The organism is Pseudomonas sp. FP453 (genome assembly GCF_030687495.1).
Taxonomy (GTDB): Bacteria; Pseudomonadota; Gammaproteobacteria; order Pseudomonadales; family Pseudomonadaceae; genus Aquipseudomonas.
Genome location: NZ_CP117435.1, coordinates 2,631,545 through 2,744,925, shown reverse-complemented (window position 1 = coordinate 2,744,925; position 113,381 = coordinate 2,631,545). Strand labels below are relative to the sequence as shown.

Below are 113,381 nucleotides of genomic sequence, written 5' to 3'. Positions count from 1 at the left end.
TGAAATTGCGGGTACAGAACCCCAATGAAACGGCAATCGACTACACCGGCGTGGCCCTGGACCTGGAGGTCAACGGGCGCCCGCTGGCGTCGGGCGTGAGTGACCAGACCGGGAGCATCGCGCGTTTTTCCGAAACCGTCCTGCTGGTTCCTGTCAGCGTTTCCGCATTTTCCGTGTTGCGCCAGACCCTGGGCCTGAGCCAGACCCAAAGCCTGAACAACCTGCCCTACGTGCTGCGGGGCAAACTGGCGGGCGGCCTGTTTGGCACCCTGCGCTTTGTCGACCGTGGCACCCTGGACCTGCCGAACACCGCCACCTGGTAACTGCCATGCAACCCACCTTGTTCACCGAACGCCTGATCCTGCGCCCGCTGACCCTGGACGACGCCGCGGGCATCCAGCAGCAGTTCCCCCACTGGGAAGTGGTGCGTTACCTCAACGCCCTGGTGCCCTGGCCCTACCCGGCCGATGGTGCCCTCGACTACCTGCAACACGTCGCCCTGCCCGCCATGGCCCGGGGCGAGGAATGGCACTGGTCGATCCGCCTGAAAAGCGCGCCGGAGCAGTTGATCGGCAATGTCAGCCTGATGGATGAAGTGGATAACCATCGGGGCTTCTGGCTTGGCCCGCAGTGGCAGGGGCAAGGCCTGATGAGCGAAGCCAGTGCGGCGGTGACCGACTATTGGTTTGGCGTGCTGGAGCGGCCGCTGTTGCGGGTGCCGAAGGCGGCGCCGAACCTGGGGTCGCGGCGGATTTCCGAGCGTGAGGGGATGCGGCTTATCAGGACGGATGAAGGGCAGTTTGTTGAAGGCACCTTCCCGCGGGACATTTGGGAGATGACCCGCGAGCAATGGCTGGAATCCAAATCCCCCAGCCAATAAAAATCCAATGTGGGAGCTGGCTTGCCTGCGATAGCGGTGTGTCAGCTTGCACATCCTTGGCCGATACACCGCTATCGCAGGCAAGCCAGCTCCCACTTTTTTAATCTCTGTTTCAGTCAGTGATATAGCGCACGCCCGGTTTGGCGCGTTCATCTACAACCAACTCGAACACATCCGGCCGGGCGTAGTGCCCCACCACGTCATAGTCATACCGCGCCCGCACCAATTCATCGGTGTCGATCTGCGCCGTCAGCAACCCCGCCTCGCCCACCAGCGGCCCCGCCAGAATATCGCCCATCGGCCCGACAATCACGCTGCCACCGGCAATCAACGGACGCTGCGCCGGCCAGTTGGCGATCTCCACGCCGAGCGCCGCGGGCGACGCCTGCACCTGGCACGCGCTCACTACAAAACAGCGCCCTTCATGGGCCACATGGCGCATGCTCACCTGCCACATCTCGCGCTCGTCCACCGTGGGTGCACACCACACCTCGACGCCCTTGGCGTACATCGCCGTGCGCAGCAGCGGCATCATGTTTTCCCAGCACACCGCGCCGCCGATGCGCCCAACTGCGCTGTCGAGCACGGGCAAGGTCGAGCCGTCGCCCTTGCCCCAGATCAGCCGTTCGGTGCCGGTGGGCATGAGTTTGCGGTGCTTGGCCACCAGGCCGCCCGTGGGCTCGAAATACAACACGGTGCAATACAGCGTGCTGCCACTGCGCTCGATCACGCCAATCACCAGGCTGGCACCGGTGCGTGCCGACAGGCCGGCCAGTGCCTGGGTCTCGGCGCCCGGCACATCCACCGCGTTGGCAAAATACCGCGCAAAGGCGTCACGACCTTCCGCCAGGCGATAACCTAGTTGCGTGCCAAACCCTTCGCCTTTGGGATAACCACCGAGCAACGCCTCGGGCATCACCACCAGTTGCGCGCCGCTGCGCAGGATCTCGTCTTCATAGCCGAGGATTTGCGCCAGGGTTTCATCCTTGCCGCCGGGCAAGGCTCCGATTTGCAGGGCCGCTACTGTGGAAACAGGCATCTCGATCACTCCGGATGGTGGGGGTTGCCCATTCTCCCGCTCACCGCGATCATGAATAAAGCCCACTTCAGTGCTGAATGATATGAGCCAAATGAATATCGACAAGATCGATCTCAACCTGCTGAAAACCTTCGAAGCCCTGCACGATGAATCCAGCGCCAGCCGCGCGGCGTTGCGCCTGGGGGTGACGCAATCGGCCATCAGCGCAGGGCTGCGGCGCTTGCGCGTGGTATATGGCGACCCGTTGTTCGTGCGCACCGGGCGCGGCTTGGCGCCCACCGTGCGGGCCAACCAGTTGAGACCGGTGATCAGTGAGGCGCTGGCCCGTTGCCGGCAGAGCCTGGCCATGGTCAATCCGGATAACCAGCAATACGAGGGACGGTCGGTGGTGCTGGGCCTGTCCGATGACTTCGAGATCGCCTACGGGCGCCGGCTGATGGCGGCCATCGCACAGCGGGCCCCCAAGCTGCGGGTGATCTTCCGCCAGACCCACAGCCAGATCGTCGCTGCCGCCCTGCTCGACCGCAGCCTGGACCTGGCAATTACGGCGGGCGGTTTTGCCCAGGGTCGGTTAAGCCGCCAGGTGCTGGGTGAAGGGGATTATCGTTGCCTGCTGGACTCGGACCAGGCAAGCATTGACCTGGACGAGTTTGTCACGCGCGAGCATGTGCTGGTGTCGTCCGGCGGCTTTATCGGGATTACCGATGAGGGGCTGGCAGCGCAAGGGTTGAGCCGGCACGTCTGCGCCTCCACCAGCCACTTCGCCGCGTTGCCGTTTCTGCTCAAGGGCAGCCAGGCCGTGGCGACCATTCCCGGGCATGCGGCCCAGGCCATCGCCGAAATGACCGGCCTGCGGGTATTGCCCTGCCCGCTGGCGCTGCCGCGTTACCCGGTGGAGTTGGGCTGGCGCACCCAGGCGCAGTTGGACCCGCTGTTGCGCAAGGTGCGTGAGGCGATCGTGGCGAGCTTTACTTGGCCGCCGCCATCAACTTGTTGACTTCACTGCGCACCATGTTGGAGAACTCCGGCGGCGACATGCCGTCGAGTTCCGCGCGCACCCACTCGGCCCACTTGCCCTTGCGCTTGGCGCGCTCGCCGAACAACCGCGCCGCTTCGCCCTTGGCCTTGCCCAGGTTGGTTTGCCACAGGTCATAGAGGCGGGACTTTTCATCTTCCAGCTCGGCGCGTTCGGCGAGGGTCTTGTTGGCCAGATTGAAGCTCATGTTGAATTACCTGCTGCACAAATAGGCGACATCTTACACTGTAGGTCGAATTTTCCTGATTCGGATTTAGCGCAAAAGCGCCGGCCGGGAAAAAAACTGCAACTTTTGCCGACGCCCGACACTCCATTGTTCACTGTCACATTCACTTGCAAGGAGTCACCCCATGGCCCGCAAAACTGCCGCCCAAGCTGTCGAGGAACAAATCAAGGATCAAGCCTTCAGTGAACTGACGGCGTTGATCGAAGAGTCGGACAAACTGCTGAAAAGCAGCGCCGCGCTGGTGGGTGAAGAAGGTGAAACCCTGCGCGAACAGGTCGCCATCAAGCTCAAGCAAGCCCTGGACTCGGTGTCCAGCGTGCGCGAGCGCAGCAAGCCGGTGGTGGATGCCACCGAAACCTACATCGGTGGCCACCCTTGGCAGACCGTGGCGATTTCCGCAGGCTTCGGCCTGGTGGTCGGCCTGCTGCTGGGCCGTCGCAACTGAGTACAACCGGCTGTGCCCTGGGCGCAGCCTTTTTTTAGCCGCTTGCCAGCGCCCGCAGGCGGTGCAAGTCGTCGGCATCCACCACAATCCCCTCTTGCTCGGACTTCGCCCGCGTGCGATGACGCCGATCCCCCGGCAGCCTCCGCAACCCCGCCGCATGCATCTGCCGCACCAGTTCCTGGCTGCGCTCGGCGAACACCTGGCCACTGGTCTTGCTGGGGTCGATCACGATCAGCAATTGCCCGGTCCAGGGCGTACGCGCGCCGGGATGATCCGACCAATCGAATTCGAACGAGAAATTGCCCCCCGTCAACGCCGCCGCCAGCAACTCGACCATCATCGACAGCGCCGAGCCCTTGTGCCCGCCAAACGGTAACAAGGCACCGCCTTCGAGGATCGCCTTAGGGTCTTGCGTCGGTTGGCCCAGGCCATCGACGCCCATGCCCGGTGGCAGGCGCTCGCCTTTGCGCGCGGCGATTTGCACATCCCCGTGGGCGATGGCACTGGTCGCCAGGTCAAATACGATCGGCAAGCCATCGGCACGGGGCGCGGCGAAAGCAATCGGGTTGGTGCCGAATAGCGGCCGGTCGGCGCCATGGGGCACCACGCACGTCATGCTGTTGACCACGCTCAATGCCACCAGGCCTTGTTCGGCGAAGGGTTCGACATCCGGCCACAAGGCGGCGAAATGATGGGAGTTGTGGATCGCCAACAGCGCGATACCGGCGCTGCGGGCCTTTTCCACCAATAACGGGCGGGCAGCCTCAAGCGCCACCTGGGCAAAACCGTTGCCGGCATCCACCCGCACAAATCCTGAGGCCACATCCGTGACCTGGGGCACTGCCCGACCATTCACCCAGCCGCTGGCCAGGGTGCTGATATAGCCGGGAATACGAAAAATGCCATGGCTGTGGGCGCCGTCGCGCTCGGCGCTGGCGCAGTTGTGGGCGAGGATTGCGGCCACCTCGGGCGAAGTGCCGTGGTGCACAAACACCTGTTGCAGCAACTGCGCCAACTCAGTGAACGCGATGGACAGACGAGAACCCTCGATTATCTTGGACGGCGTAGACATCTGAAGCTCCGATTTTATGATTGGAAGGCGCGACAAGACGAGAAACCCAGGCCCGTGATTAAACAACGCGCCCGCCGCCTGCTGTCAATCGACGTTTGCCAGCCCGGTGGTTTTGGCAGCAGTTATCTACCCCCGCACCGCCATCCCTCCCGCCTAACCTGCCGCTCAACCCAGTGCCACTTTGGCCCAGACGGAGAGCAGCCCATGACCAGCCTGAACCCCCCGTATTTTTTTGATGAGTACCAACGCCCGATTACCAGAAAGCAACCAACCGAACGGGAGCGCGCACTGGGGTTGGCCCTCGAAGATATCAACTGGCTGGACACGGTCTATACCGCAAGCCATGAAGGACGCAGCGACCGCACCGTACCGATGGTCGTCGAGACACTGAATATAAGTCGGCCGGGCATGCCGGAAATACCCTTGGCCGGCGCTTTCATGATGAGCCCTACCCCTGGCGACAAGAAGGCGGTCCTCTATACGCCTTACGCCGGCCTGGAGGTTTTCCTCAACCGGGCCGAATGCCTTTCAAACATTACAGAACGCTTGAAAATACCATCGCAAAATACTGAATTAATTAGATTTTTATCAATAGAACAGCGCAACACGTTTGACCACGGCAGCCCCTTCACCCTGACCACAGCAACCATCAAAGGCGGGGTATTCGAAGACCAGGAAACCACCCTTGAGGCCAACCAGGCGGACAACGTGCAACGCATGCTAGACGAGTTGCGCACGATCCCGACACTGCCGGAAATGATGGAGGGAGTGCTTGATGTGTTCAGGCTCGCCGACTTCCCCGACCTTGACCATCGAGACACCCGGGTCAACAGTTTCATACCGACGACGAATCACAATGGTAACGGTGTCATGCGCTGGGTTGAGTCGGCAAGCCTGGGGGAAACCGTGCTGCAGTACTACGTGAACCAGGCATGGCCGGCCAACCGCACGCGCACCTTCAGCAACCCGAAACATGACAAAAGCCGGTTTACCGAGGCCCAGCATAAAACAGACGTGGCGCGCTGGGAGGGCCTGGTCCAGCAAACCGCCGGAATCCTCTCCAAACTGCTCAACGCCTTGTTGCAGACCTGGTGGAACGAACCCCTCGGCCGAAACAAGTCGCCTTCGGGGCAGTCGCGCATGGACCTGTTTACCCAAGTCATGAGCGATAAGTTTCGCAAGGATCTGCTGCTCAAGCGTCAGAGCCGCGAAGGGATTGTCTCGGCCACGGAAGCCCGCAACCTGCTGGCCATCTTCCTCCCCAGCCAGGCTGAGCGCAGCGCGTGGCATGACACCTTGCGTATCGAAAAAGTCAGTCTTGCCGCGCCTTATCAGCACTCTGTGGAACTGGCCGCAACCCTCTTGATCAGCGACCAGCACGCGTACCTCTACACCCAATCGCGGGGGTTGCAGGTACTCAAAGACGTCGACGACCTGAACAAAACCTTGTTGAGCATGCTTGACGCTGCCCACTACCAGGACGAGTTGCTCAATTACCTGTCATTGGACGAGCGCAGCCTGTACCTCGCCATGAAAAACCTGCATATCCGCGGGCTGCCGTTTGAGGGCAGTGTGTTTGGCGAGATGGTCAGCGACATTCACGCCAAGCAACTGAGCAACCTGGAGCACGCACTCGCGCTCTATCGCCGCAGCAATGGCACGGTGGACCTGACGGCGTTGCTCGACTGTTCGCTGGACATCCGCCACATGCTCGACAGCCGCCTGCTCAAGCTTGACACCGCCGGGCGCTGGAGCCTGCACCCGGTCACCAGCGGCAATGGCCGGCCATCCACCGTGCAGGCCGAGCGCGCCAAACTGCACCTGGCCGCACTGCAACCGCACGAAGAGCGCATGGTCGCGCAACGGGCCGGGCACCCGACCCTGCGCAGCATGGCCACAAAAGCCTTGAACGAAGAAATAAAGGCACAGTTCTTGTACCAGGATGCCAGTGACGTCCACGTCAACACCTACGCTACCGAGGCGCGAGACCTTGAGGATCGTGCTCCGCAGTCGTCGCTGAACATGGTCGAGTATTTCATCCAGCACCTGGCCGACGCCGACGGGGCGATTCGCACAACGCCGCGCATCGGCTATTACCGCGCCCCCCAAAAAGGCGTTTCCGTGCGCTGGCACAATCTGGACGACCGTGTCTTCGAAGCCATCATCGGCAAGGTCCGCCGCGACTTCTTGAAACACGATGTGCGTGCGCTGCCCCGTCGGTTTCTGGACAGTCATGGCGCGGACATGATCAACGCCCTGATGCAAGGACTGCGCAGCGAAGCCGAACTGCGCCTGCTCAACCGCACCCTGAGCCCGCACCACTTTGCGATTCTGGACACCGTGCTGCGCCCCGACAGCATGACGCGCGACAAGCGCCACGGTTATCAAGGCTTCCTGCCGGACGCCTTCGAGTTGACACTGACCGTCAACGCGGACCCAACCCCCGAGCCCCTGGCCAACTGTTTTGTACTGACTGAACGCGGCGGCCTCGATCCCCAGCTCTCGGGCGCGGTCGTGCTGTGGACCCCTCAATCCGGCTATGAACCGTTCGCCTCGTTGACCGACCTGCTTGAATCGCTCAAGCAGCGCCTGAACCACGGTGAACGGCGCATGGCCCTGTTGCAGAACTTGCCCATCAGCCTCGGCGCCCCCCATCAGACCTACCACCTGGGGCCGCTGCAACGCATCGACGGGCATTTCCTCGAACACTGCCTGCACAGCAACTTCCGGCGTGACCTGGATGCCATCGACCACTGGCTCTCGATGTCGCTGGCGCCGACGCAACTGCAGGAGCGCCTGGATGACGTGTTGCGGCGAATGGCACCGTCAAATATCGGCAGGGCAAAAGCCATCGCCAGCGCCATTGTCCAGCAACATACGCTACCGGTGTGGCTGGGGATGGCCTCGATCGGGGACCAGTTGCTGCACGCCGAACTGCTTGAGCAGTACCGCCTCAGCGCGCCGGACAACCAGGACTACCTGCATGGCCTGCCAAACTTGCGCGAACACGTGGCAGGCACGCTGACGGCGCTGCTCAAGGCGCGCTACCCGGATGATGCGCTGGACCCGGAAGACATCCTGATCCCGGCACGGGTGGTCCTCAATGGGCACCCGCAAAGCCTGACCGATTTCGCCATGCGCCACCTGCCAGACCTGCGGCCCGATGACCTCACCCCCAAAGCGCGCGGCAGCAGGCCCTTACCCACATCATTGGATGGCAGTGCGGTGGTGCAACTGGTGCGTCAGTTGGATATCAGCACAACCTTCAGTGCGCTGCTCACCACCCACTTGACCGCCGACACCGACGACGCCCGCAAGCGCCGCGACCTGTTTTGCCAGCAATTACCCTGGCAGGTGCTACGCCACGCCCATGAAGAAAAACTCGAAGAACGCCTGAGCGTGTCGGCCTGGGGGTTTATCCAGCAGATCTTCGACATGCCCGACGCCGTTGCCCGGGACGCCGTCAGCGGTGCCACGGCGATGATCCGCCCCCTGGAACTGATGATCACGGCCGGAGCGACGCCCTCGAAGGTGCTCGGCGTCTACGTAATAGGCCCGAAGGACGGTGCGACGGGCCCGTTGGTACTCTACGCGCCGTACTCCCCGATGAACGTTCTAAAGGAGTACGGCACGCCGGAAAAACTCCTGGAAGACATCAGCAGCGACGGCCCGTTGCAGGACTGGGTCATCAGCCAGATGGGCGATCCCGATCAGGCAACCTTCCGCCATTTTTTCCAGGCATCGGCAAGCGGCGCTGCAGACAAAGAGGATGCCGCCGAACGCATCGGCCTGGCCTCGAATCCGATCAGGGGCCACCTCTTGCGACAGGTGTTCCACGACAATGCCGAGCAGTTGATCAGGATGCTTGCCTGCCAGTTCGAAAAAGCCGGCAAGCACCAGTGGCATGGCATCATCAGCCTGTTTCGCGAAGGCATTCCCGTGTCGCTGCAGTTCATTGCAGGCAAGCTCATGTACCCGTTGGTGGTGTGGCGCAGCTACAAACTGTTCCAAACCTCTGCCGAGCAATTGCAAGAGCAGCACTTTGGCGAAGGCCTGCGCCTGTTTATCCAGGGTGTCGCGTCGCTGGCGTCACTGCGAAAGCAGCTCGATGAGTCGATGTCCCCTGATCCTGTGCCCGACACACCCGCCGCTGCGGAAGGCCCCGCACCGGCCATCACGGCTGACCGCCTGGACATGACAGATCCCCTGCGCACGCAGCTGCGCCGGTTTGAGGATGTGGCAGTGGCGCTCACAGACCTGCCGTTGGACCCACACACCCAGGTGTACACCCAACCGGTCAACCACCGTACTTATGTGCCCGTGGCGGGCAAGGTCTACCCGGTCGCAAGAAGCGGCAGGTACTGGCGGGTGAGCCTTGCCCGGGAGTTGGGGCCCTATGTCGAACGCAACGCACAGGGCCAATGGGTGCTGGACCTGTCCCTGCGTGAGCCGCGTTTCGGGCCGACGCTGTCGCGCTTGCACCAGCAGGCCGTTACCCGGCGAGTCCTGGGGGCGTCCATCAATATCGAAGCGCAAGGGCTGCCGGCCATTCGCGGGTTGGACCTGGACAAAGGGCTGCACATCGACCGGGCACTCAACATCGCGCTGTATTACACCATTACCTGCGGGCGCAACCTCGCCGCTTTTGCACCCCGACGCGACCCCAATTCGAGGGTTGGGCGCATTCTGAACGAGATGTTCGGGATTCTCATGTTCAGCCCTGATCAAGTGGAAAAAATACGTGCACGTGTCAGGGAAATCGAGAACGGGCTGAGTGCCGACGATCTGCTGAGGATGGATTCGGGCCGATTCGTGTGTGGCGAAGCCCGCTGGAGCGCCAATAAAACCCTGGCTTTTGTAATACCTGATGATGCCGAGCGGAATATCTATTTGCTGAACCTGTTCTTCGATCCGGGCATGAACCGCTACTACGCGGGAAACCTGAACGCCCCTTTCGACATCGATGACCACGTACGAGCCACCACCCTGATTCATGAGATGAGCCATCTGGTCTCGCAGACCGAAGACATTGCCTACATGGACGCTCCGCACCCCTTTCTGGATCTGATCAGCCGCGGCACTCCAGACAGCCTGAAAAAGTACACGACCCTCAGCAACGTCCAGAGCACAGCGCTGTCCGTACTGACACCTGCAACCATGCTGTTCAAGTCCTGGGATGATTTATCCCAGCGCTGGGAGGACCTTGGCCAGACCGGCTCGGCCAAAGTCCGTGACAAGGTACTGCACCTCACAGGCGCAAGGACACTCGACGATGCCCGGCAAACGTTCATGAGCGATCCGGACCGCCGGCTGGACATCATCCTGGCGAATGCGGACTCGGTGACATACCTGATTACCCACGTGGGCAGGCAGTTGGACTGACCCTGCCCCGTGGGGTCTATCAGTCTTTCTGGTCGCGCAGGATATTGCCGGAGGCACCATCGATACGGGCTTCGTACACGGTGCCATCGGCTTTGCGCCCTTTGACTTCCCAATAGCCATTGTCGTCCGCTTCGGCCGCATAGACCTCAACGTAACCGGCCTTGGTCTTGGCCACTTCAATGGCTTTTTCGATGGTGATCCAGCCCGCCCCCGGCTTATCGGCCAGGGCCGCACCAGCGCTGAGCAGCGCGGAAGTTGCACACAGGGCGACTAAGGTTTTCTTCAGCATTTTCGTACTCCATTGTGGGAATGTCCTAAACGCTTAGGTGCATTCAAACGAGAATAAGTTCCAATTGTCGTGCAATCACGGTGATGGCAGTTCTCGCCCCCTCCTCGGGAGGTTAGAATGTGGGAAATCAGGACGTTTAAATGACAGAAAAGTCTCTTTCAGAAGCCGAATATGACGCCATCACCGACGCCGCCGCGCATTGGTGCATGCGCTTGCATGCGCACGACTGTACACCCGTCGAGCGTCAGGCTTTTGAACAGTGGCATGATTCCCATCCACTGCACGCCTTTGAATACGCGGCGATGCTGGAGATCTGGGACGTTGCCGACCACCTGCCACGCCACGAACCCGCGTCGGTCGTCGTGCCCTTCGCTCCCCGTCACCGCCTGCGCAATTACGCGGTAGCGGCGGCAATCTGCCTGGCGGCCTTGCCACTGGCGGCGTTTACCGGCTGGGAAGCGGGTTGGTTGCCGAGCTCCTATGAGCGCTTCGAGGCACCCGCCGGGTTGCGCCAAGTGACCTTGGACGACGGCAGCCAAGTGGAACTGAACCTCGGCACCGAGCTGGTCTACAGCAACTACAAGGACCAGCGTCGGGTCACCCTGAAAAAAGGCGAGGCCTTCTTCAAGGTCAGCCATGACAGCGCCCATCCGTTTATCGTGCAGGCCGGCGACGGTCAGGTACGGGTGACGGGCACGCAGTTCAACGTCTGGAAGTATGAAGACCAGGTGCGCGTGATGCTGCTCGAAGGCTCGGTGCAGATCGCCAGCGACCAGGTGCACGGCAGCGTGCCACTGACGCCGGGGATGCAGGCCAGTTACCGCCAGGGAGATGCGACCCCCCAGGTCAACGCATTCAACCCCAATGACACAGCCCTGGCCTGGCGCCAGGGCAAACTGGTGCTCGACAACCTGGCACTCGCCGACGCACTGCCTTTAATCAACCGCTACCTGAAAAAAGCGGTGATGCTGGCCGATGCCAATACCGGCACGATCCGCATTGGCGGTATCTACAACATCAATGAGGTCAACAACCTCGTCCCCTCGTTGCCCAAGGTGCTGCCGGTGTATTTGACGCAGAACCAGGATGGCAATCCTGTGCTCAATTCGATTCCACGTAAAACGCCGAAAGGCTGAAGCCCTGCCGGCAGGCGAGGGCTTTTTTGTGCCTGCGGTGTCCATTTTTGAAACAACCCTCTCCTCTGTGCCGCCCACGCTGGGCGGATTCATCATTTTGTCATTGGCAGTGTTACGCCACTGATACAGCCAGGTGAAGCGCTTCAGGTGTGGCCGGGTATGCCCGGCTGAACGGCGACTGTCTCAGCGCTGAAACAGCGTTGCCGTGGATTTTTCACGAATAAATGGCAACCCGTTGAATAACAACACTAATTAAAAAGCGGCACGGCTTCTGCTCTATCCCTTACAGCGCTGTTTAGGGTCAGCGCGAAGAATAAGGAATGCCGCCGTGATCACATTCACTCAAGGTTCGATGAACGTACTGTTGGTCAGCTGTGTACTCAGCGTTGGCATCAGTGCTCCGACCCTGGCAGGCGACGGCATTATCGTGACCGGTCGCAATGTGCAAGCGCACATGGCGGGTCGCGCATCGTTCGGTCCTGATCCTTACCCCCAAACCGCCAACGTCAATCCCAGCCGCGAAATCCATGACGCCCTTTCCGGCGAACTGAGCGACCGCGACTTCGGCAACGTCAGCAGCGGCTTGAGCATCACCCGCTCCCTCCAGACCAACGGCAATCTCTCCGGCTTGAGCGCCACGCAAAACAGCATGTCCACGCTCGGCGCTGGCGCAGCCGCCAGCCGCAGCGGTGCAAGCAGTGGCGGCATGGGTGGGCAGATCAGTGACTCGATCCAGCGTGGCATGGCGCCATTGAACAACCTTGGCGGCATGCTGGGGGGCAAACAATGAAACGCTCCCTGCTCATCCTTACGTTGCTGGCAAGCGCCTGCGCGATGGCCGACAACACTGCCGTAATCAACAACAGCGGCAAAGCCTATAACGGCAACTTGATGGTCAACCAGGCTGCGGGCAACCAGCAGCAAACGGCCAACAACCGCGCCGTCGCGCTCGGTGGCCAGGCCACCACGATCAATCTCCAGAATATGGATGGCAAGGTCGACCCCTCCCTGAACGCCAAGGCGGCTATTGAGGGCAACTCCTTTACCAATGGCAACGGCATGTTGGGCATCAACCAGTCCGCCGGGGCCAATAACCAATTAGTCAATGCCGTGCGGATCAGCGTCAACGCTGGCCCGCAAAGCATCGACGACAGCGTCCTGTTGCAACAGAACACGACGACGCTGGCAACCGACTCAGGGCTCACCCCCACCACTGGCAGCCGCCAGGTCGTCACAAGCGACCAGGCCTTCACAGGCAGCCGAGGAGTGCAACAGGTGAACCAGAGTGCAGGGGTGGGGAACCGAATGGCTAACACCCTGGGCATCACTATCAAGTAACGGCTTGGTAGCACTAGTTAGACCGTACCAACACTTAACCAACTAATTAGAAGCAAGGAGAAACACCATGAAACCTCAAATGGCTCTGAAACCAATGGTTTTCGCTCTCGCCGCACTCATGGCTGCTGCTGCTCAAGCAGGTGGCTGGCACCCTGCGCCTCAACCAACCGGCACTATTGCCGCCGTCGTTACGGACGTGCAAAACAGCGGGCTGAACAAGTTCGACGACACTAAAACTGAAAACAACGCGTCGGCCGATAACTCGGTCAACAGCAACAACGGTAACACTGGGGTCAACGCTCAAGCCGGCAGTGGCAACCAGGCAGATAACTCTGCTGCCATCTCCAGCGCTAAAGGCGATGCTGCAACCGTATTCGGCGTAGTCGATGTGAATCAAAACAGCGGGCTGAACAGCTTCGTGAACAAAGGTACGCAAAACAACGCTTCGCTGGATAACTCGGTTAACTGGAACTCCGGCAACGTGGGTTACAACGGTCAAGCCGGTCAAGGTAACCAAGGCAAAAACAACCTGGCGATCGTGACCGCTGACGGCAAAAACATCGCCGCCGCGGCCAACACTGAGCAAAACTCGCTCGCCAACAGCTACCTCAACGCCGCAGCCAGCGGGTATGGCCATCACGGCAAACCTCAGTATGTGTCGAACAACTCCAGCCTCGACAACTCGGTTAACCACAACTCCGGCAACGTAGGTGTGAACCTGCAATCCGGTTCCGGTAACCAAGGCAGCAACAGCCTGTCGATTGGTCAAGGTTGCACTGTCTGCGCCAGCGGCGTGCGCTTCTGATGTAACGAGGGCCTTGGCAACAAGGCCCTTTTTTATTCCAGTGTCCAACAGGTCATTCGATCATGCGCCTCGCGACCCTAACCCTCTTGATGCTGCTCACCGGCCCAACCTGGGCAGGCACCATGGCGATCTCCGCCATGCCTGGCGGTGCAGTCATCTACAAGAAGGTCGAGAGCATCCGTGAACGCAAATTCGCCAACCTGGTGGAACAGAAAACCGATTTCAGCTGCGGTGCTGCGGCACTCGCCACCATCCTGCGCCAGGGCTATTGGCTCGACGTAGACGAAGAACACGTGATCAAAGGCATGCTGGTCAACGCCGACCAGGACCTGGTGCGCACCCAGGGTTTTTCCATGCTGGACATGAAGCGCTACCTCGAAAGCATCAACATGCGCGCCCGGGGCTACAAGATCGGGCCAGATACTCTGGCGACCTTGAAGATCCCTGTGGTGGTGTTGCTAGAGATTCGCGGCTACAAGCACTTCGTGGTCCTGCAGCGTTCGGACAAGGACTGGGTCTATATCGGCGACCCGGTGCTGGGCCATAAACGCTACTCACACGATGATTTCGTCAAAGGTTGGAATGGCATCGTCTTCGCCGTGCTGGGTGAGGGTTACGACAAGGCCAATGCCCTCCTCGACCCGCCCCTGCCGTTGACCGCCAAGAACCAGTTGAATGAGTTCAGGCCCATAGGCGATGCCGAGCTGATGGACTTCGGTTTCATCCAAAGCGACTTCTTCTAAGAAGCGCAATAAGGGGCAGGACGCTCCAGGAGCAAAAGATGAACACTTACCGTTGGCTGACGGTCATGTGCCTGGCAGCCTCAATGCCCGCTTATGCTTCATCGGCGTTCAAACCGATTGAACTCAAGGATTCGGAAATGGCCGAGCTGCGCGGCCGTTATGTGATGCCGGGGCGAATCATCAGCTTTGGCATTGTCATGAGCAGCACCTTCAAAGATGCCGCCGGAAACATCATCACCGGCACGGCCAACATGCAGGTCGACTCCTCCACTGTCACCCCGCAATTTTATGTACACACCTACGGCTCTTCGGGTACGGGCACTGGCCAAGGCCCCGGCACCGGCACGGTGACCGGGGGCGCTGGTTTGGGCAGCGGCCAGGGCGTGACGCAAAGCGTACGCGCCGCCGGCGATGGCAACACGGCCTACAACAATGTCGGTATCAGCGTGACTGAAAATGGCTTCGCTCCCGCCAATGTCGTGCAATCCGGGGAAGTCCTCCTCGCAGGCGGAGTCGTCAGGGGCACAAGCGCGGCAGGTGATATCGCCGTTTCGGCGAAAAACGGCGGCCTGCAGATGGCGATTCAAGCCAAGAACAACCAAGGCAACAGCCTCCAGCAGATTGGCGGCGGCAATGTGGGCCAGGCGATTCTGCTGACCGGCAACGGCAACTTGGTCAACAACATGACCCAGCTCAGTGTGGTGATGGGCAATAACGCACTGAACAACCCAGCGCTGAACTGCAACCTGGATCAACTCAAAGGCCTACGCGCACTCGGTTATTGAACTACGCTGACCCTCGACACTTTCGCATTAGAAAAGGACGGCTTATTTCATGCATCGATCGTTATCGCTACGTGCGGTGGTCTGTTTAAGTACGCTCTTGCCCGCATCCATGTTGTATGCCGCGCCAGACGCTGATATCGAGACCCTCAAACAGGAACTTTTGCAACTCAAGCAGCGGTACGAAGTGCAGCAAAAAGCCTTGGCCGTGTTGGAGCAGCGAGTGCGCCAGGTTGAGGATCAGCCGGCAACGCCGGCGCCGAAACGCCTGGCCAAATCCCCGGCAGACTTCCAGAAGGCCAGCGGCGCCACCGTTGCCGGTACGGGGGGGGCAGCAGCATCCGGCGGTGCGGGGGGCGGCGGCAGTTCCTACGGCCAGGCGCTCAAGGACGATTCGGCGCCCGCGCAAAGTGTGAGCAACCTCTATAACGAAGCCAGCGGCTTTTTCGGCAATGGCAACTTCAGCTTTGAAACCGGCATCACCTACGCGCGTTATGACGCTCGCCAATTGACCCTCAACGGTTTCCTCGCGCTGGACTCGATCTTTCTGGGCAATATCAACCTGGACCGTATCAAGTCCGACAACTGGACCCTGGACCTGACCGGTCGCTATAACGTCGACAACCGCTGGCAGTTCGACGTCAACGTGCCGGTGGTGTACCGCGAATCGACCTACCAGTCCGGCGGCGCCAACGGCGGCAGCGGCACCTCGACGTCCGAGGAGTCGGTGTCTCGCGACCCGACCATTGGTGATGTCAACTTTGGTGTGTCCTACAAGTTCCTCGACGAAACCCCTTCGCTGCCGGATGCGGTAGTGTCGGTGCGGGTCAAGGCGCCGACGGGCAAGGAGCCGTTCGGGATCAAGCTGGTGCAATCGGCAAACAACACCAACCTTTACGTACCCGAGAATTTGCCTACGGGTAACGGCGTCTGGTCGATTACACCGGGCATCTCCCTGGTCAAGACCTTCGATCCGGCCGTCCTGTTTGGTTCGCTTTCCTACACCCACAACTTTGAAGGTTCGTTCGACGACATCAGCAGCGACGTCAACCAGAAAGTCGGTGGCAAGGTCGCCCTTGGCGACAGCTTCCAACTCGGCGTCGGCGTGGCGTTTGCACTGAACGAGAAGATGAGTATGTCGTTCTCGGTCTCCGACCTGATCCAGCGCAAGAGCAAACTCAAGCCTGACGGCGGCGACTGGCAATCGGTGGTCTCCAGCGATGCCAACGCCGGCTACTTCAACGTCGGCATGACCATTGCCGCCACGCCGAACCTGACGATCGTGCCCAACCTGGCCATCGGCATGACCGACGATGCGCCGGACTTTACCTTCAGCCTTAAATTCCCTTACTACTTCTGATCGCCACACAGGGAAAAGCCCCGCAACGATAAGGGTCGTTGCGGGGCTTTTCGGTTTACCCGCCCTAGCGGATCTGGTGTTTGTGCAGCAACCGGTAGAACGTCGGCCGGGAAACTCCCAGTACACGGGCGGCAACACTCAGGTTGTCGCTGTGTCGGTTGAGCACATCGCACAGCGCCTGGTGTTCGGCGCGGTGCTTGTAATCCTCCAGTGTAGCCATCGGCGCAACAATTGCCTGTTCGCCCTGCAATCCCAGATCAACGGCTTCGATCTGTCGTCCTTCGGCCAGTACCAGGCCACGGCGCACGCGGTTGGCCAGCTCACGGACGTTGCCCGGCCAAGGGTGTTTGCCCATCGCGACCAGTGCGCTTTCGCTGAAACTGCGCGGGCGTCGCCCGGTCTCCTGGCTGTAGAAGCGCGAGAAATGGTTGGCCAGCATGGCGACGTCGCCGTGACGCTCGCGCAGGGGCGCGGTGATCACTTGCAGGACATTGAGGCGGTAATACAGGTCTTCGCGAAAAGTGCCCTTTTCGACCGCCGCTTCCAGGTCGACGTGGGTCGCCGCCAACACCCGCACATCCACGGGAATCGGCTGGCTGCCGCCGACGCGCTCGATCTGTTTTTCCTGGAGGAAGCGCAGCAGGTTGGCTTGCAGCTCCATGGGCAAATCACCGATTTCATCGAGAAACAGCGTGCCACCGTGGGCCGCTTCGATCCGCCCGACCTTGCGCTGATGCGCGCCGGTGAACGCGCCTTTTTCATGGCCGAACAATTCGGACTGGATCAGGTGCTCCGGGATCGCGCCACAGTTGATTGCGACAAACGGCCTGGCATGGCGTTGGGATTGGCGGTGCAGGGTCTTGGCCACCAGTTCTTTACCGGTGCCGCTGTCGCCACGAATCAGTACGGGGGATTCCGTCGGTGCCAGCTTGGCCAGCAACTTGCGCAGTTCACGGATGGGACGGCTGTCCCCCAGCAATTCATGCTCGGGCTCGTCTACCGGGGGATTGGCCTGGCCACGCAGGCGCGCCATGCCAAAGGCACGGCCCAGGGTAACCTGTACCCGGGAGACGTCGAACGGCAAGGTGTGGAAGTCGAAGAACCATTCACAGACAAAATCGCCGACGTTTTGCAGGCGCAATACGTCGTGGCTGAGCACGGCAATCCATTCGGTGCCACTGCGGCCAATCAACTCCTTGACCGCCTCGGGGCGCTCCAGGTGATAAGGCTGCAACCGCAGCAAGCCGACATCGCACGAGCGGTCTCCGACCGCTTCCAGGGCGCAACTGTCTACCTCCCAGCCGGCCGTACGTAAACCCGGCAACAACCCATGACAGTCGTCACAGGGGTCAACCACCAGCAAGCGGCGCTGCACAGGTGTAACAACCATGACTATTCCTTGGCGTCAAAATTGTTAAATTTATTTAGAAACAACGGTTTGTGATGCCTGATCGTTACAGTAGCAAGGTATTGACGCGTGTCTTGTACCGTTTCGCTATAAGTGTTGGCAAAAAGCCACATCCTCCGCCGGCGATCAAAAAGTTGCGGCGCAGGGAAACTTTCATTCAGCTTTCAAAACAGCCGCTTACATGACGCCCATCACGAAAGTTTGATTTTTCTTGTTCTAACATGTGACCCGTACCCCGCCATCGTGCATCAGTACAAGTAACTCACCGTACGGCCCGCCCAACCGACGGTACTCACTTGATTGGGCATTTAGAGAGAAGACCCACATGAACGCCCCGCTCCGCATCAACGAAGCTCTTTTGATCGCAGACCGTGCCTTCCAGCCCTTTCAGTGCGTGGCCTGGCATGACGGCAATGGCGCCCTCAGCCTGAGCGTCATCGACCGCACCAATAACCGTATCGGCCGCAAACAACTGTCTTCGAGCGCCTACACCGACCCGGCGCAACTGGAAGACTTGCTGTTGCAGGCGCGCGCCGAACTCGATAAAGGTGGCTACCAGTTGCAGTCCTGGGCAATGCCGAAGTAACTCGGCAGAGTAACTTGCGCGCAGTGCTTGATTGCCAAGCGATGCGCGCAAGTTGCCGTGTTAGAACCTGGGACGGTTATCGCGCAGTCAGAATAAACCGCTCGATTGCTTCTGCCGCCCCATCCTCGATATGACTCCCCGTAACAACACTGGCGTGGCGCTTGACCGCCTCTTCAGCCTGCCCCATGGCAATCGACAACCCCGCCACCGCAAACATCGCCGGGTCGTTGCCCCCATCGCCAATCACCGCCGTTTGCTCCAACGGCACGCCAAGGTGCTGGGCCAGCGTCTTCAACGCCTCGCCCTTGTTGGCCAGCATCGCCGTCACATCCAGGTAAACCGGCTGCGAACGCGAGACCTGCGCCAAGCCTTGCACCTTGGGCTGCAACAGCGCTTCCAGCTCAATCAGCCGCTGCGTGTCGAGGCTGGCGGCAACGATTTTGTCGATGCGGTCCAGGTAGGGTTCGAAGCTCTCCACGACCACCGGCCCGTAGCCCAAGCCATCGGCTTCGCGCTGCACCATCGGCCCGGGCGGGTCGCGGCGCAACCAGTCACCGTCGGCAAACACCCAGACCTCGACGTCAGGCTCGGGTGAAAACAGCGCCAACGTAACCAGCGCTGCTTCGGCGGGCAGGTGATGGGCCACCAGCACGCTGCCGTCGGGATTGATCAGCGTGCCGCCATTGAACCCCGCCACCGGGATATCGATGCCAAAGGCCTCGACCAAGTGCAACATGGCCTTGGGCGGACGCCCGCTGGCCAGGCTGAAAAACACCCCGGCCGCACGCAAGGCGTGAACCGTGTCCAGCGTGCGCTGGCTGAACCGGTGATCGGGATGCAGCAACGTACCGTCCACATCACTGAGGACAAATCGGATGGGATGAATCGCCGCATCACTCATCCGAGGGTGTGCCAAGTGCGGCCATCACGGGCCAGCAACGCGTCCGCCGCCGCCGGGCCATCTTCACCGGCCTTGTAGGCCTCGATCCCGTCATCCTGCTGCCACGCATCGAGAAACGGCTGCACTGCGCGCCAGCCGTTTTCGATGTTGTCGGCACGCTGGAACAAGGTCTGGTCGCCGGTCATGCAGTCGTAGATCAGGGTTTCATACCCCGTCGATGGCTGCATTTCGAAGAAGTCCTTGTAGGCAAAACCCAGCTGGATGTTGGCCATGTCCAGGGTCGGCCCAGGCTTTTTCGCCAGCAGGTCGAACCACATGCCTTCGTTGGGCTGGATCTGGATTTTCAAGTAGGTGGGCTTGAGTTCATCGACGTCGGTATCGCGGAACTGCGCATAGGGTGCCGGCTTGAAGCAGATGACGATTTCGGTGTCACGCACGCTCATGCGCTTGCCGGTGCGCAGATAAAACGGCACGCCGACCCAGCGCCAGTTGTCGATCATCACCTTGAGGGCGACGAACGTTTCGGTGCTGCTGTCCGGCGCGACATTCGCCTCTTCGCGGTAACCCGGCACTGGCTTGCCGCCCATCTCACCGGCGGTGTATTGCCCACGTACCGAGTTGGCCCGCGCATCCTCCAACGACCAGGGACGCACCGCGCCAATTACCTTGGCCTTCTCACCGCGTACGGCGTCGGCACCAAAGGCCGCCGGCGGCTCCATGGCCACCATCGCCAGCAACTGGAACAGGTGGTTGGGCACCATGTCCCGCAGGGTGCCGGTCTTTTCGAAAAAATTGCCCCGTGTCTCGACGCCGACGGTTTCGGCGGCGGTGATCTGCACGTGGTCAATGTAGTGATTGTTCCAGAACGCTTCGAACAGCACGTTGGAAAAACGGCTGATCAGGATGTTCTGCACGGTTTCCTTGCCCAGGTAATGGTCGATGCGATAGATCTGCTTCTCGCTCATCACCTTGAGCAGGCTGGCGTTCAACGCTTCGGCGGTGACCAGGTCGGAGCCGAAGGGTTTTTCGATCACCACGCGACGGAAACCCTCATCGGTTTCCGTCAACAAACCGGCACTGCCCAGGCGCTGCACCACTTCACTGAAGAAGCGCGGCGCAGTGGCCAGGTAGAACACCGCGTTGCCGGTGCCGCTGTCGGCGATCTTCTGGCCGATGGCGGCATAGGTGCCGTCGTCGAGGAAGTCGCCCTCGACGTAGCTGATGCCTTTGGCCAGCTGGGCCCACAAGTGTGGGTCCAGCGCATTGTCGGCATTGCCCTTGACCTTGCTCGCGGCCTCGGTGCGGATGAAGTCCTCGAGCTTCTTGGCAAAGTCCGCGTCACTGATGGCGTTGTGATCAACGCCGACAATACGCAGGCCATCCCCCAGCAACCCATCGCGACTGAGGTTGTACAGCGCCGGCATCAGCAGGCGCTTGACCAGGTCGCCATGGGCGCCAAACAGAAACAGCGTGGTGGCTGGAGCGGGTTCGGCCTTGGACTTCTTGCCGTTGGCGGTCATTTTTTGGAAGTCTCCACGTGGCCACCAAAGCCGAAACGCATGGCGGACAGCATTTTGTCACCGTAGGTGCTCTGCTGGCGCGAGCGGAAACGGGCGAACAGCGAAGTGGACAGCACAGGCACCGGCACGGCTTGTTCCATGGCGGCTTCGATGGTCCAGCGGCCTTCGCCACTGTCGGCCACGGAGCCGGAGTAACCGTCGAGTTTCGGGTCGGTGGCCAACGCATCGGCGGTCAGGTCCAGCAGCCAGGAGGACACCACGCTGCCACGGCGCCAGACTTCGGCGATGTCGGCAACGTTGAGGTCAAAGCGCTGGTCTTCAGGCAGGTTGTCCGAGTTCTTGGTCTTGAGGATGTCAAACCCTTCGGCAAACGCCTGCATCATTCCGTACTCGATGCCGTTGTGGATCATCTTGACGAAGTGCCCGGAACCCGCAGGGCCGGCGTGGATGTAGCCCTGTTCGGCGCGCGGGTCAGCGCTGTCTTTGCGGTCCTTGGTGCGCGGGATATTGCCCAGGCCTGGGGCCAGGGTCTTGAAGATCGGGTCAAGGCGCTGCACGGTGGCGGTGTCGCCGCCGATCATCATGCAATAGCCACGCTCCAGGCCCCAGACGCCGCCGGACGTGCCGACATCGACATAGTGCAGGCCTTTTTCCGCCAGCGCCTTGCCGCGACGTACGTCGTCCTTATAGTTGGTGTTGCCGCCGTCGATGATCACATCACCGTCTTCCAGCAGTTCGCTCAGTTCATTGATCGTGTCTTCGGTGGGCGCGCCGGCTGGCAGCATGACCCACACGGCGCGGGGCGTTTGCAGCCCGGCGACCAGGGCCTTGAGGTCGGCAACGCCGGTGGCGCCCTCTTCGCTCAAGGTTTTGACAAATGCTTCGTTACGGTCGAAAACAACGGTGGTATGCCCATTGAGCATCAGGCGCCGTGCAATATTCCCGCCCATGCGGCCTAGTCCGATAATCCCCAGTTGCATGTGCTGATGCTCCTAACTACTAAAAAATGTGTGACATAGTTTATAGCGCAATGAGGCTAATGAGGATGAGAACTGTGCAGATCCATTCAGTTTCATGACAAAAAAGTGGCCATCGTTTCACCATCACGGCGGCGAAAGTCACACGACCATCAAAAATAAAAAAGTTCCCTTGCTGCAAAAAAGAATTCAGACTTGCTCCCGACTGATGCCGAGAACCTCGAATCAAGCGTTCTGGCACCGCGATCTACCGGCTATTTGCGAGGCAAGCAATGAGCACAGCACAGATGACCCGCCCTCCACAGACCCTCTACGTCACTGTCCGTCGCGATGAGTTGCGCCAGCTGAAGAATGAGCGTGAGCAATTGCAGCAGGAAGTCCTGCGCCTGCGCTCGCACCTGCAAGCCCAGCTCGATCAGGCTTCAACTCCGGCGTTAAGCGCCCTGTAAGGCAATCCTTACAAAAAACTCACGAAGTTTTCACACCCCCTTCCCGATACTCCAGCCCCCAAGGGCCACCCCATGCAAGGGTGGCCTCTGTTGCGTGCATTCCTGCACGCGACTGAAAAATCACCGGGTTGGAGCGCTGGATGGCGATGTTCAAACGCAGCACTAAGTCTGCGAAAGGCTTTGATTGGGCCGGCCTTGGCTGGCTGTTCCTGTTTTTCTGGTACTTCTCGGGTATTACCCAGCTTCTGATCCTGGCGACCGGCACTTCCGGTTTCGCGGGCTTTCGCCAGGCATTCTTCATGAGTGCGCTGTGGCTGGCGCCCCTGTTGATATTCCCACGCTACACCCGTTCGCTCGCCGCCTTGATCGGCGTGGTGCTGTGGGCCTGTTCCATGGCCAGCCTCGGTTATTTCTTCATCTACCAGCAGGAATTTTCCCAAAGCGTCATCTTCATCATGTTCGAATCGAACATCTCTGAAGCCGGGGAATATGCCACCCAATACTTCGCCTGGTGGATCGTGCTGGCGTTCATTGCCCACACCGCCCTGGCCGTTTTCCTCTGGTCCCGTGTACGCCCGGTCTACCTGCCACGTGGCCAGGCGCTGGTGGCGGCTACCGCCATCGTGATTGCAATTGTCGGCTACCCGCTGGTCAAGCAGATTGCCCGCAGTGACACCATGGAAGACGCCATTGACCGCTTCGAAGCACGTATCGAGCCGGCCGTGCCATGGCAGATGATCGTCGCCTACCACCGCTACACCCAGCAGCTGGACAACATGCAGGGCATGCTCGACAGTGCCAGCCAGATCCCGCCACTGCGTAACCTCAAAGACACCATGGCCGGCCAACCCTCGACCCTGGTCCTGGTGATCGGTGAGTCCACCAACCGCCAACGCATGAGCCTCTACGGCTACCCGCGCAACACCACGCCGGAACTGGACAAACTACGCGACCAGCTGGCGGTGTTCGACAACGTCATCACCCCACGGCCCTACACCATTGAAGCGCTGCAACAGGTGCTCACCTTCGCCGACGAAGAGAACCCGGACCTGTACCTCAAGACCCCGTCCATTGTCAGCGTGATGAAACAAGCCGGCTACAAGACCTACTGGATCACCAACCAGCAGACCATGACCAAGCGCAACACCATGCTCACCACGTTCTCGGAACAGGCCGACGAGCAGGTCTACCTGAACAACAACCGCAACCAGAATGCCCGCCAGTACGACGGCGATGTGTTGCCGCCCTTCGCCAAGGCCCTGGCCGACCCGGCCGAGCGCAAATTCATCGTGATTCACCTGCTGGGCACGCACATGAGCTACCAGTACCGTTACCCGCCGACCTTCGACAAGTTCACCGACCGCCAGGGCGTGCCGGCCGGGGTCAGCGACGATCAGTTGCCGACCTACAACAGCTACGACAATGCGGTGCTGTACAACGATTTCGTGGTGTCGAGCCTGATCAAGGATTACGCCAAGACCGACCCCAACGGCTTCCTGCTGTACTTGTCGGACCACGGTGAAGACGTATTCGACTCTGCCGGCCACACCACCCTGGGACGCAACGAAGGCAAGCCGACGGCGCCGATGTACACCATTCCCTTCATGGCCTACGCCTCGCCGAAATGGCGCGAGAGCCACGACTGGAGCTTTGCCGGCGACTTGCAGCGCCCTTACAGCAGCTCGCAGCTGATCCACACCTGGGCCGACCTCGCCGGTCTGAGCTTCGACGAACTGGACCGCAGCAAAAGCCTGGTCAGCGACAGCTTCAAGGCGCGCCCGCAGATGATCGGCAACCCGTACCTGCGCCAGCAGAAGCCGTTGATTGATTTCAGCTTGATCAAGCCGAAGAAGGCCGAACCCACTGATGTGGTGGTCAAGTAATCGCAGGCTTGTAACAAAAAGATAACAATCATTCTCATCCAACTCTAAAGTTTCCCCGCTCCTTTCGTCTTTGAGCCATGGCCTTTTCTTACCGAGAAGGCCACAAAGACGACAAGGAGTCTTCCGCGATGTTCGCGCCTTTCACCCGTTCCATGACCTTCACCCTTGGCCTGTTCAGCGTCGTGCTGAGCCCTGACCTGCTGGCTGAAACCGAGCCCGAACCCGCACCGGCCAAGGCCCTGGAGCTGGGCAGCACCCGCATCACCGCCGAAGGCCTGGGCGCCACCACCGAGCACACCGGCGCCTATACCACCGGCTCGATGAGCACCGCCACGCGCCTGAACCTGTCCGTCAAGGAAACGCCGCAATCCATCTCGGTGGTGACGCGCCAGCAGATGGATGATTTCAATCTCAATACATTGACTGACGTACTGCGCCAGACCACCGGCGTCACCGTGCAGCATCTGGATTCGGATCGCGCGGGCTACTCGTCCCGCGGCTACGGGATCGATAACTTCCAGATCGACGGCATGCTCAACACCTTCGGGGCGCATGAAGTCAGACGCCGACACCATCATCTACGACCGCATTGAAGTGGTCCGTGGCGCCACCGGCCTGACCACCGGCGCCGGCAACCCTTCGGCCACGGTCAACATGATTCGCAAGCGCCCCACCGCCCAGTGGCAAGCCCATACCGGCGTCAGCGGCGCCAGCCATGACAATTACTACAGCTACCTGGATGTGGGTGGCCCGCTGGCATTGGACGGCCGGCTGCGCGGGCGCACGGTGCTGGCCTACCGTGACAGCAAGTCCTTCCGCGACAACTACGCGCTGCAACGAGAAGTTGGCTACGGCATTCTCGAAGGCGACCTGACGGACGACACCGTGGTCGCCGTAGGCTTTGATTACCAGAACAAAGCACGTGCAGGGCAGCTCCTGGGGCACCCTGCCCTATTGGAACAGCGATGGCAGCAAGGCGCGGCTCTCACGCTCCGCCAACCTGGCAGCCGATTGGAGCTCCTGGCCGCTCAAGGACAAGACCACCTTCGCCTCCATCGACCACAAACTGTCTGCGGATTGGCGCGTGAAGGCCGCCTACACCCACCGGCAAAGTGACACCGACGGTAAGGTGTATTACGGCGGCTCGGGCTTTCCCAACCCCGATGGCAGCGGCATGACCGCGTGGACCAACCAGATGGTGGGCACGTCGAAGATGGATGTGGTCGATCTGAATCTCAATGGCACCTATGCACTGCTGGGTCGTGAACATGAGTTGATGGTGGGTTACGGCGAGTCCGAGCAGCGCGACTCGTCGCCTTACCAGCGTTTTGAAACACCGGATGGGTACGAGAACATCGCCGACTGGAAACACATGGGCGGCATCGCCAAGTTCCCCGACCGCACCACCAACCTGCAAGGCGAACACTCGCGCAAGAAACAAAAAGCCGGCTACCTGGCCACGCGCTTGAGCCTCACCGAAAAACTGCATGCGGTTCTGGGCAGCCGATATGGCAGTTGGGACATCGAAAGCGTTTCGCCGGAGTATGACGCCAACTTCCAGTTGACCCGCGCGCCGAAAACCCGCCAGACCCACAACGACATGTGGACCCCCTACGCCGGCCTGCTGTACGACATCACGCCGGAGTACACCGTGTATGCCAGCTACACCGACATCTTCAACCCGCAAAGCGTGCGTGACGTAAGCAGGAAGTACCTGGAACCCGTGGTCGGCAGCAACTATGAATTCGGCCTCAAAGGCAGCCTGTTGAACGAGCGCCTGAACCTGGCGGCCGCGTATTTCTGGAGCACCCAGGACAACGTCGCCGAACTGGATAACGCCGCCAAACCGGACCCCGTCACTCGCGAGCAGTTCTACACCTCCGGGGGCAAAGGCAGCAAAGTACAGGGGTTTGAAGCCGAAGTGTCAGGTGAGGTCATGCAGGACTGGAACCTCACGGCGGGGTACAGCTACACCCACTCGCTGAACGGTGATAAACAGCGCAGCAATACCAACGTGCCGTTGAACATGCTCAAGGTGTCGACATCCTACCGGCTGCCCGGCGAATGGCGCGGATTGACCGTGGGTGGCGCGGTGAACTGGCAGAGCGACTTCTACCAGTTCGCCGATCGCCCAAGCGGCGGTCGTGACACGGAAGGCTACCTGAACACCGAGCGCGCCAAGATCACCCAACAGGCCTACACCGTGGTCAACCTGATGTCGCGCTACCAGTTCGACGAGCACGTTTCGGCATCCCTTAACGTAAACAATCTATTTGATAAAAAATATTACGAACGCGTCGGCTTCTACAACGGCGTGTATTGGGGCGACCCGCGCTCTATTACGCTGGCTCTGGACTGGAAACTCTAAACCCTGCACCTGAGGGCGCCGCGAAACTTAACAACCGCGTTAAGTTTCGCGGCCAATGAGTTAAGCCTGACTTAATAAAGCCTGCACATAATCGCCCCCACGAGTCTGATCAAGCGAACAGACGCCGATCAAAAACTTATGGGAATACCGACGATGAAACTCTCTACTTTGATGCTTGCCGGCCTGATGACCCTGACCTCTGCCGCTGCCTTTGCTGAAGGTGGCGCCGAGCGTTCGCGGGAGTTCTATGCCAATTTCAAATTCATGCAAGAACAATCGAATGATAAGGCCGAACAAACGGCTGCTGCGAATGTGAAAAATCCAAAAGCCGTGCCTGCTGCCCAGAACGGCGACGAGCAACAACCTAAAAGTTGATTAACGCATAACCCCCTTGTCATTCCGCTCCTTTGACCAGGGTAACTTGGCGCCATATTCTGGCGCCTTTTTTTTGCACTTTCGGCAACTAATTACCTACAGCGTCTTATGCCAAAACAACATGCGCCCGTGTGCCGGGTCAAACTTTGAATCATCGAATCCAAACTTACGGTATGCCGACTGAGCCACTGCATTCCCTTCGAGCACTTCCAGGGTGATTTTGCAGCAACCGCGCTGACGGGCGATCTCTTCGACCTTCTGCAGCATTTTCTGGCTCAAGCCCAAGCCACGAAACGCATTCATCACCGCCACATCGTGGACGTTGACCAACGGACGACAAGCAAAGGTCGAGAACCCTTCGAAGCAATTGACCAGCCCCGCCGGCTCGCCGCCGACAAACGCCAGAACGCTGAACGCATGCGGGCGCTTGGCCAGCTCGCCTGGCAGTTGCTGCAACAGGTCGGCAGGCAGGCTGTGACCACCACCCATCGGGTCTTCGGCGTAATGGTTGAGTACCAGGCTGATTGCCTCGGCGTGCACGGGATTGGTATAGCTGGCTTGCAGCACCAGGATGTCTGGGGTGTCCATTTCCTTCCTCGATAGCGGCTACACGGGAATCATCTCCCTATGAGGCGGACGATTGTAAGCGCGGTGCAGGCGATAGATGAAGGAGATTAACTACAAATGCCCGCCTGAAAATACGGTGCTTCTGCGCATGTACACGGGTGAACAGCGTAGGGTCGAGTATTTTTCCTACACCCCAAAACGCTGCAATTGCATCTCCTGCAAGCGACTCAGCGTGCGGCGAAACGCAAACTCCAGGTAACCCTCGGTGTACAGGTGCTCCAATGGCACCTCGGCCTCGATGAATAACGGCACTTTGCGGTCGTAGCATTCATCCACGAGGGCAATGAAGCGCCGCACACTGTCATCGTGTACCGATAACTCGGGCAACTCCCGGTCCCCCGCCTCGACACGCTGGGCACCATCTTCGGTGCCGCGCGCAATGCGCCCGGGGCGTTTTTGCGCGCTCAGGTTAGGGACTTCACCGAGTAGAATCGCGCTGAAACGATCGCACACCTGCATGAAGTCCATCGCAGCCAGAGGTTGTTCACACAGATCGGCGTAGCGGCACCAGAGCACGCTATCACCGGACTGCACGGCAGCAATCGAGCGGTAGCCGACACTGACCGGCCCACTGCGCACGGCCTGCCCCTCAGTCAATTGCTTGAACACCTCGCCCAACGCATCGGGCTGCTTCACCCAGTAACGCTGCACGCCCAGGCCCGGGTGCAAACGATGATCCTCAGCGCCGTCCACCGCCACCACCTGCATGTGCTGCTTGATGGCTTCGATCCCCGGCAGGAAACGCTCGCGGTTAAAGCCGTCCGCATACAACTGGTCGGGCGGCTGGTTCGACGTGCACACCATCACCACGCCTTCCTCGAACATCACCTGGAACAGGCGCCCCAGGATGATCGCATCACCGATGTCATTGACGAACAACTCGTCAAAGCATAGCACGCGCACGTCCTGGGCCAGCTCGCGGGCCAGCGCCTGCAAGGGGTCCTGGGTGCCGGTGAGCTGAAAGGAACGCTGGTGTACCCAGCCCATGAAGTGATGAAAGTGCTGGCGCCGCGCAGGCACCCGCAGGCTTTGGTAAAACTGGTCCATCAGCCAGGTTTTGCCACGGCCCACCGGCCCCCACAGGTAAACCCCGGTGATCGGCGAGCGGCCTTGATGCAGGGCTTCATGGCAGGCTTGCAGCGCATCCACCGCCCGACGCTGGGCTTCGTCGGCGACGAAACCCTGCTGGGCGATGGCGTGTTGGTAGGCCGCGCGGGGTGAGTCAAACGCCATGGGTGTTACGCAAGGCTCTTGCTGACCACCTCGAACACATCACTGGACAGCTCACCGGAGGCACGGATGCGCTCCAGCTCTGCCTTCATCAGCGCCTGGCGCGCGCTGTCGTATTTGCGCCAGCGGGTCAGCGGCGCCAATTGACGCGAGGCGATCTGCGGGTTGAAGCCATTCAACTGGATCACCAGGTCCGCCAGGAAGCGATAACCCGAGCCATCCGCCGCATGGAAGTTGATCAGGTTCTGCCCGGCGAATGCGCCGATCAGAGCGCGCACCTTGTTCGGGTTCTTGAGGGTGAACGCCGGGTGCTCCATCAGCGCCTTGACCCGCTCCAGCCCGCCCGGCAACGTGCTGCCGGCCTGGACGCTGAACCATTGATCCATGACCAATGGATTGTCCTTGAAGTTCTCGGCAAACACCGCCAGGGCCTGAGCCTTCTCGGCTTCAAACGGCGAATTCACCAGGACCGCCAGCGCGGTAAGGCGCTCGGTCATGTTGTCGCTGGCATCGAACTGCTCCAGCGCCGCCGCCAACACCTGCGGCTTGCCGCTGAGCATCAGGTACGACAGCGCAATATTCTGCAAGGCGCGACGGGCAAAGTGCTCGGCGGCTGCCACGTAAGGGGTTTTCTTCGACAGCTCGCGATTGGCCTGGTAACGCGACCACAAGTCGTCAAACAACTGCTCAGCCAGTTGCTGACGGGCAAACTCACGGGCCGCATGGATGGCATCGACATCCGCCACTTCGCTGATTTCGGTCAGGTAGGCTTCGCCCGGCAACGACAGCATTTCGGCAACCATCGCCTGATCCAGCGTCTCGTCGCGCAGCACGGTACGCAACGCGTCGACAAGGCGTTGATCCAGCGCCAGCGGCTGGCCCGCCTGGTGCTGGCCGATCAACTCCTGCAACACCTGCACCGCCAGTTGCTGGCCCGCATCCCAGCGGTTGAAACCGTCGCTGTCGTGTTGCATCAGGAACATCAGTTGGTCACGGCTGTACGGGAAGCTCAGCTTCACCGGCGCCGAGAAACCGCGCAGCAGCGACGGCAATGGCTGCTCGGCGATATCAACGAAGGTGAAGGTTTGCTCGGCCTCGGTCACCGAGATCACGCGGGAGGTGTCGCCCGCAGTGGCTTCACCGGCCAGGCGCAAGGCGATGCCGGCGCCCTTCCCGTCCAGCAGGCCCAACGCCACTGGGATCACGAACGGCAGTTTTTCAACTTTATCCGGGGTGGCCGGGCAGCTTTGGCGGAAGGTCAGGCTGTAGGTTTTTGCCACAGCATCGTAGGACTCGCTCACCGCGAGGCGTGGTGTGCCAGCCTGGCTGTACCAGCGCTTGAACTGGCTGAGGTCGGCGCCGTTGGCGTCTTCCATGGCCTTGATAAAGTCGTCGCAGGTCACGGCCTGGCCGTCATGGCGTTCGAAGTACAGGTCGCTGCCTTTGCGGAAGCCTTCGGCCCCCAGAAGGGTGTGGATCATGCCGACCACTTCCGAGCCCTTTTCGTACACGGTCAAGGTGTAGAAGTTGGAGATCTCGATAAAGCTGTCCGGGCGCACCGCGTGGGCCATCGGGCCGGCGTCCTCGGCGAACTGGTGGGTGCGCAGGTAAGCCACGTCCTGGATGCGCTTGACCGTGGCCGAGTTCATGTCGGCAGAGAATTGCGAATCGCGGTAGACGGTGAAGCCTTCCTTGAGCGACAGCTGGAACCAGTCGCGGCAGGTCACGCGATTGCCCGACCAGTTGTGGAAGTATTCGTGGGCGACAATGGCTTCGACGCGCTGGTGCGCGGCGTCGGTGGCGGTTTCGGCACGGGCCAGCACGGCGCTGGAGTTGAAGATATTGAGGCCCTTGTTTTCCATGGCGCCCATGTTGAAGTCGTTCACGGCAACGATCATGAAGATGTCGAGATCGTACTCACGGCCGTAGGTTTCTTCGTCCCAGCGCATGGATTTTTTCAGGCTGGTCATGGCGTGCTGGCACTTGTCGATGTTTTCCGGCTCGACATAGATGCGCAGCGCGACTTCACGGTTGGTCATGGTGGTGAAGCTGTCTTCCACGCACCACAAGTCACCGGCCACCAGCGCGAACAGGTACGCCGGTTTCTTGAACGGGTCTTCCCAGGTCGCCCAGTGGCGGCCGTCTTCGCCAGGCCCGCTGGCAATCGGGTTGCCGTTGGACAGGAGCACCGGGTAGCTGTGCTGCTCGGCGATCACCGTGGTGGTGAAGGTGCTCATCACGTCCGGGCGGTCGAGGTAGTAGGTGATCTTGCGGAAACCTTCGGCTTCGCACTGGGTGCAGAACATGCCGCTGGACTTGTACAGGCCTTCCAGGGCGGTGTTGGTTTCCGGGTGGATCTTGACCGTGGTGTCGAGGGTAAAGGTTGCACTCTTGGGCTGCAGGGTCAGGTGGCTGTCGGTCAACTGGTAATCAGCGGCCGTCAATTCCTGGTCAGCCAGGTTCACGCTCAACAGCTCAAGCTGCTGGCCATCCAGCACCAACGGCGGCAAACCGGCGCCGCGCTCAGGGTTGCGGCGCATCACCAGCTGCGCGTGGACCAGGCTGTGGTCCTCGAACAACTCGAAGGTCAGGTGGGTCTCGTCGATCAGGTAGTCCGGCGCCTGATAGTCCTTGAGGTAAATCATCTTCGGTTGTTCGGTGCGCATGCTTGCAATCCTTCTACTGATGCACGGCGAGCTGGTAGGCCGTGTATTTGCGGATATTGATAACGCCGGTGTCGAAGATCAGGTATTGGCCCTTGATCCCCAGCAGCGTGCCTTCGGCAATCGGGTTCTTGTCCAGATTAAAGCTGACAATCTTGGCGGGATATTGCTCCACCGGGTAGCGGATTTCTATCGGCTCGATGTCGGTCACGGGTTGGATGGCTTGTAGGCCAAAGCGCTCCTGCAACGCGCTGATGCCGTCGGCGCAGGACGCGAACAGCTCATCGCGCACGTGCTTGAGGTCCACCGCTGCGGCATCGCCCTTGAGCAGCGCGCGCCAGTTGGTCTTGTCGGCCACCTGGCTGCGAAACACATCTTCGACGAAACCGGACTGTTGGCGCGTGGCCACGCGCATGATTGGCAACGCCTGGCTGGCGCCTTGGTCCAGCCAGCGGGTCGGCAGTTGGGTGGCACGGGTGATGCCGACCTTGATCCCCGACGAATTGGCCAGGTAGACCACGTGGTCGGTCATGCAGAATTTCTCGCCCCAGGACGGTTCACGGCAGGTGCCGGCGTCGTAATGGCAACGCTCGGGGCTCATGATGCACAGGTCGCACTGGGCCAGCTTGGTCATGCAGGGGTAGCAATACCCCTGGCTGAAGCTGGTCTTGGTCTTGCGGCCGCAATGGCTGCAATGAATGGCGCCGAGGTATTCCAGGCGGATATGGCTGCCGATCAACGGGTTGACCGGCACCTCGATATCGCCCAGGCGAAACGCGTATTGAACGGTCGGCTCACCGAGTTGCGCCGACATTTTGCTGACTGCACCGCGACCAATTTCAATCAATGGATCGCATCCGACTTGAACAGGATGTTCGGCACGGTGGTCGATTTCGACTGGCATTCCTGTGGGCCCATGTAACCGGTGCGCTGGTCTTCCGGCAGGTTCTGGATTTCCCAGGCGATCATCGCCTGCAACGACAGTTCACGCTGCTCGGCGCTTAGCTTGCGGCCGTCGGACCATTTGCCGATTTCCACGGCGAGCTTGAGGCTCTCGTAGATGTCCGGGGTGATGTTTTCGATCATTTCAGCAAAAGAGGACATAAGCTCTTCCTTATCAAATAGAAGCTTTGCGACGGTTGTACAAACCGCCGAGCAAACCGGTGAGGCAACCGATAGCCAGGCCGCCGACATGGGCCGCGTTGGCGATTTCACCGAAGCCGATCATCGAGACCAGGCCCGACAGGCACAGCACCAGCCACACCAGCCAGCATCATCACCAGCACCCCACGGGGCAGGCGGTAGGCCGGGTTTGGCGAGAGCAATTGAAAGATCCAGCAATGCCCGAGCAAGCCATACAACACGCCGGACAAACCGCCGAACAGGCCGGGGCCGCCGTAAGCGTACTGAGCGTAGTTGGAGACCAGGCTGAACAACAGGGTCAGGCCCAGCAGGTTGATACTGCCCTGGCGCACTTCGATGCGCCGGCCCAGCTCCCAGTACCACATGCCGTTCATGGCCAGGTGCAGGATGCCGAAGTGGATCAGCATCGGCGTGACCAGCCGCCACCATTGGCCCGATGCCAGAGTGTCGGCCAGCGGCGTGAACTGGATGTACTCGCCCATGATGCGAAACGGCAGGAAGGTCAGCCAGGCCATGGCTTGCAGGTTGTCACCGAGCAAGGTCACGGCGCCGACGATGATGCTCGCCAGCAACACCAACGCCGTCACCGGGCTGTGGCGCACTTGCTGCACAAGGCTTGGGCGGGTCGCCGGCGCTTGCGGCTGTTCGGGAATGTCCAGCTGCTGGTCCGGGTCGCCGGCGGGAAAGCGCTGGTACAACACGCGCACGTCGTCGCTGATGGTTTCGGGCACCCACAGCACTTGCTCGCCCGCTTCCTCGCTGACGCGATGGGGCACTTGCATGCGTTGCAACAGTTGGACGAAACCGCCCAGGTCGACGCTCAGGGGCAAGCGCAATACAGCCACGGTAGTCATTGGATTACCTCGGGTCGCTCAACGTCGACCCAGACAAATTTGTGCGGATCCAGGCGGGTTTCCTGATCCAGGCGATAAGCCACCAGCTTGCCGTACAGCACGGCGCTGTAGTCCAGGCAGGCCAGGTTCTCGCGGATCGGGGCCGGTTTGCCGCTGCGCCAGTAATGGCCGACGAACAACAACGGCTCATCGACGCCGTAGCGCAACAAGGAATTCTTTTCAGTGGATGACAGCGGCGTACGTGCCACCGGATCAGGCAGCGCGTCGGGCTGGAACACGATGTCGCCGTAGGTTTTCGGGTCGTCTTCCCAGAATTTGGTGCGGAAGAACGAACGCGTCAGCCCATCGCCGCCGGTCAGCGTCAAGCCATCCGGCAGGCGCATATCGGTACCGCGCAGCAGGCGGTCAAAGGCGTTGCAGGCAAAACTGCCGGGCACGGCGGCGGACTGCAGGAAATGCGGGTCAATGCAGCCGTCCGGGAACGTCGCGCGCAGCGGCGCGATAAAGCCGTCATCCCAGCACGCATGCACCACGCGGAAACGTCCGGCATCGACAAACAATGGCATGTCGTAGAACCAGCCAAGGAAGTCGTGCCAGTCGGCCGGGTGGTGCTCGAACTGGGTCAGGGTTTCGTGGATCAACCGCGCATGCCGTGGGTTGTGCTCACGCACAAATTGCTTGCCACTGCCGGGGGGCGCGAGGGTAGTCCAGCCGAGGGCGTTGAACTCGTGGTTGCCCATGATGCACAGCGCCTGCCCGGCCTCGGTCATGTCGTGGACGATATGCAGCGCCTCACGGATGCGTGGGCCACGGTCGATGATATCGCCGAGGAACACCGCCATCCGCGACTTATGCCGCCAGACACCGCCGATCTTCTGGTAGCCCAACTGGTCGAGCAAGTGCTCAAGGGTATGAGCGCAACCGTGCACGTCACCAATCAGGTCGTAGCTACGCGCGGGATCGAGCATCAGTCGCCTCCACCCCCCAAGCGGCTGCCCCAGCCCAGCTTGGTGCGGCACACTTCGTAGTAATTGTGGTCCAGCGGATGGATCAGCCGCAGTTTCTGCGCCTTTTTGCTCACGGTGATGGTGTCACCGGGGGCGCAGGTGAAATGGTTCTGCCCATCGCAGGACACCTGCGGGTAGATCTGCATGTCTTTGGACACCACGATTTTCAGCTCACTGTTGCCATCGACCACGATGGGCCGGCTTGACAACATATGGGGGTACATCGGCACGATCACAATGGCATCCAGCTTGGGATGCATGATCGGCCCGCCGGCCGACAGCGCATAGGCGGTGGAGCCGGTCGGCGTGGCGACGATCAGGCCGTCAGCCTTCTGGCTGCACACGAACTGGCCGTCGATATACAGCTCGAACTCGATCATCCGCGTGGACTTGCCAGGGTGCAGCACCACATCATTGAGGGCGTCGCCCTGGCCGATGGCTTCACCGTGGCGGCGCACTTCGGCTTGCAGCAGGAAGCGGTTTTCCACCAGGTAATGGCCGTCGAGCACCTTGGCCACTTCGACTTCCAGCTCATCGGGGCGGATATCGGTGAGGAAACCCAGGCTGCCACGGTTGATCCCCAGCACCGGCACGTTATGCCGCGCCAACGCACGGGCGGCGCCGAGCAAGCTGCCGTCGCCGCCGACCACGATGACCATGTCACAGACTTCGCCAAGCATCTTGCGCGACGAGGTTTGCAGGCCATGGCCCGGGAGGATTTCGGCGATGGTATCTTCGAGGATCACATGCAGGTGGCGTTCCAGCAGGAATTTTTTCAGCCGGCGGACGGTGTCCAACACCTGGGTACTGCCCAGGCGACCGATAATGCCGATATTGCGAAATTGCTCCATGGGGCTCCTGCGGGATGTGCGGTGTGGCGGAAAACCGCGATTATGGGCGAAAGGCCGCCCCAGGCAAAACCCTTTGTCGCCGCGAAGCCTTGATGACAATGGTTCTCAGCCACCCGTGCGACACTTAAGCGGCTATGCTCGGACCATGACTGTGTTCCCGGATCTGCACAACCTGCCCCGCCAGTTGCGCCACCCTGAGGTGCGCGATCTCGCGTGGGTGATGCTCGCCCCGCCGATGCTCGCGCAGACACCGTGGCCGCAACGCCATCCGTTGGCCGGTAGCGATTGGGTACAAGCGCCCGATTTGCTTGAGCGCTGGCTGCGTAACCTCGATCAAGACAGCCACGCCTTGCAACACTGGCTGAGCCTGTCCCGCTCCCGGCGCCTAGGCCTGTATTACGAGCGATTATGGCAATTCGCCGTACAACATGCGCCGGGCGTGGAACTGCTGGCCGCCAACCTGCCCATCCGCCGTGGCGGGCATACCCTCGGTGAACTGGATATGCTGCTGCGCGACCGTGACGGCGTGCATCACCTGGAGCTGGCGATCAAACTCTACCTCGGGCCGCAGGATGGAAACGGCCAGGACAGCGCCTTGTGGCTGGGGCCTGGGTGCCATGACCGGCTGGACCGAAAATTGGCCCACTTGGCCCAGCATCAACTGCCCATCTCCGCACGCCCGGAAAGCCGCGAAGTGCTCGCGGCACTGGATATCCAGCAATTCGACGCGCATCTATGGCTGGGCGGGTACTTGCTCTATCCCTGGCCAGGCCAGGCCCAAGCCCCGGTTGGCGCCCATCCGCAGCACCTGCGGGGCCGCTGGCTGCATCAACGGGATTGGCCAGACTTTGTCAGCACCAGCGCGCCAGGCCGCTGGCAACCCCTACCCCGCCATGCATGGCTGGCGCCGGCGCACTATGGTGCGAGTGATGTGTGGAGTGAAGCGCAGATGCAAGGCTGGCTGGCAGCACTTGATCCGATGGCGCCGGCGCAGTTGTTGGTGCGGATGGTGCAGGTGGGTGAGAATTGGGAAGAGGCGGAGCGGTTGTTTTTGGTGGCGGATCTTTGGCCGGATGTGCCGGAGGGTGGCTGACAATTCAGTGGTGAGCTTTTTGGCCCCATCGCAGGCAAGCCAGCTCCCACCGTGGATCGGCGGCGTGGCCAAGGGTGGGAACTGGCTTGCCTGGGGCGGCGTCATCCTATCCATTAGGGAAACTCCACTTCGCGCAACGGGTGCATGCTTTCCGGGACCGGAAGGGTTAGTCCTTTGGCATCCGTCTTCCACTTGTTTATTCGGCCATCTTTACCGACCAATCGATAGTCATAGGTCGGCAACTTGTTCCCCCATTCGTCCACAATGAGGTACTGCCCGAAACCGGGTTTGTCCGGGACGGGGAGCCATTCGGGTAATAACTGTGGGCGGCGGTCTGGGCACTTGTGGTAGGTCCAGGGGGAAAGGCAATCGCCGGCGCGGCCGGTGCGTAGGCTTTGGAGTTTTAGGAAGTCGGGTTGTGATCGACCGTCGGCTACGACAGTGCCGTCGGGATAGGTGAAGGCCGTGTGGTTACCTTCTTTCTTCTCCTTTGGTTGTGTGGAGAAAACAGTAAATGCCGAATGCAATATGGGCTCGAAGTACACAGTGCGTGCTTTCAACGCTTGATACTTAAGATAAATACCACCCTCTCCTGCAAGACTAATACGCTTGTGATACCCCCCCAGAAAAGCCTCTTTAACCCAAGGGTAGTAGTCCCTCTTGATCGTCAGATCTCCATCAACTTTGAAATCAGGACCACCTCTTGGTGAATTGTTGTAGTCGAATATCACGATTACCCCGCCCCCCGCGCCAGCGGTCACGTACTCACCAAAACGCGTCGGATCCGCATAGACCACACCAAAGGTCGCGTTCGCCAGATGCCAGCGACACGCACCGCCGCCATCCTTTGGCAGTTCCACCTGATAGATATCGCTTTGTCCTTGGCGCTCCAACTCCTTGTAAACCGAGTGATAGCCATCTCTTTCAGTGCGCTGGCCACTCGCTCCCAAGCTGATGCGCTTACAGGTAGCCGAGCGATACATGACCCACACGGTTTCGGTTTTCAGTTCCTTGGGCAGTTTCACCATGATGGTAATCTTTTCGCTGTCAGCAGGCGGTGAGAGGCTGTAGTCCTGACGGCAACCACTTAGGCCAAAAAACAGTGCGCATAGAACCAGAGACATGCGATAGAGCATAGCAATGCCCCTTCGGGTATCAATGAATGCGATGGTTGAATTTCGCTTTGGCAACTTCACCCAGTCCATTAGGGAAACTCCACTTCGCGCAACGGGTGCATGCTTTCCGGGACCGGGTGGGTTAGCCCGTTGGCATCCGTCTTCCACTTGTTTATTCGGCCATCCTTACCGACCAACCGATAGTCATAGGTCGGCAACTTGTTCCCCCATTCGTCCACAATGAGGTACTGCCCGAAACCGGGTTTGTCCGGGACGGGGAGCCATTCGGGTAATAACTGTGGGCGGCGGTCTGGGCACTTGTGGTAGGTCCAGGGGGAAAGGCAATCGCCGGCGCGGCCGGTGCGTAGGCTTTGGAGTTTTAAGAAGTCGGGGTTGGAGCGGCCATCGGCTACGACACTGCCGTCGGGATAGGTGAACGCTGTGTAGTTACCTTCCTTTATCTCCTTTGGTTGTGCAGATAAAACGCGAAAGTCCGAATGCAGTATGGGCTCGAAATAGATATGGCGAGCCTGCAACGCTTGGTACTTCAGATATATACGGCCCTCCCCCGCCAGACTGATGTGTTTTTTATAACCGCCTATAAATGCTTCACTCAACCAAGGGTAATAATCCTTCCGGATTCTCAGATCCCCATCGACGATGAAGTCCGCCCCACCCCGTGGTGAATTATTGTGGTCGAATATCACAACGACACCGCCGCCGCCCCCCCAAATCACGTTCTCACCAAAACGGGTCAGGTCGGCATACTCCACGCCAAAGGTCACATTCGCCAGGTGCCAGCGGCACGCACCGCCCCCATCCTTTGGTAGCTCTACTTGGTAGAGATCGCTCTGTCCTTGACGTTCCAACTCCTTGTAAACCGAGTGATAGCCATCCCGCTCGGTGCGTTGGCCGCTGGCTCCAGTGCCGATGTGTTTACAGGTGGCCGAACGATACATGACCCACATGGTTTTATTTTTCAGTCCCTCAGGCAGCTTTACCGTCACGCTTATCTTTTCACTGTCGGCAGGCGGTGACAGGCTGTAGTCCTGACGGCAACCACCAAGAGTGAAAAGAAGTGCGCACGAAACTAAGGCCAGTCGGAGAGCGCTGGCTGGGTTCTTGAGCGTATTGATTTGCTTAACCATAGGTTTTCTCGTAATAGGCCCGTGGATCGGCGATGGCATCAAAACGCTCTAGTGCTTCGTTGCCCCCATCGGCTTGCTTGGTGACACGCAGGGCTTTATCCACCAAGCGTTGCAAGTCGAGAAACACACGATTGCGCGCCAACTCCTCTTCAGGAACACGCCCGTAGTAATCCTTGATCTGTTGTTCGAATTTGCGTCGTTGTATCTGGCGTTCCAGCAAGGGTTCACGCGCGGGGTTGATGGACTCCAGCAGTTGGTTGTGGATATAGGGTTGGTACTGCGACATGAAGTGGTCGCCAATCCGCAGCACGCGGCCCACAGGAGTGTTGCTGTAGTGCGGAAAGTACCGGGCACGGTTTTCAGGACTCAGCGAAGCGTTGAAACGCCGCGTGGCCTCCTCGGCTTCTTGCTCATCGGTTTCACTGAGACTGGGGACCAGATAAAGCTTGGCTTTTTCAGGTAATGCAGCAGTGATCGTGCCGCGAATGGGTGCGCCATCCGGCTTACGATAGGCAGGGTATGCCACGATCTCTTGGTAGTGGTGTTGTTCCGCCCTGAAGAACATGGCGATCTTGCCGTGATGGCTGAACGCATCCTCGTGCTTGTACACCATGCCAATTAACGCTTGGCGTAGTGATCGTTGAAGTCCGAGTACGTTGCCAAGTGGGCCGTATCGGTCATACAGGTCGTTGTCCAGATCGGCTTCGGGGGGGACCCGCGGGATGGCATCGGTATCGTTGACGTGGCGGAAGTGCCAAAGGTCGCCCAAATATTGCACGGCGAGAAGAGTGAAGGTGCGGGGCATGCCGTAGGTGTAGAGCAGCGGGTTGTGTTTCAGCAGCGAGGCGGCGTGGATTAAGCCGAGAGCACCGCCGAGGCTGTGGCCGCAGATGAAGAGCTTTCTGTCGAGCGCCTTTTCAGGAATCGTTTCACCAAGCCCCTTGGCAAAAATCCTTCTCGCAACCTCAAATGCATCACGAAAACCTAGATGAACACGGCCTAGCGAAGTTAGATCTGCACAAGGGACCTTAGGCTCGCATAGCGCCGCAATCTCCGGCTTCACAGGACGAAAAGTAGCATCAGTAATTAGATCAGCAAGCCCCTCCATTTCAGTACCGCGCCAAGCCACTAATACCTGGGATGCACTGATAGCGTAAAAAAGTTGGGTATGCCCTTCCGGCGGATCAGCTTTAGCAGTGTCCAGAGCTTCGACTTCTAAATAGCGATCACTGAACGGCACATCCACCACAACGCAAGGCCACGCCTGACCACTATCCCAAACACGCGGCGTACGCGATAAATCCAGACATTGACGTTCGAAAAGCTCCTTCACGGAACCCAGATCTTCTTCACCCCGATTGCTATACGCCAAAATACTCATCAACCCCAGGTTGTAAGCATTCACCAGGCTGTACCCCTCCTGATGATGCAAAACCAGCGACCACGCGCGAAGCGGGCAGACTTCCAGCACATGCCGACGGTCCAACTGATCCCCGCTCACAGTGAAACCACTGAACGTCTCATCAGGAAAGTGAAACGCAGGAAGCTGACTCGGATCAGCCAACGGTGGCTGGAAGATGGGCCGCCGATCGCATAACTGCCCGATTCTCAAATATTGGTAGTCGTGACCTTTCGCAAGCGCCGCCTTTTCAACCGGCGAAAAGCCCGCGCGCTGTGGCCCATACAACGGCGTACGGTCACCTACTCCCGGACGGCGTGGCTCTGCACGTACAGCACGTAGGCGCCGGGTTTGCAGTTGCTCGGCCAGCAGGTCTGCTCCCACCCACAACGTAATGGGCAGGGGATGCAGACCCTGGAGACGAATCACCCCCTCGGCATCGGTATAGCCCGCGAATTCGGGCACATAGCCCCCACGCGAAGCTTCATTCGCCGCGCGATAAGGCAGACTCGCCAAAGGTTGGCCTAGTTCGTCCACCAACTGGAACTCGACCCAATGCTGTATCTGCTTGCCGCAAATAACGTCCTTGAAGGGATTGAGCGTATCCGTGTAATGCAATGAGTCGTTCATACCAGTCCTTGATCGGAGAGTGGTACGCGCGAGGCAGTCGAGTTGCGAATTGAACAGAGCGTCGTGCCTGCCAAGACGTGGCGAGAACAAACACCCTGTATTACGCAGGAATTCATCCCTTTACCCCTTAACGCGTGAAAGCCCAAAGAGTAAAGAGTCGCTATCAACGATGAATGTCAGAAGATTCGACTTTAAAAGACCGACCCTTCCCAATCACCCCTCAAAACCTACAAACCATCGATATGCCGGTAATCAATCCTCAACCCCGCAGCCAGCGCTTGCGCCCGCCCCAACCTGACCGGCCCGCGCTCGATATCCACCAGCAACCCAGGGCATTCCAACACCGGCAACCCATCGATAGCCTTGAGCCGCCCATCGGTAATCACCAGCAACCGCTGCTGCTCCGCCGGATAGCGCTTGCGCCGCGCCACCAGCCAATACCCGGCTTCGGTCAGTGCGGCGAGCAGCGGTGTGCCGCCGCCTGCCCCCAGTTGTTCCAGCCAGCCGGTCAGGCCTTTGGCCGCCTTGAGGCCTTGCACCTGCCATTTTGGCGATTGCCCACTGGCCGTCAGCAACGCCATGCGTGCGCGCTGGCGGTAGGCGTCGTCAAACAATTGGGCCAACAAGCCCTTCGCCTCGGTCAATGCGTGATAGCGGCGGGTGGAGGCCGAGGCGTCGACGATCACCAGCCACAATTCGTGGGCCGAGCGGCTGCGTAGGTGAAACAGCAAGTCGTCCCGCGTTTGCGGACGGCCGCCGAGCAAGGTGCCCGGCCAATTGATCGACCCCTGTTGCGCGCTGCGAGCCTTGCCGTGCCGGCCTTTCTCGACGCGTCCTGCCTTGGGTCGGGCATCCGCCCCCGCGTCAGGTCGAGGGCGAATGCCTAGGGCTTTTTTGGCCAGGTAGGGACTTCCCGGCGTGCGCCGGTGGGCAAGGCCGGTGCGGGCATGTCGCCCCATTGGCCTTGGCCGGGCGAAGTATCGGAGGGTTTGGGCGATTGCCCCTGGTTCGGTGGGCTGGCCGGTGGAGAGTGCTCCTGGCGACGATGGCGCAAGGCAAACTCCGCGACGGCTTCGATATCTTCCTCGCTGATCGCATCAGCACCGCGCCATGCCGCGTGGGCCCGGGCGCCACGCAGCCAGACGAGGTCCGCGCGCAAACCGTCGACACCGGCGGCAAAACAGCGCTCGGTGATCTGTGCCAAGGCCTGGTCATCCAACTCGATTGCATCGAGCCGCGCCCGTGCCTCAGTGCAACGCGCCTGTAGAGCGGCTTGCTGTTCGGCCCACTGTGCGCAGAACGCCACCGGATCGCTGTCGAAGTCCAGGCGGCGACGGATGATCTGCCCCCGCTCCGCTGGCAAGGTCTGCCCGCTCAAGGCCACGTTGAATCCGAAGCGGTCGAGCAGTTGCGGACGCAACTCGCCCTCCTCCGGGTTCATCGTGCCAATCAGTACGAAACGTGCCGAATGGCGATGGGAAATACCGTCACGCTCAATCAGATTGGTGCCGCTGGCGGCCACGTCCAGCAGCAAGTCCACCAAGTGGTCGGCCAGTAGATTGACTTCATCGACATACAGCACGCCACCATCGGCCTTGGCCAGTACGCCCGGCGAAAACTGCGCCCGGCCCTCGCCCAGCGCAGCATCCAGATCCAAGGTGCCGACCAGGCGCTCTTCGGTCGCGCCCAGCGGCAAGGTGACAAACTGGCCGCTGGCCAACAGGTCAGCCAGGCCCCGCGCCAAGGTGGACTTGGCCATGCCGCGCGGGCCTTCGATCAGCACGCCGCCGATCTTCGGGTCGATGGCGGTCAGGCAAAGCGCCAGTTTCAATTCGTCGGCGCCGACCACGGCGGACAGCGGGAAATGGGGGATCTCAGTCATCAGCTGTCTTCTTCTATATCCAGCAACAGGTTTTCCAACGCTTCGCGGTAGGCCCCAGGCTCTTGCCACATGCCGCGTTGCTGGGCTTCAAGCATACGTTCGGTCATGTCGCGCAGGGCATCTGGGTTGTGCTGTTGCACAAAGGCGCGGGTGTCGGGGTCGAGCAAATAGGCATCGGCGAGCAAGGCGTATTGGTGATCGTCGATCAGCGCGGTGGTGGCGTCGAAGGCGAACAGGTTGTCCACGGTCGCGGCCATTTCAAACGCACCCTTATAGCCGTGGCGCTTCACGCCTTCGATCCACTTGGGGTTGGCGGCGCGGGAACGGATCACCCGGTTCAGCTCTTCCTTCAAGGTGCGGATTCTCGGCAAGTCGGGCTGGCTGTGGTCGCCATGGTAACTGGCGGCCTTGTCACCGCTCAGGGTTTCCACGGCGGCGAGCATGCCACCCTGGAACTGGTAATAGTCGTTGGAGTCGAGCAGGTCGTGCTCGCGGTTGTCCTGGTTCTGCAATACGGCCTGCACCTGGCTCAAGCGCTGGGCGAATTGTTCGCGGGCGGCGGTGCCTTCGTCGGCGCCGCCGTAGGCATAACCGCCCCAGTTCAGGTACACCTCGGCCAGGTCCTCGCGGCTTTGCCACAGGCGACCATCGACCGCGCCCTGCACGCCCGCGCCATAGGCACCGGGCTTGGCACCAAAGATGCGCCAGCCGGCCTGTTTCGCGGCGGCCTCTTCGTCCAGGCCGGACTGGATCAACGCTGCCCGCTCGCTGCGCACCTTGGCGGCCAGTGGATTCATGTCGTCCGGCTCATCCAACGCCGCCACCGCCTGCACCGCCGCATCAAACAGGCGGATCAGGTTGGCAAAGGCATCACGGAAGAACCCGGACACCCGCAGCGTCACGTCAACCCGTGGGCGGTCCAGCAGGCTGATCGGCAGGATTTCAAAGTCATCCACCCGCTGGCTGCCGGTCGCCCACACCGGGCGCACGCCCATTAGGGCCATGGCCTGGGCAATATCGTCGCCACCGGTGCGCATGGTGGCCGTGCCCCATACCGACAAGCCGAGTTGGCGCAGATGGTCGCCGTGGTCCTGCAAGTGCCGCTCAAGAATCAGGTTGGCGGATTGAAAACCGATGCGCCAGGCCGTGGTGGTCGGCAGGTTGCGCACGTCCACGGTGAAGAAGTTACGCCCGGTGGGCAGCACATCCAGACGCCCGCGACTCGGCGCACCGCTTGGCCCCGCCGGCACGAAACGGCCGCCCAGGGCATCCAGCAAACCGCGCATTTCTGCGGGGCCGCAGGCATCCAGGCGTGGCGCGACGACGATGCGCAGGCTCTCAATGACGGCCTTCACGTCCTCCCAACCGGGCTCTTCAAGCCGCTCAAGCGGGCCTTCCAGCGCCTGCTCGATCAACCGCGCCGCATACAACTCCAGACGCTCGCGGGTGTCCCCGGCGGTGCGCCACAACTGCGGATCGATGTTTTGCAACACCTGCGGACGGCGGCCGGTCCAGGGTTCGGCGAGGGCGCAATCCAACGGATCGAAACCCAGCTCGAACGCCTTGGCCAATACCCGCAGCACACTCGATTGCGCGCCACGCCCGTCGCCACGGGGGATGCGCAACAACGCCAGTAATGTGTCGATGCGCAAACGGCCCTCGGGCGACTCGCCGAAGATATGCAGGCCGTCGCGGATCTGCGACTCCTTCAAGTCACACAGGTAGGTGTCGAGGCGCGGCAGCCAGATGGCGGCGTCGGCATCGTTGTCCAGCTCAAGCTCCTGGTCGATACGGGTTTCGCGCACCAGCTTGAGAATGTCTTTTTGCAGCTCAAGTGCGCGGCGCGGGTCCAGTAACTGCGCTTCGTAATATTCGTCGGCCAACAACTCCAGGTCGCGCAATGGGCCGTAGGTTTCGGCACGGGTCAGCGGCGGCATCAGGTGGTCGATGATCACCGCCTGGGTCCGCCGCTTGGCCTGGGCGCCCTCGCCGGGGTCGTTGACGATAAACGGGTAGATATTCGGCAATGGCCCCAGCAGCGCGTCGGGCCAGCAGTGCTGTGACAGGCCGACACCCTTGCCCGGCAGCCACTCCAGGTTGCCGTGCTTGCCGACGTGGATCACGCCGTGGGCGCCGTAGGTGTGACGCAGCCAGAAATAGAACGCCAGGTAGGCGTGGGGCGGCACCAGGTCCGGGTCGTGATACACCGCGCTGGCGTCCACCTGGTAACCCCGCGCCGGCTGGATGCCGACGAAGGTCAGGCCCAGGCGCAGGCCGGCGATCATCATGCGACCGTCGCGGCACATCGGGTCGTTATGGGGCGTGCCCCAGCGCGCCAATACCGCCTGCTGGTTGGCTTCAGGCAACCTTTTGAACATCGCCTCGTAGTCGTCAAGCCCCAGGCTTTGATGGCACGGGCGCAGATCGAGGCTGTCGAGGTCGTTGGTCACGCCGCCGAGCAAGTCATGGATCAGCGCCGTGCCGCTCGGTGGCAAGTCGGCAGGCAGCGGATACCCTTCGGCCTGCAGCGCACGTAGGATATTCAGCGCCGCAGCCGGTGTGTCCAGCCCCACGCCGTTGCCGATCCGGCCATCGCGGGTCGGGTAGTTGGCGAGGATCAGCGCGACGCGTTTTTCACTGTTGGGCACCCGCGCCAATTCGACCCAACGCCGCGCCAGCTCGGCGACAAAATCCATGCGTTCGGGCGCCGCGCGATAACACACAACGTCCGACTGGCTGCGCTCGCTGCGCCAGGCCAGGTCCTTGAAGCTGATTGGCCGGCTGATGATGCGCCCGTCCAGCTCGGGCAAAGCGATATGCATCGCCAGGTCCCGCGGGCCGAGGCCTTGTTCGCTGGCCTGCCAGCCCGGCTCGTTGTCTTGGGCGCAAATCGCCTGGATCACCGGGATATTGCGGCGAAACGGCCGCAAGTGCGGTGCTTCAGGGCTGGATTGGGCAAAGCCGGTGGTGTTCAGGATCACCGTCGCGCCCACCTCATCCAGCAGGTCCTCGACCACCGTCAGGCAGCCAGGCTCTTTCAAACTGGCCACCGCCATCGGCAGCGGATTAAGGCCCGCCGCCTGCAAGCGCTGGCAGAACACATCGATAAAACCGGTATTGGCCGCCTGCAAATGGGAGCGGTAGAACAGCACCGCCGCCACTGGCCATTCGGCGTGCCAGTCCGCCTGCCAGTCATTCAGGCGGGCGTTGGCTTTGTGCGGGTGATAAATCGCCGTGCGCGGCAAGGTTTGCGGCTCGGCCCAGGCGTAGTCGCGGCCCAGGTAGGTACTGGCCAGGCAGCGATAGAAATCCAGCGCATTACCCAGGCCACCCTGGCGCAGGAAGTGCCACAGGCGGTCGCGTTCTGGCACACCGACGGTGCTCAGGCTGCTGAGTTCCGGGTCCGGGCGATCATCCCCCGGCACCAGGATCAGTTGCACGCCGCGCTCGGCCAATTCCACCAGACGCTCGATGCCGTAACGCCAATAGCCGATGCCGCCATGCAACGAGATCAGGATGACCTTGGCATGGCGCAGCACTTCATCGACGTACAGGTCGACCGACGCGTGGTTCTGCACCTGCATCGGGTTGGCCAGACGCAGGCTCGGGTAGTCGTCGGGCAACTGCTGGGCCGCTTCGGCCAGCAGTGCCAGGCTGGAATCACCGCTGCACAGGATCACCAGTTCAGCGGGGGTTTGGCCAAGGTCGGCAATATTGTCGTCCGAGACGAAACCACCGGGCTGGGTCCTGAGCAGGTGCATGGGTTAAACGCTGAGGGCAGCGCGCAATTGCGCTTCGAGGCCCGCCGCGTCGAGGTCCTGACCGATCAGCACCAGACGGGTGATGCGTGCTTCGTCGGCCGCCCAGGCGCGGTCGAAATGCTTGTCGAAACGCGTGCCCACGCCCTGGATCAGCAGGCGCATCGGCTTGTTCGGGATCGCGGCGAAACCTTTGACGCGCAGGATGCCGTGTTGCACCACCAGTTGGGTCAGGGCGTCGAGCAGCAGGGCTTCGTCGGCTTGCGGCAGGTCGATGGAGATCGAATCGAAGGCGTCGTGATCGTGATCGTCTTCACCTTCGTGGTGGTGATCGTGATGGCTGTGGCGACCGTCGATGTGCTCCTCGGAGCCGGCGCCAAGGCCGATCAGCACGTCCAGCGGCAGGCGACCGCTGCTGGCCTCGATGATCTTGACCGCAGGCGGCAGCTCTTCGGCGACTTCCAGGCGTACGCGGGCCAGGTCTTCGGCGCTGATCAGGTCGGATTTGTTGAGGATCACCAGGTCGGCGCTGGCCAGTTGGTCGGCGAACAGCTCGTGCAGTGGCGATTCGTGGTCCAGGTTCGGGTCGAGTTTGCGCTGGGCGTCGACTTGGTCCGGGAATGCGGCGAAGGTGCCGGCGGCCACGGCCGGGCTGTCGACCACGGTGATCACCGCGTCAACCGTGCAGGCGCTGCGGATTTCCGGCCACTGGAAGGCTTGTACCAGCGGTTTTGGCAGGGCCAGGCCGGAGGTTTCGATGAGGATGTGGTCGAGGTCGCCGCGACGGGCGACCAATTCGCGCATCACCGGGAAGAACTCTTCCTGCACGGTGCAGCACAGGCAGCCGTTGGCCAGCTCATACACGCGGCCGTTGGCTTCTTCCTCGGTGCAACCGATGGAGCACTGCTTGAGGATTTCACCGTCAATGCCCAACTCGCCGAATTCGTTGACGATCACGGCGATGCGTCGGCCCTGGGCGTTGTCGAGCATATGGCGCAGCAAGGTGGTCTTGCCCGAGCCGAGGAAGCCGGTAACGATGGTGACGGGGAGTTTGGCCAGTGTTTTCATCGGATGCCCTTGGGGGCGGGCATACGGGACGATAGGCCCTGCGACGGTGCGCAGCAGCGGATTTCGTCACCGGATCACCCCGCCCGGTTGAATTGAAAAATCGGTTGCGAGGCAGGTCTCCTGGCTTGGGGCTTGCCGGTCTTGCGACCGGCGCTGATTGCGCCTTCCCGCCGGTTTGGCAGTGGCGTGGCAGTCAGATGAACCCTTTACAGTTGCGGGGGCAGCCGCGGCTTGGACCGCGTTCCCTTCTTAGCTTCGGCCTAGGCTGAAGAACCTCGAGGGTGCAAGGCTACGCAGTGCTTGGGGGATGGTCAATGATGGGGTTGGGTTGGTTTGGCTTGTGTACATATCCGTTGCTGCGGTAACGGCGGCTCAGGGTTCCGCCCTTACGGCGGGTCACTTTTGGAAAAGAGCCCCAAAAGTAACCAAAAGGGCTCTTGCCCCAACACTCGGCACCTCGCCTAGGCTCGGTGTGCCCGTAATCCGACATGGATTTGGGGGGGCGCCTAAGATCAAAATCAAAAGCAAAAGCGAGGCGGCCTAGTAGCCGACCTGATCGATGAAGCGTACGCGTTCCCCTGTGGGAGCTGGCTTGCCTGCGATGGCATCAACTGGGTGTGCCTGATGTACCGAGGTGTCTGCATCGCAGGCAAGCCAGCTCCCACAGTTGCCAGTTCCCACAGTTGTTACTTTGGGGCTTTTCCAAAGTGACCCGCCGTAAGGGCGGACCCCAAGTGGCCGTTACCTAAAAAACGGATATGTACACCACCAAAGCCAAAACCCACATCCCAATTGACTCCCCTCCCACCCCCATGCTCTCCTACACATCTTGTTTCGGGTGCCCTGCAAAGGGTGAAACGGGAAACCGGTGCGTCATAGCGATATGACCAGTCCGGTGCTGCCCCCGCAACGGTAAGCGAGCGAAACGTCATATCCACTGTGCCAGACAGCATGGGAAGGCGACGTTTTCAGGCATTGAGCCCCTCGCAAGCCCGGAGACCGGCCCGAAAAAATCAGATAACAAACCCGCGGTGGGCGGGCGCTGTTCAGAACCCTGCGTGCCTGGCTCGCGGGGTTTTCATGCGCTCGCTTCACCCTGACACCTGAAAGGGACGCGCCATGTCGATCATCAGCAGCACCTCGCACTCCACCAGCAGCACCTCTACCCTGAGCCAACGCCTGACCGCCGCCATCGGTGCGTCGATCCTCGGCGCGTGCCTGGTGTATTTCGCCGGTTTCTCCCATATCGAGGCCGTGCATAACGCCGCCCACGATACCCGCCACAGCGCCGCGTTCCCGTGCCACTGAGACCTGCCGACATGATCAAGCGTATTGCGCAAACCGCAGGTTTCACCGGCCTTGCGGCCGCCCTGCTGCTGACCCTGCTGCAAAGCTTCTGGGTCGCCCCGCTGATTTTGCAGGCGGAAACCTTTGAAAAAGCCCCGGCCGCCACCGAAGTGGCGCATGAACACGCCGCGGGGGCTGCCGCCCATACCCATGACGCCGAAGCCTGGGAGCCGGAAGACGGCTGGCAGCGCGTGCTGTCCACCACGGGTGGCAACCTGGTGGTCGCCGTCGGCTTTGCGCTGATGCTGGCCGGCCTGTACACCCTGCGTGCACCGACCCGCACGGCCCAGGGGCTGCTGTGGGGGCTGGCCGGTTATGCAACCTTCGTGCTGGCGCCGACCCTGGGCCTGCCACCTGAGTTGCCAGGCACGGCGGCCGCTGATCTCGCGCTGCGCCAGACCTGGTGGATCGGTACCGCCGCGTCCACCGCAGCCGGTATCGCGCTGATCGTATTCGGGCGCAACTGGCTGCTCAAGGCACTAGGCGCAGCGATCCTGGCAGTGCCCCATGTGATTGGCGCACCACAACCGGAAGTGCATTCGATGCTCGCACCGGAAGCCCTGGAAGCGCAGTTCAAGATCGCTTCGCAGCTGACCAACGTCGCCTTCTGGCTGGCTTTGGGCCTGATCAGCGCCTGGCTGTTCCGCCGCAACCGCAGCGATCAATACTCGGCATGACCCTGGTAGTCGGCCTGGGTTGCCAGCGGGGTTGTGAGGTTCAGACCCTGCTGGGCCTGCTTGACTCCGCCCTCGCCGAGGGCGGTATCGAGCGTCACCGCATCACCGCGTTGGCGAGTATCGACCGCAAAAGCGATGAGCCCGGATTGCTGGCCCTGGCCGCAGCGTTGAAGCTACCCCTGCACTGTTTCACCGCGCCGCAGTTGGCAATATATGCCGACCGCTTGAGCCACAAATCCGTCGTCGCCTTCACCCATACCGGTTGTTACGGCATTGCCGAAAGCGCCGCGCTGGCCGTGGCAGAACACCTCGCCGGCAGCCCTGCCCGCCTGCTGATCACCCGCCAAAAAACCACCCAGGCGACCTTTGCCTTGGCGTGCGCTGACTAAAAACCCGATAATTGCCCTTCTCGATCATGAGCAATCTTCATGCTCGCCCGCTTTTCAACAGGAATCTCCCATGACCGTCTACTTCATCGGCGCAGGCCCCGGCGACCCGGAATTGATCACCGTCAAAGGCCAGCGGCTGATCCGCAGTTGCCCGGTGATCATCTATGCGGGCTCGCTGGTACCTGCGGCGGTACTGGCAGGCCATCAGGCGGAAACCCTGGTCAACAGCGCCGAACTGCACCTGGAACAGATCATCGATTTGATCAAGGCGGCCCATGCAAACGGCCAGGATGTGGCACGCGTGCACTCCGGCGATCCGAGCCTGTACGGGGCGATTGGCGAGCAGATCCGTCATTTGCGCGAGTTGGGCATCCCCTTTCAGATCATCCCCGGCGTAACGGCCGTTGCCGCCTGCGCGGCGCTGCTGGAGGCAGAACTGACCCTGCCGGATATCGCCCAGAGCGTGATCCTGACCCGCTATGCCGACAAAACCAGCATGCCGGCCGGTGAGGATTTTGCCAGCCTGGCCCGCCACGGCACGACCATGGCGATTCACCTCGGGGTCAACCATCTGGAAAAAATCGTTGCCGAACTGCTGCCGCACTATGGCGCCGATTGCCCGATTGCCGTGGTGCATCGGGCGACGTGGCCGGATCAGGATTGGGCGGTTGGCACGTTGAGCGATATTGCCGAGAAGGTAGCGGCCAAGGGGTTTCGGCGCACGGCGTTGATCGTGGTGGGCAGGGTGTTGGCCAGTGACAGCTTCAGTGAATCGTCGCTGTACCGGGCAGGCCACGCGCACCTTTACCGCCCCTGAGCCTATCCAGAGATCAATGCAAAACCCTGTGGGAGCCGGGCTTGCCCGCGATGGCGGTGTGCCAGGCAGTACATGTGTCTGCTGATGCACCGCTATCGCAGGCAAGCCAGCTCCCACAGTTGATCTTCTTCGTTAGGTAGATAGCGCAAGACATTGAAAAATAAACATAAAAAAACGGCGCTCACGGGGCGCCGTTTTTTCTTCGCAGTGAACGCCTTACTCAGTAGTAGGCGTTTTCTTTCTGCGTGTGGTCGGTCACGTCACGCACACCCTTGAGCTCCGGAATACGCTCCAGCAGGGTGCGCTCGATGCCTTCGCGCAGGGTCACGTCCGCCTGGCCGCAGCCCTGGCAGCCGCCGCCGAACTTGAGCACGGCAATGCCGTCGTCCACGACGTCGATCAGGCTGACCTGGCCGCCGTGGCTGGCCAAACCTGGGTTGATCTCGGTTTGCAGGTAGTAGTTGATGCGCTCGTTCACCGGGCTGTCGGCGTTGACGTTTGGCACCTTGGCGTTGGGCGCCTTGATGGTCAACTGGCCGCCCATGCGATCGGTGGCGTAGTCAACCACAGCGTCATCCAGGAAGGCTTCGCTGAAGGCGTCGATGTAGGCGGTGAAGCTTTTCAGCCCCAGCGCGGTGTCTTCAGGTTTCTCTTCCCCCGGCTTGCAGTAGGCAATGCACGTCTCGGCGTACTGGGTGCCAGGCTGGGTGATAAAGACGCGGATGCCGATACCCGGGGTGTTCTGCTTGGACAGCAGGTCAGCCAGGTAATCGTGGGCGGCGTCGGTAATGGTTATGGCAGTCATGGAAACTCCTCACAGGCTTGCCGGCAGTTTACGCCAAAATATTACGCAGGTACAAAGTCCTAGTATTTTTGTCGGGAAAGGGCAGTCGACTCATCGACACCCAGCCAGCGTTGGAACCCGCGATACGTGCGTTTCTCCAACCACTCGTAGCTCAAAAATGCGCCAAACGCCGTCACCAGGAGGCAAAACGGCAGGACCGCATAGGGATCTATGCCCGTGCGCTCAACGACCCACCGACCAGCGCACAACACCAGCACGTGGATCAAATACACTGAATAGGAGCAGTCCCCGAGCCGCTTCAAAAAGCGCAAATCCTTGAAGTAAGGCTCCAGCGTCACGCAACTGATGACCAATAACGCGCTTGGCACTCCCCACTCCAACGCACGCGGCACATTCGCTCCATGCCAAATCGCCACCAGTGCAACGACGATGCCCAACAAAGGCAACCATGCCTTGGCCCGACACAGGCCGCGCCGATACAGCATGCCAATCCCAATGCCCATCAGAAACTCAAAGACCATGTCATTGCTGTAGAACCCGTCAGCAAAGTCCAGGGCGGGGGCAACGATGTAACACACGAGATACAGCAGCGCTGCCACCACCCCCAATCGATAGGCCCCACGCACCAGCAAGGCACAGGCGAACAGCAGATAGAACAACATCTCGAAGTTCAGGGTCCAGCCCACATCCAGCAGCGGATAGACGCCAAAACCCGCGGGATTTTCGGCCGGGATAAACAGCATCGACAAGAGCATGTGACCCGGTTCGAATCGAACCTCTGGAATCAGCGAAGGCACCGCCACCGCCAGAAAGGCCATGAGCAGGGTATAGAACCAATACGCCGGGGCGATCCGTGCCACGCGCATGAGCATGAAACGCCAAGGTGTCAGCGCCTTGTCGGCGGTGGCGAGAAAAATCACCAGGCCGCTGATGACAAAGAATACATCCACCCCGATGCCGCCTTTGTCGGCGAACAGGTAGGCCAGCGGGTTATCGACCTCAAAATTGAAGAACACCTGGGTAAAGTGATGCCCCACCACCACCCACGCCGCCAAGGCCCGAAGCGCCTGCACTGAAATCAACATCATCGGCTTACCTTTTCCAAGTCCCGCGAGGTAGATATCCGACTGCTTCAGCGCCCGCTTCGAGAGATGACCGGATCACGTGCACCGTTATAGGTTCTCGTAGCGGTTCATGTCCAACACACCCTCTTCCACCGGCGTGGTTTCGCGAATGTACTGCGATAAATCGTGGAAGTACTGCCAGAACAACGGATGACTGCGGCGTACGCCCCAGCGATCGACAATTTTCTCAAAGCGCTTGGCATCCTTGGCCCGTTCCATTTCAGCGACAAACTCGGGCACATCCTGCGCCGGGATGTTGAACATGAAGTTCGGGTAGCTGCTCAGCACCCCAGGATAGATGGTCACCGTGTCCAGGCCCGGCTGATAGCGATAGGCCTCACCCAGCAGGAAGGCGACGTTACTGTGGGCGCGGTTGCGCAGCATGCTGTAGACCACACGCTTGCCGCTGGCGGTTTCGACCCGCAGCATGGTCGCTTCGGGCAGTTGGTCGATGACCTTGAGGCCCGCTGCCGGACGCGACGTCAGGCGGCTCAGCGCTTGTTCGGCGTCTTGCAAGGCCGGGTCGATGCCATCACGCGAACAAAAGGCGCCCGCGCAACGGTTGATCGGGTCCGGGCTGGCGTCGAGGTCGCCGTAACGGGCCAGCAACTGGTTGGCAAAGTCGCGCTTCGGGTCCTTGGCGTCCAGGTGCAGGCCAGTGGGCTTGTCGTCGTCAATGGCTTCGTAGTCCAGCCATAGCTTGAGTTTGCCGCTGTTCTGGTACCAGTCATCGAGGAAGTCATCGCGGGAATTCGCCGGCATCAGCCGCAGGAAATTCTGCTCGGCGCCGTTGCGGATCAGGTCGAAATACAGCCGCGTCTGGGCCTGGTGCGAAACGTTGCCGAACACGTCGAAATTCACCGCCAACTGATAATAGGTGCGCTCCAGCAGCGGGTAGTCGAACAGCCACATCGTTTGCGGGACTTCGCCGATCAAGCCCTTGTTCACCGAGGCGCTGTCGAAGTGGCGGAAGATGCTCAGCAACGCGTTGTCGTTACCGGCCCACAGGCTTGACCAGCTGGGCGGCGGCACATCGGCATAGCTGTCGCGGCGCAGGGCCTCATATTCGTTGCGCTTGTCACGGTAGGCCAGCCACAGGCTCAGCACACTGCCCACATCGTCGTTCTGCCCCGGCATGGCCAGCAAGGGCGTGGCCTGGCCGCGATAGCGCGCATCGGTGATGTACAGGTCGTGGTCGGGGTCCTGGAACAGGGTCCAGAAGTTGTCGCGGATCACATCCGTGGCGATCTGCCCACGGCACACCGGCCCGCGAATGAACGTACGCACGAAGTATTCGGCGTTATCCAGCATGAACTGGTAACGCGCCTTGGCCGGGATCGCTTCAAAGGTTTCGAACGGGTTGGCGCGACGGCCCGGCCCGTAACCCGGCAACGCGTTGACCTGCCAGTCGCCGGCGTAGAATAGCTCCTTGATACGCGCCATCTTCTCGGCACTGAAGGGGTACGTGATGTGGGTTTTATGCACGATCACGCCCTGCACTGGCCACAGGCGGTAGTACACCCGGGTGCCCGGGTCATCGTTCGGGCGACGGGTGGCGATCAGGTCGATCGGCTGGCCACTGGGCGTGCGCGAACGCACCCACTGGAAGAAATGCCCCGGCTCACCGTTCTCAAAATAGATGTGGGCCAGGAACAAGTGCTCGAACAACCAGCGCGCCACCAGGCTTTCCCGGGCGCCGGGCTGGTTGAGCAGGTTTTCCCACTGCTGCACTTGCAGGGCTTCCTTGGCGCTGGGCGCCAGGCCTTGTTCGTCAATCGGCGCGCCGGACGCAAGCCAGCGTTGCAGGGTCTGGTACTGCTGGTCGGTCAGGCCGGTGACAGCCAACGGCATGCCTTCCTTGGGATGGGCACCGGCGTAGGCGTTGAACTCGCCGGGCGTGGCGCACATGTTTTCGCGGTTGAGCCCCAGCACGATCTCTTCGGGCAACTTGGCATTGGGTTGCAGCGGCGCGTTGTGGCCCAGCTCCAGCATGCGCGCCATCAGCGCCGCCTGGCTGCCCTGGGCGTCCAGCACTGAGTAGAAACCCTTTTGCTGCCAGGCTTGTTTGCCAAAGGCGTCGTAGAACAGGCGCGTCGTCGGCGTGGCCTGGCTGCGCTCGCCGTCGTACACCGGCATCTTGCTCGCGCCACGGGCCGCGCCCTCGGCACTGCCCAGGTTGAGTTGGCAGGCGGAGTCGTAGCAGGCGTGGCACGCCACGCACTTCTCGGTGAAGATCGGCTGCACATCGCGGGTGTAGGAAATCGCCGGGGCGGGAGCTGCTGCCTGGGCGGTGCTGGCGATCAAGGCCAGGACGGCGCTGACGATAAGACGAAATGACATGTACCCGGTCCCGATTCAATGCGTGCGCTGAAAATTTGCCGGTGATTCTACCGGGCCACACCCCCAAGCAACATGAACGATATTCATGCAAAACCTGCACGTGCTCCAAATCGGCACAGGTTTGCTATGATTCACGCCCTCCGTAATGCCTGACCTAGAGTAGTCCCATGTCCGATCGTAGCGTTCGTCTGCAAGCCCTTCATCAAGCCCTCAAGGAACGTATCCTGATCCTCGACGGTGGTATGGGCACGATGATCCAGAGCTACAAACTGGAAGAAGAAGACTACCGTGGCAAACGCTTCGCCGACTGGCCCAGCGACGTCAAGGGTAACAACGACCTGTTGGTGCTCACCCGTCCCGACGTGATCGGCGGCATCGAAAAGGCCTACCTGGATGCCGGTGCCGACATTCTTGAAACCAACACCTTCAACGCCACGCGCATCTCCATGGCCGACTACGGCATGGAAGAACTGGCCTATGAGCTGAACGTCGAAGGCGCACGCCTGGCACGCAAGATCGCCGACGCCAAGACCGCCGAAAACCCAGACAAGCCGCGCTTCGTCGCCGGCGTGCTCGGCCCGACCAGCCGCACCTGCTCGCTGTCGCCAGACGTGAACAACCCCGGCTACCGCAACGTGACTTTCGATGAACTGGTGGAAAACTACACCGAGGCCACCCGAGGCCTGATCGAAGGCGGCGCCGACCTGATCCTGATCGAAACCATCTTCGACACCCTCAACGCCAAGGCGGCGATCTTCGCCGTGCAGGGCGTGTTCGAAGCGCTGAACATCGAACTGCCGATCATGATCTCCGGCACCATCACCGACGCCTCCGGCCGTACCCTGTCGGGCCAGACCACCGAAGCGTTCTGGAACTCGGTGGCGCACGCCAAACCGATCTCCGTGGGCCTGAACTGCGCCCTGGGCGCCAGCGAACTGCGTCCCTACCTGGAAGAGTTGTCGAACAAGGCCAACACCCACGTATCCGCGCACCCCAATGCCGGCCTGCCCAACGAATTCGGCGAGTACGACGAACTGCCGTCGGAAACCGCCAAGGTCATCGAAGAATTCGCCCAGAGCGGCTTCCTCAATATCGTCGGCGGCTGCTGCGGCACCACGCCGGGTCACATCGAGGCCATCGCCAAGGCCGTGGCCGGTTATGCGCCGCGCCCGATCCCGGACATTCCCAAGGCTTGCCGCCTGTCGGGCCTGGAGCCGTTCACCATTGATCGCAGCTCGCTGTTCGTCAACGTCGGCGAACGCACCAACATTACCGGTTCCGCGCGTTTCGCCCGGCTGATCCGCGAAGACAACTACACCGAAGCCCTCGAAGTCGCCCTGCAGCAGGTGGAAGCCGGCGCCCAGATCATCGACATCAACATGGACGAGGGCATGCTCGATTCGAAGAAGGCCATGGTGACCTTCCTCAATCTGATCGCCGGCGAGCCGGATATCTCCCGCGTGCCGATCATGATCGACTCCTCCAAGTGGGAAGTGATCGAAGCCGGCCTGAAGTGCATCCAGGGCAAGGGCATCGTCAACTCCATCAGCATGAAGGAAGGCGTCGAGCAGTTCATTCATCACGCCAAGCTGTGCAAGCGCTACGGTGCGGCGGTGGTGGTGATGGCCTTCGACGAAGCCGGCCAGGCCGACACCGAAGCGCGCAAGAAAGAGATCTGCAAACGCTCCTACGACATCCTGGTCAATGAAGTGGGCTTCCCGCCGGAAGACATCATCTTCGACCCGAACATCTTCGCGGTCGCCACCGGCATCGAGGAGCACAACAACTACGCCGTCGATTTCATCAACGCCTGTGCCTATATCCGCGACGAACTGCCGTATGCGCTGACCTCCGGCGGCGTGTCCAACGTGTCGTTCTCGTTCCGCGGCAACAACCCGGTGCGCGAGGCGATCCACTCGGTGTTCCTGCTGCATGCGATCCGCAATGGCCTGACCATGGGTATCGTCAACGCCGGCCAGCTGGAGATCTACGACCAGATCCCGGCCGAACTGCGTGACGCCGTGGAAGACGTCGTACTCAACCGCACGCCGGAAGGCACCGACGCCCTCCTCGCCATCGCCGACAAGTACAAGGGCGACGGCAGCGTAAAAGAAGCCGAAACCGAGGAATGGCGCGGCTGGGAAGTCAACAAGCGCCTGGAACACGCACTGGTCAAGGGCATCACCACCCATATCGTTGAAGACACCGAAGAATCGCGGCAGTCGTTCGCACGCCCGATCGAAGTGATCGAAGGCCCGCTGATGTCCGGCATGAACATTGTCGGCGACCTGTTTGGCGCGGGCAAAATGTTCCTGCCGCAGGTGGTGAAATCCGCCCGCGTGATGAAGCAGGCCGTGGCCCACTTGATCCCGTTCATCGAGCTGGAAAAAGGCGACAAGCCGGAGGCCAAGGGCAAGATCCTGATGGCCACGGTCAAAGGCGATGTGCATGACATCGGCAAGAACATCGTCGGCGTGGTGTTGGGTTGCAACGGCTATGACATCGTCGACCTGGGTGTGATGGTGCCCGCCGAGAAGATCCTGCAAGTGGCCAAGGAGCAGAAGTGCGACATCATCGGGCTGTCCGGCCTGATCACGCCGTCGTTGGACGAGATGGTGCATGTGGCCCGCGAGATGCAGCGCCAGGACTTCCACCTGCCCTTGATGATTGGTGGCGCCACCACGTCCAAGGCGCACACGGCGGTGAAGATCGAACCCAAGTACAGCAACGATGCCGTGATCTACGTGACCGACGCCTCCCGTGCGGTGGGCGTGGCCACGCAGTTGCTGTCCAAGGAATTGAAGGCCGGTTTCGTCGAGAAAACCCGCCTGGAGTATATCGACGTGCGTGAGCGCACTTCGAACCGCAGCGCCCGCACCGAGCGCCTGAGCTACCCGGCAGCCATCGCCAAGAAGCCGCAGTTCGACTGGAGCAGCTACACCCCGGTGACGCCGACCTTTACCGGCGCCAAGGTGTTGGACAACATCGACCTCAAGGTGCTGGCCGAGTACATCGACTGGACACCGTTCTTTATTTCCTGGGATCTGGCGGGCAAGTTCCCACGCATCCTTACCGACGAGGTTGTAGGCGAAGCGGCGACCGCGCTGTACGCCGATGCCCAGGAAATGCTCGCCAAGCTGATCGACGAAAAGCTCATCAGCGCCCGCGCGGTGTTTGGCTTCTGGCCGGCCAACCAGGTCAAGGACGATGACCTGGAAGTCTATGGCGATGATGGCCAGCCACTGGCGACCTTGCATCACCTGCGCCAGCAGATCATCAAGACCGACGGCAAGCCGAACTTCTCCCTGGCTGACTTCGTTGCGCCAAAAGACAGCGGCGTGACCGACTACGTGGGCGGCTTCATCACCACCGCCGGCATCGGCGCCGAGGAAGTGGCCAAGGCGTATCAGGACGCGGGCGACGATTACAACTCGATCATGGTCAAGGCCCTGGCCGATCGCCTGGCCGAAGCCTGCGCCGAGTGGCTGCACCAGCAGGTGCGTAAAGACTATTGGGGCTACGCCAAGGACGAGCAACTGGACAACGAGGCGCTGATCAAGGAGCAGTACAGCGGCATCCGCCCTGCCCCGGGCTACCCGGCGTGCCCGGATCACACCGAGAAAGGCACCTTGTTCCAACTGCTCGATCCCGAAGCGCGGGAAATGGAAGCCGGCCGCAGCGGCGTGTTCCTTACCGAGCACTACGCGATGTTCCCGGCAGCGGCGGTCAGCGGCTGGTACTTCGCGCACCCGCAGGCGCAGTACTTTGCCGTGGGCAAGATCGACAAGGACCAGGTGGCGAGCTACACCGCGCGTAAAGGCCAGGACCTGGCCGTGACCGAACGTTGGTTGGCGCCGAACCTGGGTTACGACAACTAAGCCCTGGTGGATTGTCTATGCTGTCCCTCACACACCTTGTGTCGAGGGATGTATGGACGATCCAGTCAACAACAAGCCCCCTACCTTCTGGCAGATGCTCCACAGCGTCATGGCCGCCGCGTTCGGCGTGCAGAGCGGCAAGAACCGCGCCCGCGACTTTACCCACGGCAAGCCCAGCCACTTTGTGATCCTGGGCATTCTGTTCACGGCGGTGTTTGCCTTGACGCTGTTCGGGATCGTCAAGCTGGTGCTGCACCTCGCCGGGATTTAACGCAGCAGCAGTTGCAGGTTGAACGGGTAGCGGTAGGACGCCGGCTTGCCCTTCGCGGACAGTGCGCGGAAGTTCACCACCGGCAGCGGCCCCAGCAACCGTTGCGCCTGGGCGCCATCGATCAGCTGGAATAACGCCGCCTGACGGTCGCGCCCGCCGTGTGCGGCTAAATCCACACCTGCGGCATCATCGCTGATCAACACCATCGCCCAGCCACCCAAGGTGAAATGCCCGGCCACCAACGTGCTCAGCCGCCCGTCGAGGCGTGCCTGCAATATTTGCGGCGAACTGTTGACCGCGCTGAACAGCACGTCCTTGCCCGGTGTTCGCCCGCTGTCTTGCAGGGCCTGCATGGCGCCCAGGGCCATTTGATCGTTGGCTGACCACACCAGCGCCGTCTGTGGATAGCGCTTGAACAATTGCGTCGCTTGCTCGAAGGCCCGTGCTCGCGTCCACTCACCGTAGACCAGCTGGCGCAGGCGCACGTGCGGGTGCTGCGCCAACGCACGGTGCAAGCCCTGTTCGCGCAATTGCGCAGATGGGGTGTTCTTGACCCCGGAAAACGCCAGCAGGTCGAGGAATTGGCCAGGGGCAACCGGACCGTGCTGGCGCAGCAGGTCGGTGAGCATCAGGTAGCCCGCCTCTTCGTCGTTGGGCACCAGGCTGCCGATCCATTGCGCGGCGTTGCGCCCGTTGAGCATCTGCACCTGGTCGGGGGTTGGCAGGCTGTTCACAATCAACAGCTTGACCCCGCTGCCCTGGGCCATGCGCAGAATCTGCGGCGCCACGTATTGCTCGTTGACCAGCACCAGGTACTCGGGCCGCGCAGTGCCTTGCAGCACGTCCCTGGCCTGGACCAGGTAGTTTTGGGGATCACGCTCGGAATAGCGCACACGCAAATCCAGGCCGAGGTCCTTGGCCGCGGCCTGCATGAATTGCGTATAGCTGACCCAGAAGGTTTCCGTTGACAGGCCCGGGTTGAGAAACACCACGGACGTCGCGTGAGCCACAGCCCCGTACGCCGCCCCCAACAACCACACACACGTAATCAGAACCTTCAACATCGTCATTCAAGCCTTGAGCAATGCCCGCCATGATAGTGGCAATTAGCGGCTCAATCGAGGCTCAATCAACGTCGTTTATTGGTGACTCACCCAGAACACGGCGGTGCCCACCACGAGGATGATCAGAAACAGAATGGCCCAGGCATCAACGGTACTGTCGGGTTTACGGGCTTTGGTTGAATTGCTCATCGCATCGCCTCTTATCGGTTTTATTAGGTGACTGCACGAAGACTCGACCACAGTAAAGTTCAAGATTGCCCGCATGACAAATGTGGATATTGCGATAACCGTTCTCATTAGTCGATTTGGTTATTTGCATATACTCAAACATCACTTTTGCGCATAAACGCAAACTGGTATCGTGCGCCGGCTCCGTTGGGAGTGCGCGGCCGTGCGCGCAGATTTGCCGAGAACAGGACCTATATGTACGTATACGACGAATACGATCAGCGCATCATCGAGGACCGCGTCAAGCAGTTCCGTGATCAGACCCGACGCTACCTAGCAGGTGAACTGAGCGAAGAAGAGTTCCGCCCTCTGCGCCTGCAAAATGGCCTTTATGTTCAGCGCTTTGCGCCGATGCTGCGGGTAGCCGTGCCGTATGGCCAACTGACCTCGCGTCAGATGCGCATGATGGGCAAGATTGCCCGCGACTTCGACAAAGGCTACGCGCACATCAGCACGCGCCAGAACGTACAGTTCAACTGGCCAGCGCTGGAAGACGTGCCGGATATCCTGGCTGAACTGGCAACCGTGCAGATGCACGCCATTCAGACCAGCGGTAACTGCCTGCGCAACGTGACCACCGACCAATTCGCCGGCGTTGCCGCTGACGAACTGATCGACCCGCGCCCCTGGTGTGAAATCGTCCGCCAATGGACCACCTTCCACCCGGAATTCGCCTACCTGCCGCGCAAGTTCAAGATCGCCATCAATGGCTCGACCTCGGACCGCGCCGCCATCGAAGTACACGATATCGGCCTGGAGCCGGTGTACAACGCTGCGGGCGAGCTGGGTTTCCGTGTCCTGGTGGGTGGCGGCCTGGGCCGTACGCCAGTGGTCGGCGCCTTTATCAATGAGTTCCTGCCGTGGCAGGACCTGTTGAGCTACCTCGATGCCATCCTGCGGGTCTACAACCGCTATGGCCGTCGTGACAACAAGTACAAGGCCCGGATCAAGATCCTGGTAAAAGCGCTGACGCCTGAGGTGTTTGCGCAAAAAGTCGACGCCGAGATGGAACACCTGCGCGGCGGCCAGACCACCCTGACCGAAGCCGAAGTGCATCGCGTTGCCAAGCATTTCGTCGACCCTGAATACAAGGCCCTGAGCAATCAGGACGCTGAACTGGCAGCCCTCGACCTGGAACATCCAGGTTTCGCCCGCTGGCGTGGCCGCAACACCCTGGCGCACAAGAAGCCAGGCTACGTGGCCGTGACCCTGTCGCTGAAACCGACCGGCGTTGCCCCCGGCGACATCACCGACAAGCAGCTGGACGCCGTCGCCGACCTGGCCGACCGCTACAGTTATGGCCAACTGCGCACCTCCCACGAGCAGAACATCATTCTCGCGGACGTTGAGCAAAGCCAACTGTTCACCCTGTGGGGCGAGCTGCGCGAAGGCGGTTTCGCCACGCCGAACATCGGCCTGCTGACCGACATCATCTGCTGCCCGGGCGGCGACTTCTGCTCCCTGGCCAACGCCAAGTCGATCCCGATTGCCGAATCGATCCAGCGCCGTTTCGATGACCTGGACTACCTGTTCGACATCGGCGAGCTGGACCTGAACATCTCCGGTTGCATGAACGCCTGTGGTCACCACCACGTCGGCCACATCGGCATCCTGGGCGTGGACAAGAAAGGCGAAGAATTCTACCAAGTGTCCCTGGGTGGCAGCGCCAGCCGTGATGCGAGCCTGGGCAAGATCCTCGGCCCATCGTTCGCCCAGGAAGCCATGCCTGAGGTGATCGGCAAACTGATCGATGTGTACATCGAACAGCGCACCGAAGATGAGCGTTTCATCGACACCTACCAGCGCATCGGCATCGACCTGTTCAAGGAGCGCGTCTATGCAGCGAATCATTAAGAACAACGCAGTCCTCGACGAAACCTGGCACCTGTTGCCCAAGGACGCGAGCTTCGATGGCATTTCCAACTGCGACGACCTGATCGTGCCGCTGGCCTTGTGGCGCGAGCACGGTCACGCCCTCAAGGCCCGCGATGGCGGCCTGGGTGTGTGGCTGGACGCCGATGAAGAAGCCGAAGAGATCGGTGCCGACGTGGAACATTTCCAGGTCATCGCGCTGAATTTTCCGGCCTTCACCGATGGCCGCAACTACTCCAACGCGCGCCTGCTGCGTGACCGCTATGGTTACAAAGGCGAATTGCGCGCCATTGGCGATATCCTGCGCGACCAACTGTTCTACCTGCGCCGCTGCGGGTTCGATGCCTTCGCCTTGCGCGCCGACAAAGACCCGTACGAAGCCCTGGAAAGCCTCAAGGACTTCTCGGTGACGTACCAGGCTGCAACGGATGAGCCGCTACCGCTGTTCCGCCGCCGTTAAGGTGTAGCGCATGAAAAAGCCCTGGCGTGCCAGGGCTTTTTTTATCCGCTAAGTTTGATCGACGCCAGCACCTGCTTCTGCCCCATGGAACACGGCACACCTTCCGGCTGCGCCCGCACCGCCTCGATCACCCCCAGCAACTGCGCCTTGCTGTGAGCCAATTGCGCCTGCATCTCTTCGATCTGCACCACCTTGCGCTCCAGCGCCTCGATCAACTCCTCGCGCTTATGCTCACCCGGTGCCGGCATCAACGCCTTGAGTTCCTGCAAGGTAAACCCGGCCTGTTGCGCACTCTGGATCAGCTGCAGCGTCTGCAACGCCTCCGCGGAGTAGCGCCGATAACCATTGGACTGGCGCCCCACCTGACTGATCAGGCCTTCCGCTTCATAAAAACGGATGCGCGACGCCGCCAATCCGCTCTGTTTTGCCAGTTCGCCAATATTCATCGCCATCGCCTGCTTGACATTAAAGTTAACTTTAAGCTTAGCCTGAGGCCTCCCCCGCTCAGGAGTCAACCCATGTCACCCTTTGAAGCCTTGCAACTGCCCAATGGCCAAGTCATCTCCAACCGCATCGCCAAGGCCGCGATGGAAGAAAACATGGCCGATGGCAATCAGGCGCCGTCCCGTGAATTGAAGCAGCTCTACAAGGCGTGGGCCGAGGGTGAACCCGGCTTGCTGATCACCGGCAACGTGATGATCGACCGTCGCGCCATGACCGGCCCCGGTGGTGTCGCGCTGGAAGACGAGCAACAGCTGGACAGTTTTCGCGAATGGGCCGATGTCGCACGGGACAAAGGCGTGCACTTCTGGGTGCAACTCAGCCATCCGGGGCGCCAGACCCCGGCCAATCTGCGCCAGCAAGCCGTGGCGCCTTCCGCCGTTGCCCTCGACCTGGGCGGTTTCTCCAAGATGTTCGCCAAACCCAAGGCCATGACCGAGGACGACATCCAGGACGTGATCCAACGCTTCGCCACCAGCGCCCGCCTGGCCGAGAAAGCCGGCTTTACCGGCGTGCAGATCCACGGCGCCCACGGCTACCTGCTGAGCCAGTTCCTTTCGCCGCTGAGCAACCAACGCACCGACCGCTGGGGTGGCCCGCTGGAAAACCGTGCGCGCCTGTTGCTGGAAGTGATCCACGCCGTACGCGCCAGCGTGAGTCCATCCTTTTGCGTGGCGGTCAAACTCAACTCGGCAGACTTCCAGCGTGGCGGTTTTGCCGAGGCTGATGCCCGCGCCGTGGTCGAGATGCTCAACCCGCTGGCCATCGACCTGCTGGAGTTGTCCGGTGGCAGCTATGAAGCGCCGGCGATGCAGGGCGAAGCGCGGGACGGGCGCACCCTGGCCCGCGAAGCGTACTTCCTGGACATGGCCACCGAACTGGCCAGCATCGCCCAGATGCCGGTGATGGTCACCGGTGGCATCCGTCGCCTGCCGATCGTGCAGCAAGTGCTCGACAGCGGCATCGCCATGGCCGGGATTGCTACCGCGCTGACCCTGGAACCGCAGTTGATCAAGCACTGGCGTGAAGGCCGCGACCCTAACCCGCAACTCAAGCCGATTGACTGGAAGCGCAAGCCCCTGGCGTCCCTGGCGATCCTCGCCGTCGTGCGCTACCAGATGCATCGCATTAGCCGCGGCCACCAGCCCAAGGCCAACGTTGCACCGTGCATGGCGCTGGTGCGCGACCAATGGTTTATCGCCCGGCGCACCCGCCAGTACCGCGCCGCCATGACGCAATCTTCACAATAAGGGCGGAGCATTCGCCATGATCGAACTGTCCCCTATTGATCAGCAGTTTTTAACCTCACTGACGATTGGAGTTCTTCATGGCGAAAATCAACCTGGCCCAACAGCTGGCGACCACCCTTGAACAGGCGGGCATCAAGCGCATCTGGGGCCTGACCGGCGACAGCCTCAACGGCCTCACCGACGCCTTGCGCACCATGGACAGCATCGAGTGGATGCACGTGCGCCACGAGGAAGTCGCCGCATTCGCCGCCGGTGCCGAAGCCGCGGCCACCGGTGAATTGACCGTGTGCGCCGGCAGTTGCGGGCCAGGCAACCTGCATTTGATCAACGGCCTGTTCGACTGCCATCGCAACCATGTGCCGGTGCTGGCAATTGCGGCGCAGATTCCGTCCACGGAGATCGGCCTCAACTACTTTCAGGAAACCCATCCCCAGGAGCTGTTCAAGGAGTGCAGCCACTTTGTCGAGCTGGTGAGCAACCCCGAGCAAATGCCGCAGGTGCTGCACCGTGCCATGCGCGCGGCGATCCTCAATCGCGGCGTGGCGGTGGTGGTGATTCCAGGGGATGTGTCGTTGCTGGAAGTGGAGAACAAACTCAAGCCCTGGCCTGCCCTGCACACCCCGCGTACCTTGCCGGCGGAACAGGATCTGCAACGCCTCACCGACATCCTTGAACACAGCCAAAAAGTCACCCTACTGTGCGGCAGCGGGTGCGCCGGTGCCCATGACCAGGTCGTTGCCCTGGCCGACGCCTTGGGCGCGCCGGTGGTGCACGCATTGCGCGGCAAGGAACATGTGGAATGGGACAACCCGTTCGATGTGGGCATGACCGGCTTGATCGGTTTCAGTTCCGGGTACCACGCCATGCTCGACTGCGACACGCTGATCATGCTCGGCACTGACTTTCCCTACCGCCAGTTCTACCCCACTGACGCACAGATCATCCAGATCGACCGCAACCCGCAGGCATTGGGGCGTCGCGCCACGCTGGACCTGGGCATTTGCGCCGACGTGAGTGAAACCATCGCCGCCCTGCTGCCGCGCCTGACGCGCAAAACCGATCGCAGCTTTCTCGACACCTCGCTCAAGCACTACGAAAAAGCCCGCCAGGGCTTGGACGACCTTGCGCAGCCCTCAAAGGCCAACCGGCCGATCCACCCGCAGTACGTCGCACGGTTGCTCAGTGAGTTGGCGGACGATGACGCGATCTTCACCGCTGATGTGGGTTCGCCCACCGTATGGGCGGCGCGCTACCTGAAGATGAATGGCAAGCGTCGGCTGATCGGCTCGTTCAACCACGGTTCCATGGCCAATGCCATGCCCCAGGCTATCGGTGCGCAGGCGGCATTTCCCGGGCGGCAGGTGATCTCGATGTCGGGCGACGGTGGCTTTGCCATGCTGATGGGGGATTTCATCTCGTTGGCGCAGTTGAAATTGCCGGTAAAGGTCATCGTCTTCGATAACTCGTCACTGGGGTTCGTGGCCATGGAGATGAAAGCAGCGGGCTATCTGGACGCTGGCACTGAACTGAAAAACCCGGACTTTGCGGCCATGTCGAACGCCATGGGTATTTTGGGCATTCGCGTGGAGCAGTCAGAAGAGCTGGAGCCGGCGCTGCGTCGCGCGCTGGCCCATGATGGGCCTGTGTTGGTGGATGTGGTGACAGCGACTCAGGAACTGGTGATGCCACCGACGATCAAGCTGGAACAGGCCAAGGGATTCAGCCTGTATATGCTCAAGGCGGTCATGAGCGGGCGTGGCGACGAGGTCATTGAGCTGGCACGCACCAACTGGCTCCGCTAAATCCCATGGGTGAGTGGGCTTGGCAGTGGACTCGGATGCCAGGCCTGCCACACATCCAAATGTGGGAGCGGGCTTGCCCGCGATGGCGGTGTGTCAGTCAAAGTCACCTTCACTGATCTACCGCAATCGCGGGCAAGCCCGCTCCCACATTTTGATCTCATTACCAAGTCAGGCTTTTTGCTTGGCAACCCACTGGCCATAGGCATCAATAAACGCCTGCAAGAACGGCCGGGTCTTTTCCGATAGCTTGCCCGCCTCGTCAAACACACTCCCCGCACCGCCCAGGTAGGCTTCCGGCTGCTGCATGCACGGCACATCGAGGAACACCAGGGACTGGCGCAGATGATGGTTGGCACCAAAGCCACCGATGGCGCCCGGCGACACGCTGATGATCGCGCCCGGCTTGCCGCTCCAGGCACTTTTGCCATACGGGCGCGAGCCCACATCAATCGCATTCTTCAACGGTGCCGGCACAGAGCGGTTGTATTCCGGGGTCACGAACAACACCGCGTCGGATGAACTCACCTGTTGACGGAAACTACTGTAGGCTGCCGGCGGTGTCGCGCCGTCAATGTCTTCGTTGTAGAGCGGCAAGTCGCCAATTTCGACGATGTTCAACGTGAGGTTGGCAGGGGCCAGTGCGGCCAAGGCCAGGGCGACCTTGCGGTTGATCGACTCTTTTCTCAAGCTGCCAACCAGGACGGCAATCGTGTAGACCTTGCTCATGGAGGTTTTCCCGACGTCTGACTAAAGGAGTTGTAGTTATAGAGTCTTCGCGGCACGTTCACCAGAAGGTTTTGCGAAATCCCCCAAGTGCCTTGCCTTGTAGGAATAGTCTTAAAACGACAGCGAATAGTATTTTTTTCACGTAGGTAAACTACACCGCTCCATGACGGTCTACAGAACCGCAAATCGAGTGATTATCTCCAGAGGTTCTAAACAGATGGCAGCAGTACTAGTCGGACAGTTTCATGCCAGAGACGCAGAGGGACGTGTGTATTCGGTGCATGAGTTCCAGGAATCCAACCCGGCGCAAGGCGATGTGGCGGGTTCGGCGCCTACCACCACCTACAAGCTGGCCATTGGCGACCGTGTAGAAAAGCTGGAAGGCGATGAATTCAAATATTGATTCAGTCGGGCATCATCATTGTGCGCGAATCGGAAACGACCCTCGCTTCATAAGACCGCGCCCTGTCTACCCGCTCAGTCCTGGCCATGCACGGCGTTGACTGGGCCGGGGTGATCACGGGCGACGGATCTGCGTGACCTCTATCCCCTGCTCACCCTCGACTTCCTTCAGCGCCACCAACACCTTCCCCCGCTCGCCCTCTACGGCATACAGCGAACGCTTGTAGCCCGCTGCGTTATTGCTGGGGTGCGCGACCACTTGCCTGACCAGCGCAATGTCCAGCACCGCCCCCACCTGCTCGGTCACCTGCCCCTGTGAGCGGACAAACGCTTCCAGTGCCAGATTGTCCGGCGTGGTGTTGTCATTAAGGTCGAAGAGATAAGCAGCCACACACCCCACGGTCACCAGAACCAGGAGTTGCTTGGCCGTTACCCCGAAGAATGTCGAGGGTAGAGGCATATGGGACCAGACCTGTTTTTGTTGTAAGTGCCGGGAGCCGGCTTTGGTCGTTGTTGATCAGCGCAGCCATTCTATTGAATCCCCGGCGCGCTGCACATAGACTCCGCCGATGCGTTTACGTCATATCGAAGTGATTCAGGCCATCTTGCAGACCGGACACCTCGGCACGGCCGCCGAATGGTTGCAACTCCCCGTGGGCGATGTGGATACCGCGCTCAAGGACGCCGAGCAACAATTGGGCTTCATGCTGTTCGCCAGCGTGCGCGGGCGCTTGCAGGCCACGCGCGAAACCCTGGAGCTACAAGCCAGCATCGCCCAGGTGTACGAGGCGCTGGAACCGGTGCAACGCCTGGCCAGCCGCTTGAAACACCATCACGCCCCGCCCCTGCGCGCCTTGTGCACCCCGCCGCTGGCCAATCAACTGCTGCCGCAAAGCATTGCAGTGCTGCGCCGACGCTTCCAGGACACCCCGTGCAACCTGTCCAGCCAACCAACCCGTGAAATTGTCAGAAGCCTGTTGCTGCACGAAGCCGAGGTCGGCCTGAGCCTGCATGACCCGGAACACGCACAAATCCAGAGTACGGTGCTGGCCCAGGGCAAACTGCAATTACTCGCGCCCCACGGCTGGCTCAAGCCCAAGCAGAAGTACATCGCGCTGGCCGACCTGGCCGGGCAGGCGATGATCGGCCTGGAGGGCCAGGACCCGCTGAGCCGCCTGCTGGACGCCAAGCTGCAAGCCTTGCGCCCACTGCCGGTGGTGCAGACACGCGTGCAGACCTACCAGATGATGCGCAGCATGGTCGAGGCCGGCGAAGGTCTGGCGATCGTCGATCCGTTCACGGCTTTCGGCGCACGGGATGCCGGGCTGGATGCGTGCCCGCTGTCACCGCCAATCATGGTCAACCTCTATGCGCTGACCCTCAAGGACGGCGCAACCTCTCCAGCACTGAATGCGTTGCTGGAGATTGTCACGCAGAAGGCGCAAGACCTGTTGGCGGGCTAAGGCTTGGCGACTTCGCTCTTGAACAGCCGATACCAGAAAATCGCCACCTCACGGGTCTGCGGGTCGATGCCGCGATAGCGCAGGTGGTCGATACCGCCCATCACGTAGCCGCAACGCTCGTACAGGCGGCAGGCACCGAGGTTGTTGTTCTGGGTTTCGAGCATCATGCCCGGCAGGTTTTTCTTGCGACTCCAGAATTGCGCAACATCCAGCAGCGCCTTGGCCACACCATGACGCCGTGCGGGCAAGGCCACCGCCAGCTCATCGACGTGGGCAAAACCATTCCAGTTGGTGCTGACCACGATGTGGCCCACCGCCTGGTCGTCGAGGTAGGCCATGAAGACTGCGCTGTCGGGCGCGTCGCGGAAACTGGCGAACTCTTCCGGGTCAATCCCATAACACTTGCGGTACGGCAGGATGCGCTCCAAAGGCCATTGATCGACCCGCACACCCATCTCCGGCACAGCATAGGCGCTGACCTCAAAACTGAAGTCATTGCCCCACACGTAGGCATCGAAGCCCTCGTCGGCGACCCGCACACTGAGCCCTGGATACTTCGGGTTCATTACAGCTTGCATAAACATCCTTAACCCTTGATGCAATCGACGGTGTAACAACGACCACTGCCGTCGTCTTCGTGTTGCAACCCGTGAACATCCGCGACAAAGCCGGGGAAGCTGCTATCGAACGTACGGGCAAATGCCAGGTAGTCGATGATCGAGCGTGTCGACTCGGTAAAGCGCTCCCCTGGCATGATCAGCGGAATGCCCGGCGGATAAGGCACCAGCATCACCGCTGCGATGCGTCCTGGCAAGGCATCGATGGAAACCGCCTCCACTTCGCCCCTCACCAGTTGGTCATAGGCATCCGCCGGTTTCATCGCGATTTCCGGCAACACGGTGTACATGCGCTTGAGGTGTTTGGCGGTGGCGTTGCTGCGATAGCAGCTGTGCAATTGGTTGCACAGGTCGCGCAACCCCAGGCCCTGATAGCGCACGACGCCTTGGGCGTAGACCGAGGGCAAACAACTGGCAAGGCTGACATTGGCGTCGTAGCTGCGTTTGAATTCCAGCAGCTCGGTGAGCAACGTACTCCATTTACCTTTGGTGATCCCCATGGAAAACAGCACAAGGAAGGAATACAGCCCGGTCTTCTCCACCACCAGCCCACGCTCCCAGAGGAACTTGCTGACCACCGCAGCCGGAATCCCGCAATCGCTCAGCGCTCCGCCAGCATTCAGGCCAGGCATCACCAGCGTGACCTTGATCGGGTCCAGCAGGACGTAGTCCTCGGCCACGTCACCAAAGCCGTGCCAATCATCCTCGGGGTGCAACAACCAGTCGGCCGTCGCCACGCGGTCGATGCCGGCGACAGAGGGCGGCTGCCAGATGGAGAACCACCAGTCTTCGGCAGCGATATGCTGGCGCAGGTTGGCCAGGGCGCGACGAAAACTCAGGGCCTCGTCGAACATTTCCTGCAACAGCGAGCGCCCGGCCGGGCCTTCCATCATGGCCGAGGCCACGTCGAGGGAGGCGATGATGCTGTACTGCGGCGAGGTGGAGATATGCATCATGAACGCTTCGTTGAAACGGTCGCGGTCCAGTTGGCGCGCGCCACCGTCCTGCACGTGGATCATCGAGGCCTGGCTGAACGCGGCCAGCAGCTTGTGCGTGGAATGCGTGGTGAACACCAGCGGGCTATCCGGCGTGCGCGAGGTGCCCATGCCGTAGCGCCCGGCGAAGAACTCGTGAAACGCCGCGTAGGCATACCAGGCTTCGTCAAAGTGCAGCACCTCGACACTGCTGCCCAATTGCTGCTTGATCAGTTCGGCGTTGTAGCACAGCCCGTCGTAGGTGGAATTGGTCACCACCGCCATCTTCACCTTCGGCGGCCGGCCACGGGTCAGCGGGCTGGCGTCGATCTTGGCGCGGATCGATTCCGGGCTGAATTCACTCAATGGAATCGGGCCGATGATTCCCAGTTCGTTGCGCTCCGGGCACAGGTACAGCGGGATCGCGCCGGTCATGATGATCGAATGCAGCACCGACTTGTGGCAGTTGCGGTCCACCAGCACCAGGTCGTCGCGCCCGACCATGGAGTGCCAGACGATCTTGTTCGCGGTAGACGTGCCGTTGATCACGAAGAACGTATGGTCGGCACCGAAGTTGCGCGCGGCGCGGGCTTCCGCTTCGGCCAGCGGGCCGGTGTGGTCCAGCAGCGAACCCAGCTCCGGCACGGACACCGACAAGTCCGAACGCAAGGTGTTTTCCCCGAAGAACTGATGAAACGCCTGTCCCACCGGGCTCTTGCGATAGGCCACGCCGCCGCCATGGCCGGGGGTGTGCCAGGAATAGTTGGAGTCGGCGGTGTGTTGCACCAGCGCCTTGAAGAATGGCGGCAGCAGGCCATCCAGGTACGTGCGGGCGGCGCGGGCCACTTGGCGGGCGAGAAACGGTACGGTGTCTTCGAACAGATAGAGAATGCCGCGCAGTTGGTTGAGCTCGCTCATGGCATCGGCCGGCGCGTTTTCCAGGGTGACTTGCTCACCCAGGGCGAAGATCGGCAGGTTGGGCGCCCGCAGCCGCGCGAGGCGGATCAGCTCGACCATGTTTTGCAGCAGGTGGGTATTCTCGCCGGCGCCTTCGGCGGCGATCAGCATGCACGCCAAACCATGATGGGTGGACGCCACCAGCCGGCCTTCGGCGTAGTCCACGGCGGAAAAAATACTGAAGCCTTCTTGTTCCAACTCTCGGGCGATGCCGCGAACCCGATCACCGGCAACGGTGTCGGCCTTGATGTCACGATGCACGATAAGCACTGGGAACTTCAGGTCTTTGTACATGAGTGCTTGCAGTCCTGAGGGCTATGCACTCAAGGGTAGAAGCTGGGGGGCGATGACGCGAATGAAGATTTTGAAAGCACTGCCATTCCACTGTAGGAACAGGCTTGTGTGGGAGCCAGCTCCCACATTTGGTTACTGCTCGGTCAACTGAGTCCACAGTGCCGGCGCACCCGCCGACTTGGCGATCGCTTCCAGCCGCTGCGCATGCTCGAGCAAATCCTGCTCACTGGCACGGATGATGGTGATGGGCTTGCGATCCGCCGACAGGCGACGGATTTCCGAAGGGCGGTTGCCCGAGCCTTCCGCCGAGCCGCTGCCGTCCGAGGCGTTACCGGCCAGGGACAGGCTGGTCTGCCCGCCGGTCATGGTCAGGTAGACGTCGGCAAGAATCTCGGAGTCGAGCAAGGCGCCGTGGAGTTCACGGCCGGAGTTGTCGACGCCATACCGTTTGCACAACGCATCGAGGCTGTTGCGCTGACCCGGGTGGCGCTCACGGGCCATCATCAGGGTATCGAGGATCGAGCAGTGCTTGGAAATGTCCGCGCGATCCGTCGCCCCCATCAGGGCAAATTCGTTATTGATAAAGCCGACGTCGAACGCCGCGTTATGGATGATCAGCTGGGCGCCGTTGATGAACTCGAAAAACTCATCGGCCACTTCGGCAAAGCGCGGCTTGCCTTTGAGGAATTCGTCGGTGATGCCGTGGACGCCAATCGCGCCTTCGTCACTGTCGCGATCAGGTTGCAGGTAGACGTGGAAGTGACGGCCGGTGAGGCGCCGCCCCATCAGTTCGACACAGCCGATTTCAATGATCCGGTGGCCATCGGTCACCGGCATGCCGGTGGTTTCGGTATCGAGTACTACGGATCGGATGGCCATCAGGGTTCAGCTCTCAACGGGTGGTGTATTTCAAAGGCCGGGATATTAGCACGTCATGCCCCAAGCAGCCCAAGGCTGGCCCAGGGCCTTGGCTTTTCGACAGTTTCTTACACTCTTTTGCAAAGCCGCCGCAGTTTGCCCGAGGCTCCGTTGCTAGCCTGCACGCCCCAGCCAACCACGGATTGCCTACCACCATGAACCGTTCAAAAGCCCTATGCGCCCTGCTGCTGATGGGCAGCGCCTGCACGGCACACGCCACCAGTTTCGTCATGACCAGCGACTTTCTGGTCAGCCTGTCCATGAGTGCCACCAAGGGCACCAGCTCTTCATTCAAGGATGACAAGATTGTGCAGGCCGCCAGGGATGACGCCGAAGCCTTCGTCGCCAGCGATGGCGCGATCCGTGGTGTGCGCCTGGAGTCGGCGCTGGTGCACGTGCGTGAACGCCTGCCCGGGCAAACCTACAGTGATATGCAATTGGCCCAGGCCATCGCCGCGCTGTAGGCGTCAGCTCTGCTTGTAACCGCGCACTTCGTCCACACCCCGGTTGGCCAACTGGTCGGCGCGTTCGTTGCCAGGATGGCCGATGTGCCCGCGCACCCATTTCCAGGTGATGTCATGGCGATTGCACTGCTCGTCGAGCAGTTGCCACAGGTCGGCATTTTTGACCGGTTCCTTGGCGGCCGTCTTCCAGCCACGCTTCTTCCAGTTGACCATCCACTCGTTGATGCCCTTCATCACGTACTGCGAGTCGGTCACCAGCAGTACATTGCAGCGGCGCTTGAGCTCTTCCAGGCCACGAATTGCGCCCATCAGCTCCATGCGGTTGTTGGTGGTGTTGGCTTCGCCGCCCCACAGTTCCTTCTCCACGCCCTTGCACACCAGCAACGCGCCCCAGCCGCCAGGGCCCGGGTTGCCCTTGCAGGCGCCATCGGTGAAGAGTTCTACGGTATCGGTCATCGGTTACTCGGTTCGAAATCAAAAAGAAGTTTTACGGTTCGCTTTGCTTGCGGTTGACCTTGGCCATCGGCATTGGCACGAGCTTGCCCATGGGTTCGCGCCGCAACTGGCGCACCGGCCGCAGGCCCACCACGATCTTGCGCGCCACCAATAAATAGAAGCCGCCACCCGACAGCTGCCAGGCGCCCGCGCGGCGCTCCCAGCCGGCCAGACGGGCCTGCCACTTGGTCGAGGCAAGCGGCGGACGATAGCACCCGAAGCGGCGTTTCTCCAGCGCGAAGCCCAGCAGGTTCAGCCAGTCACCCACCCGTGACGGCGAGATACAGCGCGCCTGGCGCAGGCCGTCGTGGGCGAACACATGGCGCATGCCCCAGCTGCTCCAGGGGTTGATGCCGACAATCAGCAAATGGCCACCCGGGCGCACACTACTCGCCGCTTCACGCAGCAGGCCGTGGGGTGACAGGCAAAAATCCAGGCCATGCTGCAACACCACCACATCGGCGGCGTGCTCGCTCAGCGGCCACGCCTGTTCCTCGCAGACAATCTCCACCCCCGGCAGCGGCGCGCCGAGGCGCACATTGCGTTGCACCTGCGGTGCCGACGGCGGGGTCTGGGCCGAAGGGCCGTAATGCACGAGGTAGCCGCCAAAGAACCGGCCCAGCTCGTCTTCGAGCATGCGCCGCTCTTCATCCAGCAAAAATTGCCCGATCGGCCCCGACAGCCATTCGCGGGCGGCGCTGATCAGGGCCAGCCACTCAGGATCGGCCTGGGCGAACGCTTTATCAGTCATTGCATTCTCCAACTCGCCTAGACGTTCTAAGATGCACCAATGTGTTCAGCTTGGCGAATCGAAGAATGATACAGATCAGTGCCCTGCCCGCCTTCACCGATAACTACATCTGGTTGTTACAAGACCCCAAGACCCAGCGCTGCGCGGTGGTCGACCCCGGCGATGCCGCGCCCGTGCTGGCGTGGCTCGAACAGCACCCCGGCTGGACCCTCAGCGACATCCTGATCACCCACCATCACCATGATCATGTCGGCGGTGTCGAGCAACTGAAAAGTGTTACAGGCGCCAAGGTCTACGGCCCGGCGAACGAAAAAATCCCGGCGCGGGACGTCGCCCTCAACGACAACGACCGCATCACTGTGCTGGGCTGGGACTTCGACGTTTATAGCGTGCCAGGACACACCCTGGGCCATATCGCCTTCTACCACCAAGGCGTACTGTTCTCTGGCGACACCTTGTTCGCCGCCGGCTGTGGGCGCCTGTTCGAAGGGACACCGGAGCAGATGCACGCCTCCCTTGAGCATCTGGCGTCTCTGCCTGCCGACACCTTGGTGTATTGCACCCACGAATACACACAAAGCAACCTCAAGTTTGCCCAGGCGGTGGAACCGCACAACGCCGACATCGCCGAACGGGTGGAAAACGTCCGCCAGCTGCGGGCCCGCGGCGAGATGACGCTGCCGTCCAACCTGGCCCTGGAGAAGCGTACCAACCCCTTCCTGCGCACCTCTGAAACATCCGTTAAACAAAAAGCGGACGAACGGAATGGCCGCGACAACCGCTCTGGGGCCGAGGTATTTGCTAGCTTGAGGGCATGGAAAGATAAGTTCTAAGGCAACGCAATCTGATACGTAATTTCTGAATGGTTGACCGGAACCAAAGCGCTTTCTAGAATCGCCCGACATTTTTGCCCGGAACTTACTTCCAGCCAATGTCGTCATCTATTCGTAAATCCATCTCTTCAGACGCATTGACCCGCCTGGCTCAAGCCGTGGCGGTGGCTGTGTCCGCGACTCTGGCGGGCTGCCAATCGACAAATTACGCTGCACAATCCACCGTGCAACCCAAACCGAATCTTGCTGCCAAGATCAAGCAAAAACCCGTTATCTGGCTCTCAGAGAAGCCTGCCCCGGAAGTGCCCCAGGATGTCTGGGAACGCATGCGCCGGGGCTTTCAATTGCAGGACGGCGTCGGCGTCAACCCGCGCATCGAGCAACAGCGCCTGTGGTTCGCCAGCAACCCGTCCTTCCTGGAGAACGCCGGCGAACGCGGCAGCCTCTACATTCACTACATCGTCGAACGCCTTGAAGAACGCAACATGCCCCTGGAGCTGGCGCTGCTGCCAGTGATCGAAAGTGCCTACAACCCAATGGCCTATTCGCGCAGCGATGCGGTCGGCTTGTGGCAATTCATCCCCTCCACCGGGCGCTACTTCAACCTGCGCCAGACCCGTGCCTACGACGGTCGTCGCGACATCACCGCCTCCACCACCGCTGCCCTGGACTATCTGACCCGTCTGCACGATATGTTCAACGGCGACTGGCTGCTGGCCCTCGCCGCGTATAACGCCGGCGAAGGCACGGTGAGCCGGGCCATCGAGCGCAACGAAAAGCTCGGTTTGCCCACCGACTACTGGAACCTGCCGCTGCCCCAGGAAACCAAGGACTACGTGCCCAAGTTCCTGGCGCTGTCCCAGGTGGTGCTGGCGCCCGAAGCCTACGGCGTGAACCTGAACCCGATTGCCAACCAGCCGTACTTCGAAGTGGTTGAAGTCAAGCAAAGCATGGACCTGTCCCGGGTCGCCGCGCTGGCCGAGATCGACGAAGACGAACTGTTCCAGCTCAACCCGGCCCTGAAGCAACGCACCACCCTGGATGGCCCCCAGCACCTGCTGGTGCCAACCTCCAAGGCGCAATTGCTGACCAGCACCCTTTCGACGATGAAGCCGGAAGAGCTGCTGAGCATGCGCCCGAAAAAGCCGGTGTTCGACGAAGTTGAAACCAAGGCCGTTGCCGGGCGCAGCCGCAGCTACAAGGTGCGCAGTGGCGACAACCTGACGCTGATCGCCAAGGCCAACAAGGTCGATGTGCATGACCTGCAACGCTGGAACAAGCTCAATGGCCAGCAGCTCAAGGTCGGCCAGACCCTGGTGATGCAGGACACACGCAAGCTCGCGGCCAGCAAGAAACCCGTGCAATACAAGGTGCAGAAAGGCGACTCGCTGTACATCGTCGCCAAGCGTTTCAACGTCGAGATGCAACATCTCAAGCGCTGGAACCCGCGCACTGGCCAGGCTTTGAAGCCTGGGCAGATGCTGGTGGTTTCCGGGCCGCGTTAAACCTGCCTACTGACTCTGTGAACGCTGGCTTGTGTGGGAGCTGGCTTGCCTGCGATGGCATCGACTCGGTGCTTCAGATATACCGAGGTGAAGCCATCGCAGGCAAGCCAGCTCCCACATTTGCTTTTCCCATGGTTCAAGCCCCTCGCCCTCCTTGCCAACCACCTTTTTCCAACCGGAACAAGCTGTTACTGTACCGATCATAAAGCCCAAGCCGCCTGGATCGGATCTCTGACTTGAAGCGTCCCCTCCTTCTACTAATAAGTCTGGCCTTGAGCTTTACCGCGAACGCGACCATTACCGAGAGCCACGGTTATACGCAGTTCGGCGTGCTCAAGTACCCGGCCAAATTCACCCACTTCGATTGGGTAAACCCTGCAGCGCCGAAAGGCGGGACCTTGCGGGTCATGGCATTTGGCACCTTCGACACGCTCAACCCCTACACCTTCAAGGGCTCCAGCCCGGTTTCCACGCCCAATTTCCTGCAATACGGCGTCAATGAGCTGAACGAGCCGTTGATGGTCGGTACTGGCCAATACGCGCCATCCGGTGATGAACCCACCTCCAGCTACGGCCTGATCGCGCAGTCGGTGGAGTACAGCGAGGACCGCAGCTGGGTAGTGTTCAACCTGCGCCCGGAAGCGCGCTTCCATGATGGCAAGCCGATCACCGCCTATGACGTGGCCTTCTCCTATCGCACCCTGCTGACCGAAGGCCACCCGCAGTACCGCACCAACCTGCAAGAGGTGGCACGGGTCGACGTGCTCAACCGCCACCGCATCCGCTTTGTGTTCAAGCGTGCCGGCAACCCGCTGCTGATCCTGCGCCTGGGCGAATTGCCGGTGCTGCCCCAGCACTACTGGAAAGACCGCGACTTCAAGGCGACCACCTTCGAACCACCACTGGGCAGCGGGCCGTACCGCGTGACCAAGGTCAGCCCAGGCCGGCAACTGGTGTTCGAACGGGTCAAGGATTATTGGGGCAAGGACCTGCCGGTCAACCAGGGTTTCTATAACTACGACAAGGTCGAGGTGGAGTTCTACCGCGACAGCGACGTGGCCTTCGAAGCCTTCAAGGCCGGTGAATTCGACATCTACATCGAGCACCAGGCGAAGAACTGGGCGACCGGCTACAACTTCCCGGCGGTCAACCGTGGCGATGTGATCAAGGCGCAAATCGCCCACCAGATCCCCACGCAAAGCCAAGGCCTGTTCATGAACACGCGCCGGCCCACGTTCAGCCAGACCAAGGTGCGCGAAGCCCTGGGGCTGATGTTCGATTTTGAATGGACCAACCGCACCCTGTTCAGCAGCGCCTATAAACGCACCCTCAGCTACTACCCCAACAGCGAATTCTCCGCGACCGGCGTACCGCTGGGCCATGAGTGGCTGCTGCTCTCGCCGTACCGCGACCAGTTGCCAGCCAACCTGTTCACCCAGCCCTTCAGCCTGCCGCAAACCGACGGCCGTGGCATCCCGCGCGACACGATGCGCCGCGCCCTGGCCCTGCTCGGCGAGGCCGGCTGGAAGCTGTCGGGCCAGCGCCTGCTCAACAGCGACGGGCAACCGCTGCGCTTCGAAATCCTGCTGGTCAACCCGAACCTGGAGCGCATCCTGCAGCCCTATGTCGAGAACCTGATCAGTATCGGCATCGACGCACGCCTGCGCACGGTTGACCGTGCCCAGTACAAGCAGCGCCTGGATCAATTCGACTACGACATGATCCTGATCACCCTCAACCAGACCCTGAGCCCCGGCCTTGAGCAGTGGCAGTACTTCCACTCCAGTCAGGCCGCGATCAAGGGCAGCAAGAACTACGCAGGCATCGCCAACCCGATTGTCGACCACCTGCTGGAACAACTGCTCGCGGCGCAGACCCGCGACGCCCAACTGGCCGCCGGCCGCGCCCTGGACCGGGTGCTGTTGTGGCAGCACTACAGCATTCCCAACTGGTACCTCAACTATCATCGCTTGGCGTACCGCAACCGGTTCGCCTTTGTCACCACGCCGCCCTACAGCCTGGGCCTGAGCGCATGGTGGCTGAAAGCTTCGGAGAAAGCCCAATGACGTATGTGCGCAACGCATTGATCGCCAGCCTTCTGCTGTGCAACCTGGCCCACGCCGCCCCGCAACATGCGCTGACGCTTTACAACGAACCGCCGAAATACCCCGCCAACTTCAAGCACACCGACTACGTCAACCCCGACGCCCCCAAGGGCGGCACCTTCCGCGAATCCAGCCTGACCGGCTTTGACAGCTTCAACCCGTTTATCAGCAAAGGCGTGCCCGCCGACAATATCGGCCTGATCTACGACACCCTCGCCACCCAAAGCCTCGACGAACCCTTCACCGAATACGGCCTGGTGGCCGGCAAGATCGAAAAGGCCCCGGACAACAGCTGGGTGCGCTTCTACCTGCGCCCCGAAGCGCGTTTCCACGACGGCCACCCGATGCGCGCCGACGACGTGGTGTTCAGCTTCGAGACGCTGATCAAGGACGGCACCCCGCTCTATCGCACCTACTACGCCGATGTGGACGAAGTGATCGCCGAAGACCCGCTGCGCGTGCTGTTCAAGTTCAAGCGCACCAACAACCGCGAATTGCCGCTGATCCTCGGTCAATTGCCGGTATTGCCGAAACACTGGTGGGCCACGCGCGACTTCAACAAGGGCAACCTGGAATTCCCGCTGGGCAGCGGTCCCTACCAGGTGGCCGAGGTCAAGGCCGGGCGTTCGGTGCGGTACGAGCGGGTCAAGGACTATTGGGGCAAGGACCTGCCGATCAACAAGGGCCTCTACAACTTCGACCAGCGCATCACCGACTACTACCGCGACGCCACCGTGGCGCTGGAGGCGCTCAAGGCCGGCCAGTTCGACTACTGGGCCGAGTTCAGCGCGAAGAATTGGGCCAACGCCTACAACGTGCCAGCGGTGGCCGAAGGCCGCCTGGTCAAGGAAGAAATCCCGAACGGCAATCCCACCGGGATGCAGGGCTTTGTGTTCAATGTGCGCAAGCCAATGTTCGAAGACGTGCGTGTGCGCAAGGCCATCAGCCTGTTGCTGGATTTTGAGTGGAGCAACAAGCAACTGTTCAACGGTGCCTACACCCGCACCCGCAGCTACTTCGAAAACTCCGACATGGCCGCCACCGGCCTGCCCGGCCCGGACGAGTTGGCGATCCTCGAACCGCTGCGCGACAAGATCCCGCCGCAAGTCTTCAGCGAAGCCTTCGCCCCGGCCAAGACCGACGGCAGCGGCATGATCCGTGCCCAGCAGCGCGAGGCCTACCAGTTGTTGCAGGAGGCCGGCTGGAAGATCGTCGACGACAAGATGGTCGATACCACCGGCAAACCCGTGACCATCGAGTTCCTGCTGGCCCAGACCGAGTTCGAACGCATCCTGCTGCCGTTCAAGCGCAACCTCGCCGACTTGGGCATCGACCTGGTGATTCGCCGGGTCGATGTGTCCCAGTTCATCAACCGCCTGCGCTCGCGGGACTTCGACATGGTGGTGGGCAGCTTCCCGCAATCGTCGTCGCCGGGTAACGAACAGCGCGAGTTCTGGAAGTCCACCAGCGCCGACAAGCCCGGCAGCCGCAACTACATGGGCCTCAAAGACCCGGCCGTCGATCAACTGGTGGAGCAACTGATCGATTCCGATACGCGGGTCAGCCTGATCGCCCACGCCAAGGCCCTGGACCGCGTACTGCAGTTTGGCTACTACGTGATCCCCAACTGGCACATCAAGACCTTCCGCGTGGCCTATTGGAACAACCTCGGCCATCCAAAGGTTTCGCCGCTGTACGACGTCGGCATCTCCACCTGGTGGAGCAAGCCGAATGTGCAACCGCCGGTTCCCCCCCAGACGAGCGCCGACCCGGCGAGCGGAGGCGATTAAATGCTGGCCTATATCTTTCGTCGCCTGTTGCTGATCATCCCCACGCTGTTCGGGATCTTGCTGATCAATTTCATCATTATCCAGGCCGCCCCCGGTGGCCCGGTGGAGCAGATGATCGCCAAGCTCGAAGGCTTTGACGGCGCCACCAGCCGCATCGCTGGCGGCGGTGCCGAAGTGGCGGTGGCCGGTTCCAGCTACCGTGGCGCCCAGGGCCTGGACCCGGCGCTGATCAAGGAAATCGAGAAGATGTACGGCTTCGACAAGTCGGCGCCGGAACGCTTGTGGATCATGGTCAAGAACTACGCCCGCCTGGATTTCGGCGACAGCTTCTTCCGTGACGCCAAGGTCATCGACCTGATCAAGGAAAAGATGCCGGTGTCCATCTCCCTCGGGTTATGGAGCACGCTGATCATGTACCTCGTGTCGATCCCCCTCGGCATCGCCAAGGCCACGCGCCATGGCAGCCACTTCGACGTGTGGACCAGTTCGGCAATCATCGTCGGTTATGCGATCCCGGCGTTCCTGTTCGCCATCCTGCTGATCGTGGTGTTTGCCGGCGGCAGTTATTTCGACTGGTTCCCGTTGCGCGGGCTCACCTCCAACAACTTCGACGAGCTGAGTTGGGGCGGCAAGATCCTCGATTACTTCTGGCACCTGGCGCTGCCTATCACCGCGTTGGTGATCGGCAACTTCGCCACCATGACCCTGCTGACCAAGAACAGCTTTCTCGACGAGATCAACAAGCAATACGTGGTCACCGCCAAGGCCAAGGGCCTGACCAACCACCGCGTGCTCTACGGCCATGTGTTCCGCAACGCGATGCTGCTGGTGATCGCCGGCTTCCCGTCGGCCTTTATCGGTATCTTCTTCACCGGCTCGCTGCTGGTGGAAGTGATCTTCTCCCTCGACGGCCTCGGCCTGATGAGCTTTGAAGCCGCGATCAACCGCGACTACCCGGTGGTGTTCGGCACGCTGTTTATCTTCACCCTGCTGGGGCTGATCGTGAAACTGATCGGCGACCTCACCTACACCCTGGTCGATCCGCGCATCGACTTCGCCAGCCGGGAGCATTGAGATGAATCTATCCCCCCTCAATCGCCGCCGGTTCGAGCGGTTCAAGGCCAACAAACGTGGCTGGTGGTCGCTGTGGCTGTTCCTGGTCCTGTTCGTGCTCAGCCTGGGCGCGGAGTTGATCGCCAATGACAAGCCCCTGGCCGTGCACTTCGACGGCGACTGGTACTTCCCCGCGCTCAAGCGCTACCCGGAAACCACCTTTGGCGGCGAGTTCCCCCTGGAGGCCAACTACAAGAGCCCGTATATCCAGGAGCTGCTCAAGGCCAAGGACGCCTGGACCTTGTGGGCGCCCATCCCGTTCAGCTACCAGAGCATCAACTACGACCTGAAAGTACCGGCGCCCGCGCCGCCGTCCTCGGTCAACCTGCTGGGCACCGATGACCAGGGCCGCGACGTGCTCGCGCGGGTGATCTATGGCTTCCGCGTGTCGGTGCTGTTTGCCCTGACGCTCACCGTGCTCAGCTCGGTCATCGGCGTGATCGCCGGCGCCTTGCAGGGCTTTTACGGCGGCTGGGTCGACCTGGCCGGGCAGCGCTTCCTGGAAATCTGGTCCGGCTTGCCGGTGTTGTACCTGTTGATCATCCTTGCCAGCTTCGTGCAGCCCAATTTCTGGTGGCTGCTGGGGATCATGCTGCTGTTCTCGTGGATGAGCCTGGTGGACGTGGTGCGCGCCGAGTTCCTGCGCGGGCGCAACCTCGAGTACGTGCGCGCGGCACGGGCGCTGGGCATGCAGAACGGCGCGATCATGTTCCGCCATATCCTGCCCAACGCGATGGTCTCGACCATGACCTTCATGCCGTTCATCCTCACCGGCGCCATCGGCACCCTCACCGCCCTGGACTTCCTCGGCTTTGGCTTGCCGGCCGGCTCGCCGTCCCTGGGCGAGCTGGTGGCCCAGGGCAAATCCAACCTGCAAGCGCCGTGGCTGGGCATGAGTGCCTTTGCCGTGCTGGCGATCATGTTGAGCCTGCTGGTGTTTATCGGCGAGTCCGCTCGCGATGCCTTCGACCCGAGGAAATGAGATGAATCAGGACAATCTGATCGAAATCCGCGACCTCAGCGTCGAGTTTGTCACCGGCGAGCATTCCCACCGCGTGGTCAACAACGTCAGTTTCGATATCAAGCGCGGCGAAACCATCGCGCTGGTGGGCGAAAGCGGCTCGGGCAAGTCGGTGACCGCCCACTCGATCCTGCGCTTGCTGCCTTACCCGTTGGCACGCCACCCGTCCGGCACCATCGAATACGCCGGGCAAGACCTGCTGACCCTGAAAGAAAAGTCCCTGCGCCACATTCGCGGCAACCGCATTGCGATGATCTTCCAGGAGCCGATGACCTCGTTGAACCCGCTGCACTCCATCGAGAAGCAGATCAACGAAGTGCTCGGCCTGCACAAGGGTCTGCAAGGCAGGGCCGCCACCCAGCGCACCCTGGAATTGCTCGATCTGGTGGGCATCCCCGAACCCCACAAGCGCCTCAAGGCCCTGCCCCACGAATTGTCCGGCGGCCAGCGCCAGCGGGTGATGATTGCCATGGCCTTGGCCAATGAGCCGGAATTGTTGATTGCGGATGAGCCGACCACGGCCCTCGATGTCACCGTGCAATTGAAGATCCTGGAATTGCTCAAGGAATTGCAGGCGCGCCTGGGCATGGCCTTGCTGCTGATCAGCCATGACCTCAACCTGGTGCGGCGCATTGCCCATCGGGTGTGCGTGATGCAGAAAGGCTGCATCGTTGAGCAGGCAGAATGCGAAACCCTGTTCCAGGCGCCCCAGCATCCCTACACCCAGGAGCTGCTGGCGGCCGAGCCCAGCGGTGGCCCGGCGACCAATGTGGTGGGCCCGCCGTTGCTGGAAGTCGATGACTTGAAGGTCTGGTTCCCGATCAAGAAAGGCTTCCTGCGCAGCACCGTGGACTACGTCAAGGCCGTGGACGGCATCAATTTCAGCCTGCCCCAGGGGCAAACCCTGGGGATTGTCGGCGAGAGCGGCTCGGGCAAATCCACCCTGGGCCTGGCGATCCTGCGGCTGATCGGCAGCAAAGGCGGCATTCGTTTTGAAGGCCAGCAGCTGGACCAGCTCACCCAGCAACAGGTGCGCCCGCTGCGTCGGGAAATGCAGGTGGTGTTCCAGGACCCGTTTGGCAGCCTGAGCCCGCGCATGTGCGTCAGCGAGATCGTCGGCGAGGGCCTGCGCATTCACAAGATGGGCACGCCGGTGGAGCAGGAAGCGGCGATTATCGCGGCGCTCAAGGAAGTCGGCCTGGACCCGGAGTCCCGCCACCGCTACCCCCACGAATTTTCTGGCGGCCAGCGCCAACGCATCGCCATCGCCCGCGCCCTGGTGCTCAAGCCACGCCTGATCCTGCTGGATGAACCCACCTCGGCGCTGGACCGCACGGTGCAACGCCAGGTGGTGGAATTGCTGCGCAGCTTGCAGGCCAAGTACAACCTGACCTACCTGTTTATCAGCCATGATCTGGCGGTGGTGAAGGCGCTGAGTCATCAGCTGATGGTGGTGAAGCAGGGGCAGGTGGTGGAGCAAGGGGATGCGAAGGCGATCTTTGCCGACCCGCAACATCCCTACACCCGCCAACTATTGGAAGCCGCCTTCCTCGTGCCAGCCTGATACAACACAATTCAAAATGTGGGCACGGTCAATGGTGGGAGCGGGCTTGCCCGCGATTGCAGTGTGTCAGTCGATAGATTCGGCACTGACAGGACGCCATCGCGGGCAAGCCCGCTCCCACATTTGACCGTGACCGCCTCAACTGTCCAATAGCAATTCAATATCATTTGCGCGCACGCGCCCCCTTTGCTTTAATCGCGACCAATTCTTATTTACGCCAATCCTTTTTGCGCTGGATGGATATTGTGTCGACCTCTTTCACCCACCTCTACGGCACCCACCACAGCTGGCTGCTCGGCCTGTTGCGCCGGCGCCTGAATGACCGCTGGGATGCCGCCGACCTGGCCCATGACACCTTCATCCGCATCCTCAACCGCCCACCCAGCGAGACCGATCACCTGCGCCAGCGCTCCTACCTGGCCACCATCGCCCGGGGTTTGTGCATCGATCACTGGCGCCGTCGCCAACTGGAAAAAGCCTGGCTCGACAGCTTGGCCCTGCGCCCGCAAGACACGCAGCCGTCACCGGAACAGCGCGCGATCATCGTCGAGACCCTCTACGAAGTGGACGCCATGCTTGCGCGCCTGCCGAAGAATGTCAGAGAAGCCTTCCTGCTCGCCCAGCTCCACGGCCTGCGCTACCAGCAGATTGGCGAACAGCTGGGCGTGGGCGAGCGCATGGTCAAGAAATACATGGCCCAGGCCCTGCTGCACTGCGCGATCCTCGAAGCCGAACTGGACGGGATGCTGGTGCAATGACCACCCCCGGCACACTCAGCCATGCCAGCCTGGAACAGGCGGCGCAATGGTACGTGCGCTTGCAGGCCCCAGGCAGCGCCCAGGAACAGCAGCGCTGGCAGGCCTGGGTTGTGCAGAACCCCGAGCACTTGGCCGCCTGGCAGTATGTGGAGCGCGTCAGCCAACGCTTTGCGCCGCTGCTGGAGCAACCGCAAAGCGCCGGCCGGGCCTTGCGCAGTTCCCGCCGGCAAACCCTCAAGACTTTGCTGGTGCTGTGCGGCGGTTCGACACTGGCCTGGGGCGCCTGGCGCAACACCGCCCTGCCCCGGCTGGTGGGCGGTTGGAGCGCGGACTACGCCACCACCCGTGGCGAAACCCGCGATGCGTTGCTGGCCGACGGCAGCCATGTGTGGCTCAACGCATTGACCGCGCTGGATGTGCGCTTTGATACGGCGCAACGCCTGTTGCGCCTGCGCTTTGGCGAGGTGCTGATCGACACCGCGAAGGACGCCCACCGGCCGTTCCTGGTGGACACCGAACACGGTCGCCTGCAAGCGCTGGGCACGCGGTTCAGTGTGCTGCACACCGAACACCGCACCCAACTCAACGTCTTCGACGGCCGCGTGCAGGTCAGCACCCTCGACGGGCCAGTGCGTATTATCGAAGCCGGCCAGCAAGTGTGGTTTACCCGCGAACACATCGACAGTACCGCCACCGCGTCCCCCGCCCGTGAAGCCTGGAGCCACGGCGTGCTGCTGGCCGACAACCTGCCGCTGGGCCAACTGATCGCCGAACTCAACCGCTACAGCCCCGGCCACCTCGGCTGTGATCCGGCGGTGGCGCAGTTGCCGGTGATGGGTTCGTTCCCGCTCAAGGACAGCGACCACGCCTTGCACCTGCTGCAAGCCGCGCTGCCGATTCGCCTCGACAGCCCGCTCCCCTGGTGGATCACCGTCGTTCCCAAATAAAAAATCTGCACGCGCCAGTTCCCCTTTTGAACACTCGTCCGGTTAACCCTGCAGACGCTTTCAATTCGCCGTTCGATCTGATTCAAAGGGAACCCTTCATGTCGCAACCTGCTCGTTTCGCGCTGCGCCCCTTGGCGCTGGCCACCTCACTGTTTTGCCTCGGCGTCCCCACGGCGTACGCCGCCGAGCCGGACGTCACACAGCACGCCACGCGCAACTACCGCATCGCCGGCGGCTCTCTGGTCAGTGTGTTGAACAGCTTCGCCGCGCAATCGGGCATTTTCATCGCCGGCCATAACAGCCTCGCCGCCGGTAAGACCAGCCCCGGCTTGAATGGCAATTACACCGCAGCCAGCGGCTTGCAGCGCCTGTTGCAAGGTAGCGGTTTGCAGGCGCTGCCCCAAGGCAACAACGGTTACGTGCTTGAACTGATCCCGGCCAACACTGGCGCGCTGGAGTTGGGCGCCACGACGATTTCCGGCGAGCAACTGGGCGCCATCACCGAAGACAGCCATTCCTACACCACCGGGTCCATGGCCTCGGCCACCGGCCTGCCGCTGTCGATGCGCGAAACCCCGCAGTCGGTCACCGTGATCACCCGCCAGCAAATGGATGACCAAGGCTCCAACAGCATCGCCGACACCCTGCGCCGTGCCCCCGGCATCAGCGTGCAGAACTACGACAGCGAGCGCTGGGAGTTTTCCGGGCGCGGCCTGCCGATCACCAACTTCCAGTACGACGGCGTCAACTCGACCTACGACGGCGTGTACGACTACGGCACCACCAGCACCGACATGGCGGTGTACGACCACCTGGAAATCATCAAGGGTTCCGCCGGTTTGCTCAGCGGCTCCGGCGACCCGTCGGCCACGGTCAACCTGATCCGCAAAAAACCCACCGCCGCCTTCAAGGCCTCGGTCACACAGACCTTTGGCTCGTGGGACAACTACCGCACCGAAGGCGATATCTCCGGACCGCTGACCGAGTCGGGCAATGTGCGCGGGCGGTTTGTCGGCGTGTATCAGGATCGCCAGTCCTACCTGGACCACTACCAGAACGCCAAGGACATCGCCTACGGCATCCTCGAAGCGGACCTCACGCCCGACACCCTGCTGACCTTTGGCATCGACCAGCAAAACACCCGCTCCCGTGGCGCCACCTGGACCGGGTTCCCGATGTTTTTCAGCGACGGCTCGCGCACGAACTTCTCGCGCTCGTTCAACCCCGCCGCCGACTGGAGCCGCCGCGACTTCACCAACCAGACTATCTTTGCCTCCGTGCAACAGAAACTGGCCAACGACTGGTCGCTCAAAGTCAGCCTCGACCGCAAGCGCAGCCAGCATGACACCCTGCTCGCCTCCGCCAGCGGCGGCAACCCGGACCCCGTGACGGGCGACGGCATGTACATGTTCATGGGCAAGTACAAGGGCGACCAGGTGCAAAACACCCTGGACATCAACGTCAGCGGCCCCTTCGGCCTGCTGGGGCGCGAGCACGAGTTGATCCTGGGCTTTATGGCCACCCGCTCGAAACAGGATGTGCCGGTGTACGGTTCGATCTACCCCGGCGTGGGTGGCAGCATCTTCGACTGGCACGGCGAGTACGCCAAGCCGGACATCCCCCGCAGCGGCCAGAACGACATCGTGCAACGCCAGACCGGCGCGTACCTGGCCACGCGCCTGAAGCCCACCGATGACCTGTCGGTGATCCTCGGCGCACGGGTCAACAACTTCAGCGGCACCGACAGCACCGACTTCTACGACCCGACCAAAGCCGACAACCGCACCACCTATCGGCAGAGCGGCGTAGTCACGCCGTACGCCGGCCTGGTCTACGACCTCGACGACACCTGGTCGGCCTACACCAGCTACACCCAGATCTACCGCCCGCAAACCAGCAAGGACGCCGACCGCAAGCTGCTCGATCCGGTGGAAGGCGACACCTACGAGGCGGGCCTCAAGGCCGCGTTCTACGATGGCCGCCTGAACGCCAGTTTCGCCGTGTTCCGCATCGAACAGGACAACGTCGCCCAATACGTTTCCGGGTTTGATACCGACTCGGTATACCGCGCAATTGCCGGCGCCACCACCAAGGGCTTTGAAGCCGAGCTGTCGGGCGAAGTGCTGGACGGCTGGAACGTCTCGGCCGGCTACACCTACCAGCACACCCGCGATGCCGATGACGGCTACGTGTACAGCTCGGTACTGCAAACCACCACGCCGCAGCAGGTGGTGCGCCTGTTCAGTTCCTATCGCCTGCCCGGCGCCCTGGACAACGTCACCGTGGGCGGCGGCGTGAACTGGCAGAGCGCGTTCTTTGGCAACGTGTTCCAGCCCGACCCGAGTGACAGCGTCAACGGCGGCGACTACGCGCGCATCACCCAGGACAGCTACTACCTGGTGGACTTGATGGCCCGCTACCGTTTCAACGAGCACCTGAGCACCACGCTGAACGTGAAGAACCTGTTCGATAAAAAGTACTACACGGGCCTGGGCAATTTCGGCACCGGTTTCTACGGCGAGCCGCGCAGCCTGCAATTGGCCACGCGCTGGGACTTCTAACGCCTACAGCCGTAGCTGAGAGCCGCCACGGCATCCGCTGAACCGCCTGCTGTCAGCCTGCACCCCATTGACGCAAACATGGGGTTTACGCCACGACAGGAGGCTGTCCCATGGATGGACCACGCATTAGCAAACGCTCCCCCGATGATTTTTCCAGCCCGTCAGCCAGCACCCGCTATTCGGCCCTGGTGCTGAGCCTGCGCGACGACCTGCCCAAGCAAGGCGACAAGGAGCTGATCGACCAACTGCTGATCGCACTGAACACCCCACCCGACCAGGCGCTTCCCGCCCCAACCCACCCCACCATCGTGTCCGAGTTGTCGCTGCTGGGGCAGTGGGCCGAAGTGTTTCGCAAGGCCTTCAATCAGTCAGAGCTGCTGGACTGGGCGGACCGCCGGCGCCTGGATTTCACCACGCTACGCATCCACAACGGCACCCTTGAAGGCAAAGTGCTCGGCCAGCGCACCCTCTACCGTTTTACCCTCGCCGACGCCTCAGGGTGGTGGAAGGTGTCCAGCGTGCTGGTGTTCGTCAGCCAACTGCTGGACCCGGCCGAACTGGGCATGGCGTACGTTGGCGAGCGCATCGACAACATCGCGCGCACCCTGCCCCTGGATCGGGTCCTGGCCTTCTACGGCTATCCCATCCCCGAAAACCGCCTGCAAGCGCAATTGATGATTGACGAGCTGCAGACCGCCCAAGCCTTTCCCGCAATCGATGAGGCGGGCAAAAGCCGCTCGCTGATCCATGCAGAACGCACCCAGCAGCGACTCGACTACCAACAGCTGGCCGACGCGCTGCAAGCCCTGGGTCGATTCGACAGCCTCGCGCTGTTTCGTACCCGCCTGCACCTGACGTCAGACTCACTGCTGGCGCGCACGCTGAAGGAAGCCGCCCAGCGGCTGAAGGTGATCGTCGAAGACAACATCGTCGAGGGCCTGCAAGCGGCGACCGCGGAGTATTACTACGATCACCTCAAACAGGTGGTCCAAGTGCTACCCAGGCGTGAAGCGGGGGAAATCCGCAGCCGCGAACTGCGCCCGAAAACACCCCATACCCGTTGGGAGATCCTGAGCCGGCTCGCCACCAAGCTGGGCACGGACATCTACCCCCGATCACAGCCTGAGCATCGCCGCGTGTTTGAAGGCGTACAACATTGAACGCCCCCTCACCCAAACAGCGCTGGCGAGCCTGGTCGTACGCCTGCGGCAATGGCCGATGCCGCCGGTGCCCACGCTCTTCGCCGACGCACGCAGCCTGCGCGAGCGCTTTGACTACAGCCTGCACGCGGGTTTTCTCAATGACCGCCACGCCATGCGCAAGGGGGCTGTACAACGCCATCAGCCACGGCACCTTGAAAGGCCCCCGGGGGCTGGATGCGATTATCACGGTCGACGAAGATGACGTCCCCACGACCCTGGCGCCGGGCCGCCAGGCCCTGCAAACCCTTGCGAGCCAGCCGGAGTTTGTCGCGATACGCCAAAAGCTGCACATCGACCCCGACAGCCACATTTTGCTCAATGTGGACACCGGCCTCGCCGGCCGAAACCTGGAGGGCGAGTGGGTCTCATTGACCACCGAGGTATTGGCCGACAAAAAACTCAGCGCCATGCTGCGCAAGTTGCTGCCGCTGGCCATCCGTTCAGGCGGGCAACTGCGCACCAACGACGCGGTCAGCCTGCGCCAGGCGCTGCTGCTGTACGGGCACAAGTTGCCGGCCACCCTGGAGGACGCACGCCTCGCCGCACAACGCCTGACGATCACCGTGCCGTTGCGCTTGAAAGAAAACGACTACTGGCGCGCCCTCTCGCCGGCCCTGGAGGCGCAACCGATTGCCTGGACCTTGTCCGATACCGACCGGCAACGGGCAATTACCGTCAGTCGCACGTGGCTTCCCGAAGATGAACCCCATCTGTTCGGCTACCTCGCCCAACCGGTGCTGGAAGGCAAGTCACCGGTGGATATCCGCGCCGAGGCCGACCTGCTGATGATCCGCCTGATCGCGTCGCCACGGGCCCAGCAACTGGCCGCCAAACTGTCCTCGGACCTGCAACGGCACGGCGTCGATGCGATCGAGACCAGCGGCCACGCGAGCCGCAGTGCGTTGGTATGGGCTGCACTGATTCTGAGCCTGGACCCGGACATCGATACCCAACCTGCGCGTATCAATCGCCTGGACTGGACCGGCACGTTCTTCTGGGGAGAGTCGGCGGCCTTCGTCCGCCAGCAGTTGGAAAACAGCTTCACACGCCTCGACCCTGGCCAGGCCGCCCTGGCCACGCACTTGATGTTCTGTGGCCGCGCGCCACACCTGCTGGTGCGTGAGATACCCGACTCGCTGCCCTACCTGGCGACCCAGACATGGGCACTGTTCCAGCAATACACAATCTACCTGGAAGAGCGGATGCCCGGCGCGGCGCGCCAGTTTTCCTACGCCGAGATCATGTACCTGGCCCATCTGCCACCCGATGGCAAGTGGGCCCGCTTTCTGCAAGCCCCCCTGACCGCCCCGGCTATCCAGGCGTGGGCCGTGACCAACGGCCTGTTGCCGCGCCAACAACGCTACAGTGTCGAACAGACGAATGCCGCGATTGCCGCGCTCAACGCCTTGCGCGCACGGTTGCGCACCGCCATGGAGGCCTTTGCCGCTCCGTTACCGGGCCGGCGCGCCCTGGCCCTGCAAGCCCTGGAAAAGGTCTACCCGCAGACCCCGTTGCTGGATGAGCTGATACTGATTGAGCTACCGGAAGACTCGGAAATTTCCGAGGACCGCTGGCCCGACGACGCCCCTCAGGGCAATCTATATTCCTTCGTGGACCTGTATATGGCCAATGAGCTGCAGGTGACGACGCAGCGCTGGCACTCCAGCGACAAACGCATCAAGTACCGCGAACTGGCGCCGCGCTTCGACCAGTTGAACGCCTTCAGTTCGCTGTTTGCGCAAACCTTCAACGAGCACCTGCTCCGCCTGCAGACCGCCTTGACCGACTACCTGCTGGATGCCTTGCCGGGGCTGACATTGCCCTGGCGCGAGGCGCTGGAGTTCGGCAAGGTGGAATTTTTTGCCCTGCGCGACGGCAGCGGAGCTGTCGGGACCTTCGGCCTGATCGTCTGCGCCAGCTTCTACCGCGACCGCCGTGTGTATGAATGCTTCCCCAAGCACCTGCTGATTCGCGCGCGTCATGACCTGGATTACGACACGCTGGTAGCGGCGGCGGATTCGCCCGATCAGGCTGTCTCCAGCCTGGCGCTCGATTGGCCGGCTTATGCCTCGGGCGTCCAACCCATCGACGTGAGCGCTGTGAGCCATGCCCCCGGCGTCCGCATCCGCCGCCTCGACGATCTGCTGCCCGCCGTCGGGACCTTGCCGGAAGCGGACGCCGACGGCCACCGTATTCCACGCAGCCTGGACTCACCGCGCTCCCGTGCCGTGGTGAAAATCATCGTCGAGCGCCACTACCTGCAAGGCGCCGCCAAACTGAAGGAAAGCGCGGCGCAGGTACAGACGCTGGAACAGGTCAGTCGCGACGAAGACCCTTGGGCCGAGTACCTGCGCGAGGTCATACTCGCCACCCACTGAAGCCTTGAACAACGGCCGGTTATAGATGAGTCTACGCACTGGTTCTTTTGGAGCACTGCGCCATGTCCTCGCCCGCAAGCCCGGCGGCCCCCTGTTTCTGGCGTGATGCGGCGCTGCCGTTTATCGAGGCGCGCACCATCGCCGACGGACGCAAGGTCACCTATACCCGGCACGCCCATGAGCATTTTTCCATCGGCGCGGTGACCCACGGGCGCAGCTACTACCACTATGGTGTCGAGACGTTTGAGATCAGCGCCGGCACGGTGGTGCTGATGAACCCCGGCGATGTGCACGCGTGCAACCCGATCCAGAATGAGCACTGGTCCTATCAGATGCTGTACCTCGATACGCCCTGGCTGACCGACCTGCAGTACCAGTTGGGTTTCAGTACCGATCAGGGCTACCGAGCGTTCAGTACGCCCTACACCCGTGATCCGGTGCTGTACGACGGCCTGCTCGAACTGTACGCGATCCTGGTGGACGAGCATGCCGAACACCTGCATAAACAGAGCGCGCTGGTGAGTTACTTCAGTGAAGTCCAACAGCGCCTCAACCCCGCCGAAGCGCCGTTGCGCGAGGTCAACCACAAGCTGGAACGGGCCGCCGAATACATCCGCGCGCAGTGCACCCAAGCCTTGAAACTGGAGGACATCTGCCTCGCCGCCGAGCTGTCGCCGTCTTACCTGATCCGCGCGTTCAAGCAGTACTACGGGTTCACGCCCCACGCTTTTCTGGTGAACCAGCGCATCCAGTTTGCCCGCACGCAACTGCGCCAGGGCGAGTTGATCGCCGATGTGGCCCTGGCCGCAGGGTTTGCCGACCAGGCGCATTTCCAACGGGCCTTCAAACAGCATTTCGCCGCGACGCCCGGGCAGTACCGCGACGTGCTCAAGCCATCAGCAAATAACCCACACTGGCCACCAGCAACGCGGCCATTGAGCGGTTGAACACACGCACACCCTGAGGGTTATCCAGGTAGCGACGCAGGAAGGTGCCGGCATAGGCCCAGCACGCCACTGACAGGTAGCAGATCACCAGATAGAGCGCCGCAAACAGCCACACCTGGCGCGCGTCGCCATCTGCGACAAACAAGCCCATCCCGGCCACACACGCCAGCCAGGCCTTGGGGTTGAGCCATTGCATGATCGCGCCATAGAGCATCGAGGGTGCCGTGGCGCGGCCCTCGGCATTGAGCCGGCCATCGTCCATCGCCAGCTTCCAGGCCATGTACAGCAGGAAGGCGACCCCGCCCCACTGGATCAACTGCGTCAACAGCGGCCAACGCACCAGTACTTCATGCAGCCCCAAGCCGATCAACACCAGCAGCAAGGTAAAACCCGCAGCGGCGCCAAACACGTGTTTCTGGCTGGCGGCGAAACCGAAGCGCGCCCCGGTACTCAGGGCGACCACGTTGACCGGTCCCGGCGTGATAGAGGTGGCCAGGGCGAAGGCGGCCATGGAGATGATCAAGCTCATTGCGATTCCCTTTTTGTCATGACGCAGAAGATGGCGTCACGGTAAAGGGCGCGTCACGGGCGGTATTGCACAAAATGCCCCTCGGGGCATTCACGTCTAAGGCGCTGGCACCTGGGTGACGATATCGTCGAGACCTAGTACCCGGCCATCCTCGGACAGGATCTCAACCTTGCGCAACGGTTTGAGCGAGCGCGCATCCAGTAGCCGCGTACCGCCCCACTCAGGTTCGGTGTGGGCCTCGCCCCATTGCGCCAGGGTCACCAGTACCGGCATCAGCGCACGGCCCTTGTCGGTCAGCTGGTACTCGCTGCGCGCGCCGACTTCAAGGGTTTGCAGCAAGCCTTGCTCGACCATGTCCTTGAGCCGCGTGGCCAGAATATTTTTGGCCACGCCCAGGTGCTTCTGAAAATCACCGAAACGCGTCACGCCGGCAAACGCGTCGCGGATTATCAGCAACGTCCACCAGTCGCCCACCACGTCCAGGGCGCGAGCCACCGGGCAGCCATCGCCTTCCAGGCATTTGCGTTTCATTGTCGGGCCTCCGGCCGTCGGGAAAATATGGTTGCATTATAGGACCAGTACGCTCAGGATAAAAACGGTTTCATCATTAAACCTAATTCGCAGCGTGGAGTTCAGCATGGACATTCGTGGAAAAGTGGTACTGGTCACCGGCGCCAATCGTGGCCTGGGCAAAGCGTTCGTCACTGCGCTGCTCGAAGCCGGCGCGGCCAAGGTCTACGCCGGCGCGCGCAACCCTGCCAGCGTGGACATTCCAGGCAGCACGCCGATCGCCCTGGACATCACCGACGCCGCCAGCGTGCAGCACGCCGCGCAGCAGTGCCGCGACGTCAGCGTGGTGATCAACAACGCGGGCTTTCTCCAGTACGGCTCGTTGCTGGCCGAAGACAGTGTCGAGAACCTGCAGCAGCACTTTGACGTGAACACCTTTGGCACCTTGCGCGTAAGCCGCGCGTTCGCACCGATCCTTGCCGGCCAGGGCGGCGGCGCGCTGATCAACGTCCTCTCGGTACTGAGCTGGCTGAGCCCGCCGGGGACGGGTGGCTACAGCACGTCCAAGTCCGCCCAGTGGGGCTTGACCAACGGCCTGCGCGGCGAGTTGCGCGCACAGGGCACCCTGGTCATCGGCGTGCACCCCGCCTACATCGACACCGACATGGTCGCCGAGGTGCAGGCGCCGAAAAGCACGCCCCAGGAAGTGGTCGCACTGACCCTGCAAGCCCTGGCCGAGGACCGCGAAGAAGTGCTGGTCAGCGACACCAGTCACGGGGTGAAGGCATCGCTGTCCACCGACAGCCCGGTGTACCTCAGCCATTGATCAAGGACACGTGCGTGCCCACCCCGGCACGCACGCCTTCGGCCACTGCCAACGCCACGGAACCGGCGGCGAGGGACGCATCGCCACAGGCAAACACGCCGGGGACGGAGGTCTGGCGGGTTTCGTTGGTGTCCACATAAGGGCCCGTGGGGCCATCGAGCCTTGCGCAGCCCAACTGTTCGACCAGCGGGCTGATTCGCGTGCGCGGCAGCGTGAACAGGCCATCCAGGCTGAAAACCCGGCCGTCTTCCAGCTCCACATCGGCACGCTCACCGCTGATGCGGCGCACCGCGCCACTTTCCCGGTTGACGCCACGCCGCGCCAACTGCTCCCGTTGCTCGGCATCCGGGGTGAACATGCCGTTGGTGAACAACGTGGTCGGCCCCCAATCCGGCAGCATCAGCGCGTGATGCATTGCCAGCGCGGAGCTGGCCAATACGCCGATGCGCCCTTGTTCCAGCTCATAACCATGACAGTAGGGGCAATGGAACACCCGCGAGCCCCAGCGCTCCTGCAGGCCCTCGACAGCGGGCAGCTCGTCCACCACACCGGTCGCGAGGATCAGGCGGCGGGCGTCAAATTCGCCGTTGCATTGGGTGCTGACGCGAAACCCGTCCGCCTGGCCATGGGCCTTGAGTACGCTGTCCTGCACCCAGCTCACTGTCGGGTACTCCATCAGTTGGCTGCGCCCCTCGGCGGCGATAAGGTCGGGCGCCTGGCCGTCCTGGCCGAGAAAACCATGGGAAGTCGCGGCAAACCGGTTGCGTCGCTGCCCCGCATCGATCACCAGCACCTTGCGCCGCGCCCTTGCCAGTTGCAGGCCCGCAGACAGGCCGGCATAACTGCCGCCCACGATAATGACGTCATACAGCATGATGGGTGCCTCCGTGTTTTTCTGCGCCAGGGGGTCCTTGCGCTATCACGGCACACCATAAGTTACATGAAAATACAGCGTCAAAAGTCTCGCAACTTTTTAGGTTACGAACGATACTTCGCAGCGAATCGACCCTGAGGTTTTTTGATGAGAAACGACACCCGGCTTTCGCGCATGCTGCACGTGCTGATCCATATGGGCCGCCATGAAGAACGCGCGACCTCGGAGACCATCGCACAGATGCTCGGCACCAACCCGGTGGTCGTGCGGCGCACGCTCGGGTTGCTCAAGGAGAAGGGTTATGTACGCTCGGAAAAGGGCCACCAGGGCGGCTGGACGCTGGGCAAACCCTTGAGTGAAATCACCTTGCTGGATATTCACCGCGCCCTGGGCACACCGTCGATCTTTGCCATCGGCCTGTCCACCGACCACCCGGAATGCCTGGTGGAACAGGCGGTGAACGCCGCCCTGACCGACGCCTTCGAACAGGCCCAGGCCCTGCTGTTGCAGCGCCTGGGCGATGTCAGCCTGGCGCAGTTGGCCGAGGACTTCGATGAGCGCTATCGTGTAGCAATGCTGCCTTAGCGCTGGGCCGGAATGCGGATATCGCCCTCGCGGCAGGTGCTCTTCACGCTGCGCGGGCAGCCGGCGAACGCCAGGTCCTTGGTCAGGCACACGCGCACTTCCGACAACACCTTGCCCTTGCAGATCACCGCCAGGCCATGGTTGCCCATGCGCGGGTTGCTCTCGCGAAACAGCGCCTCGATCTCACGGGCCGGCAACGCAGGCGGGGTATTGAACGGCTGCAGCTGCGGCGGGATAACGACCACGCCGAGCGCCTCGTCGGTCTTGTCCAGGTAGTCCAACGGCGCAAGCCCGGAACAGGTGCCATGCTTGGCCCATTCATGCTTGAGCAGCGCACGGGTCGGGAACAGCGCCGCGCCCTTGTTCATTTCCTCGCGGGTCAACCGTGCCTGCGGGGCACATGATGCCGGCCAGCCACCCCGCGCGTACTGCGGCCACAAACCGTGCAGCACAAAACCATAGCCTTTGCCCGAACACTGCTCGTTGTCCGGGTGCGTCAGGCAAAACGTCGGTGACCACGACAGCGACAGCACATAAAAATCAAACTCCCCCGGCGTCCCTTGGCTACGCGGGGCGGCGGCTGCACTTGTGGCCATGACCAGCCACAACACCATCCAGTATTTCATTTGTCGGCTTCCTTGAAAAAACTCACCCTATTGCGCCTACCCGGGATGATGGGGGTTACGTTGTAGCACCTTGTCGAGGATCCGGTCGGTCTTCAACGCCTCGATGGCCAACGACGGATGCTCCGCCTCACCGCGGATATGCGCGTTCATGCCCTGCACGTGATGCCACTGGATATGGGCATGACAAGGCACCTCAAGCACCTCGTTTGTCTCGCCTGCAAGCCGCAACGGTTGCTCGTCGAACACTGAAAACTCGATACGGCCGCGGCTGCCAATCAACTCGACACGATCTTCACGGCGGTCCGCGACGAAATTCCAGCAGCCCATGCCCAGTGCACCCGAGGCGAAACGCCAGCTGGCGGTCACTGCATCTTCGGCGGCGTAACGACCCTCCTGGCGCGACGTAAAGCCGGCCACTTCAATGATGTCCCCCGCCAGATACTGGAACAGGTCGAAGCCATGGCTCGCCAGGTCGGCAAAATAGCCACCACCGGCAATCGTCGGGTCAGTGCGCCAGTTGGCTGCGCTGGCATCTTCGGCGGCAGGCGGTTTGCACAGGGTCCAGGTCAGGTGGCGCAACTCGCCGATGCGCCCTTCCCGCAGCCAATCCCGCACCTGCTGGAAACGCGGCAGCGAGCGGCGGTAGTAGGCGACGAACAGATGCAAGCCGGCGCGCTCGAAGGTGCGTTGCATCAGCGCACTTTGCTCGGCATTCATCGACATGGGTTTCTCGACACAGCAATGCTTGCCGGCCGCCGCCACCATCAGGCTGTACTCAAGGTGGCTGGCGGGCGGCGTGGCGATGTACACCGCGTCCACTTCAGGGTCGTTGATCAGCGCGTGGGCGTCGGTGTAGAAGCGGGCAATGCCATGGCGTGCGGCGTAATCGCGCACGACCTCTTCACGACGCCCCATGACAGCCACCAAGGCTGAACCGGGCACTTTGTAGAAAGCGGGACCACTCTTCAACTCGGTGACGCTGCCACAACCGATCATGCCCCAACGGACGGTGTTCATCTGTTTACCTTGTGCGTTTTCATCAAGGGCGCAGTATCCACATCCCCCGAGGCCCACGCCACAAGCGCGTAACCTGACAATCACCGCGTGCAGAAGCGCAACCCTCGCGCCCCCTGTACCTCCCGTGTTGGAGCCCCGAGGGTGAATATCGGACTGCAAAACCTTGTAATGAAATAGTCGACTGCTAGCACCCGTTTCCGTCACCTGCAGCCTTCATTTTCGCCCTGTCTTGGCCTGCCCGCGCACATACAACGCTTCCACGAGCTGCTGGCGCTCATCCTGGGGCAACGTAGTGGCGAACTGTGCCAGCGTCGTGTCCACCAGCGCGCGCAAGGCCATATCGGCTGCGCGGGCCTTGGCCAACTCAGCCACCAATACGTCACGGTCCAGTGTCGGCGCCTGCAGTTGCTGGATCACCCCAAGCCGGGCTTCGCGTCCGGCCATGATCAACGGCTGGCTGTCGGCGCGATTGTGCCGCAACAGGTAGCGCAGTTCCCTGCGGCGATCAGGCGGCAACTTGAACATCGCCTGGCGCAAGCCATGCTGGTTGACCATGGCTTCGACGGGTTTGGCCGTCGCCATCCAATGGTAGAGACCACCGCCCACGCCACCGATCAAAAACACGTTGAGCAACACCGATACCGCCAACCACGGTTTAAGGGACTTGGTCGTCATTGTTCGGTTTCCTCGGCGTTAACGCTAAACACCACTTCCGCATCCCCCTGATCGAAGACGCTGGGCAGCACTTCGGAGGACAGCATCGGCAGCGGCACGCTCATCGAAGCCACCAACCCCGGCGGCGATGCCGGCAATGCCCACGCCCACCAGGCCGGCGGGTGATAGCCAACTGGCATGCCGCGACAGAAATGACGCCCGTCGCGGTGCGGATTGGCGAATCTGCCGGACCAGCACCGGATCGGTCTGTAGCACGGCGTGCCCCGTCCAGTTGCGTATCCAGCCCAGCGGCCTCGTGCAAGGCCTGGCGGGCGCTGGGGTTGCCGCTGTCGAGCAGGGCCTGGGCTGGCGCCTGTTCAGCGTGAGGCCAGCGATGCAGGCTGGCTCCATAAGCATCAGCCAAATAGGCGAATCGTTCGGGCGTCATGGTTTTTCCCTTCCTGGGCGGGCAAGCCCTGGTGTGTCGGCAAGTCTATTGCGCAACTGGCGACGAGCCCGCGACAGCAGACTCTCCAGTGCCTCGACGCTGATCTCCATCAAGGCCGCGGCGTCGATGTTCGACAGCTCCTGGTAATACTGCAACACGATGGCTTCGCGCTGGCGCTCGGGCAATGCGGCCAACGCAGCCGCCATCCGCGCGCTGCGGTCAGCGGCTTCAAGGTGTTCGTCGGGCGACGGCGCGGTGTCGGCCAGTTGCAGCGCCTCATCTTCGTGCAGCGGGCGCTCCTTGCGCCGGCGCAAACGGTCCCGGCACAGGTTCAGCGCCACCCGGTGCAACCAGGTATCAAAGCGCGCCTCCCCGGCGCGCCAGTTGGCCGCCTGGCGCCAGATCCGCAGGAAACTCTCCTGGGCCACGTCCCTGGCCTCGTCGGCATCCCCCAGGATCCGACTGGCGAGCGCCAGCAAACGCGGGAGTTTGCGCGTCACCATTTCGTTGACGGCCGCAGGCTCGTTGTTGCCGATACGCGCCAGCAGCTCAACGTCCGGATCAGTGTCTTTCAATCGGCTAATTCTCGGTCCGCAGGCTAAGTAGCAGGTCTCAACGCATCCAACGGCCTTCACGCCAGTACCAGTTGGGGCCACGGGATTCCCAGTGGCCCGGCTGCCAGCGCGCATTGCGCATCACCGGCTGCCAGTGCCCCGGCACCCAGGCATAGGCGCCGCGCTGCCAACCCCAATGGCCACGGTCCCAGGCGTAACCCGGGCGCCCGGCGGGGATCACCTCGACACGCTCCACCGGCGGCGCCTGACGAATGATGACTTCGGTCTGGGCAAACGTCGGGGTGCTGACAAGCGCCGCAAAAACCAGCGGGACCAGCAAGGCATAGCGCAATTGGGCCAGTGTGCTCATGGCAACTCCTTCATGCGGCGGACGAAAATGTCCGCGGCTGATGGATTGAACGGCGGGTGCCGGAAAATCCGTCGCGAGGGTGCGCAGATTGTTCCGCAAGTGCGTGAAGGGCAGTATTGCCCAGGGGATGGCAGCGCTGGATGAAATGTTTGAAAGGCGCGCGACGGATTTAGGCGGCCGAGTGCGTTAAAGGAATAACGCCGCACACACCCAGAGGAAATACCATGTCCCGTCGCCTATCCATGCTGGTTGCCGCCCTGCTGATCGCCAGCCTCAGCGGCTGCGTGATCCTGCCCGAACACCGCCATTGCTGCTGGCGCTACTACGGCGCGGTCACAACCACCACAGACACCGTCAACAGCTAACCGACCGCCGCAAAACCCCGGCGCCCGGCCTTGATCTCGGTGCGCAGCTCACCAATCAGGTTTGAGATGGAGCGGATGCTGTCCAGACCTTCGGGCGACACGCGGGTCAGCAACAGGTCGACGCGCCCGGACACCGGCTCGAACACGCTGATGCGTAGCGAGCCGTCGCCATTAAGGGTGCAGTCGCAGGCCAGTGGCAGAAAACCCACGGCCATGATGCGATTGAGTTCGATGATGGAAATCATGATAAGCCCCCGTCCCTGGGTTCTACCCTGCTGGTTGGATTCGACCAGAGTAGTTGAGGTTTGGGCGCATCTGGAGAATTAATGCAAAAGTGTTAGCCACGCCGCATTTTGCCCGAAAAACGCTGGCCCGCTGGCGTCAGAAACCCAGCACACGACCTCTCGTCTGCTACCACGGCGAAGGCTTGACTCCCACCCGCGATCACCAGACGCTCTTGGCTTTTCGCCACCTCCCGAGCAGCCGCCCATGAGCATCGTCCCCCCGAGCCAGCCCGACAGCGATGTGTACAAAACCCTGCTGGAATCGACCAAGGCCATCCCCTGGCGCATCGACTGGCAGACCATGACCTTCAGCTATATCGGCCCGCAGATCGAAACGCTGCTGGGCTGGACGCCACACAGCTGGGTCAGCGTGGATGACTGGGTCGAACGCATGCACCCGGATGATCGCGAGTACGTGGTGAATTTCTGCGTGTCGCAATCCCGCGCCGGCGTGGACCACGAGGCCGACTATCGCGCGCTGACGGTGAACGGCGACTACGTATGGATCCGCGATGTGGTGCATGTGGTGCGCAAGGACGGCGAAGTCGAAGCGCTGATTGGCTTTATGTTCGATATCAGCGAACGCAAGAAGACCGAAGAACACCTGATCCGCCTGCAGAAACAACTGGAGGAATACTCCTTCCAGGACGGCCTCACCGGCATCGCCAACCGACGCATGTTCGACACCGTGCTGGAGCGCGAATGGACCAGCGCCCAGCGCAGCCAATTGCCCCTGTCGTTGATTATCCTCGATATCGACTTTTTCAAGCAGTACAACGACCACTACGGCCATATCAAGGGCGACGAATGCCTGCGCCAAGTGGCACACACCCTGTCACAAGCGGCCAACCGCCCACGGGACTTCATCGCGCGCATCGGCGGTGAAGAGTTTGTGTGGCTGTTGCCGGAAACGGACGCCGCATCGGCCAAACTCGTCGCGCAACGCTGCCTGCATCTGATACGTCAGCAGCAGATCGAACATGGGTTTTCCCCGGTCTCGAAATGGCTGAGCCTGAGCCTCGGCGTGGGCACCCACACCGTGACACCCAGCAGCGCAATGCTGGGGTTTGTCGAACAGGTCGATAAGTTGCTGTACCAGGCCAAACGCAATGGCCGGATGCGCGCGGAGTTTGCCGCTATTGAAGTTTGACGCCGGGTCAAATCGCGGGCAAAAAAAATCCCAAGTAGCTGATGGAAACTTGGGATTTAAAAATGCATAAACCGTGGGAGGTGAACGCCCGGCTATAGTAGCGATTGTAAAAAGCTGTAACAAGTAAAAATCCATCCTTTCGTCGGATTAAAACAGCCGTAAGTCATTCAATAACCACATGTTTTTTAAGGTGGCCGGGTATATGAGTGCCACTTTTTGGTGCAAGTAAGGGGATACTTGCGTCTTATATTCCCCCTTATAAAAGATGGTTATTGACTCATCCGACCTGACACTTCACGACGATTGCTCTCGCAACTGTCGCCCAGTTTCAAGCCACCGGACGCGGCGGCACCGGCCATACGTTCCACCTGCTGGCAGAGCAACAACCGCTCAGCCGCCTCGGCCCGCTGGCGATCCGCGTTGGCGTTGATATGCATGAAGTAACCGCCCAACAGCACCGCGACACACAGCACGCCGACCGCGAAGTGGCGCAGGCTGTTAGAGGGCGACGTCTCTGGCGCGGACATGGCGTTACCGCGCCCTGCTCTTCTCATAACGTACGTCGTCGCCCTCGACAGAGCCAACCATCGTCCAGCCCAGCCGTTGATAGAAACCGTTGGCGCGGATTTCGTCACGCCCATCCGTTATCAGGAACAGGGTTTCATGGTGTTCAAACAACGCCGCCTCGGCGACTGCCATCAGTTGGCGCCCCAGGCCAAGGTTCTCGTAGGCCGGCGACACAAACATCGCAAACACCTCGCCTGCGGCCAGGTCAATCATCGAGAAGGCCGCAGGCTGGCCGTTGACTTCAGCCATCCATACACAAGGCGCTTGGCGAATACTGTCGGCCAGCACTTGCGGCGTAATGCCCAGATCCGCCATCTGCTCGACACTCAAATGGTTTTGTACAACCGAGGTGCGCAGCGTGAAGAGACTCTCGACGTCATACTGAGTCGCGGCTCGAATAAGGGCTTGCATAGTTGCCTCCTTTTGAAGGGCGCAATTGTATGCAAATAGAAACACAGCAATTGTCGTGGTTTTGTAAACCGCCTCGCTAGAGGGTCACAGGTTTGGTATCTACACAACGACTGGACCTGACAAAACCCGAAGCTCTGGCTCTGGCTTTTGATTTGGCTTTTGATCTTAGGCGCCCCGTCAACCACGCTGGCCGAACGCAGGCTTGAATCCGTGGGTAACCCGGCAGGACGCCGGGTTAGCCGCCTCGCGCCATGGATGGCGCGTGGCGGCGGCCCACGGATTCAAGCCTGCGTTCGGGCACACCGAGCCTAGGCGAGGTGCCGAGTGGTGGGGCAAGAGCGTTTTGCTTACTTTTGCGCTCTTCAAAAGTGAGCCGCCGTAAGGGCGGAACCAATATCAGCAGTTACCTAAATAACGGATATGTACTCCGGCCAAAAAAGCCTCAGCGCCTGACACATAGCTATCGCAGAGGCAAGCCAGCTCCCACAGTTGAACCGATTTACATCCGGTGAGACTCGGTCGCAGGACAGTCCGTCACGGGAGCAAGCTCCCTCGCCACAGGTCCAGCAGCAATGCTCACTCTGCCTATCCAAGAGCAGCTCAGCAGCCGATACAACGGCAAACACGCCGCCTGGATCAGCAGCATGCGCATCACCTGCATCGCCGTCACCAACGTCACGGCCAACCCCAAGGCCTCGGCGGTCAGGCTCATCTCCGGCGCACTGCCGGGCATCATGCCCAGGGCCAGCGACAGCCACGGCATCCCCAGCCACATCCCCAATGCCCACGCCACCAGCGCAGTGGCGATTATCGAGCCGCTCAGCAACACCAGCACCTTGGCGAGAAAACCCGGGGCGCGGCGGAAAAAGCTGCGGTCAAACGCCGCGCCCAATGCACAGCCGATCAGCAGCTGGCCAGCGCCACTGAGCCAGCCGGGCATGCTCATCGACAAGTTGTTGCAGGCGACGCCCACGGCGCAAATCAGGAACGGGCCAAAGGTCCAGGGATTGGGCAGGTTGCAGCGTTTGAACCCCATCGCTGCCAGCAGGCTGATGCCCAGGATAAAGATCAGCCAGGGCCAGATCACCGGCAATGGCGCGGGGGCAGCGGTAGGCGCCAAGCCAAAGGTCGCGACGGCTGGCACTGCCAGCAGGATCAGCAACAGGCGCAGGCTGTGGGCGGCAGCGATCAAACCGGGGTCGGCTTGGCGCTGGCGGCCCAGGTGGACCATCTCCGTGGAGTTGGCCGGCATCAACGCAAAAAATGCCGTGCCAAAGGCCACGCCCCAGCGGTGCAGCAGCCCCACCGAACCCAATGCCAGCACCAGCGTCAGCAGCACCGCCGTGACGATCAACCCGAGGTGCGCGACCACTTGTTGCATCACCGGCAAGGTGAAATGGCAGCCAATGGCCACGGCGACAATCAACTGCCCGGCTTCGCGCCCATGGGGAATTTGCGGAACCATCGCGCCGCCGCATCGGCTGATCAATACCGCCAGCAATGAGCCGATCACCCAGGGCAACGGCCAGTCGGCCCACTGCGCAAGGCTGCCGCCCAAGGCGCCGACAATCAGGGTGACAAGCCAATATTGGCGAAGGTTGAGGGTCATGATGATGTCCGGCATGGAGAAGAATGCCGACAGGTTATAGACTGTCCATCATCACAAAAAATATCCATTTGTGAAGCAACCCATCACTCTTTGTTATGCGAGCCCTCGTGAACCTGAAAGCCCTGGAATACTGCGTGGAAATTGCCCGCCAAGGCAGCTTTACCAAGGCCGCGCAGGCCCTGCATGTGGCGCAGCCGGCGCTGAGCATGGCGGTCAGCCGCCTGGAAGATGAGCTGGGGGTGGCCCTGTTCAACCGCGCCACGCGGCAGATCAGCGTAACGGCCGAAGGCCAGTTGTTCCTCGCCCGCGCCGAAGCCTGCCTGCAAGGGTTGGCCGGTGCCCGTCGAGAGTTACAGGACCTGACGCACTTGCACAGCGGCGAAATCCGCGTCGGCATCCCGCCGATGTACGGCATCCGTCATATTCCTGAGCTGCTGATGCAGTTCCGCGCGCATTACCCGGGCATTGCCATGCACGTGGTGGAAGGCAGTGCCGATGACATCAGCGCGCGCCTGGCAACACGGGATATTGATGTGGCGCTGCTGGAGTCGCGGCGCGTCGATCCGGATTGGCACTCGGTATTGCTGGGCAGCGATGAGATGGTGCTATGCATGCATGAGCAGCACCCGCTGGCGAGCGCCGGCTCGGTCGCGGCAGAGCGCTTGCGGGGTGAACCGATGCTGGTGTTCGACAACACCTTCCTGCAACGTCACCTGCTGGATGCGTTTTGCAGCAATGCCCGGGTGCGTTTCAACGTCGCCCTGGAAAGCAACTTCGTGCCGCTGGTGATTGCCGCCACGCGCAGTGGCATGGGGCTGTCCACCCTGCTGCGCTCGGTTCAGGAACAGGAACCCGGCTTGGCCGGGGTGTCGTTCGAACCCGCGCAGTTCATGCACTTCAACCTGTGCTGGCGGGGCAGCGAATACCTGTCCCAGGCCAATCGGCGGTTTATTGAAACGGCGAAGGTGTATTTCCAGGAAGACGCCAGCTCACCGCTGTCGCACTGAACCGGCTATTTGCGCGCCACTTTGTAGCGCACGCAATCCTGGTAAAAACTCTGGCGGATCGCTTCGGGCTTGAGCCGCGAGCGACTGTCATAGGTCTGTTCGGTGATGCCCATGGCCATCATGCGCATCCACGACTTGTTGAACTTGATCGTCTGGATCTTCTGCCGCGCCGCATACAACGACACCCCCGACAGCTTCAATTCCTGGGCCCTGGCGGCAGTGCCCGCGCCCCAGCTGCACATGTACTTGTCACCCTCGCGCAGCTCCCGTGCCTGCACGGCAGCCGCGCCGCCTGCCAGTGAGCAGGCGATCAGCATGATTCCAACAGAGCGCATTAACATCCCCAACTAACCACCTGAAAATAAAAGCGATTCTGCCGAGGATTTTGTTACACAGGGGCCATTAAAGTGCCTTATCACCACTGATAGGTGGCACTCGCTTGTAGCGTGCGCTGTGAGCCATACCAGCACCACGAGTAGGAATAACACGATGCGACGTACTCTTTATTCGCCAGGTTGGTGGCGTTGAGGGCCAGGCGCAGGTTGTCCTTGAGGCTGGTGATGTTCGGGATGTCGTAGTGCACCGCCGCGTCGAACAAGGTGTAGCCCGGCACTTTCAGGGTGTTGGCCGTATCACCCCAGGACGAGCCGACATAACGCGCACCGGCGCCGGCACCGAAGCCCTTGAGGTGGCCATCATGGAAGGTGTAGTCCGCCCAGGCCGACGCCGTGTGGCGAGGCACGGCGTAGGTGGTGGTGCCTTCGGCGGCGATGGCCGGGCCTACGCCGATGTCGCTGATGGGCGCATAGCGCACGGTGCTGTTGGACTTGCTGATGCGGTTGTCCAGGTAAGCGTAAGCCGCGGTGATATCCAGGTTGTCGTTGAGGCTGGCCTTGCCTTCCAGTTCAAAACCACGGGATTGCACTTCGCCGTCCTGGCTCTGGCAGCGACCGGTGCCGCACAGATGGGTTGGATCTGGATCGGTGGTCAGCACATTGCTCTGGCGCAGGTCGAAAATCGCCGCGGTGATAAAGCTGTTGCTGCCCGGCGGCTGGTACTTGATGCCGATTTCATACTGCTTGCCTTCGGTCGGCTTGAACACCGAGCCGCCGTAGCCGGTACCCGACTGCGGGTTGAACGACTCCGAGTAGCTGGCATACGGCGCCAGGCCGTTATCAAACAGATAGACCAGGCCGATGCGGCCGGTGAAGGCCTTGCTGTCCAGGGACGACTTGCTCTTGGCGCCGGTGCTGATCGTCTGGGTGCTGTTATCGGTGCTGGCCCAGTCATAGCGCCCGCCCAGCAGCAGTACCCACTTGTCCCACTTCATCTGTTCTTGCAGGTACACGCCGGTCTGTTCGCTGCGCGAGGTGCCGTCGGTGGTGTATGCCGGTACCGGCACCGCCGCGCCGTACACCGGGTTGAAGATATCCAGGGTCGGCCCGGCGGTGTAGACGCCCGAGCCGGACTTGGTGTCGGTGCTGGTGTTCTGGTAGTCGAGGCCCATCAACACGGTGTGCTGCAACGGGCCGGTATCAAACTTGGCCTGCAGCTGATTGTCGAGGGTGTAGGCGTCCATGTTCACATCGCTGGCGATGGTCGAACGGCGGATGGTGCGATAGTCCGTCATCAGGTAGTTGCTGTAGAGGCTGCGGTACTGGCCTTCGCTGCGCAGGTAACGCGCGTTCTGGCGCACGGTCCAGACGTCGTTGAAGCGGTGTTCGAAGGCGTAACCGATGGAGTAGTACTCGCGGTCACTTTTCTCGAAGTTCTTCTCGCCATCATAGAAACCCACATCGATATCGTGCCCGGTCGGGCTGTGCAGCACCGAGCCCCACGCCGGCACCGAGCCGTAGGACGCGCCCTTGGGGTCCTTCTGGAAATGCCCGAGCAAGGTCAGCGAGGTATCGTCATCCGGGCGCCAGGTGAAGGCGCTGGACAGGGCCTGGCGGCGGGTTTCGGTGTGATCCACCTGCCCGTCGGCATCGTCGAAAAGCCCGGCCACGCGATAGGAATACACGCCCTGGTCATCCATCGGGCCGCTCAGGTCGAAGGTCGTGCGCTTCTTGTCGAAGGTGCCGTACTCCACGCCCACCTCATGAAACGGTGTGTCCAACGGGCGCTTGCTGACCATGTTGATCACACCACTGGGCGTGCCCTGCCCGTACAGCACCGAGGCCGGGCCACGCAGGACTTCGACACGCTCCAGGTCAAAGGCGTCTTTTTGCGGCAATGCGTCGCGGCTCGACGGCATGCGCAGGCCATCGAGGTAAGTGGCGGGCGAAAAACCGCGGATGGTCAACTGGTCGAGACGCGAGGCGGTGGCGCCACGGGTTTCCGGGACCACGGCCGTGCTGTAGCGCAGGATCTGGTTGAGGCTCTCGGCGTTCTGCGCGCGCATCTGGTCTTTGGTGACGATGGAGATCGACTGCGGGGTCTCGATGATCGGCGTGTCGGTCTTGGTGCCCGACAGGCTGCGGGTGGCCACGTAACCGGCTACTGGCCCGGTCGGGCTTTCGCTCTGATAGGCGCCGCTGATGGTGGTGGCCTGCAACTCCATGGCCGCGCCGTTATCCGGGATGGCTTCGAGGCGATAGCGGTCGGCGGAGAGCTTCAGCGCTTGCAGGCCGCTGCCGGCGAGCAACTGGTTCAATGCCACATCGGTGGCGTATTGCCCGCTCAAGCCATTGCTGTGTTTGCCGCGAGTGAGGCCGGCATCGAACGCCAGCACCAGGCCAGCCTGCTCGGCGAGGCTATTGAGGGCCTGGCTCAAATCGCCAGCGGGAATCGAGAAACCGCGCACGCTGCTGGCGCTCTCGGCGGCGCAAACGGATGGGGTATTCAGCAACGGCACAGCAGCAAAAGCCATCGCCACTGACAGGGCCAGTGGGTGCAGGGGACGGGCAAGCGACATGGGAAGTCCTGGGTAATAGAGGGTCTATTAACCATGACGGGCAGCTCGCCAGTTCGGGCAAGGATGAGAGCGGTTTTTATTTGCGCGGGTGTGTTTTCAACCCCACGCCACCACCAGCAATCCCACCCCCAGCACCAAACACAGCGGCGAATAGAAATACGTATCCAGCCGGGCAAACCGCGAACCACCGACCTTCTTGAAAAAACCCACCAGCTCCGAATCGCCAATCGCCCGGGCAAACATGACCAGGGCTATCGCGCTGATCCCCCACTGCAACGCGCCATGGGACACCGCGCTAAAGTACAAACCGGCGCGCAGGCACACGAGCAACGCAATCGCCACCAAGCCCAGTGCCACCAGCAAGGTGCCCAGAGCCGAAGGCTTGAACGCCGGCCTTGGCCCACGGGCAAATTCGCCGGGCAGCTGGGGGATGGCGGCGAGGCTGCCGAGCTTGCCACCGGCAGCCCAGTAAAGGTGGACCATGCTGATGCAGGTAAACACCCCGACGATCCATCGCGCAATGACAAAGCTCATGGCTGGCTCTCCCTGGAAAAGTCCGAAAGAGGATAGTCGCCTTGCGTTTTTTTGCAGGCATTTCGTCGGCGGCTGATGGTAAAGTGCCGCCCCATGAAATTCGCCCGCACCGACCGCTCACTCATTGCCTGGATGCTCTACTGCTGCGTCCTGTTCAATGTGTTCGCCTGCAGCATCGGTCACGGGCAGATGGTCGGCATGCAGCTCAACGGCATCGGCGGCCAGTTCTGTACGGTGGACCCGCGCACCCAGGCGCCCGCCCCTGCCAACTCCACGGATGAGAGCCTGCCGACCCTGGCCAAGGCGTTCGGTTGCCCGCTGTGCTCCAGCGGCGGCATGGGCCCGGCCCTCAGTTCCAGCCTGAATGTGGCGGTATTGCCCCAACCCCATGCGCCACCACCTGCCGTGGTGCTGGCCGCTGACATCCCTGCCCGCTTCACCTGGCCCACGGCGCACCCGCGTGCGCCACCTGCTGTCGCCTGATCCCTTCGCTGTCTGAGCTGCACCGAGCAGTGCATCCCTGAGGGAGTGCGCGCGGCGGTGCGTTGTTTTCAAGCCAAGTATTTCAGGATTCAACCATGAAACATCTACCCCTGTTGGCGGGCCTGTTCGGCTGCCTGCCTGTCTGCGCCTGGGCCTTAGAGCTGGCGCCCACCACCATCGATGGCGAGCAAAGCGCCGAACCCGGCCTGGCGCTGGATCAATCCAGCGGCATGGCCTCGCGGCTTGGGCTCAGCGTGCGGGAAACCCCGGCGTCGGTGGCCATCGCCAACCGCAACGATATCGAACGCCACGGCGCCAAGACCTTCCGCGATGCGGCCAACACCCTGCCCGGCGTCAACGCCAGCGCCCCGCCTGGGTTTGGCGGGTTTGTGTCCTATCGTGGTTTTACCAGCAGCCAGATCACCCAGATGTTCAACGGGATCAACGTCGCGACCGGCCTGGCCCGCCCGGTGGACGCGTGGATCTACGACCGGGTGGAACTGGTGGGCGGCCCCTCCTCGCTGATCAACGGTGCCGGCTCCGTGGGCGGCTCGCTCAACTACGTGACCAAGCTCGCCGGCCGCGAAGAACAGGCGGCGCAAGGCCAACTCAGCTATGGCAGCTACGACACCACCGGCATCGCCTTCGGCCTCAACCACGCCCTCACCGAGCCAGGCGCCGAGGTGCAGCACTACGCGCGCCTGGATGTGAGCCGCAACACCAACCACAGTTACATCGAGCGCGATCAACGCGAGGCCTGGAGCCTGGCGTTTTCCCTGCTCAGCGACCTCACGCCGGACCTGTCCCACACCCTGGCCCTGGAATACCAGGACGAACATGAGGACAGCCCTTACTGGGGCACCCCGGTGCTCAATCCCAAGGCGGGCGAGTTAAAGATCGACCGGCACAACCGCTTCAACAACTACAACGTCGCCGATGGCCGATATGAGCAGCGCACCCTGTGGGCGCGGTCGATCATCGACTACCGGATCAACGACAGTACCACGTTGAAAAACACCCTCTATCACCTCGACAGCCAGCGCGACTACCGCAACCTGGAAACCTACCAGTACAACGCCGACAACAGCGCGGTAAACCGCTCGACCGCCTATCAGGTGCGCCATCAGGGCGAGCAGAATGGCAACCAGTTCGAGCTGCGCCACGACGCCAGCGTCTTTGGCCTGGCGACCACCTGGTCCGGCGGCTTCGAATACAAAATCAACAGCACCACCAGCAGCCCGCTGCGCGCTGCGGGGAACAGCGCGGTTGACCCAAACCACTTCGACCCGGGGCATTTCTATGCCATCCCGGGCACCCGACCCAGCGTCAACAAGGACAAGACCAACGAGGTCACCACCCGTGCCCTGTTCGTGGAAAACCGCCTGGGCCTTACCGATAAACTCTCACTCCTGACCGGCTTGCGCTATGACGCCATCGACCTGGATGTCACCAACCACAGCACGGTGACCGCCACCAACCCGCGGCACTTCAAACGCCGTTGGGAGCCGTTGACCGGACGCGTCGGCCTGACCTACCAGTTCATCCCCTCGGCAAATGTCTACGTGCAATACAGCACGGCCGCCGAGCAGCCGACCACCACGACCCAGGTGTTCGATGTGTCCACCGGCAAGCAGTGGGAAGTGGGCAGCAAGTTCGATTACCTGGACGGCCGCGGCTCGGCCACCGTTGCCGCCTACCGGATCGAGCGCAAGGACTTTGCCGTCACCGACCCGCTGGACCCGACCAGCAGCATTCCCGTGGGCGCACAGACCTCCCGAGGCCTCGAGTTGGCCAGCTCATTGCGCATCACCCCACGGTTGCTGGCCGAAGGCAACTTCGCCTGGGTGGACGCCGAATACGACGAGTTCAACGAGAAGATCGCCAGCGGCGCGGTGGTGTCACGCAAGGGCAACACCCCGACCAACGTACCCAAGCGCGTGGGCAACCTGTGGCTGACCTATGACTTTGCCGAGGACTGGCAAGGCGGTGTGGATGCGCGGTATGTGGCGCAGGTGTATGCGGATAACGCCAACACCCTGAGCGTGCCGGCGTACACGTTGTTTGGCACGTTCCTGCGCTACAAGGTAGATCAACACACCTCGGTGACCGGGCGAGTACGCAACCTGACGAACGAGGTGTATGCCGAGTTTGCCCATGTTTCACCGGCTTACTACCTGGGGTCGCCGAGAACGTTCGAGCTGGCCGTACAAACCAGGTTCTAGACCTGGAATGCAGTGAAACCTGTGGGCGCTGAACTCATGTGGGAGCTGGCTTGCCTGCGATGCAGACAACTCGGTACATCAGGTACACCGAGTCGATGCCATCGCAGGCAAGCCAGCTCCCACATTTTGTTCACCACACATCGGGAAAATCGGGTCAGTTCAGGCTGGCCTCGACCTTTTGCGCCACATCCTCCGGCAACCACGCCTTCCACACCTCAGGGTGTTCCTTGAGAAATGCCTGCGCCACTTCCCGTGGCGCGGTGTGGTTCTCACTCATCGTCGCCAACGCCTTGTTCAGCGGCTCGATGGGAAACTCAACCTTGGTGAAAAACGCAGCAATCTGCGGGTGTTCCTGCTGAAACGGCGTCGACACACCAATACTCAACTTGGACGCCAACGACCGCGTCGGCCTGGGGTTGGGGTTATCGGCATCCGTCAATGTCTTCCAGGCATCGGCATCAAAGGCCGGCTCTTCCAGCTGGATCAACTTGTAGCGCCCCATCAAGGGCGTCGGCGACCAGTAATAGAACAGCACCGGCTTGCCCCGGCGGATCGACGAAGCAATCTCGGCATCCAGCGCCGCCCCCGAGCCGCTGCGGAAATTCACGTAGCTGTCACTCAAGCCATAGGCCTTGAGCTTTTGTGCGTTGACCACCTCGGAGGTCCAGCCGATCGGGCTGTTGAGAAAGCGCCCCTTGCCGGGCGCCTCCGGATCCTTGAACACGTCCTTGTAGCGCGCCAGGTCCTGTACGCGCTTGAGGTCCGGTGCCAGTGGCTTGAGGCCCTTGGCCGGGTCACCCTTGACCACGTACTCCGGCACCCACCAGCCTTCGGTCGCGCCCTTGACCGTATCCCCCAGGCCCACCACTTTGCCTTCGGCCTCGGCCTTGACCCACACCGGGCTGCGGCCGGCCCACTCTTCGCCGATCACCTGGATGTCGTTCTTGGCCAGGGCCGTTTCCAGGGTAATGGTGGTGCCCGGCAAGGTGTCGGTGGGCAAGTCATAGCCCTTTTCGACGATAACCCGCAGCACTTCGGTGATCAGGCTGCCGCTTTCCCAGTTCAGGTCGGCGAAATGAATCGGCGCCTGGGCGGCCGATACCGGCAATGAAACCATCGACAGGCTCAGTGTCGTCAGCGACACGGCCAACAGCGCTCTAATTCCCTTCATGCCTGCGTACCTCGCGTTTTCGCAGCAACAGCGGACGGCTTTGCTGCCAATGCGCGAAGCCTCTGAATAGTTAAGTCAACTCAACTGTAGTAGAGGTTCCGGGAGATACGGATTACACGTGGTGTTTACAACTCACTCACTGGCCTTGAACGTGACGAGTTCACCCTTGCGCCACTTGGCGGCCTTGCCGGTCACGGCCTTGAGGGTCTTGGTCAAGCCTTCCTGCAATTGCTCATTGGCGGCAAACACCAGCATCACGCTGTGGCCTTCCTTGAACACAATGCCCTGGCCTTCAGTGCTGGAAACAAAGGCGTAATCACCCAGGCCATACACCGTCAACTTGATATCGCGAAACTTCAATTCAAACTTGCCACCTTCGCGACTGGGCAACACCGCCGCGCGAAAATGGTCACCCACCTTGAGTTCCAGGCGCTGTTTGTCATCCACCACCAGCGCCGTCTCGGTATCAATCTCGGCGATGTAAATACCTTCCGGCGTCTGTTCAGTGACATAAACAAAACGGGATTGGAACAGCTTGACCAACTTTGCGCGCAAATCACCCAGCACGAATAACGCGTGCATATCCAGATTAC

The 113,381-nt window shown here is 61.4% G+C and carries 100 protein-coding genes, 4 pseudogenes and 2 riboswitches (1 of these 106 cut by a window edge); of the genes and pseudogenes, 51 read left to right on the top strand and 53 right to left on the bottom strand.

All coding sequences use genetic code 11. The annotated features are described in order from the left end of the window. Positions 1-323, top strand: partial view of an LEA type 2 family protein gene (locus tag PSH87_RS12320; protein WP_305433831.1) — the 3' portion only. It extends 139 nt beyond the left edge of the window; only the last 323 of its 462 coding nucleotides appear in the window; its start codon lies beyond the left edge, outside the window; the stop codon is at positions 321-323. A gap of 5 nt (positions 324-328) precedes the next feature. Further along, the gene (locus PSH87_RS12315; protein WP_305433830.1) at positions 329-880 is read left to right on the top strand and encodes a GNAT family N-acetyltransferase; all 552 of its coding nucleotides are present in this window, start codon (positions 329-331) and stop codon (positions 878-880) included. Positions 881-992: 112 nt separating this feature from the next. Here PSH87_RS12315 and PSH87_RS12310 read toward each other — a convergent pair whose 3' ends face one another. After that, positions 993-1,919 carry a carbon-nitrogen hydrolase family protein gene (locus PSH87_RS12310; RefSeq protein WP_305433829.1) on the bottom strand — a complete coding sequence of 309 codons (927 nt, stop codon included), beginning with the start codon at positions 1,917-1,919 and terminating at the stop codon, positions 993-995. A 91-nt stretch (positions 1,920-2,010) separates the two neighbouring features. Between PSH87_RS12310 and PSH87_RS12305 the strand changes: the two genes are divergently transcribed. Continuing rightward, complete coding sequence (locus PSH87_RS12305; protein ID WP_017738629.1) at positions 2,011-2,916, top strand: LysR family transcriptional regulator; 906 nt, start codon at positions 2,011-2,013, stop codon at positions 2,914-2,916. On the opposite strand, the gene PSH87_RS12300 is transcribed toward PSH87_RS12305, so the two are convergent. Continuing rightward, positions 2,888-3,142, bottom strand: a complete 255-nt coding sequence (locus PSH87_RS12300) for a hypothetical protein (RefSeq protein ID WP_003190904.1) — start codon at positions 3,140-3,142, stop codon at positions 2,888-2,890. The two genes, PSH87_RS12305 and PSH87_RS12300, sit on opposite strands and share 29 nt — an antisense overlap. Positions 3,143-3,305: 163 nt before the next feature. On the opposite strand from PSH87_RS12300, the gene PSH87_RS12295 reads away from it, so the two are divergent. Next, a complete protein-coding gene (locus PSH87_RS12295) occupies positions 3,306-3,626 on the top strand; it encodes a YqjD family protein (protein WP_017738628.1) in 321 nt (106 codons plus the stop codon). A gap of 34 nt (positions 3,627-3,660) precedes the next feature. Here PSH87_RS12295 and PSH87_RS12290 read toward each other — a convergent pair whose 3' ends face one another. Next, entirely contained in the window at positions 3,661-4,698 is a 1,038-nt protein-coding gene (locus PSH87_RS12290) for an Ldh family oxidoreductase (protein WP_017738627.1), read from the bottom strand. Positions 4,699-4,902: 204 nt separating this feature from the next. On the opposite strand from PSH87_RS12290, the gene PSH87_RS12285 reads away from it, so the two are divergent. Then, positions 4,903-10,080, top strand: a complete 5,178-nt coding sequence (locus PSH87_RS12285) for a dermonecrotic toxin domain-containing protein (RefSeq protein WP_305433826.1) — start codon at positions 4,903-4,905, stop codon at positions 10,078-10,080. A gap of 19 nt (positions 10,081-10,099) precedes the next feature. Here PSH87_RS12285 and PSH87_RS12280 read toward each other — a convergent pair whose 3' ends face one another. Further along, complete coding sequence (locus PSH87_RS12280) at positions 10,100-10,369, bottom strand: PepSY domain-containing protein (RefSeq protein WP_017738625.1); 270 nt, start codon at positions 10,367-10,369, stop codon at positions 10,100-10,102. Between the two features lie 140 nt (positions 10,370-10,509). Here PSH87_RS12280 and PSH87_RS12275 point away from each other — a divergent pair, with 140 nt between their 5' ends. From PSH87_RS12275 to PSH87_RS12245, 7 genes are all read left to right on the top strand, one after another. Continuing rightward, positions 10,510-11,505, top strand: coding sequence for a FecR family protein (locus PSH87_RS12275; protein ID WP_305433825.1), 996 nt, complete (start codon positions 10,510-10,512; stop codon positions 11,503-11,505). Positions 11,506-11,857: 352 nt separating this feature from the next. Further along, positions 11,858-12,295 (top strand): hypothetical protein, encoded by a 438-nt coding sequence (locus tag PSH87_RS12270; RefSeq protein WP_305434302.1) that lies wholly within the window; start codon positions 11,858-11,860, stop codon positions 12,293-12,295. Next, the gene (locus PSH87_RS12265; RefSeq protein ID WP_305433823.1) at positions 12,292-12,843 is read left to right on the top strand and encodes an adhesin; all 552 of its coding nucleotides are present in this window, start codon (positions 12,292-12,294) and stop codon (positions 12,841-12,843) included. The genes PSH87_RS12270 and PSH87_RS12265 overlap by 4 nt, the downstream gene beginning before the upstream one ends. 67 nt (positions 12,844-12,910) lie before the next feature. Beyond that, positions 12,911-13,648 (top strand): hypothetical protein, encoded by a 738-nt coding sequence (locus PSH87_RS12260; RefSeq protein WP_124529715.1) that lies wholly within the window; start codon positions 12,911-12,913, stop codon positions 13,646-13,648. A gap of 62 nt (positions 13,649-13,710) precedes the next feature. Then, positions 13,711-14,391 carry a C39 family peptidase gene (locus tag PSH87_RS12255; RefSeq protein ID WP_017738620.1) on the top strand — a complete coding sequence of 227 codons (681 nt, stop codon included), beginning with the start codon at positions 13,711-13,713 and terminating at the stop codon, positions 14,389-14,391. 38 nt (positions 14,392-14,429) lie between these two features. Beyond that, positions 14,430-15,176: a hypothetical protein gene (locus PSH87_RS12250; protein ID WP_305433822.1), complete on the top strand. Its 747-nt coding sequence runs from the start codon at positions 14,430-14,432 to the stop codon at positions 15,174-15,176. Positions 15,177-15,225: 49 nt separating this feature from the next. Next, the gene (locus tag PSH87_RS12245; RefSeq protein WP_305433821.1) at positions 15,226-16,533 is read left to right on the top strand and encodes a hypothetical protein; all 1,308 of its coding nucleotides are present in this window, start codon (positions 15,226-15,228) and stop codon (positions 16,531-16,533) included. A gap of 64 nt (positions 16,534-16,597) precedes the next feature. On the opposite strand, the gene PSH87_RS12240 is transcribed toward PSH87_RS12245, so the two are convergent. Continuing rightward, a complete protein-coding gene (locus PSH87_RS12240) occupies positions 16,598-17,923 on the bottom strand; it encodes a sigma-54 dependent transcriptional regulator (RefSeq protein ID WP_305433819.1) in 1,326 nt (441 codons plus the stop codon). A 343-nt stretch (positions 17,924-18,266) separates the two neighbouring features. Here PSH87_RS12240 and PSH87_RS12235 point away from each other — a divergent pair, with 343 nt between their 5' ends. Next, positions 18,267-18,527 carry a hypothetical protein gene (locus tag PSH87_RS12235; RefSeq protein WP_017738616.1) on the top strand — a complete coding sequence of 87 codons (261 nt, stop codon included), beginning with the start codon at positions 18,267-18,269 and terminating at the stop codon, positions 18,525-18,527. 76 nt (positions 18,528-18,603) lie between these two features. On the opposite strand, the gene PSH87_RS12230 is transcribed toward PSH87_RS12235, so the two are convergent. Genes PSH87_RS12230 through gnd form a run of 3 tightly spaced genes read right to left on the bottom strand, consistent with a single transcriptional unit; the run spans position 18,604 to position 21,928 of the window. Further along, entirely contained in the window at positions 18,604-19,428 is an 825-nt protein-coding gene (locus PSH87_RS12230) for an HAD family hydrolase (RefSeq protein ID WP_305433818.1), read from the bottom strand. After that, positions 19,425-20,948 (bottom strand): glucose-6-phosphate dehydrogenase, encoded by a 1,524-nt coding sequence (zwf, locus tag PSH87_RS12225; RefSeq protein ID WP_017738614.1) that lies wholly within the window; start codon positions 20,946-20,948, stop codon positions 19,425-19,427. The genes PSH87_RS12230 and zwf overlap by 4 nt, the downstream gene beginning before the upstream one ends. Next, positions 20,945-21,928, bottom strand: coding sequence for a phosphogluconate dehydrogenase (NAD(+)-dependent, decarboxylating) (gene gnd, locus PSH87_RS12220; RefSeq protein ID WP_305433817.1), 984 nt, complete (start codon positions 21,926-21,928; stop codon positions 20,945-20,947). The genes zwf and gnd overlap by 4 nt, the downstream gene beginning before the upstream one ends. A gap of 284 nt (positions 21,929-22,212) precedes the next feature. Between gnd and PSH87_RS12215 the strand changes: the two genes are divergently transcribed. From PSH87_RS12215 to PSH87_RS12200, 4 genes and pseudogenes are all read left to right on the top strand, one after another. Beyond that, entirely contained in the window at positions 22,213-22,374 is a 162-nt protein-coding gene (locus tag PSH87_RS12215; protein WP_017738612.1) for a DUF6026 family protein, read from the top strand. Positions 22,375-22,514: 140 nt separating this feature from the next. Next, positions 22,515-24,257, top strand: coding sequence for a phosphoethanolamine transferase CptA (locus tag PSH87_RS12210; protein WP_017738611.1), 1,743 nt, complete (start codon positions 22,515-22,517; stop codon positions 24,255-24,257). A 128-nt stretch (positions 24,258-24,385) separates the two neighbouring features. Then, positions 24,386-26,625 (top strand): annotated as a pseudogene (locus tag PSH87_RS12205) (TonB-dependent siderophore receptor). 153 nt (positions 26,626-26,778) lie between these two features. Further along, complete coding sequence (locus PSH87_RS12200; protein WP_305433816.1) at positions 26,779-27,000, top strand: hypothetical protein; 222 nt, start codon at positions 26,779-26,781, stop codon at positions 26,998-27,000. 96 nt (positions 27,001-27,096) lie between these two features. On the opposite strand, the gene PSH87_RS12195 is transcribed toward PSH87_RS12200, so the two are convergent. The 8 genes and pseudogenes from PSH87_RS12195 to PSH87_RS12160 form a co-directional block, all read right to left on the bottom strand. Beyond that, positions 27,097-27,588, bottom strand: a complete 492-nt coding sequence (locus PSH87_RS12195; RefSeq protein ID WP_017738608.1) for a GNAT family N-acetyltransferase — start codon at positions 27,586-27,588, stop codon at positions 27,097-27,099. 165 nt (positions 27,589-27,753) lie between these two features. Next, a complete protein-coding gene (gene zapE, locus PSH87_RS12190) occupies positions 27,754-28,860 on the bottom strand; it encodes a cell division protein ZapE (protein ID WP_305433815.1) in 1,107 nt (368 codons plus the stop codon). Positions 28,861-28,865: 5 nt separating this feature from the next. Beyond that, positions 28,866-31,523, bottom strand: a complete 2,658-nt coding sequence (pepN, locus tag PSH87_RS12185; RefSeq protein WP_305433814.1) for an aminopeptidase N — start codon at positions 31,521-31,523, stop codon at positions 28,866-28,868. Between the two features lie 13 nt (positions 31,524-31,536). After that, positions 31,537-32,367: a DUF2797 domain-containing protein gene (locus PSH87_RS12180; protein ID WP_305433812.1), complete on the bottom strand. Its 831-nt coding sequence runs from the start codon at positions 32,365-32,367 to the stop codon at positions 31,537-31,539. After that, positions 32,364-32,624 (bottom strand): YeaC family protein, encoded by a 261-nt coding sequence (locus tag PSH87_RS12175; RefSeq protein ID WP_017738604.1) that lies wholly within the window; start codon positions 32,622-32,624, stop codon positions 32,364-32,366. Before PSH87_RS12175 ends, PSH87_RS12180 begins: the two co-directional genes overlap by 4 nt. Positions 32,625-32,637: 13 nt before the next feature. After that, a pseudogene (locus tag PSH87_RS12170) lies at positions 32,638-33,517 on the bottom strand (rhomboid family intramembrane serine protease). After that, complete coding sequence (locus PSH87_RS12165; protein ID WP_370695321.1) at positions 33,514-34,488, bottom strand: metallophosphoesterase; 975 nt, start codon at positions 34,486-34,488, stop codon at positions 33,514-33,516. Before PSH87_RS12165 ends, PSH87_RS12170 begins: the two are co-directional and overlap by 4 nt. After that, on the bottom strand, positions 34,485-35,375 hold the full coding sequence (locus PSH87_RS12160; protein ID WP_003217892.1) for an NAD(+) kinase: 891 nt from the start codon (positions 35,373-35,375) through the stop codon (positions 34,485-34,487). The genes PSH87_RS12165 and PSH87_RS12160 overlap by 4 nt, the downstream gene beginning before the upstream one ends. Before the next feature lie 145 nt (positions 35,376-35,520). Between PSH87_RS12160 and PSH87_RS12155 the strand changes: the two genes are divergently transcribed. Further along, positions 35,521-36,468, top strand: a complete 948-nt coding sequence (locus PSH87_RS12155) for a DUF1853 family protein (RefSeq protein WP_305433810.1) — start codon at positions 35,521-35,523, stop codon at positions 36,466-36,468. Positions 36,469-36,581: 113 nt separating this feature from the next. Here PSH87_RS12155 and PSH87_RS12150 read toward each other — a convergent pair whose 3' ends face one another. From PSH87_RS12150 to cobW, 7 genes are all read right to left on the bottom strand, one after another. Further along, on the bottom strand, positions 36,582-37,673 hold the full coding sequence (locus PSH87_RS12150; protein WP_305433809.1) for a hypothetical protein: 1,092 nt from the start codon (positions 37,671-37,673) through the stop codon (positions 36,582-36,584). Further along, positions 37,673-38,731 carry a hypothetical protein gene (locus tag PSH87_RS12145; RefSeq protein WP_305433808.1) on the bottom strand — a complete coding sequence of 353 codons (1,059 nt, stop codon included), beginning with the start codon at positions 38,729-38,731 and terminating at the stop codon, positions 37,673-37,675. The genes PSH87_RS12150 and PSH87_RS12145 overlap by 1 nt, the downstream gene beginning before the upstream one ends. After that, on the bottom strand, positions 38,724-40,760 hold the full coding sequence (locus tag PSH87_RS12140; RefSeq protein ID WP_305433807.1) for a lipase family protein: 2,037 nt from the start codon (positions 40,758-40,760) through the stop codon (positions 38,724-38,726). The genes PSH87_RS12145 and PSH87_RS12140 overlap by 8 nt, the downstream gene beginning before the upstream one ends. A gap of 227 nt (positions 40,761-40,987) precedes the next feature. Then, complete coding sequence (locus PSH87_RS12135; protein ID WP_305433806.1) at positions 40,988-41,719, bottom strand: VWA domain-containing protein; 732 nt, start codon at positions 41,717-41,719, stop codon at positions 40,988-40,990. Continuing rightward, positions 41,644-42,642 (bottom strand): ATP-binding protein, encoded by a 999-nt coding sequence (locus tag PSH87_RS12130; RefSeq protein WP_305433805.1) that lies wholly within the window; start codon positions 42,640-42,642, stop codon positions 41,644-41,646. The genes PSH87_RS12135 and PSH87_RS12130 overlap by 76 nt, the downstream gene beginning before the upstream one ends. Then, the gene (gene cobN / locus PSH87_RS12125) at positions 42,642-46,403 is read right to left on the bottom strand and encodes a cobaltochelatase subunit CobN (RefSeq protein ID WP_305433803.1); all 3,762 of its coding nucleotides are present in this window, start codon (positions 46,401-46,403) and stop codon (positions 42,642-42,644) included. The genes PSH87_RS12130 and cobN overlap by 1 nt, the downstream gene beginning before the upstream one ends. A gap of 3 nt (positions 46,404-46,406) precedes the next feature. Next, positions 46,407-47,468 carry a cobalamin biosynthesis protein CobW gene (gene cobW / locus PSH87_RS12120; protein WP_017738595.1) on the bottom strand — a complete coding sequence of 354 codons (1,062 nt, stop codon included), beginning with the start codon at positions 47,466-47,468 and terminating at the stop codon, positions 46,407-46,409. Between the two features lie 92 nt (positions 47,469-47,560). Continuing rightward, positions 47,561-47,761, bottom strand: a riboswitch (cobalamin riboswitch). Between the two features lie 526 nt (positions 47,762-48,287). Continuing rightward, positions 48,288-48,491, top strand: a riboswitch (cobalamin riboswitch). Between the two features lie 96 nt (positions 48,492-48,587). Between cobW and PSH87_RS12115 the strand changes: the two genes are divergently transcribed. The 4 genes from PSH87_RS12115 (at position 48,588) to cobM (ending at position 50,698) form a co-directional block, all read left to right on the top strand. Beyond that, entirely contained in the window at positions 48,588-48,776 is a 189-nt protein-coding gene (locus PSH87_RS12115) for a CbtB-domain containing protein (RefSeq protein ID WP_017738594.1), read from the top strand. A gap of 11 nt (positions 48,777-48,787) precedes the next feature. Further along, complete coding sequence (locus PSH87_RS12110) at positions 48,788-49,492, top strand: CbtA family protein (RefSeq protein ID WP_017738593.1); 705 nt, start codon at positions 48,788-48,790, stop codon at positions 49,490-49,492. Further along, positions 49,489-49,881 carry a cobalamin biosynthesis protein gene (locus PSH87_RS12105; RefSeq protein WP_017738592.1) on the top strand — a complete coding sequence of 131 codons (393 nt, stop codon included), beginning with the start codon at positions 49,489-49,491 and terminating at the stop codon, positions 49,879-49,881. Before PSH87_RS12110 ends, PSH87_RS12105 begins: the two co-directional genes overlap by 4 nt. A gap of 70 nt (positions 49,882-49,951) precedes the next feature. Next, positions 49,952-50,698, top strand: a complete 747-nt coding sequence (gene cobM / locus PSH87_RS12100) for a precorrin-4 C(11)-methyltransferase (protein WP_305433801.1) — start codon at positions 49,952-49,954, stop codon at positions 50,696-50,698. Between the two features lie 220 nt (positions 50,699-50,918). Here the strand turns inward: cobM and nfuA are convergent, their stop codons facing one another. From nfuA to PSH87_RS12085, 3 genes are all read right to left on the bottom strand, one after another. Next, positions 50,919-51,503 (bottom strand): Fe-S biogenesis protein NfuA, encoded by a 585-nt coding sequence (gene nfuA, locus PSH87_RS12095; RefSeq protein WP_003190728.1) that lies wholly within the window; start codon positions 51,501-51,503, stop codon positions 50,919-50,921. A gap of 59 nt (positions 51,504-51,562) precedes the next feature. Next, a complete protein-coding gene (locus PSH87_RS12090) occupies positions 51,563-52,588 on the bottom strand; it encodes an acyltransferase (RefSeq protein ID WP_026137024.1) in 1,026 nt (341 codons plus the stop codon). Between the two features lie 87 nt (positions 52,589-52,675). Next, the gene (locus PSH87_RS12085) at positions 52,676-54,967 is read right to left on the bottom strand and encodes a fatty acid cis/trans isomerase (RefSeq protein WP_305433800.1); all 2,292 of its coding nucleotides are present in this window, start codon (positions 54,965-54,967) and stop codon (positions 52,676-52,678) included. A 167-nt stretch (positions 54,968-55,134) separates the two neighbouring features. On the opposite strand from PSH87_RS12085, the gene metH reads away from it, so the two are divergent. Then, entirely contained in the window at positions 55,135-58,845 is a 3,711-nt protein-coding gene (gene metH, locus PSH87_RS12080; RefSeq protein ID WP_305433799.1) for a methionine synthase, read from the top strand. A gap of 52 nt (positions 58,846-58,897) precedes the next feature. Then, positions 58,898-59,116, top strand: a complete 219-nt coding sequence (locus PSH87_RS12075; RefSeq protein ID WP_017738587.1) for a DUF2970 domain-containing protein — start codon at positions 58,898-58,900, stop codon at positions 59,114-59,116. Here the strand turns inward: PSH87_RS12075 and PSH87_RS12070 are convergent. Further along, complete coding sequence (locus PSH87_RS12070; protein ID WP_305433798.1) at positions 59,113-60,180, bottom strand: ABC transporter substrate-binding protein; 1,068 nt, start codon at positions 60,178-60,180, stop codon at positions 59,113-59,115. The two genes, PSH87_RS12075 and PSH87_RS12070, sit on opposite strands and share 4 nt — an antisense overlap. 423 nt (positions 60,181-60,603) lie before the next feature. Between PSH87_RS12070 and PSH87_RS12065 the strand changes: the two genes are divergently transcribed. Together PSH87_RS12065 and PSH87_RS12060 are read left to right on the top strand one after the other, a co-directional pair. Further along, a complete protein-coding gene (locus tag PSH87_RS12065; RefSeq protein WP_017738585.1) occupies positions 60,604-62,262 on the top strand; it encodes a nitrite/sulfite reductase in 1,659 nt (552 codons plus the stop codon). Then, positions 62,246-62,740, top strand: a complete 495-nt coding sequence (locus PSH87_RS12060; protein ID WP_017738584.1) for a DUF934 domain-containing protein — start codon at positions 62,246-62,248, stop codon at positions 62,738-62,740. The genes PSH87_RS12065 and PSH87_RS12060 overlap by 17 nt, the downstream gene beginning before the upstream one ends. Positions 62,741-62,781: 41 nt before the next feature. On the opposite strand, the gene PSH87_RS12055 is transcribed toward PSH87_RS12060, so the two are convergent. Continuing rightward, a complete protein-coding gene (locus PSH87_RS12055) occupies positions 62,782-63,186 on the bottom strand; it encodes a MerR family transcriptional regulator (protein ID WP_017738583.1) in 405 nt (134 codons plus the stop codon). A gap of 72 nt (positions 63,187-63,258) precedes the next feature. Here PSH87_RS12055 and PSH87_RS12050 point away from each other — a divergent pair, with 72 nt between their 5' ends. Beyond that, positions 63,259-64,491, top strand: a complete 1,233-nt coding sequence (locus PSH87_RS12050; RefSeq protein WP_305433795.1) for an NADH:flavin oxidoreductase/NADH oxidase family protein — start codon at positions 63,259-63,261, stop codon at positions 64,489-64,491. A gap of 77 nt (positions 64,492-64,568) precedes the next feature. Next, positions 64,569-66,293 (top strand): ubiquinone-dependent pyruvate dehydrogenase, encoded by a 1,725-nt coding sequence (gene poxB, locus PSH87_RS12045; RefSeq protein ID WP_017738581.1) that lies wholly within the window; start codon positions 64,569-64,571, stop codon positions 66,291-66,293. Positions 66,294-66,461: 168 nt separating this feature from the next. On the opposite strand, the gene PSH87_RS12040 is transcribed toward poxB, so the two are convergent. Further along, positions 66,462-67,019 (bottom strand): NADPH-dependent FMN reductase, encoded by a 558-nt coding sequence (locus PSH87_RS12040; protein WP_017738580.1) that lies wholly within the window; start codon positions 67,017-67,019, stop codon positions 66,462-66,464. Positions 67,020-67,236: 217 nt separating this feature from the next. Between PSH87_RS12040 and PSH87_RS12035 the strand changes: the two are divergent. Next, positions 67,237-67,475: pseudogene (locus tag PSH87_RS12035) on the top strand (hypothetical protein). A gap of 61 nt (positions 67,476-67,536) precedes the next feature. Here the strand turns inward: PSH87_RS12035 and PSH87_RS12030 are convergent. Next, positions 67,537-67,881, bottom strand: a complete 345-nt coding sequence (locus PSH87_RS12030) for a hypothetical protein (RefSeq protein WP_017738578.1) — start codon at positions 67,879-67,881, stop codon at positions 67,537-67,539. 109 nt (positions 67,882-67,990) lie between these two features. On the opposite strand from PSH87_RS12030, the gene PSH87_RS12025 reads away from it, so the two are divergent. Further along, positions 67,991-68,884, top strand: coding sequence for a LysR substrate-binding domain-containing protein (locus tag PSH87_RS12025; RefSeq protein WP_305433793.1), 894 nt, complete (start codon positions 67,991-67,993; stop codon positions 68,882-68,884). Here the strand turns inward: PSH87_RS12025 and PSH87_RS12020 are convergent. The 3 genes from PSH87_RS12020 to dnaQ form a co-directional block, all read right to left on the bottom strand. Beyond that, positions 68,881-69,462 (bottom strand): GNAT family N-acetyltransferase, encoded by a 582-nt coding sequence (locus PSH87_RS12020; RefSeq protein WP_081609281.1) that lies wholly within the window; start codon positions 69,460-69,462, stop codon positions 68,881-68,883. The genes PSH87_RS12025 and PSH87_RS12020 overlap by 4 nt on opposite strands. A gap of 8 nt (positions 69,463-69,470) precedes the next feature. Further along, complete coding sequence (locus tag PSH87_RS12015; protein ID WP_305433791.1) at positions 69,471-71,726, bottom strand: Orn/Lys/Arg decarboxylase N-terminal domain-containing protein; 2,256 nt, start codon at positions 71,724-71,726, stop codon at positions 69,471-69,473. Positions 71,727-71,858: 132 nt separating this feature from the next. Further along, positions 71,859-72,599, bottom strand: a complete 741-nt coding sequence (gene dnaQ / locus PSH87_RS12010; protein WP_370695320.1) for a DNA polymerase III subunit epsilon — start codon at positions 72,597-72,599, stop codon at positions 71,859-71,861. A gap of 200 nt (positions 72,600-72,799) precedes the next feature. Between dnaQ and PSH87_RS12005 the strand changes: the two genes are divergently transcribed. Then, on the top strand, positions 72,800-73,108 hold the full coding sequence (locus tag PSH87_RS12005; RefSeq protein WP_305433789.1) for a DUF2388 domain-containing protein: 309 nt from the start codon (positions 72,800-72,802) through the stop codon (positions 73,106-73,108). A gap of 3 nt (positions 73,109-73,111) precedes the next feature. Here PSH87_RS12005 and rnhA read toward each other — a convergent pair whose 3' ends face one another. Beyond that, positions 73,112-73,564, bottom strand: a complete 453-nt coding sequence (rnhA, locus tag PSH87_RS12000; protein ID WP_017738572.1) for a ribonuclease HI — start codon at positions 73,562-73,564, stop codon at positions 73,112-73,114. A 31-nt stretch (positions 73,565-73,595) separates the two neighbouring features. After that, the gene (locus PSH87_RS11995) at positions 73,596-74,354 is read right to left on the bottom strand and encodes a class I SAM-dependent methyltransferase (RefSeq protein ID WP_305433787.1); all 759 of its coding nucleotides are present in this window, start codon (positions 74,352-74,354) and stop codon (positions 73,596-73,598) included. 65 nt (positions 74,355-74,419) lie between these two features. Here PSH87_RS11995 and gloB point away from each other — a divergent pair, with 65 nt between their 5' ends. From gloB to PSH87_RS11930, 13 genes are all read left to right on the top strand, one after another. Continuing rightward, positions 74,420-75,187 carry a hydroxyacylglutathione hydrolase gene (gene gloB, locus PSH87_RS11990; protein ID WP_305433786.1) on the top strand — a complete coding sequence of 256 codons (768 nt, stop codon included), beginning with the start codon at positions 74,420-74,422 and terminating at the stop codon, positions 75,185-75,187. Between the two features lie 98 nt (positions 75,188-75,285). Further along, positions 75,286-76,692 (top strand): transglycosylase SLT domain-containing protein, encoded by a 1,407-nt coding sequence (locus tag PSH87_RS11985; protein ID WP_026137021.1) that lies wholly within the window; start codon positions 75,286-75,288, stop codon positions 76,690-76,692. Between the two features lie 236 nt (positions 76,693-76,928). Continuing rightward, a complete protein-coding gene (locus tag PSH87_RS11980) occupies positions 76,929-78,758 on the top strand; it encodes an extracellular solute-binding protein (RefSeq protein ID WP_305433785.1) in 1,830 nt (609 codons plus the stop codon). Next, positions 78,755-80,587 carry an extracellular solute-binding protein gene (locus PSH87_RS11975; protein WP_305433783.1) on the top strand — a complete coding sequence of 611 codons (1,833 nt, stop codon included), beginning with the start codon at positions 78,755-78,757 and terminating at the stop codon, positions 80,585-80,587. The genes PSH87_RS11980 and PSH87_RS11975 overlap by 4 nt, the downstream gene beginning before the upstream one ends. Next, positions 80,588-81,661 carry a microcin C ABC transporter permease YejB gene (locus PSH87_RS11970; protein ID WP_017738566.1) on the top strand — a complete coding sequence of 358 codons (1,074 nt, stop codon included), beginning with the start codon at positions 80,588-80,590 and terminating at the stop codon, positions 81,659-81,661. It abuts the gene before it with no gap. Between the two features lies 1 nt (position 81,662). Next, positions 81,663-82,682, top strand: coding sequence for an ABC transporter permease (locus PSH87_RS11965; RefSeq protein WP_305433782.1), 1,020 nt, complete (start codon positions 81,663-81,665; stop codon positions 82,680-82,682). 1 nt (position 82,683) lies between these two features. Continuing rightward, the gene (locus PSH87_RS11960; RefSeq protein WP_017738564.1) at positions 82,684-84,285 is read left to right on the top strand and encodes an ABC transporter ATP-binding protein; all 1,602 of its coding nucleotides are present in this window, start codon (positions 82,684-82,686) and stop codon (positions 84,283-84,285) included. Between the two features lie 236 nt (positions 84,286-84,521). Then, the gene (locus PSH87_RS11955; protein ID WP_017738563.1) at positions 84,522-85,043 is read left to right on the top strand and encodes a sigma-70 family RNA polymerase sigma factor; all 522 of its coding nucleotides are present in this window, start codon (positions 84,522-84,524) and stop codon (positions 85,041-85,043) included. Next, on the top strand, positions 85,040-85,990 hold the full coding sequence (locus PSH87_RS11950) for a FecR domain-containing protein (protein WP_305433779.1): 951 nt from the start codon (positions 85,040-85,042) through the stop codon (positions 85,988-85,990). The genes PSH87_RS11955 and PSH87_RS11950 overlap by 4 nt, the downstream gene beginning before the upstream one ends. Before the next feature lie 98 nt (positions 85,991-86,088). Continuing rightward, positions 86,089-88,551, top strand: coding sequence for a TonB-dependent siderophore receptor (locus PSH87_RS11945; RefSeq protein WP_305433777.1), 2,463 nt, complete (start codon positions 86,089-86,091; stop codon positions 88,549-88,551). Positions 88,552-88,661: 110 nt separating this feature from the next. After that, a complete protein-coding gene (locus PSH87_RS11940) occupies positions 88,662-89,711 on the top strand; it encodes a hypothetical protein (RefSeq protein ID WP_305433776.1) in 1,050 nt (349 codons plus the stop codon). Positions 89,712-89,851: 140 nt separating this feature from the next. Continuing rightward, complete coding sequence (locus PSH87_RS11935) at positions 89,852-92,131, top strand: hypothetical protein (RefSeq protein ID WP_305433774.1); 2,280 nt, start codon at positions 89,852-89,854, stop codon at positions 92,129-92,131. A gap of 62 nt (positions 92,132-92,193) precedes the next feature. Beyond that, positions 92,194-93,078 carry an AraC family transcriptional regulator gene (locus PSH87_RS11930; protein WP_017738559.1) on the top strand — a complete coding sequence of 295 codons (885 nt, stop codon included), beginning with the start codon at positions 92,194-92,196 and terminating at the stop codon, positions 93,076-93,078. On the opposite strand, the gene PSH87_RS11925 is transcribed toward PSH87_RS11930, so the two are convergent. Next, the gene (locus PSH87_RS11925; protein ID WP_017738558.1) at positions 93,020-93,607 is read right to left on the bottom strand and encodes a LysE family translocator; all 588 of its coding nucleotides are present in this window, start codon (positions 93,605-93,607) and stop codon (positions 93,020-93,022) included. The two genes, PSH87_RS11930 and PSH87_RS11925, sit on opposite strands and share 59 nt — an antisense overlap. A gap of 96 nt (positions 93,608-93,703) precedes the next feature. Further along, entirely contained in the window at positions 93,704-94,138 is a 435-nt protein-coding gene (locus PSH87_RS11920; protein WP_017738557.1) for a helix-turn-helix domain-containing protein, read from the bottom strand. A gap of 106 nt (positions 94,139-94,244) precedes the next feature. Between PSH87_RS11920 and PSH87_RS11915 the strand changes: the two genes are divergently transcribed. Then, a complete protein-coding gene (locus PSH87_RS11915; protein ID WP_017738556.1) occupies positions 94,245-94,943 on the top strand; it encodes an SDR family oxidoreductase in 699 nt (232 codons plus the stop codon). Here the strand turns inward: PSH87_RS11915 and PSH87_RS11910 are convergent. Continuing rightward, positions 94,933-95,817, bottom strand: coding sequence for an NAD(P)/FAD-dependent oxidoreductase (locus PSH87_RS11910; RefSeq protein WP_305433772.1), 885 nt, complete (start codon positions 95,815-95,817; stop codon positions 94,933-94,935). The two genes, PSH87_RS11915 and PSH87_RS11910, sit on opposite strands and share 11 nt — an antisense overlap. A gap of 147 nt (positions 95,818-95,964) precedes the next feature. Here PSH87_RS11910 and PSH87_RS11905 point away from each other — a divergent pair, with 147 nt between their 5' ends. Then, entirely contained in the window at positions 95,965-96,402 is a 438-nt protein-coding gene (locus PSH87_RS11905) for an Rrf2 family transcriptional regulator (protein WP_026137019.1), read from the top strand. On the opposite strand, the gene PSH87_RS11900 is transcribed toward PSH87_RS11905, so the two are convergent. The 6 genes and pseudogenes from PSH87_RS11900 to PSH87_RS11875 form a co-directional block, all read right to left on the bottom strand. Then, entirely contained in the window at positions 96,399-97,028 is a 630-nt protein-coding gene (locus tag PSH87_RS11900; protein WP_305433769.1) for a ribonuclease T2, read from the bottom strand. The two genes, PSH87_RS11905 and PSH87_RS11900, sit on opposite strands and share 4 nt — an antisense overlap. A gap of 36 nt (positions 97,029-97,064) precedes the next feature. Next, positions 97,065-98,045, bottom strand: a complete 981-nt coding sequence (locus PSH87_RS11895; protein ID WP_305433768.1) for a Gfo/Idh/MocA family protein — start codon at positions 98,043-98,045, stop codon at positions 97,065-97,067. Positions 98,046-98,258: 213 nt separating this feature from the next. Next, on the bottom strand, positions 98,259-98,720 hold the full coding sequence (locus PSH87_RS11890; RefSeq protein WP_017738551.1) for a periplasmic heavy metal sensor: 462 nt from the start codon (positions 98,718-98,720) through the stop codon (positions 98,259-98,261). Further along, positions 98,717-99,147: pseudogene (locus PSH87_RS11885) on the bottom strand (hypothetical protein). The gene PSH87_RS11890 and the pseudogene PSH87_RS11885 overlap by 4 nt, the downstream one beginning before the upstream one ends. After that, complete coding sequence (locus PSH87_RS11880; protein WP_017738549.1) at positions 99,144-99,722, bottom strand: RNA polymerase sigma factor; 579 nt, start codon at positions 99,720-99,722, stop codon at positions 99,144-99,146. The pseudogene PSH87_RS11885 and the gene PSH87_RS11880 overlap by 4 nt, the downstream one beginning before the upstream one ends. A 37-nt stretch (positions 99,723-99,759) precedes the next feature. Further along, positions 99,760-100,071, bottom strand: coding sequence for a YXWGXW repeat-containing protein (locus tag PSH87_RS11875; RefSeq protein WP_017738548.1), 312 nt, complete (start codon positions 100,069-100,071; stop codon positions 99,760-99,762). A gap of 224 nt (positions 100,072-100,295) precedes the next feature. On the opposite strand from PSH87_RS11875, the gene PSH87_RS11870 reads away from it, so the two are divergent. Continuing rightward, a complete protein-coding gene (locus PSH87_RS11870; protein ID WP_177325352.1) occupies positions 100,296-100,436 on the top strand; it encodes a hypothetical protein in 141 nt (46 codons plus the stop codon). On the opposite strand, the gene PSH87_RS11865 is transcribed toward PSH87_RS11870, so the two are convergent. Further along, positions 100,433-100,681: a DUF1652 domain-containing protein gene (locus PSH87_RS11865; protein WP_017738546.1), complete on the bottom strand. Its 249-nt coding sequence runs from the start codon at positions 100,679-100,681 to the stop codon at positions 100,433-100,435. The two genes, PSH87_RS11870 and PSH87_RS11865, sit on opposite strands and share 4 nt — an antisense overlap. 244 nt (positions 100,682-100,925) lie before the next feature. On the opposite strand from PSH87_RS11865, the gene PSH87_RS11860 reads away from it, so the two are divergent. Beyond that, a complete protein-coding gene (locus PSH87_RS11860; protein WP_305433766.1) occupies positions 100,926-101,870 on the top strand; it encodes a sensor domain-containing diguanylate cyclase in 945 nt (314 codons plus the stop codon). A 269-nt stretch (positions 101,871-102,139) separates the two neighbouring features. Here the strand turns inward: PSH87_RS11860 and PSH87_RS11855 are convergent, their stop codons facing one another. From PSH87_RS11855 to PSH87_RS11845, 3 genes are all read right to left on the bottom strand, one after another. Beyond that, positions 102,140-102,397: a hypothetical protein gene (locus tag PSH87_RS11855; RefSeq protein WP_305433764.1), complete on the bottom strand. Its 258-nt coding sequence runs from the start codon at positions 102,395-102,397 to the stop codon at positions 102,140-102,142. A gap of 4 nt (positions 102,398-102,401) precedes the next feature. Further along, positions 102,402-102,848, bottom strand: coding sequence for a GNAT family N-acetyltransferase (locus tag PSH87_RS11850; RefSeq protein ID WP_305433763.1), 447 nt, complete (start codon positions 102,846-102,848; stop codon positions 102,402-102,404). A 499-nt stretch (positions 102,849-103,347) separates the two neighbouring features. Continuing rightward, a complete protein-coding gene (locus PSH87_RS11845) occupies positions 103,348-104,457 on the bottom strand; it encodes an AbrB family transcriptional regulator (protein WP_305433762.1) in 1,110 nt (369 codons plus the stop codon). Positions 104,458-104,564: 107 nt separating this feature from the next. On the opposite strand from PSH87_RS11845, the gene PSH87_RS11840 reads away from it, so the two are divergent. Further along, positions 104,565-105,464, top strand: coding sequence for a LysR family transcriptional regulator (locus tag PSH87_RS11840; RefSeq protein WP_017735796.1), 900 nt, complete (start codon positions 104,565-104,567; stop codon positions 105,462-105,464). Between the two features lie 5 nt (positions 105,465-105,469). Here PSH87_RS11840 and PSH87_RS11835 read toward each other — a convergent pair whose 3' ends face one another. The 3 genes from PSH87_RS11835 to PSH87_RS11825 form a co-directional block, all read right to left on the bottom strand. Continuing rightward, a complete protein-coding gene (locus tag PSH87_RS11835; RefSeq protein WP_305433761.1) occupies positions 105,470-105,799 on the bottom strand; it encodes a hypothetical protein in 330 nt (109 codons plus the stop codon). Positions 105,800-105,879: 80 nt separating this feature from the next. Next, complete coding sequence (locus tag PSH87_RS11830; protein WP_305433759.1) at positions 105,880-108,378, bottom strand: TonB-dependent siderophore receptor; 2,499 nt, start codon at positions 108,376-108,378, stop codon at positions 105,880-105,882. A gap of 96 nt (positions 108,379-108,474) precedes the next feature. Then, the gene (locus PSH87_RS11825; RefSeq protein WP_017735799.1) at positions 108,475-108,912 is read right to left on the bottom strand and encodes a DUF3995 domain-containing protein; all 438 of its coding nucleotides are present in this window, start codon (positions 108,910-108,912) and stop codon (positions 108,475-108,477) included. 93 nt (positions 108,913-109,005) lie between these two features. On the opposite strand from PSH87_RS11825, the gene PSH87_RS11820 reads away from it, so the two are divergent. Together PSH87_RS11820 and PSH87_RS11815 are read left to right on the top strand one after the other, a co-directional pair. Next, the gene (locus tag PSH87_RS11820; RefSeq protein ID WP_017735800.1) at positions 109,006-109,395 is read left to right on the top strand and encodes a DUF2946 domain-containing protein; all 390 of its coding nucleotides are present in this window, start codon (positions 109,006-109,008) and stop codon (positions 109,393-109,395) included. Positions 109,396-109,490: 95 nt separating this feature from the next. Beyond that, positions 109,491-111,617 carry a TonB-dependent siderophore receptor gene (locus PSH87_RS11815; RefSeq protein WP_305433757.1) on the top strand — a complete coding sequence of 709 codons (2,127 nt, stop codon included), beginning with the start codon at positions 109,491-109,493 and terminating at the stop codon, positions 111,615-111,617. Between the two features lie 154 nt (positions 111,618-111,771). On the opposite strand, the gene PSH87_RS11810 is transcribed toward PSH87_RS11815, so the two are convergent. Further along, the gene (locus PSH87_RS11810; RefSeq protein ID WP_305433756.1) at positions 111,772-112,788 is read right to left on the bottom strand and encodes an ABC transporter substrate-binding protein; all 1,017 of its coding nucleotides are present in this window, start codon (positions 112,786-112,788) and stop codon (positions 111,772-111,774) included. 132 nt (positions 112,789-112,920) lie between these two features. Further along, a complete protein-coding gene (locus PSH87_RS11805) occupies positions 112,921-113,370 on the bottom strand; it encodes a hypothetical protein (protein ID WP_017735803.1) in 450 nt (149 codons plus the stop codon). Between the last annotated feature and the right edge of the window lie 11 nt (positions 113,371-113,381).

Excerpts from the sequence above, each read along its gene's own strand:
- PSH87_RS12315 (WP_305433830.1), top strand. The coding sequence starts at position 329 with ATGCAACCCACCTTGTTCACCGAACGCCTGATCCTGCGCCCGCTGACC.
- PSH87_RS12310 (WP_305433829.1), bottom strand. The coding sequence starts at position 1,919 with ATGCCTGTTTCCACAGTAGCGGCCCTGCAAATCGGAGCCTTGCCCGGC.
- PSH87_RS12305 (WP_017738629.1), top strand. The coding sequence starts at position 2,011 with ATGAATATCGACAAGATCGATCTCAACCTGCTGAAAACCTTCGAAGCC.
- PSH87_RS12300 (WP_003190904.1), bottom strand. The coding sequence starts at position 3,142 with ATGAGCTTCAATCTGGCCAACAAGACCCTCGCCGAACGCGCCGAGCTG.
- PSH87_RS12295 (WP_017738628.1), top strand. The coding sequence starts at position 3,306 with ATGGCCCGCAAAACTGCCGCCCAAGCTGTCGAGGAACAAATCAAGGAT.
- PSH87_RS12290 (WP_017738627.1), bottom strand. The coding sequence starts at position 4,698 with ATGTCTACGCCGTCCAAGATAATCGAGGGTTCTCGTCTGTCCATCGCG.
- PSH87_RS12285 (WP_305433826.1), top strand. The coding sequence starts at position 4,903 with ATGACCAGCCTGAACCCCCCGTATTTTTTTGATGAGTACCAACGCCCG.
- PSH87_RS12280 (WP_017738625.1), bottom strand. The coding sequence starts at position 10,369 with ATGCTGAAGAAAACCTTAGTCGCCCTGTGTGCAACTTCCGCGCTGCTC.
- PSH87_RS12275 (WP_305433825.1), top strand. The coding sequence starts at position 10,510 with ATGACAGAAAAGTCTCTTTCAGAAGCCGAATATGACGCCATCACCGAC.
- PSH87_RS12270 (WP_305434302.1), top strand. The coding sequence starts at position 11,858 with ATGAACGTACTGTTGGTCAGCTGTGTACTCAGCGTTGGCATCAGTGCT.
- PSH87_RS12265 (WP_305433823.1), top strand. The coding sequence starts at position 12,292 with ATGAAACGCTCCCTGCTCATCCTTACGTTGCTGGCAAGCGCCTGCGCG.
- PSH87_RS12260 (WP_124529715.1), top strand. The coding sequence starts at position 12,911 with ATGAAACCTCAAATGGCTCTGAAACCAATGGTTTTCGCTCTCGCCGCA.
- PSH87_RS12255 (WP_017738620.1), top strand. The coding sequence starts at position 13,711 with ATGCGCCTCGCGACCCTAACCCTCTTGATGCTGCTCACCGGCCCAACC.
- PSH87_RS12250 (WP_305433822.1), top strand. The coding sequence starts at position 14,430 with ATGAACACTTACCGTTGGCTGACGGTCATGTGCCTGGCAGCCTCAATG.
- PSH87_RS12245 (WP_305433821.1), top strand. The coding sequence starts at position 15,226 with ATGCATCGATCGTTATCGCTACGTGCGGTGGTCTGTTTAAGTACGCTC.
- PSH87_RS12240 (WP_305433819.1), bottom strand. The coding sequence starts at position 17,923 with ATGGTTGTTACACCTGTGCAGCGCCGCTTGCTGGTGGTTGACCCCTGT.
- PSH87_RS12235 (WP_017738616.1), top strand. The coding sequence starts at position 18,267 with ATGAACGCCCCGCTCCGCATCAACGAAGCTCTTTTGATCGCAGACCGT.
- PSH87_RS12230 (WP_305433818.1), bottom strand. The coding sequence starts at position 19,428 with ATGAGTGATGCGGCGATTCATCCCATCCGATTTGTCCTCAGTGATGTG.
- zwf (WP_017738614.1), bottom strand. The coding sequence starts at position 20,948 with ATGACCGCCAACGGCAAGAAGTCCAAGGCCGAACCCGCTCCAGCCACC.
- gnd (WP_305433817.1), bottom strand. The coding sequence starts at position 21,928 with ATGCAACTGGGGATTATCGGACTAGGCCGCATGGGCGGGAATATTGCA.
- PSH87_RS12215 (WP_017738612.1), top strand. The coding sequence starts at position 22,213 with ATGACCCGCCCTCCACAGACCCTCTACGTCACTGTCCGTCGCGATGAG.
- PSH87_RS12210 (WP_017738611.1), top strand. The coding sequence starts at position 22,515 with ATGGCGATGTTCAAACGCAGCACTAAGTCTGCGAAAGGCTTTGATTGG.
- PSH87_RS12200 (WP_305433816.1), top strand. The coding sequence starts at position 26,779 with ATGAAACTCTCTACTTTGATGCTTGCCGGCCTGATGACCCTGACCTCT.
- PSH87_RS12195 (WP_017738608.1), bottom strand. The coding sequence starts at position 27,588 with ATGGACACCCCAGACATCCTGGTGCTGCAAGCCAGCTATACCAATCCC.
- zapE (WP_305433815.1), bottom strand. The coding sequence starts at position 28,860 with ATGGCGTTTGACTCACCCCGCGCGGCCTACCAACACGCCATCGCCCAG.
- pepN (WP_305433814.1), bottom strand. The coding sequence starts at position 31,523 with ATGCGCACCGAACAACCGAAGATGATTTACCTCAAGGACTATCAGGCG.
- PSH87_RS12175 (WP_017738604.1), bottom strand. The coding sequence starts at position 32,624 with ATGTCCTCTTTTGCTGAAATGATCGAAAACATCACCCCGGACATCTAC.
- PSH87_RS12160 (WP_003217892.1), bottom strand. The coding sequence starts at position 35,375 with ATGGAGCAATTTCGCAATATCGGCATTATCGGTCGCCTGGGCAGTACC.
- PSH87_RS12155 (WP_305433810.1), top strand. The coding sequence starts at position 35,521 with ATGACTGTGTTCCCGGATCTGCACAACCTGCCCCGCCAGTTGCGCCAC.
- PSH87_RS12150 (WP_305433809.1), bottom strand. The coding sequence starts at position 37,673 with ATGGACTGGGTGAAGTTGCCAAAGCGAAATTCAACCATCGCATTCATT.
- PSH87_RS12145 (WP_305433808.1), bottom strand. The coding sequence starts at position 38,731 with ATGGTTAAGCAAATCAATACGCTCAAGAACCCAGCCAGCGCTCTCCGA.
- PSH87_RS12140 (WP_305433807.1), bottom strand. The coding sequence starts at position 40,760 with ATGAACGACTCATTGCATTACACGGATACGCTCAATCCCTTCAAGGAC.
- PSH87_RS12135 (WP_305433806.1), bottom strand. The coding sequence starts at position 41,719 with ATGGGGCGACATGCCCGCACCGGCCTTGCCCACCGGCGCACGCCGGGA.
- PSH87_RS12130 (WP_305433805.1), bottom strand. The coding sequence starts at position 42,642 with ATGACTGAGATCCCCCATTTCCCGCTGTCCGCCGTGGTCGGCGCCGAC.
- cobN (WP_305433803.1), bottom strand. The coding sequence starts at position 46,403 with ATGCACCTGCTCAGGACCCAGCCCGGTGGTTTCGTCTCGGACGACAAT.
- cobW (WP_017738595.1), bottom strand. The coding sequence starts at position 47,468 with ATGAAAACACTGGCCAAACTCCCCGTCACCATCGTTACCGGCTTCCTC.
- PSH87_RS12115 (WP_017738594.1), top strand. The coding sequence starts at position 48,588 with ATGTCGATCATCAGCAGCACCTCGCACTCCACCAGCAGCACCTCTACC.
- PSH87_RS12110 (WP_017738593.1), top strand. The coding sequence starts at position 48,788 with ATGATCAAGCGTATTGCGCAAACCGCAGGTTTCACCGGCCTTGCGGCC.
- PSH87_RS12105 (WP_017738592.1), top strand. The coding sequence starts at position 49,489 with ATGACCCTGGTAGTCGGCCTGGGTTGCCAGCGGGGTTGTGAGGTTCAG.
- cobM (WP_305433801.1), top strand. The coding sequence starts at position 49,952 with ATGACCGTCTACTTCATCGGCGCAGGCCCCGGCGACCCGGAATTGATC.
- nfuA (WP_003190728.1), bottom strand. The coding sequence starts at position 51,503 with ATGACTGCCATAACCATTACCGACGCCGCCCACGATTACCTGGCTGAC.
- PSH87_RS12090 (WP_026137024.1), bottom strand. The coding sequence starts at position 52,588 with ATGTTGATTTCAGTGCAGGCGCTTCGGGCCTTGGCGGCGTGGGTGGTG.
- PSH87_RS12085 (WP_305433800.1), bottom strand. The coding sequence starts at position 54,967 with ATGTCATTTCGTCTTATCGTCAGCGCCGTCCTGGCCTTGATCGCCAGC.
- metH (WP_305433799.1), top strand. The coding sequence starts at position 55,135 with ATGTCCGATCGTAGCGTTCGTCTGCAAGCCCTTCATCAAGCCCTCAAG.
- PSH87_RS12075 (WP_017738587.1), top strand. The coding sequence starts at position 58,898 with ATGGACGATCCAGTCAACAACAAGCCCCCTACCTTCTGGCAGATGCTC.
- PSH87_RS12070 (WP_305433798.1), bottom strand. The coding sequence starts at position 60,180 with ATGTTGAAGGTTCTGATTACGTGTGTGTGGTTGTTGGGGGCGGCGTAC.
- PSH87_RS12065 (WP_017738585.1), top strand. The coding sequence starts at position 60,604 with ATGTACGTATACGACGAATACGATCAGCGCATCATCGAGGACCGCGTC.
- PSH87_RS12060 (WP_017738584.1), top strand. The coding sequence starts at position 62,246 with ATGCAGCGAATCATTAAGAACAACGCAGTCCTCGACGAAACCTGGCAC.
- PSH87_RS12055 (WP_017738583.1), bottom strand. The coding sequence starts at position 63,186 with ATGAATATTGGCGAACTGGCAAAACAGAGCGGATTGGCGGCGTCGCGC.
- PSH87_RS12050 (WP_305433795.1), top strand. The coding sequence starts at position 63,259 with ATGTCACCCTTTGAAGCCTTGCAACTGCCCAATGGCCAAGTCATCTCC.
- poxB (WP_017738581.1), top strand. The coding sequence starts at position 64,569 with ATGGCGAAAATCAACCTGGCCCAACAGCTGGCGACCACCCTTGAACAG.
- PSH87_RS12040 (WP_017738580.1), bottom strand. The coding sequence starts at position 67,019 with ATGAGCAAGGTCTACACGATTGCCGTCCTGGTTGGCAGCTTGAGAAAA.
- PSH87_RS12030 (WP_017738578.1), bottom strand. The coding sequence starts at position 67,881 with ATGCCTCTACCCTCGACATTCTTCGGGGTAACGGCCAAGCAACTCCTG.
- PSH87_RS12025 (WP_305433793.1), top strand. The coding sequence starts at position 67,991 with ATGCGTTTACGTCATATCGAAGTGATTCAGGCCATCTTGCAGACCGGA.
- PSH87_RS12020 (WP_081609281.1), bottom strand. The coding sequence starts at position 69,462 with ATGCAAGCTGTAATGAACCCGAAGTATCCAGGGCTCAGTGTGCGGGTC.
- PSH87_RS12015 (WP_305433791.1), bottom strand. The coding sequence starts at position 71,726 with ATGTACAAAGACCTGAAGTTCCCAGTGCTTATCGTGCATCGTGACATC.
- PSH87_RS12005 (WP_305433789.1), top strand. The coding sequence starts at position 72,800 with ATGAACCGTTCAAAAGCCCTATGCGCCCTGCTGCTGATGGGCAGCGCC.
- rnhA (WP_017738572.1), bottom strand. The coding sequence starts at position 73,564 with ATGACCGATACCGTAGAACTCTTCACCGATGGCGCCTGCAAGGGCAAC.
- PSH87_RS11995 (WP_305433787.1), bottom strand. The coding sequence starts at position 74,354 with ATGACTGATAAAGCGTTCGCCCAGGCCGATCCTGAGTGGCTGGCCCTG.
- gloB (WP_305433786.1), top strand. The coding sequence starts at position 74,420 with ATGATACAGATCAGTGCCCTGCCCGCCTTCACCGATAACTACATCTGG.
- PSH87_RS11985 (WP_026137021.1), top strand. The coding sequence starts at position 75,286 with ATGTCGTCATCTATTCGTAAATCCATCTCTTCAGACGCATTGACCCGC.
- PSH87_RS11975 (WP_305433783.1), top strand. The coding sequence starts at position 78,755 with ATGACGTATGTGCGCAACGCATTGATCGCCAGCCTTCTGCTGTGCAAC.
- PSH87_RS11970 (WP_017738566.1), top strand. The coding sequence starts at position 80,588 with ATGCTGGCCTATATCTTTCGTCGCCTGTTGCTGATCATCCCCACGCTG.
- PSH87_RS11965 (WP_305433782.1), top strand. The coding sequence starts at position 81,663 with ATGAATCTATCCCCCCTCAATCGCCGCCGGTTCGAGCGGTTCAAGGCC.
- PSH87_RS11960 (WP_017738564.1), top strand. The coding sequence starts at position 82,684 with ATGAATCAGGACAATCTGATCGAAATCCGCGACCTCAGCGTCGAGTTT.
- PSH87_RS11955 (WP_017738563.1), top strand. The coding sequence starts at position 84,522 with ATGGATATTGTGTCGACCTCTTTCACCCACCTCTACGGCACCCACCAC.
- PSH87_RS11950 (WP_305433779.1), top strand. The coding sequence starts at position 85,040 with ATGACCACCCCCGGCACACTCAGCCATGCCAGCCTGGAACAGGCGGCG.
- PSH87_RS11945 (WP_305433777.1), top strand. The coding sequence starts at position 86,089 with ATGTCGCAACCTGCTCGTTTCGCGCTGCGCCCCTTGGCGCTGGCCACC.
- PSH87_RS11940 (WP_305433776.1), top strand. The coding sequence starts at position 88,662 with ATGGATGGACCACGCATTAGCAAACGCTCCCCCGATGATTTTTCCAGC.
- PSH87_RS11935 (WP_305433774.1), top strand. The coding sequence starts at position 89,852 with ATGACCGCCACGCCATGCGCAAGGGGGCTGTACAACGCCATCAGCCAC.
- PSH87_RS11930 (WP_017738559.1), top strand. The coding sequence starts at position 92,194 with ATGTCCTCGCCCGCAAGCCCGGCGGCCCCCTGTTTCTGGCGTGATGCG.
- PSH87_RS11925 (WP_017738558.1), bottom strand. The coding sequence starts at position 93,607 with ATGAGCTTGATCATCTCCATGGCCGCCTTCGCCCTGGCCACCTCTATC.
- PSH87_RS11920 (WP_017738557.1), bottom strand. The coding sequence starts at position 94,138 with ATGAAACGCAAATGCCTGGAAGGCGATGGCTGCCCGGTGGCTCGCGCC.
- PSH87_RS11915 (WP_017738556.1), top strand. The coding sequence starts at position 94,245 with ATGGACATTCGTGGAAAAGTGGTACTGGTCACCGGCGCCAATCGTGGC.
- PSH87_RS11910 (WP_305433772.1), bottom strand. The coding sequence starts at position 95,817 with ATGCTGTATGACGTCATTATCGTGGGCGGCAGTTATGCCGGCCTGTCT.
- PSH87_RS11905 (WP_026137019.1), top strand. The coding sequence starts at position 95,965 with ATGAGAAACGACACCCGGCTTTCGCGCATGCTGCACGTGCTGATCCAT.
- PSH87_RS11900 (WP_305433769.1), bottom strand. The coding sequence starts at position 97,028 with ATGAAATACTGGATGGTGTTGTGGCTGGTCATGGCCACAAGTGCAGCC.
- PSH87_RS11895 (WP_305433768.1), bottom strand. The coding sequence starts at position 98,045 with ATGAACACCGTCCGTTGGGGCATGATCGGTTGTGGCAGCGTCACCGAG.
- PSH87_RS11890 (WP_017738551.1), bottom strand. The coding sequence starts at position 98,720 with ATGACGACCAAGTCCCTTAAACCGTGGTTGGCGGTATCGGTGTTGCTC.
- PSH87_RS11875 (WP_017738548.1), bottom strand. The coding sequence starts at position 100,071 with ATGAGCACACTGGCCCAATTGCGCTATGCCTTGCTGGTCCCGCTGGTT.
- PSH87_RS11870 (WP_177325352.1), top strand. The coding sequence starts at position 100,296 with ATGTCCCGTCGCCTATCCATGCTGGTTGCCGCCCTGCTGATCGCCAGC.
- PSH87_RS11865 (WP_017738546.1), bottom strand. The coding sequence starts at position 100,681 with ATGATTTCCATCATCGAACTCAATCGCATCATGGCCGTGGGTTTTCTG.
- PSH87_RS11860 (WP_305433766.1), top strand. The coding sequence starts at position 100,926 with ATGAGCATCGTCCCCCCGAGCCAGCCCGACAGCGATGTGTACAAAACC.
- PSH87_RS11855 (WP_305433764.1), bottom strand. The coding sequence starts at position 102,397 with ATGTCCGCGCCAGAGACGTCGCCCTCTAACAGCCTGCGCCACTTCGCG.
- PSH87_RS11850 (WP_305433763.1), bottom strand. The coding sequence starts at position 102,848 with ATGCAAGCCCTTATTCGAGCCGCGACTCAGTATGACGTCGAGAGTCTC.
- PSH87_RS11845 (WP_305433762.1), bottom strand. The coding sequence starts at position 104,457 with ATGACCCTCAACCTTCGCCAATATTGGCTTGTCACCCTGATTGTCGGC.
- PSH87_RS11835 (WP_305433761.1), bottom strand. The coding sequence starts at position 105,799 with ATGCGCTCTGTTGGAATCATGCTGATCGCCTGCTCACTGGCAGGCGGC.
- PSH87_RS11830 (WP_305433759.1), bottom strand. The coding sequence starts at position 108,378 with ATGTCGCTTGCCCGTCCCCTGCACCCACTGGCCCTGTCAGTGGCGATG.
- PSH87_RS11825 (WP_017735799.1), bottom strand. The coding sequence starts at position 108,912 with ATGAGCTTTGTCATTGCGCGATGGATCGTCGGGGTGTTTACCTGCATC.
- PSH87_RS11820 (WP_017735800.1), top strand. The coding sequence starts at position 109,006 with ATGAAATTCGCCCGCACCGACCGCTCACTCATTGCCTGGATGCTCTAC.
- PSH87_RS11815 (WP_305433757.1), top strand. The coding sequence starts at position 109,491 with ATGAAACATCTACCCCTGTTGGCGGGCCTGTTCGGCTGCCTGCCTGTC.
- PSH87_RS11810 (WP_305433756.1), bottom strand. The coding sequence starts at position 112,788 with ATGAAGGGAATTAGAGCGCTGTTGGCCGTGTCGCTGACGACACTGAGC.
- PSH87_RS11805 (WP_017735803.1), bottom strand. The coding sequence starts at position 113,370 with ATGCACGCGTTATTCGTGCTGGGTGATTTGCGCGCAAAGTTGGTCAAG.